At 60.4% G+C, this 111,937-nt stretch carries 110 protein-coding genes, 2 tRNA genes and 2 pseudogenes (2 of these 114 only partly in view); 63 read left to right on the top strand and 51 right to left on the bottom strand.

Translation table 11 applies throughout. The features are described from left to right. The 3 genes in view from hpnE to hpnC are tightly spaced (at most 28 nt apart) and all read right to left on the bottom strand, a layout consistent with a single transcriptional unit that may run on beyond the window. Positions 1 to 1,229, bottom strand: the 5' portion of a protein-coding gene (gene hpnE, locus DD235_RS04670) for a hydroxysqualene dehydroxylase HpnE (protein WP_109060832.1). Its footprint begins 151 nt before the window's first position; the window shows 1,229 of its 1,380 coding nt (coding positions 1-1,229); the start codon lies at positions 1,227 to 1,229; the stop codon falls past the left edge of the window. 28 nt (positions 1,230 to 1,257) lie between these two features. Beyond that, the gene (hpnD, locus tag DD235_RS04665) at positions 1,258 to 2,121 is read right to left on the bottom strand and encodes a presqualene diphosphate synthase HpnD (protein ID WP_109060831.1); all 864 of its coding nucleotides are present in this window, start codon (positions 2,119 to 2,121) and stop codon (positions 1,258 to 1,260) included. Beyond that, positions 2,118 to 2,957, bottom strand: a complete 840-nt coding sequence (gene hpnC, locus DD235_RS04660; RefSeq protein WP_109060830.1) for a squalene synthase HpnC — start codon at positions 2,955 to 2,957, stop codon at positions 2,118 to 2,120. The genes hpnD and hpnC overlap by 4 nt, the downstream gene beginning before the upstream one ends. Positions 2,958 to 3,081: 124 nt before the next feature. Here hpnC and radA point away from each other — a divergent pair, with 124 nt between their 5' ends. The 4 genes from radA to DD235_RS04640 all read left to right on the top strand — a co-directional run bounded on the left by radA (position 3,082) and on the right by DD235_RS04640 (position 8,672). Beyond that, a complete protein-coding gene (radA, locus tag DD235_RS04655; protein WP_109060829.1) occupies positions 3,082 to 4,461 on the top strand; it encodes a DNA repair protein RadA in 1,380 nt (459 codons plus the stop codon). Between the two features lie 167 nt (positions 4,462 to 4,628). Then, positions 4,629 to 5,102 (top strand): sigma-70 family RNA polymerase sigma factor, encoded by a 474-nt coding sequence (locus DD235_RS04650; RefSeq protein ID WP_109060828.1) that lies wholly within the window; start codon positions 4,629 to 4,631, stop codon positions 5,100 to 5,102. Positions 5,103 to 5,104: 2 nt separating this feature from the next. Further along, positions 5,105 to 6,106: a FecR domain-containing protein gene (locus tag DD235_RS04645; protein WP_109060827.1), complete on the top strand. Its 1,002-nt coding sequence runs from the start codon at positions 5,105 to 5,107 to the stop codon at positions 6,104 to 6,106. 73 nt (positions 6,107 to 6,179) lie between these two features. Continuing rightward, positions 6,180 to 8,672 carry a TonB-dependent siderophore receptor gene (locus DD235_RS04640; RefSeq protein ID WP_109060826.1) on the top strand — a complete coding sequence of 831 codons (2,493 nt, stop codon included), beginning with the start codon at positions 6,180 to 6,182 and terminating at the stop codon, positions 8,670 to 8,672. A 97-nt stretch (positions 8,673 to 8,769) separates the two neighbouring features. On the opposite strand, the gene DD235_RS04635 is transcribed toward DD235_RS04640, so the two are convergent. Genes DD235_RS04635 through DD235_RS04625 form a run of 3 tightly spaced genes read right to left on the bottom strand, consistent with a single transcriptional unit; the run spans position 8,770 to position 11,582 of the window. Next, positions 8,770 to 10,050, bottom strand: a complete 1,281-nt coding sequence (locus DD235_RS04635; RefSeq protein ID WP_109060825.1) for a TRAP transporter large permease — start codon at positions 10,048 to 10,050, stop codon at positions 8,770 to 8,772. 5 nt (positions 10,051 to 10,055) lie between these two features. Further along, on the bottom strand, positions 10,056 to 10,568 hold the full coding sequence (locus DD235_RS04630; RefSeq protein ID WP_109060824.1) for a TRAP transporter small permease: 513 nt from the start codon (positions 10,566 to 10,568) through the stop codon (positions 10,056 to 10,058). A 27-nt stretch (positions 10,569 to 10,595) separates the two neighbouring features. After that, positions 10,596 to 11,582, bottom strand: coding sequence for a TRAP transporter substrate-binding protein (locus DD235_RS04625; RefSeq protein ID WP_109060823.1), 987 nt, complete (start codon positions 11,580 to 11,582; stop codon positions 10,596 to 10,598). A gap of 105 nt (positions 11,583 to 11,687) precedes the next feature. On the opposite strand from DD235_RS04625, the gene DD235_RS04620 reads away from it, so the two are divergent. The 13 genes from DD235_RS04620 (at position 11,688) to DD235_RS04560 (ending at position 22,872) form a co-directional block, all read left to right on the top strand. Continuing rightward, the gene (locus DD235_RS04620; RefSeq protein ID WP_239990029.1) at positions 11,688 to 14,195 is read left to right on the top strand and encodes an ABC transporter permease; all 2,508 of its coding nucleotides are present in this window, start codon (positions 11,688 to 11,690) and stop codon (positions 14,193 to 14,195) included. A 1-nt stretch (position 14,196) separates the two neighbouring features. Next, a complete protein-coding gene (locus DD235_RS04615; protein ID WP_109061022.1) occupies positions 14,197 to 14,631 on the top strand; it encodes a group II truncated hemoglobin in 435 nt (144 codons plus the stop codon). Continuing rightward, complete coding sequence (locus DD235_RS04610) at positions 14,628 to 15,368, top strand: 3-deoxy-D-manno-octulosonic acid kinase (RefSeq protein ID WP_109060822.1); 741 nt, start codon at positions 14,628 to 14,630, stop codon at positions 15,366 to 15,368. The genes DD235_RS04615 and DD235_RS04610 overlap by 4 nt, the downstream gene beginning before the upstream one ends. A gap of 94 nt (positions 15,369 to 15,462) precedes the next feature. After that, positions 15,463 to 16,557, top strand: a complete 1,095-nt coding sequence (locus DD235_RS04605; protein WP_420810443.1) for a polyamine ABC transporter substrate-binding protein — start codon at positions 15,463 to 15,465, stop codon at positions 16,555 to 16,557. A gap of 38 nt (positions 16,558 to 16,595) precedes the next feature. After that, positions 16,596 to 17,741, top strand: coding sequence for an ABC transporter ATP-binding protein (locus DD235_RS04600; RefSeq protein WP_109060820.1), 1,146 nt, complete (start codon positions 16,596 to 16,598; stop codon positions 17,739 to 17,741). Further along, positions 17,738 to 18,646 (top strand): ABC transporter permease subunit, encoded by a 909-nt coding sequence (locus DD235_RS04595; protein ID WP_109060819.1) that lies wholly within the window; start codon positions 17,738 to 17,740, stop codon positions 18,644 to 18,646. The genes DD235_RS04600 and DD235_RS04595 overlap by 4 nt, the downstream gene beginning before the upstream one ends. Before the next feature lie 2 nt (positions 18,647 to 18,648). Beyond that, entirely contained in the window at positions 18,649 to 19,452 is an 804-nt protein-coding gene (locus DD235_RS04590; RefSeq protein WP_109060818.1) for an ABC transporter permease subunit, read from the top strand. Continuing rightward, positions 19,449 to 19,811: a Spx/MgsR family RNA polymerase-binding regulatory protein gene (locus DD235_RS04585; protein ID WP_109060817.1), complete on the top strand. Its 363-nt coding sequence runs from the start codon at positions 19,449 to 19,451 to the stop codon at positions 19,809 to 19,811. Before DD235_RS04590 ends, DD235_RS04585 begins: the two co-directional genes overlap by 4 nt. Continuing rightward, positions 19,801 to 20,997, top strand: a complete 1,197-nt coding sequence (locus tag DD235_RS04580; RefSeq protein ID WP_109060816.1) for a DNA recombination protein RmuC — start codon at positions 19,801 to 19,803, stop codon at positions 20,995 to 20,997. Before DD235_RS04585 ends, DD235_RS04580 begins: the two co-directional genes overlap by 11 nt. A 53-nt stretch (positions 20,998 to 21,050) precedes the next feature. Beyond that, entirely contained in the window at positions 21,051 to 21,755 is a 705-nt protein-coding gene (gene rpiA, locus DD235_RS04575; protein WP_109060815.1) for a ribose-5-phosphate isomerase RpiA, read from the top strand. A 75-nt stretch (positions 21,756 to 21,830) separates the two neighbouring features. Continuing rightward, entirely contained in the window at positions 21,831 to 22,631 is an 801-nt protein-coding gene (gene phoU / locus DD235_RS04570) for a phosphate signaling complex protein PhoU (RefSeq protein ID WP_109060814.1), read from the top strand. A gap of 56 nt (positions 22,632 to 22,687) precedes the next feature. Further along, a tRNA-Asn gene (locus DD235_RS04565) sits at positions 22,688 to 22,763 on the top strand. 33 nt (positions 22,764 to 22,796) lie between these two features. Further along, a tRNA-Asn gene (locus DD235_RS04560) sits at positions 22,797 to 22,872 on the top strand. A 192-nt stretch (positions 22,873 to 23,064) separates the two neighbouring features. Here DD235_RS04560 and DD235_RS04555 read toward each other — a convergent pair. Next, entirely contained in the window at positions 23,065 to 24,636 is a 1,572-nt protein-coding gene (locus DD235_RS04555) for a methyl-accepting chemotaxis protein (protein WP_109060813.1), read from the bottom strand. 329 nt (positions 24,637 to 24,965) lie between these two features. On the opposite strand from DD235_RS04555, the gene DD235_RS04550 reads away from it, so the two are divergent. Together DD235_RS04550 and DD235_RS04545 are read left to right on the top strand one after the other, a co-directional pair. Continuing rightward, positions 24,966 to 25,490: an acyloxyacyl hydrolase gene (locus DD235_RS04550; RefSeq protein WP_109060812.1), complete on the top strand. Its 525-nt coding sequence runs from the start codon at positions 24,966 to 24,968 to the stop codon at positions 25,488 to 25,490. Positions 25,491 to 25,713: 223 nt separating this feature from the next. Further along, positions 25,714 to 27,861: a putative bifunctional diguanylate cyclase/phosphodiesterase gene (locus DD235_RS04545; protein ID WP_109060811.1), complete on the top strand. Its 2,148-nt coding sequence runs from the start codon at positions 25,714 to 25,716 to the stop codon at positions 27,859 to 27,861. On the opposite strand, the gene DD235_RS04540 is transcribed toward DD235_RS04545, so the two are convergent. The 9 genes from DD235_RS04540 to ypfJ form a co-directional block, all read right to left on the bottom strand. After that, positions 27,837 to 28,406 (bottom strand): DUF1404 family protein, encoded by a 570-nt coding sequence (locus DD235_RS04540; protein WP_109060810.1) that lies wholly within the window; start codon positions 28,404 to 28,406, stop codon positions 27,837 to 27,839. The genes DD235_RS04545 and DD235_RS04540 overlap by 25 nt on opposite strands. Continuing rightward, positions 28,403 to 29,041, bottom strand: coding sequence for an SCO family protein (locus DD235_RS04535; protein ID WP_109060809.1), 639 nt, complete (start codon positions 29,039 to 29,041; stop codon positions 28,403 to 28,405). Before DD235_RS04535 ends, DD235_RS04540 begins: the two co-directional genes overlap by 4 nt. Beyond that, the gene (locus DD235_RS04530) at positions 29,038 to 29,616 is read right to left on the bottom strand and encodes a c-type cytochrome (protein ID WP_109060808.1); all 579 of its coding nucleotides are present in this window, start codon (positions 29,614 to 29,616) and stop codon (positions 29,038 to 29,040) included. Before DD235_RS04530 ends, DD235_RS04535 begins: the two co-directional genes overlap by 4 nt. Beyond that, positions 29,613 to 29,972, bottom strand: coding sequence for a c-type cytochrome (locus tag DD235_RS04525; protein WP_193519544.1), 360 nt, complete (start codon positions 29,970 to 29,972; stop codon positions 29,613 to 29,615). The genes DD235_RS04530 and DD235_RS04525 overlap by 4 nt, the downstream gene beginning before the upstream one ends. Continuing rightward, complete coding sequence (locus DD235_RS04520) at positions 29,950 to 30,480, bottom strand: copper chaperone PCu(A)C (protein WP_109060807.1); 531 nt, start codon at positions 30,478 to 30,480, stop codon at positions 29,950 to 29,952. The genes DD235_RS04525 and DD235_RS04520 overlap by 23 nt, the downstream gene beginning before the upstream one ends. A 26-nt stretch (positions 30,481 to 30,506) precedes the next feature. Continuing rightward, entirely contained in the window at positions 30,507 to 31,109 is a 603-nt protein-coding gene (locus DD235_RS04515) for an SCO family protein (protein WP_109060806.1), read from the bottom strand. 83 nt (positions 31,110 to 31,192) lie between these two features. Beyond that, the gene (locus tag DD235_RS04510; protein ID WP_109060805.1) at positions 31,193 to 31,648 is read right to left on the bottom strand and encodes a DUF2946 family protein; all 456 of its coding nucleotides are present in this window, start codon (positions 31,646 to 31,648) and stop codon (positions 31,193 to 31,195) included. A gap of 76 nt (positions 31,649 to 31,724) precedes the next feature. Beyond that, on the bottom strand, positions 31,725 to 32,132 hold the full coding sequence (locus DD235_RS04505; RefSeq protein ID WP_239990027.1) for a YkgJ family cysteine cluster protein: 408 nt from the start codon (positions 32,130 to 32,132) through the stop codon (positions 31,725 to 31,727). 62 nt (positions 32,133 to 32,194) lie between these two features. Beyond that, positions 32,195 to 33,046 carry a KPN_02809 family neutral zinc metallopeptidase gene (gene ypfJ, locus DD235_RS04500; protein ID WP_109060803.1) on the bottom strand — a complete coding sequence of 284 codons (852 nt, stop codon included), beginning with the start codon at positions 33,044 to 33,046 and terminating at the stop codon, positions 32,195 to 32,197. Positions 33,047 to 33,117: 71 nt separating this feature from the next. Between ypfJ and DD235_RS04495 the strand changes: the two genes are divergently transcribed. The 6 genes from DD235_RS04495 to DD235_RS04470 all read left to right on the top strand — a co-directional run bounded on the left by DD235_RS04495 (position 33,118) and on the right by DD235_RS04470 (position 40,052). Beyond that, positions 33,118 to 33,879, top strand: coding sequence for an SDR family NAD(P)-dependent oxidoreductase (locus DD235_RS04495; protein WP_109060802.1), 762 nt, complete (start codon positions 33,118 to 33,120; stop codon positions 33,877 to 33,879). A gap of 114 nt (positions 33,880 to 33,993) precedes the next feature. Next, positions 33,994 to 34,863, top strand: coding sequence for a coiled-coil domain-containing protein (locus tag DD235_RS04490; protein WP_146193424.1), 870 nt, complete (start codon positions 33,994 to 33,996; stop codon positions 34,861 to 34,863). A 75-nt stretch (positions 34,864 to 34,938) separates the two neighbouring features. Continuing rightward, positions 34,939 to 35,463, top strand: coding sequence for a sigma-70 family RNA polymerase sigma factor (locus DD235_RS04485; protein ID WP_109060800.1), 525 nt, complete (start codon positions 34,939 to 34,941; stop codon positions 35,461 to 35,463). Next, entirely contained in the window at positions 35,456 to 36,457 is a 1,002-nt protein-coding gene (locus DD235_RS04480) for a FecR family protein (protein WP_109060799.1), read from the top strand. The genes DD235_RS04485 and DD235_RS04480 overlap by 8 nt, the downstream gene beginning before the upstream one ends. Before the next feature lie 64 nt (positions 36,458 to 36,521). Further along, positions 36,522 to 38,957: a TonB-dependent siderophore receptor gene (locus DD235_RS04475; protein WP_239990026.1), complete on the top strand. Its 2,436-nt coding sequence runs from the start codon at positions 36,522 to 36,524 to the stop codon at positions 38,955 to 38,957. Positions 38,958 to 39,047: 90 nt separating this feature from the next. Beyond that, positions 39,048 to 40,052, top strand: a complete 1,005-nt coding sequence (locus DD235_RS04470; protein WP_109060798.1) for an adenosine deaminase — start codon at positions 39,048 to 39,050, stop codon at positions 40,050 to 40,052. Positions 40,053 to 40,054: 2 nt separating this feature from the next. Here the strand turns inward: DD235_RS04470 and DD235_RS04465 are convergent, their stop codons facing one another. Continuing rightward, positions 40,055 to 41,980 carry a methyl-accepting chemotaxis protein gene (locus DD235_RS04465; protein ID WP_109060797.1) on the bottom strand — a complete coding sequence of 642 codons (1,926 nt, stop codon included), beginning with the start codon at positions 41,978 to 41,980 and terminating at the stop codon, positions 40,055 to 40,057. 140 nt (positions 41,981 to 42,120) lie between these two features. Between DD235_RS04465 and DD235_RS04460 the strand changes: the two genes are divergently transcribed. Both DD235_RS04460 and DD235_RS04455 read left to right on the top strand, forming a co-directional pair. Next, positions 42,121 to 43,065 carry a D-2-hydroxyacid dehydrogenase family protein gene (locus DD235_RS04460; protein ID WP_109060796.1) on the top strand — a complete coding sequence of 315 codons (945 nt, stop codon included), beginning with the start codon at positions 42,121 to 42,123 and terminating at the stop codon, positions 43,063 to 43,065. A 20-nt stretch (positions 43,066 to 43,085) separates the two neighbouring features. After that, on the top strand, positions 43,086 to 43,376 hold the full coding sequence (locus DD235_RS04455) for a DUF2218 domain-containing protein (protein ID WP_109060795.1): 291 nt from the start codon (positions 43,086 to 43,088) through the stop codon (positions 43,374 to 43,376). Here DD235_RS04455 and cadR read toward each other — a convergent pair. Beyond that, on the bottom strand, positions 43,363 to 43,788 hold the full coding sequence (gene cadR, locus DD235_RS04450; RefSeq protein WP_109060794.1) for a Cd(II)/Pb(II)-responsive transcriptional regulator: 426 nt from the start codon (positions 43,786 to 43,788) through the stop codon (positions 43,363 to 43,365). The two genes, DD235_RS04455 and cadR, sit on opposite strands and share 14 nt — an antisense overlap. 91 nt (positions 43,789 to 43,879) lie before the next feature. On the opposite strand from cadR, the gene DD235_RS04445 reads away from it, so the two are divergent. Then, a complete protein-coding gene (locus DD235_RS04445) occupies positions 43,880 to 46,195 on the top strand; it encodes a heavy metal translocating P-type ATPase (RefSeq protein ID WP_239990025.1) in 2,316 nt (771 codons plus the stop codon). Here the strand turns inward: DD235_RS04445 and DD235_RS04435 are convergent. Beyond that, positions 46,189 to 46,872: a DUF502 domain-containing protein gene (locus DD235_RS04435; protein ID WP_109060793.1), complete on the bottom strand. Its 684-nt coding sequence runs from the start codon at positions 46,870 to 46,872 to the stop codon at positions 46,189 to 46,191. The genes DD235_RS04445 and DD235_RS04435 overlap by 7 nt on opposite strands. A 134-nt stretch (positions 46,873 to 47,006) precedes the next feature. Between DD235_RS04435 and rdgB the strand changes: the two genes are divergently transcribed. The 5 genes from rdgB to ntrC all read left to right on the top strand — a co-directional run bounded on the left by rdgB (position 47,007) and on the right by ntrC (position 53,154). After that, positions 47,007 to 47,627 (top strand): RdgB/HAM1 family non-canonical purine NTP pyrophosphatase, encoded by a 621-nt coding sequence (gene rdgB / locus DD235_RS04430; protein ID WP_109060792.1) that lies wholly within the window; start codon positions 47,007 to 47,009, stop codon positions 47,625 to 47,627. Between the two features lie 38 nt (positions 47,628 to 47,665). Further along, positions 47,666 to 48,853, top strand: coding sequence for a radical SAM family heme chaperone HemW (gene hemW / locus DD235_RS04425; protein WP_239990044.1), 1,188 nt, complete (start codon positions 47,666 to 47,668; stop codon positions 48,851 to 48,853). A 272-nt stretch (positions 48,854 to 49,125) separates the two neighbouring features. After that, the gene (glnA, locus tag DD235_RS04420) at positions 49,126 to 50,538 is read left to right on the top strand and encodes a type I glutamate--ammonia ligase (protein WP_109060791.1); all 1,413 of its coding nucleotides are present in this window, start codon (positions 49,126 to 49,128) and stop codon (positions 50,536 to 50,538) included. A 34-nt stretch (positions 50,539 to 50,572) separates the two neighbouring features. Next, on the top strand, positions 50,573 to 51,625 hold the full coding sequence (glnL, locus tag DD235_RS04415) for a nitrogen regulation protein NR(II) (protein ID WP_109060790.1): 1,053 nt from the start codon (positions 50,573 to 50,575) through the stop codon (positions 51,623 to 51,625). Next, on the top strand, positions 51,622 to 53,154 hold the full coding sequence (gene ntrC, locus DD235_RS04410) for a nitrogen regulation protein NR(I) (protein WP_109060789.1): 1,533 nt from the start codon (positions 51,622 to 51,624) through the stop codon (positions 53,152 to 53,154). Before glnL ends, ntrC begins: the two co-directional genes overlap by 4 nt. Positions 53,155 to 53,193: 39 nt before the next feature. Here the strand turns inward: ntrC and DD235_RS04405 are convergent, their stop codons facing one another. Genes DD235_RS04405 through DD235_RS04395 form a run of 3 tightly spaced genes read right to left on the bottom strand, consistent with a single transcriptional unit; the run spans position 53,194 to position 56,729 of the window. Continuing rightward, complete coding sequence (locus tag DD235_RS04405) at positions 53,194 to 54,030, bottom strand: ABC transporter ATP-binding protein (RefSeq protein WP_109060788.1); 837 nt, start codon at positions 54,028 to 54,030, stop codon at positions 53,194 to 53,196. Between the two features lie 16 nt (positions 54,031 to 54,046). Then, positions 54,047 to 55,696 (bottom strand): ABC transporter permease, encoded by a 1,650-nt coding sequence (locus DD235_RS04400; protein ID WP_239990024.1) that lies wholly within the window; start codon positions 55,694 to 55,696, stop codon positions 54,047 to 54,049. 1 nt (position 55,697) lies between these two features. After that, complete coding sequence (locus DD235_RS04395) at positions 55,698 to 56,729, bottom strand: Fe(3+) ABC transporter substrate-binding protein (RefSeq protein ID WP_109060786.1); 1,032 nt, start codon at positions 56,727 to 56,729, stop codon at positions 55,698 to 55,700. A gap of 262 nt (positions 56,730 to 56,991) precedes the next feature. Between DD235_RS04395 and DD235_RS04390 the strand changes: the two genes are divergently transcribed. The 6 genes from DD235_RS04390 (at position 56,992) to DD235_RS04365 (ending at position 62,513) form a co-directional block, all read left to right on the top strand. Further along, positions 56,992 to 57,768, top strand: a complete 777-nt coding sequence (locus tag DD235_RS04390) for a ferredoxin--NADP reductase (RefSeq protein WP_109060785.1) — start codon at positions 56,992 to 56,994, stop codon at positions 57,766 to 57,768. Between the two features lie 82 nt (positions 57,769 to 57,850). After that, complete coding sequence (locus DD235_RS04385) at positions 57,851 to 58,237, top strand: Rid family detoxifying hydrolase (protein WP_109060784.1); 387 nt, start codon at positions 57,851 to 57,853, stop codon at positions 58,235 to 58,237. Positions 58,238 to 58,257: 20 nt separating this feature from the next. After that, a complete protein-coding gene (gene recG, locus DD235_RS04380; protein WP_109061018.1) occupies positions 58,258 to 60,366 on the top strand; it encodes an ATP-dependent DNA helicase RecG in 2,109 nt (702 codons plus the stop codon). 5 nt (positions 60,367 to 60,371) lie between these two features. Beyond that, the gene (locus DD235_RS04375; RefSeq protein WP_109060783.1) at positions 60,372 to 61,343 is read left to right on the top strand and encodes a LysR substrate-binding domain-containing protein; all 972 of its coding nucleotides are present in this window, start codon (positions 60,372 to 60,374) and stop codon (positions 61,341 to 61,343) included. Positions 61,344 to 61,422: 79 nt separating this feature from the next. Continuing rightward, on the top strand, positions 61,423 to 61,941 hold the full coding sequence (locus DD235_RS04370; protein WP_109060782.1) for a Dps family protein: 519 nt from the start codon (positions 61,423 to 61,425) through the stop codon (positions 61,939 to 61,941). A gap of 23 nt (positions 61,942 to 61,964) precedes the next feature. Beyond that, on the top strand, positions 61,965 to 62,513 hold the full coding sequence (locus tag DD235_RS04365; RefSeq protein WP_109060781.1) for a ClbS/DfsB family four-helix bundle protein: 549 nt from the start codon (positions 61,965 to 61,967) through the stop codon (positions 62,511 to 62,513). On the opposite strand, the gene cysW is transcribed toward DD235_RS04365, so the two are convergent. The 3 genes from cysW to cysP all read right to left on the bottom strand — a co-directional run bounded on the left by cysW (position 62,486) and on the right by cysP (position 65,232). Continuing rightward, positions 62,486 to 63,310, bottom strand: coding sequence for a sulfate ABC transporter permease subunit CysW (gene cysW, locus DD235_RS04360; protein WP_204524185.1), 825 nt, complete (start codon positions 63,308 to 63,310; stop codon positions 62,486 to 62,488). The two genes, DD235_RS04365 and cysW, sit on opposite strands and share 28 nt — an antisense overlap. Then, positions 63,307 to 64,149 (bottom strand): sulfate ABC transporter permease subunit CysT, encoded by an 843-nt coding sequence (gene cysT / locus DD235_RS04355; protein WP_109061016.1) that lies wholly within the window; start codon positions 64,147 to 64,149, stop codon positions 63,307 to 63,309. Before cysT ends, cysW begins: the two co-directional genes overlap by 4 nt. A gap of 69 nt (positions 64,150 to 64,218) precedes the next feature. After that, positions 64,219 to 65,232: a thiosulfate ABC transporter substrate-binding protein CysP gene (gene cysP, locus DD235_RS04350; RefSeq protein ID WP_109060780.1), complete on the bottom strand. Its 1,014-nt coding sequence runs from the start codon at positions 65,230 to 65,232 to the stop codon at positions 64,219 to 64,221. A 182-nt stretch (positions 65,233 to 65,414) separates the two neighbouring features. On the opposite strand from cysP, the gene DD235_RS04345 reads away from it, so the two are divergent. Beyond that, positions 65,415 to 66,539: a high-affinity branched-chain amino acid ABC transporter substrate-binding protein gene (locus DD235_RS04345; RefSeq protein ID WP_109060779.1), complete on the top strand. Its 1,125-nt coding sequence runs from the start codon at positions 65,415 to 65,417 to the stop codon at positions 66,537 to 66,539. A 314-nt stretch (positions 66,540 to 66,853) separates the two neighbouring features. Here DD235_RS04345 and DD235_RS04340 read toward each other — a convergent pair. The 4 genes and pseudogenes from DD235_RS04340 to ugpB form a co-directional block, all read right to left on the bottom strand. Then, positions 66,854 to 67,960: pseudogene (locus DD235_RS04340) on the bottom strand (sn-glycerol-3-phosphate import ATP-binding protein UgpC); the annotation flags it as partial. A 15-nt stretch (positions 67,961 to 67,975) separates the two neighbouring features. After that, positions 67,976 to 68,824: a sn-glycerol-3-phosphate ABC transporter permease UgpE gene (ugpE, locus tag DD235_RS04335; RefSeq protein WP_109060777.1), complete on the bottom strand. Its 849-nt coding sequence runs from the start codon at positions 68,822 to 68,824 to the stop codon at positions 67,976 to 67,978. 2 nt (positions 68,825 to 68,826) lie between these two features. Then, a complete protein-coding gene (ugpA, locus tag DD235_RS04330) occupies positions 68,827 to 69,708 on the bottom strand; it encodes a sn-glycerol-3-phosphate ABC transporter permease UgpA (protein WP_109060776.1) in 882 nt (293 codons plus the stop codon). A 135-nt stretch (positions 69,709 to 69,843) separates the two neighbouring features. Next, positions 69,844 to 71,169, bottom strand: a complete 1,326-nt coding sequence (gene ugpB / locus DD235_RS04325) for a sn-glycerol-3-phosphate ABC transporter substrate-binding protein UgpB (RefSeq protein WP_109060775.1) — start codon at positions 71,167 to 71,169, stop codon at positions 69,844 to 69,846. A 194-nt stretch (positions 71,170 to 71,363) separates the two neighbouring features. Here ugpB and ubiA point away from each other — a divergent pair, with 194 nt between their 5' ends. From ubiA to DD235_RS04270, 11 genes are all read left to right on the top strand, one after another. Continuing rightward, the gene (gene ubiA / locus DD235_RS04320) at positions 71,364 to 72,236 is read left to right on the top strand and encodes a 4-hydroxybenzoate octaprenyltransferase (protein ID WP_109060774.1); all 873 of its coding nucleotides are present in this window, start codon (positions 71,364 to 71,366) and stop codon (positions 72,234 to 72,236) included. A 12-nt stretch (positions 72,237 to 72,248) separates the two neighbouring features. Continuing rightward, the gene (proC, locus tag DD235_RS04315) at positions 72,249 to 73,097 is read left to right on the top strand and encodes a pyrroline-5-carboxylate reductase (protein WP_109060773.1); all 849 of its coding nucleotides are present in this window, start codon (positions 72,249 to 72,251) and stop codon (positions 73,095 to 73,097) included. Between the two features lie 252 nt (positions 73,098 to 73,349). Continuing rightward, on the top strand, positions 73,350 to 74,462 hold the full coding sequence (locus tag DD235_RS04310) for a high-affinity branched-chain amino acid ABC transporter substrate-binding protein (protein WP_109060772.1): 1,113 nt from the start codon (positions 73,350 to 73,352) through the stop codon (positions 74,460 to 74,462). 92 nt (positions 74,463 to 74,554) lie between these two features. Continuing rightward, entirely contained in the window at positions 74,555 to 75,481 is a 927-nt protein-coding gene (gene livH / locus DD235_RS04305; protein ID WP_109060771.1) for a high-affinity branched-chain amino acid ABC transporter permease LivH, read from the top strand. After that, positions 75,481 to 76,707 carry a high-affinity branched-chain amino acid ABC transporter permease LivM gene (locus tag DD235_RS04300; RefSeq protein WP_109060770.1) on the top strand — a complete coding sequence of 409 codons (1,227 nt, stop codon included), beginning with the start codon at positions 75,481 to 75,483 and terminating at the stop codon, positions 76,705 to 76,707. The genes livH and DD235_RS04300 overlap by 1 nt, the downstream gene beginning before the upstream one ends. Continuing rightward, entirely contained in the window at positions 76,704 to 77,471 is a 768-nt protein-coding gene (gene livG / locus DD235_RS04295) for a high-affinity branched-chain amino acid ABC transporter ATP-binding protein LivG (protein WP_109060769.1), read from the top strand. The genes DD235_RS04300 and livG overlap by 4 nt, the downstream gene beginning before the upstream one ends. Next, positions 77,472 to 78,173 (top strand): ABC transporter ATP-binding protein, encoded by a 702-nt coding sequence (locus tag DD235_RS04290; RefSeq protein WP_109060768.1) that lies wholly within the window; start codon positions 77,472 to 77,474, stop codon positions 78,171 to 78,173. It abuts the gene before it with no gap. A gap of 123 nt (positions 78,174 to 78,296) precedes the next feature. Then, complete coding sequence (locus DD235_RS17135) at positions 78,297 to 79,142, top strand: SH3 domain-containing protein (protein ID WP_204524184.1); 846 nt, start codon at positions 78,297 to 78,299, stop codon at positions 79,140 to 79,142. Positions 79,143 to 79,145: 3 nt separating this feature from the next. Beyond that, positions 79,146 to 81,161, top strand: coding sequence for a hypothetical protein (locus DD235_RS04280; RefSeq protein ID WP_109060766.1), 2,016 nt, complete (start codon positions 79,146 to 79,148; stop codon positions 81,159 to 81,161). 8 nt (positions 81,162 to 81,169) lie between these two features. Further along, entirely contained in the window at positions 81,170 to 82,129 is a 960-nt protein-coding gene (locus tag DD235_RS04275) for a DUF945 domain-containing protein (protein ID WP_146193422.1), read from the top strand. 128 nt (positions 82,130 to 82,257) lie between these two features. Beyond that, complete coding sequence (locus DD235_RS04270; RefSeq protein WP_109060764.1) at positions 82,258 to 84,555, top strand: NADP-dependent malic enzyme; 2,298 nt, start codon at positions 82,258 to 82,260, stop codon at positions 84,553 to 84,555. 231 nt (positions 84,556 to 84,786) lie between these two features. Here the strand turns inward: DD235_RS04270 and DD235_RS04265 are convergent, their stop codons facing one another. Both DD235_RS04265 and DD235_RS04260 read right to left on the bottom strand, forming a co-directional pair. After that, entirely contained in the window at positions 84,787 to 85,338 is a 552-nt protein-coding gene (locus tag DD235_RS04265) for an NADPH-dependent FMN reductase (RefSeq protein ID WP_109060763.1), read from the bottom strand. Positions 85,339 to 85,442: 104 nt separating this feature from the next. Next, positions 85,443 to 86,003, bottom strand: a complete 561-nt coding sequence (locus DD235_RS04260; RefSeq protein ID WP_109060762.1) for a hypothetical protein — start codon at positions 86,001 to 86,003, stop codon at positions 85,443 to 85,445. A gap of 212 nt (positions 86,004 to 86,215) precedes the next feature. On the opposite strand from DD235_RS04260, the gene DD235_RS04255 reads away from it, so the two are divergent. From DD235_RS04255 to DD235_RS04245, 3 genes are all read left to right on the top strand, one after another. Then, on the top strand, positions 86,216 to 87,499 hold the full coding sequence (locus DD235_RS04255) for an NAD(P)/FAD-dependent oxidoreductase (protein WP_109060761.1): 1,284 nt from the start codon (positions 86,216 to 86,218) through the stop codon (positions 87,497 to 87,499). Positions 87,500 to 87,585: 86 nt separating this feature from the next. After that, complete coding sequence (locus DD235_RS04250) at positions 87,586 to 87,981, top strand: DoxX family protein (protein ID WP_109060760.1); 396 nt, start codon at positions 87,586 to 87,588, stop codon at positions 87,979 to 87,981. Between the two features lie 7 nt (positions 87,982 to 87,988). Next, positions 87,989 to 88,366: a DUF7079 family protein gene (locus DD235_RS04245; RefSeq protein WP_109060759.1), complete on the top strand. Its 378-nt coding sequence runs from the start codon at positions 87,989 to 87,991 to the stop codon at positions 88,364 to 88,366. Positions 88,367 to 88,369: 3 nt separating this feature from the next. Here the strand turns inward: DD235_RS04245 and arsC are convergent, their stop codons facing one another. Beyond that, positions 88,370 to 89,035 (bottom strand): arsenate reductase (glutaredoxin), encoded by a 666-nt coding sequence (arsC, locus tag DD235_RS16960; RefSeq protein ID WP_239990022.1) that lies wholly within the window; start codon positions 89,033 to 89,035, stop codon positions 88,370 to 88,372. Positions 89,036 to 89,126: 91 nt separating this feature from the next. Between arsC and DD235_RS04235 the strand changes: the two genes are divergently transcribed. From DD235_RS04235 to DD235_RS04225, 3 genes and pseudogenes are all read left to right on the top strand, one after another. Beyond that, positions 89,127 to 89,621, top strand: coding sequence for a glutathione peroxidase (locus DD235_RS04235; RefSeq protein WP_109060758.1), 495 nt, complete (start codon positions 89,127 to 89,129; stop codon positions 89,619 to 89,621). 50 nt (positions 89,622 to 89,671) lie between these two features. Further along, positions 89,672 to 90,315: pseudogene (locus DD235_RS04230) on the top strand (glutathione binding-like protein). 23 nt (positions 90,316 to 90,338) lie between these two features. Beyond that, positions 90,339 to 91,205: an RsiV family protein gene (locus DD235_RS04225; RefSeq protein ID WP_239990021.1), complete on the top strand. Its 867-nt coding sequence runs from the start codon at positions 90,339 to 90,341 to the stop codon at positions 91,203 to 91,205. 48 nt (positions 91,206 to 91,253) lie between these two features. On the opposite strand, the gene DD235_RS04220 is transcribed toward DD235_RS04225, so the two are convergent. The 7 genes from DD235_RS04220 to mltG all read right to left on the bottom strand — a co-directional run bounded on the left by DD235_RS04220 (position 91,254) and on the right by mltG (position 97,243). Next, on the bottom strand, positions 91,254 to 91,556 hold the full coding sequence (locus DD235_RS04220) for a hypothetical protein (protein ID WP_109060757.1): 303 nt from the start codon (positions 91,554 to 91,556) through the stop codon (positions 91,254 to 91,256). A 30-nt stretch (positions 91,557 to 91,586) separates the two neighbouring features. Beyond that, positions 91,587 to 92,876, bottom strand: coding sequence for a Glu/Leu/Phe/Val family dehydrogenase (locus tag DD235_RS04215; RefSeq protein ID WP_109060756.1), 1,290 nt, complete (start codon positions 92,874 to 92,876; stop codon positions 91,587 to 91,589). Between the two features lie 137 nt (positions 92,877 to 93,013). Next, on the bottom strand, positions 93,014 to 93,718 hold the full coding sequence (locus tag DD235_RS04210; protein WP_109060755.1) for an ankyrin repeat domain-containing protein: 705 nt from the start codon (positions 93,716 to 93,718) through the stop codon (positions 93,014 to 93,016). Between the two features lie 17 nt (positions 93,719 to 93,735). Beyond that, positions 93,736 to 94,512, bottom strand: a complete 777-nt coding sequence (locus DD235_RS04205; RefSeq protein WP_109060754.1) for a TatD family hydrolase — start codon at positions 94,510 to 94,512, stop codon at positions 93,736 to 93,738. Between the two features lie 3 nt (positions 94,513 to 94,515). Further along, on the bottom strand, positions 94,516 to 95,580 hold the full coding sequence (gene holB / locus DD235_RS04200; RefSeq protein WP_109060753.1) for a DNA polymerase III subunit delta': 1,065 nt from the start codon (positions 95,578 to 95,580) through the stop codon (positions 94,516 to 94,518). Further along, complete coding sequence (gene tmk / locus DD235_RS04195) at positions 95,577 to 96,236, bottom strand: dTMP kinase (RefSeq protein WP_109060752.1); 660 nt, start codon at positions 96,234 to 96,236, stop codon at positions 95,577 to 95,579. The genes holB and tmk overlap by 4 nt, the downstream gene beginning before the upstream one ends. Further along, positions 96,233 to 97,243: an endolytic transglycosylase MltG gene (gene mltG, locus DD235_RS04190; RefSeq protein WP_109060751.1), complete on the bottom strand. Its 1,011-nt coding sequence runs from the start codon at positions 97,241 to 97,243 to the stop codon at positions 96,233 to 96,235. Before mltG ends, tmk begins: the two co-directional genes overlap by 4 nt. Positions 97,244 to 97,320: 77 nt before the next feature. Here mltG and ygfZ point away from each other — a divergent pair, with 77 nt between their 5' ends. Continuing rightward, positions 97,321 to 98,388 (top strand): CAF17-like 4Fe-4S cluster assembly/insertion protein YgfZ, encoded by a 1,068-nt coding sequence (ygfZ, locus tag DD235_RS04185; RefSeq protein ID WP_109060750.1) that lies wholly within the window; start codon positions 97,321 to 97,323, stop codon positions 98,386 to 98,388. Positions 98,389 to 98,506: 118 nt separating this feature from the next. Here ygfZ and DD235_RS04180 read toward each other — a convergent pair whose 3' ends face one another. From DD235_RS04180 to DD235_RS04170, 3 genes are read right to left on the bottom strand one after another with little or no spacing between them, the layout of a single operon-like run. Next, a complete protein-coding gene (locus tag DD235_RS04180; RefSeq protein ID WP_239990020.1) occupies positions 98,507 to 99,670 on the bottom strand; it encodes an enoyl-CoA hydratase/isomerase family protein in 1,164 nt (387 codons plus the stop codon). Positions 99,671 to 99,707: 37 nt separating this feature from the next. Then, positions 99,708 to 100,040 (bottom strand): RnfH family protein, encoded by a 333-nt coding sequence (locus tag DD235_RS04175; protein WP_239990019.1) that lies wholly within the window; start codon positions 100,038 to 100,040, stop codon positions 99,708 to 99,710. Next, a complete protein-coding gene (locus tag DD235_RS04170; protein WP_109060747.1) occupies positions 100,033 to 100,464 on the bottom strand; it encodes a type II toxin-antitoxin system RatA family toxin in 432 nt (143 codons plus the stop codon). Before DD235_RS04170 ends, DD235_RS04175 begins: the two co-directional genes overlap by 8 nt. Before the next feature lie 49 nt (positions 100,465 to 100,513). On the opposite strand from DD235_RS04170, the gene smpB reads away from it, so the two are divergent. Genes smpB through DD235_RS04155 form a run of 3 tightly spaced genes read left to right on the top strand, consistent with a single transcriptional unit; the run spans position 100,514 to position 102,178 of the window. Beyond that, positions 100,514 to 100,972 (top strand): SsrA-binding protein SmpB, encoded by a 459-nt coding sequence (gene smpB / locus DD235_RS04165; protein ID WP_109060746.1) that lies wholly within the window; start codon positions 100,514 to 100,516, stop codon positions 100,970 to 100,972. Positions 100,973 to 100,975: 3 nt separating this feature from the next. Next, on the top strand, positions 100,976 to 101,836 hold the full coding sequence (locus tag DD235_RS04160; protein WP_109060745.1) for a 23S rRNA (adenine(2030)-N(6))-methyltransferase RlmJ: 861 nt from the start codon (positions 100,976 to 100,978) through the stop codon (positions 101,834 to 101,836). A 24-nt stretch (positions 101,837 to 101,860) separates the two neighbouring features. Then, positions 101,861 to 102,178, top strand: a complete 318-nt coding sequence (locus tag DD235_RS04155; RefSeq protein ID WP_109060744.1) for a hypothetical protein — start codon at positions 101,861 to 101,863, stop codon at positions 102,176 to 102,178. Between the two features lie 96 nt (positions 102,179 to 102,274). Here DD235_RS04155 and DD235_RS04150 read toward each other — a convergent pair whose 3' ends face one another. The 3 genes from DD235_RS04150 to ppsA all read right to left on the bottom strand — a co-directional run bounded on the left by DD235_RS04150 (position 102,275) and on the right by ppsA (position 106,105). Next, positions 102,275 to 103,201 carry an SPFH domain-containing protein gene (locus DD235_RS04150; RefSeq protein ID WP_109061013.1) on the bottom strand — a complete coding sequence of 309 codons (927 nt, stop codon included), beginning with the start codon at positions 103,199 to 103,201 and terminating at the stop codon, positions 102,275 to 102,277. A gap of 99 nt (positions 103,202 to 103,300) precedes the next feature. Continuing rightward, a complete protein-coding gene (locus DD235_RS04145; protein ID WP_109060743.1) occupies positions 103,301 to 103,717 on the bottom strand; it encodes an NfeD family protein in 417 nt (138 codons plus the stop codon). Between the two features lie 24 nt (positions 103,718 to 103,741). Further along, entirely contained in the window at positions 103,742 to 106,105 is a 2,364-nt protein-coding gene (gene ppsA / locus DD235_RS04140; protein ID WP_109060742.1) for a phosphoenolpyruvate synthase, read from the bottom strand. A 167-nt stretch (positions 106,106 to 106,272) separates the two neighbouring features. Between ppsA and ppsR the strand changes: the two genes are divergently transcribed. Both ppsR and DD235_RS04130 read left to right on the top strand, forming a co-directional pair. Further along, on the top strand, positions 106,273 to 107,118 hold the full coding sequence (ppsR, locus tag DD235_RS04135; RefSeq protein ID WP_109060741.1) for a posphoenolpyruvate synthetase regulatory kinase/phosphorylase PpsR: 846 nt from the start codon (positions 106,273 to 106,275) through the stop codon (positions 107,116 to 107,118). 68 nt (positions 107,119 to 107,186) lie between these two features. After that, positions 107,187 to 108,218 carry a leucine-rich repeat domain-containing protein gene (locus DD235_RS04130; protein WP_109060740.1) on the top strand — a complete coding sequence of 344 codons (1,032 nt, stop codon included), beginning with the start codon at positions 107,187 to 107,189 and terminating at the stop codon, positions 108,216 to 108,218. Here DD235_RS04130 and DD235_RS04125 read toward each other — a convergent pair. The 6 genes in view from DD235_RS04125 to fabZ are tightly spaced (at most 40 nt apart) and all read right to left on the bottom strand, a layout consistent with a single transcriptional unit that may run on beyond the window. Beyond that, the gene (locus DD235_RS04125; protein WP_109060739.1) at positions 108,212 to 108,451 is read right to left on the bottom strand and encodes a hypothetical protein; all 240 of its coding nucleotides are present in this window, start codon (positions 108,449 to 108,451) and stop codon (positions 108,212 to 108,214) included. The genes DD235_RS04130 and DD235_RS04125 overlap by 7 nt on opposite strands. Positions 108,452 to 108,491: 40 nt before the next feature. Further along, a complete protein-coding gene (locus tag DD235_RS04120; protein WP_109060738.1) occupies positions 108,492 to 109,274 on the bottom strand; it encodes a TrmH family RNA methyltransferase in 783 nt (260 codons plus the stop codon). After that, positions 109,271 to 109,894, bottom strand: coding sequence for a ribonuclease HII (gene rnhB, locus DD235_RS04115; RefSeq protein ID WP_109060737.1), 624 nt, complete (start codon positions 109,892 to 109,894; stop codon positions 109,271 to 109,273). The genes DD235_RS04120 and rnhB overlap by 4 nt, the downstream gene beginning before the upstream one ends. A 38-nt stretch (positions 109,895 to 109,932) precedes the next feature. Then, positions 109,933 to 111,120, bottom strand: coding sequence for a lipid-A-disaccharide synthase (gene lpxB / locus DD235_RS04110; RefSeq protein WP_109060736.1), 1,188 nt, complete (start codon positions 111,118 to 111,120; stop codon positions 109,933 to 109,935). After that, entirely contained in the window at positions 111,117 to 111,917 is an 801-nt protein-coding gene (gene lpxA, locus DD235_RS04105) for an acyl-ACP--UDP-N-acetylglucosamine O-acyltransferase (RefSeq protein WP_109060735.1), read from the bottom strand. Before lpxA ends, lpxB begins: the two co-directional genes overlap by 4 nt. 14 nt (positions 111,918 to 111,931) lie before the next feature. Then, positions 111,932 to 111,937: the 3' portion of a 3-hydroxyacyl-ACP dehydratase FabZ gene (gene fabZ, locus DD235_RS04100; RefSeq protein ID WP_109060734.1), read on the bottom strand. It continues 447 nt past the right edge of the window; the window shows 6 of its 453 coding nt (coding positions 448-453); the start codon falls outside the window, past its right edge; the stop codon is at positions 111,932 to 111,934.

Raw genomic sequence — 111,937 nt, 5'->3', positions numbered from 1 at the left:
ACCAGCCCGGGCCGGGCGGTGAATGTCGCCTTTTTCTCGATCATCAGCGCATGCTCGATCACCTCGGGCATCGGGCCCGGATTGCGAGGATGGCGGGCGATCTGTTCGCGAACCTGTTCTTCCAGGCGGGCGATTGCCAGCTCGCGGGGCCGCTCCAGCAGGGCTTGGGCAGCGCTGACGACCACGGCCAGTTCCGTACCGCTGCCTGTGGCCTTGTGTCCGGCAGTGGCTGGCTGAAGCAGTTGTGTGCGGTCGAAAAGCCATTGGCCGTCATGACCACGCTCATGGTCTTCCCACAGCATGAGCATCGGTGCCGGCAACTTCCAGGGTTTGGCCAGCTTGAAATACAGTGTGGCGATGGGCTGGGTGTCGAATGCATTGAGACGGGCCAGCAGAGCATGGTCGCCACAGTCGTGCAGCAGGCGATGGGCGTTGTGTGGCGGGATGGCGGCGATGACACCATCGAATATCGTGGGAAACTGGTCGAGTCGCAGGCCGTGGGCCAGTTCAAGGTGAACCTTGCGAATGGTGTGGCCAAAACGGATGTCGGCACTTTGCGCGATGGTGTCGGGCCAGAGGGCCGACAGATCGCGGGCCGGCAGCAGCAGATCCGAGTCATGGCGCGAGCCACCCAGACTGTCGCGCAGTACGGTGGCAAAGAGTGCCGCCGAGGCTTCGGCTGGCAAGGTGTTCATGGCGGCCATGCAAAGCGGATGCCAGAGCCGTTGGCACAGCCTTTCGGGCTGGCGCAGCCGCTGCAGCAGACCGGCGACGGTTTCCTGGGCGGGAGCCTGCCAGCGGGCACCCTTGAGCGTCAGCAGCAGGCGGATGGCGGCAAGGCGTTCCGACCAATTCAGGCCGTCTGCTTCCAGCAGTGCGGCCAGCGCATGCCAGGGGGCTGGCCAGCGGGGGGCTCGCAGGCCGAAGCTGCCATCGGCACTGCCCAGTTGCAGTGGCAGGCGCAGCAAGGCCTTGTCTGGATTGATGCCGATACTCTGCATCAGGGCCAGCGTTTCGCGGTAGGCACCCAGCAGGATATGCTGGCCGTTGTCGAGTGGATGGTCGAAACCGGTCGAGGAGGGCAAGCGCCGGGCCCGGCCGCCGGCCTGATGGGCGGCTTCGAATACGGTCACGCGGCATCCCAGTTCCTGCAGGGTGGCCGTGGCCGCCAGGCCGGCCCAGCCGGCACCGATGACAGCGATATGTAGGGAATCCGTGGCGTGCGACATGGCAGTCTCGTGTAATGTGGCGGCAGGGTCAGCGCGACAGGCGGCGGATCAGGCTGCGGCCACCGCTGACCCAGACTCGCCAGGCCAGGAAAAGTTTGCGCAGTGGCGTGAGGGCGATACGCTGGTGCAGGACCTGCCAGTTTTCGCGTTCGATCTCATCGAGCAGGGCATGGTAGATGGCTGCCATCATCAGACCGGGACGCTGTGCCCGGCGGTCTGCCTCGGGCAGCAACTGTACGGCTTCGCGGTAGGCTTGCCGTGCCCGCTCGGCCTGGAATGCCATGAGTGCCGAGAACTGTTCGGAATAGCGGCCATTGATGATGTCGGCCGCCTTGACGCCAAAGCGCTGCAGATCGTCGATGGGCAGGTAGATCCTGTCGCGCCGGGCATCGTCGCCGATGTCGCGGATGATGTTGGTGAGCTGGAAGGCCAGTCCCAGCTTTTCTGCATACAGCAGCGTGGCCGGCTCGGTATGGCCGAAAATGGCGGCGGACATTTCGCCGACGACGCCAGCCGCATGCCAGCAGTATTTTTTCAGGCCGGCATAGTCGAGGTAGCGGCTCTGGTCGAGGTCCATTTCCATGCCATCGACGACGGCCAGCAGCTTGTCCTTCTCCAGCCCGTAGACATGAATATGCGGTGCCAGCGCCTGGGTGACGGGATGTTCGGCGCGACCCTCGTACATGGCCGCGATCTGTTCGCGCCACCAGGCCAGCTTGATGCGGGCCAGTGACGGGTCCGTGCACTCGTCCACCACGTCGTCCACTTCGCGGCAGTAGGCATACAGAGCCGTGATGGCGCGCCGCCGTTCGGGCGGCAGGAACAGGAAGGCGTAATAGAAGCTCGAACCGCTGCGGGCGGCCTTGTCCTGGCAGTATTCGTCGGGAGTCATATCTGGTTCAGCAATGCCCGCCACAGCACTATGAGGCCATCTCGCTTGCCGAGTACGGGGCGGTGGCGGAACACATCGAAATCGGCAGCTTCGATCCTGTCGAGAATGCGCAGACCACCCTGGACGATCAGGCGCAGCTCCCAGCCGCAGCGACCGGGAATCCGTCGGGTCAGCGGCCAGCCGGATTTTAACAGGCGGCGGGTGCGATCGATCTGGAATTTCATCAGTGGTCGCCAGCCAGGTGCCGTGGCCCATGTGTCCGGCTGCGCCGGGTCCAGACCGAAACGGCGCAGGTCTTCCTGGGGCAGGTAGATGCGCTGCTTGTCGAGATCGATGGCGACGTCCTGCCAGAAGTTGGCCAACTGCAGACCGGTGCAGATCGCATCGGATTCGCGCAGCGCATCGGGGCCGCCGACGCCGAACAGCGACAGCATCAGATAGCCGACCGGGTTGGCTGACAGGCGGCAATAGTCCAGCAGTGCCGCATAGCTGTCGTAGCGATGCGTGGTCAGATCCTGCTCGAAAGCATTCAGCAGGTTGTCGAAGGGCACCCGCGACAGTCCATGGTGCGCCACGATGGCTGCCAGCGGGGTGCAGAGGGCGTCCAGTTCTGCCTGTCCAGGCCCTGCGGGCACGGGTTGTCCCTGCAGGCGGGCATGCAGTGCGGCGCGGCATGCCTGCAGGGCAGCCAGCCTGGCCTGGGGCGTGGCATCGCCCTCGTCGGCCAGGTCGTCGGCATGGCGGGCATAACGATAGATGGTCACGACGGCAGGCCGGATGGCCGGTGGCAGCAGCCATGAGGCCACAGGGAAGTTTTCATAGTGATCGACGGACATGGCGGCATTTTAGGCTGGCTCGGCCCTGGCGTGGATGGATAAGCGTCAATTGCCTGGGCGGTGTCTCCAGGGCGATACGTTAGACTTGCAATTCTCGTTTTGACAGCAGACAGGGCAGGGATCGATGGCAAAGGCAAAAACCGCGTACATATGCAGCGAATGCGGCGGCCGTACACCCAAGTGGCAAGGGCAGTGTCCGCATTGCAATGCCTGGAATACGCTTGAGGAAAGCGTGATCGCCGATGCGCCCGCCGCCGGGGCGGCGCATCGCTTTGCTCCGCTGGCAGGCAGTGACGTGACCGTGCGCAAACTGGCCGAGGTCGAGGCGCAGGAACTGCCGCGCACCCCCGTCGGGCTCGATGAGTTCGACAGGGTACTGGGGGGTGGCCTGGTCGAAGGGGCCGTGGTACTGATTGGTGGTGATCCCGGTATTGGCAAGTCGACGCTGTTGTTGCAGGCCATGGCCGCCCTGTCGGGGCGCGTGCCGGTACTGTACGTGACAGGTGAGGAGTCGGCGGCCCAGGTGGCGCTGCGTGCGCGCCGGCTGGGTGTCGAGACGGGGCAGGTTGATCTGCTGTCGGAAATCCGCCTGGAGGCGATTCAGGCTGCGCTGGCCCAGCATCGGCCCGCCGTGGCGGTGATCGATTCTATCCAGACTCTTTACTCGGGGGAACTGAGTTCAGCGCCCGGTTCGGTCGCACAGGTGCGCGAGTGCGCTGCGCAACTGACGCGCATTGCCAAGCAGACAGGCACCGCCATCATCATGATCGGCCATGTCACCAAGGAAGGGGCTCTGGCCGGCCCGCGGGTGCTGGAGCACATCGTCGATACGGTGCTGTATTTCGAAGGGGATACACATTCTTCGTTCCGCCTGGTCAGGGCCATCAAAAACCGCTTTGGCGCAGTCAATGAACTGGGCGTGTTTGCCATGACCGACCGGGGCCTCAAGGGGGTGGCCAATCCGTCCGCGCTGTTTTTGTCACGCCACGAGCAACAGGTGCCCGGAGCCTGCGTCATGGTGACGCAGGAAGGCAGCCGGCCGCTGCTGGTCGAGATCCAGGCGCTGGTCGACAGCGCCCATGTGCCCAACCCGCGTCGCCTGACCGTGGGCCTGGAGAGCAACCGGCTGGCCATGTTGCTGGCAGTGCTGAATCGGCATGCCGGGATCCCCACCTTCGACCAGGATGTTTTTCTGAATGCAGTCGGAGGCGTGCGGATTGCCGAACCCGCGGCCGACCTGCCGGTTTTGCTGGCCATTATGTCGTCGATGCGTAATCGGCCGCTGCCCAAGGGGCTGGTGGCCTTTGGTGAGGTAGGCCTGGCAGGGGAAATCCGTCCTGCACCTCGCGGGCAGGAGCGCTTGCGAGAAGCCGCCAAGTTGGGATTTGGCATTGCGCTGATTCCGTCGGCCAATGCCCCCAGGCAACCGATCGAAGGACTGGAGATATGGGCCGTGGACCGGCTCGACGAAGCACTGGCCCGCCTGCGTGGCGAGGACGCATGAGCCTGTGATGGTGTCGGTGTTTTGCCGCACACCTCACGCAAGTTGTTCGATTTTTACCCTGTAATATAAAATAAAAACAATTCTTATCCGTGGGTGGCGCATGCCGTCCTGAAACACGAGGGTATCCGGCAGTGGCAGACAAGGGCGTAGTGCAGCAGGAAGTGCAGATGCTGTACGTCGATCATCATGGCTGGTTGCAGGGCTGGCTGCGTCGCCGGCTCGACAACGCCGGTGATGTGTCCGACCTCGCTCAGGACGTTTTCATGCGGCTGCTGATGCGTCAGGCACCTATTCAGGTGCGTGAACCGAGGGCTTTGCTGGCCACCATCGCCAGAGGCCTGGTGATCGATCACTGGCGTCGGCGTGATCTGGAACAGGCCTGGCTTGAGACCCTGGCGAGCCTGCCCGAGTCAGAAGTGCCCTCGGCCGAGACGCGCATGATTCTGATGGAAGCCCTGACCGAGATCGACCGCATGCTGGATACCCTCAAGCCGGTGGTGCGCAATGCCTTTTTGCTGGCGCAGCTCGAGGGGCTGACCTGCCGGCAGATCGGCGAGCGCCTTGGCGTATCGGTGGCCACGGTAGAGCGCCATATCGCCAAAGGGTTGCGTGCCTGCTATGCGGCACGCTTCGAGACATGAGCATGAATCTGCGACAGGGTGGCCCTGCCTTGATCCCCGAGGTCGTGATCGAGGCTGCCATTGCCTGGTCGATCCGTCTGCATCATGGCGAGCCTTCCGAACAGACGCATGCTTCGTTCGAACGCTGGCTGCTCACTGATCGGTTGCATGCGCTGGCCTGGGAGCGAATCACGTCACTGTCGCAGCCTTTTGCCGGCATGCCGGCCCCTTTGCTGAGCCATGCGCTGGATCGGGTTCAGACACAGCGTACCCGCAGGCAGGCACAGCGCCGTAGCGCGTTGCAGGCCTTGTCGCTGGGTGGGCTGCTGGTCGGCCTGGGATGGATGGCCCATCGCCATACGCCCTGGCAACGACTGGTGGCGGATGCCAGCACGGTGATGGGCGAGCGGCACCAGTGGCAACTGGACGATGGCACGGTTCTGCACCTGAATACGGACAGTGCTGTCCGTACCGATTTTGGTCCGCTGCGGCGCGTCATCCTGACGCGCGGCGAGATTGCCATCCGTACCGGGGCCGATATCGGTCAGCCTGTCCGGCGGCCTTTCTGGGTACAGACACCGTTTGGACGCCTGCAAGCGCTGGGTACACGCTTCACGGTGCGGCTGATGGAGGAAGGCGTGCGCGTCGGGGTGCAGGAAGGTGCCGTGGCCCTGTACCCGGAAAACTCCCTTGAAGCCGTCCATATCGTCAAGCCTGGCGAGACATACCTGCTTGGCACTGATCTGATTGCTACTGAGGATATGCAGGGCATGCAGGTCGATGGCTGGACGCAAGGCGTGATTGCCGGCGAAGACATGCCGCTCTCGCTCGTGCTGGGCGAATTGGCGCGCTATCGTGCAGGGGTGTTGCGCTGGGATGCCGCGGTAGCGGGCCTGCGTGTGTCAGGGGTGTTTCATCTGCAGGATACTGATCGAGCATTGCAGTTGCTGGCTCAGACCCAGCCGGTGCGTATTCGTTATCTGACGCGATATTGGGTATCCGTAGGGGCGCTTCACGAAAATTGAGGGGTTTTTCGTTTTGCTTCGGCTTATTGAGTGAAACCGATTTTTGACTCACTCTCATTCGCGAAATAAAGCCATGACCCTGACCTCCAGACCGACGCAAGCATCGGCTGCCACTTCCGTTTCCTCTGCCGAATTTGTGCATTTTCAGCGTACCCCTTTGGCGCGTGCCTTGCAGGGAGCCTTGATATGCCTGTCGCTGGGGTTCGCCCTTGGCGTGGATGGCCGGCCGGTGCTGGCCCAGGAGCCTGGCAGACCGGTGCCTGCTGTCGAATCTGGCAGCTACAGTATTCCGTCCGGCCCGCTTGATGCAGCGGTGCTGCGCTTTGCGCGCGAGGCTGGCATCAACCTGACCTACGATGCTGCCTTGCTGCAAGGACGACATAGCCCTGGGCTGTCGGGCCGGTACGAGGCAGAGGCGGGGCTGGCTGCGTTGCTGGCCGGTTCGGGTATCGAGGCGCAGGCGCGTGCAGGTGGCGGCTATGCCCTGCGCCCGATTCGCCAGATGGGGCGTGGCAATACCCAGATGCTGGATGCCGTTACAGTACAGGGAGTTGCCGATGGCACGACAGATGGTACCGGCAGCTATACGGCAACCGGTCCCAGCAGAACGGCGACGGGCCTGGAGATGACGCTGCGCGAGACGCCGCAATCGGTGACCGTGATGACGCGCCAGCGCATGGACGACTTCAAGCTGGAAACACTGGCTGATGTGATGGAGCAGACGCCCGGTGTGACGGTGACGCGGCAGAATGACATGGCCACTTTCAATGTCCGGGGTTCTAAGGTCAATCTGCAGACTGACGGCAATCGCCGCTATAGCAATGGCTGGGGCTGGAACAGCCATATCGTTCATAGCTTCGACGACATGGCCGAGATCGACCGCATCGAGGTGCTCAAGGGTTCGTCCGGCCTGATCAATGGTGACGGTGCCTATGGCGCGACCGTCAATCTGATTCGCAAGCGGCCCACGCGTGAGTTCCAGGCCAGCGTCACGGCGGGAGCCGGCAGTTGGGATACCTACCGTGCCGATGCCGATGTAAGCGGCCCATTGAATGCCGATGCCAGCTTGCGTGGCCGGCTGGTGGCCGCGCGCAGAGATGCCAAGACCTTCAATGGCAAGGATACCGACAGTTCGATGGTATATGGCACGCTGGAATACGACCTGACGCCCGATACCGTGCTGAGCGCAGGGCTGACCTGGCGCGAGCGTGAAGTACGGGGGGCTGGAGGCACCACGCCGATCCAGGGGTTTGACGGCAAGGGCAACGCGGTGCCCCTGATGCCACGTGATTTCAATATCGGCGCAGACTGGGCCGGTTACCGACAGAACTCTCTCAATGCTTTCGCCCGCCTGGAACATCGTTTTGCCAATGGCTGGACGGGCAAGCTGCAAGTGGCGCACGAGGGTATCCAGACGCCCAATATGCGTATCGGTTCACTGCGCTATGCCGTGCCGGTGACAGCCCAGTACGGTTTGTACAAGGACATCAAATCGCGCGACCAGAGTGTCATGTTCGATCTGCAGGGGCCGTTCGAGCTTTTCGGGCAGGAGCACCAGTTGCTGTTCGGTGTCGGCGCATCCCGGCATCGGACGACGTTGCTCAGGTCCAGCCAGCCCGATGAAGTGCTGAACGGTGTCGATTTCAGCCAGGGTGGCAGTATCGTGCCGCAGCCTGCCGACAACCAGAACTATTCAGACGATTATTTCAGCAATGACCGCTGGTATGCCTATACTGCCGGCCGCTTTTCGCTGGCCGATCCGGTCAAGCTGATCGTCGGTGCGCGGGTGACCGATTATCGGCAGAAGGATGTGACCGATGTCGGTTGGTACAACTACGACCTGCATGAAAAGGCTGTGGTCACGCCCTATGCCGGTCTGGTGATTGATGTGGCGCAGGATGTCTCGGTCTATGCCAGCTATGCCAGCATCTTTCAGGCACAGAGCGCCAAGGATATTGATGATCGGACGCTGGATCCTGAAGAAGGCATCACTTATGAGGTCGGTGCCAAGGGTGAGTTTTTTGACCGGCGTCTCAATGCCAGTGCCAGCTACTTCTGGATGCGGACCGACAATACCGCCGAAGTGGCGGGCATGAATGTGCGTGGCGAGGAGTATTACACGGCGGTTTCGGGCGCGATCCGCAAGGGCTACGAGCTGGAGCTTTCCGGTGAGGTGGCGCGTGGCTGGCAGGTGCAGGGCAGCTATGTGCAGAACAGCAGCGATCTGAACAGTGCCAGCACCACGCCCAAACACCAGTTCAAGCTGGGGACAACCTATCAGTTTGGAGAGAGTTCGCTGCGCGGGTTGACGGTCGGCGCGGCCACCCGCTGGCAGAGTGCGATTTCGGTACAGCGCGGCACGGCGGAACTGCGTCAGGAAGCCTACTGGCTGCTTGATCTGATGGCACGCTATCAGGTCAATGACCGGCTCAGTATCCATGCCAACCTCAATAATGCGCTGGACAAGAAATACTTTGCCGGTGTGACCAACTTCAATGCGCAAGGACTGTTCTACACCTGGGGCGCACCGCGCAGCATCAATGTGAGCATGCGCTACGAGTTCTAAGGATGCCGTTCAGGCATCAGGTGGGGCGCGACCCTGCCTTTGCCTGGAGCTGAAGCCAGCCTACCCTGGGCAGGCTGGCTTCAAGACAGCCCGTGGATCAGTATCCGTAGGCCAGGTCCCGCAGACCCAGCGACAGCCCTGGCAGATAGGTGATCAGGGCCAGGCAGGCCAGCGTCACCAGTACGAACGGCACCAGCGGTCGCATCATTCTTTCCAGCGGCACGCCGGATACCGTACTGGCGGCAAACAGGTTGACCCCAAGTGGCGGGGTGATCATGCCCAGCGCCAGGTTGACGATCATGATCACGCCGAAATGCACCGGATCGATGCCGAACTGCACGGCCACCGGCAGCAGCAGCGGGGCCAGTACCACGATCGAAGCAGAGGTCTCGATGAACATGCCGATGACGAACAGCGCCAGGTTGACGCCCAGCAGGAAAGTCATCTTGTCGCTGAACAACTGGCTCAGCCAGGCACCCAGCGCATCGGGCACGCCGGCCCGATTGAGCAGGAAGCTGAACACGCCGGCATTGGCGATGATGAACATGATCACGGCGCTGGAGACTGCCGAGCGCTTGAGCACCAGCGACAGCGTACTGAAGCGGATGGTGCGGTAGATCAGGATACTGACCAGCAGGGCGTAGACCACAGCGACCACCGAGGCTTCGGTGGGGGTGAAGACACCGCCGTAGATGCCGCCCAGGATGATGACCGGCATCAACAGTGCCAGCCAGGAGCGACGCAGCGCGGCACCGACTGTCAGACGGTCCTTGCCGTCATCCTTGCCCAGGCCATGGCGGCGGGCATGGAACCAGACATAGAACATCAGCGCGATGCCGATCAGCAGGCCGGGGCCGACGCCGGCGATGAACAGTTCGCCGGTCGATGTGTCGGTGGACACGGCAAACAGGATCATCGGGATCGACGGCGGGATGATCACGCCCAGTTCGGCGGCCGTTGCCTGCAGCGAGGCCGCGAACGGTGCCGGGTAACCGTGGCGCACCATGGCCGGGATCAGGATGGCCCCCACGGCAAAGGTCGTGGCCACGCTGGAACCGGCCACGGCGGCGAAGATCATGCAGGTCAGCACGCAGGCGCAGGCCAGGCCGCCCTGCAGGCGTCCGACCAGACTCTTGGCGAAATCGACCATGCGCGCCGAGATGCCGCCGGCCTCCATCAGGTTGCCAGCCAGGATGAAGAAAGGAATCGCGACCAGCGGGTACTTGTCGAGGGCGGCAAAGAGTTGTTGCGCCACGACCAGCCAGGTCAGCCGCTCGGTCAGGGCAATGCCGAGCATCGAAGACAGGCCGATGGCCACGGCGACAGGAATCGACAGGCCGAAAAAGACGACCATGGAGAAAATCATCAACTGGGACATGGCGGTCAGGGCGTATCGGGATTCACGGAACTGGCATGATCAGCCAGGGGCTTGCGACGCTGCTCGACCCAGTGGGCCAGCACGCCGATGGCGGCCAGCGTGGCACCGACCGGGATTGCCAGGTAGATCCAGGAAATCGAGATCTCCAGGCTGGGCACGGTCTGGAAGCGGACCCGCCAGGTCATCTGCCCACCGATCCAGGCCAGAAAGAGCAGGAAGCTCATGCAGGTCAGGGCGATGATGTCGGAGAACCAGCGAAGCCCGCGCCGGGCCATGATGCTGCGCAGCATATCCACGCTGATCATGGCACCATGGCGGAACGCCAGCGCCGTACCCAGCAGCACGGTCCAGATGATGATGGCCCGCGTGGCCACTTCGCTCCAGTCGAGCGGGCTGTGCAGGACGAAACGGGCCACCACCTGGAAGAAGCCGGCGGCCACGGCCGCCAGCAGCAGGATCTGGACCGCAGCGGAAACCAGGCGAAAGAGCGCCTGGTCAATGAGGCAGAGTAGACGCATGATGCAACGATAGGATCGCGGAAGAGATTACTGGACAGCGCGGATCGAATCGATCAGTTGCTTGTCGAACTTCTTGTAGTACTCGGGATAGACCGTTTCGACTGCCGCTGCAAATGCTTCGCGATCGACGTCGGTGACCACTTCCATGCCTTCGGCCTGGAGTTGTGCCACGCCGTTTTTCTCGACATCATCAACATAGGCACGCATTGCCGCACCGGCAGCCTGGCCCGCTTCGATCAATTTCTGCTTGTCTTCGTCGGACAGGCTGTCGAAAAGGTCAGGGGAGGCCACGATGACGGCGGGCGCATAGACATGTCCGGTCAGCGATGCATATTTCTGCAGTTGCGACAACTTGGCCGAGACGATGACCGACAGCGGGTTTTCCTGCCCATCGATGGTGCCTTGCTGCAGTGCCGTTGCCACTTCCGGCCATGCCATGGGCGTGGGCAGGATGCCGATGGCGCGGAAGGCGGCAATGTGGATGGGATTTTCCGTAGTACGGATTTTCAGGTTTTTGGCATCTTCGGGCGTGCGGACCGGGCGCACGCTGTTGGTCAGGTGACGAAAGCCCTGTTCGCCCCAGGCCAGGCCAACCAGACCGCGCTTGGAGAATTCACCCAGCATATCGGTGCCGATCTGGCCGTCGAGCACGGCGCGGGCATGGTCCAGGTCGCGCATCAGGAACGGAATGTCGAACACACCGGTGGCCGGCACGAAATTGAGCGTGGCACCCGTCGACAGAATCGCCAGGTCAATGGTGCCCAGTTGCAGGCCTTCGATGACTTCGCGTTCACCGCCCAGGGCGCTGTTGCCGAATTGCTCGATGGCAAAGCGACCATCGGTGTTCTTTTCGAAGGATTCTGCGAACGCCTTGCCACCCGCACCATAGTGCGAATTGGCCGACAGCGCATAAGCCATCTTGAGTGAATCGGCGGCAACAGCAGGCTGGCTGAAGGCGGCGCCCGCGACGCAGGCGGCAGCCAGCAGCGAACGCATCCAGGGGGTGCGGATCATGGTGTCTTCTCCTTGGATCAACTTATAAAATGAATATGTCAAACGCCGCATTTTAGCGCCTGTAAAATGCTTGCACAAAAAACTCTCCGCAGGATATGCCGTCACATGCAGATCATGACACGCCGCTTCTGGCAGCAAGCCATCCGTTTCGCCTGGCGTGACGCACGGGCAGGAGAACTGGGCATGCTGTGTCTTGCCTTGCTGGTGGCCGTGGCAGCCCTCGCGGGTGTTGGCCTATTGGCTGACCGGGTCGAGCGCACCCTGAGCCGCGAGGCGGGTCAGATGCTGGGTGCCGATAGCGTGCTCAGGTCGGATACGCCGCTGTCGAATGGCTGGGAGCAGGAGGCGCAACAGCGTGGTCTGCAACTGGCGCATACTTGGCAGTTCCCGTCGATGGCGCGCTTCGGACAGGATATGCAACTGGCTTCAGTCAAGGCCGTCAGCGCCAGCTACCCGTTGCGTGGCCAGGTGCGCGTGGCACGCACGGCCGAGGATGCTGTCGGCCAATGGGAGCGCGGCGCACCGGCACCCGGCAGCGTCTGGGCTGAGCCGCGCCTGCTGGCTGCATTGGGTGCCGAGCTGGGTGACAGTCTGGCCCTGGGCAACCTGACCTTGCGTATCGAGGGTGTGCTGACGTACGAGCCGGATCGCGAGATGCGCCTGACCACGATGGCTCCCAGGCTGATGCTGAGTGCCGAGGATCTGGCACGATCAGGGCTGATCGTGCCGGGTAGCCGGATTGATTATGCGCTGCTGGTGGCTGGCACGCCAGAACAGGTCGGGCAGTGGGAGCGCTGGCTGGCACCGCAGCTCAAGACTGGTTTGCGGCTGGATACCCTGGAAGAAGGGCGGCCTGCCGTGCATGCCACACTGGTGCGGGCACAACAGTTCCTGTCACTGGTGGCGCTGACGGCCGCCATGATGGCGGCATTGGCCATCGCCCTGGGCAGTCGGCGTTTCCTGCAGCGCCATCGTGCCGGCATGGCCGTGATGCGATGCCTGGGGAGTACCCAGGCCGATATCACGGCGCTGCTGCTGGCTGAGTTCCTCATGGCGGGGCTGGTCGCCGCGCTGGCAGGTATGGGGCTGGGTTATGCCGCGCATGGCGCCTTGCTGGCCATTCTGGGGGATCTGCTGCCTGAAACGCTGGCCCCCGTCGGTCTCTGGCCGGCACTGCGAGCGGCCTTGCTGGGACTCTGGCTGTTGCTGGCCTTTGCCTGGCCAGCACTTGACCGGTTACGACGAGTGCCGCCGATGCGCGTGCTGCGACCCGCACAGGTCGAAGGCAACATCCGTGGCGCGATGCTCGACTATGCGCCTGGCCTGATCGGGCTGACGCTGCTGCTGGCATGGTTTGCGGGTGATTGGCGACTGGGTGGGATGGTGGCCCTGGGTTTTACGGGCGCTGCGTTGATTTTTGCCTTGGCCGCGCACACTGGTCTGACGCTGGCCGGCTGGCTGGCGCGGGCGGGTGGGCGGACGTCCGCCTGGCGTATGGCCCTGGCCGGCATGAGACGCCGGCGTGCCGGTGTCCTGGCACAGGTTGTCACGCTGGCGCTGGGATTGATGGCCATCCTGGTCCTGGCGCTGGCACGTACCGACCTGGTCGGCAGTTGGCAGGCCAGCCTGCCAGTCGACATGCCCAATCGGTTCGTCATCAACATCCAGGACGACCAGCGCGATGCCGTGCGGCAATCCCTGCTCGAGGCAGGCGTCAGTTCGCCCGAACTGGCACCCATGATCCGTGGTCGCCTGGTGTCCATCAATGGCGAGGCCGTCGATCCGACCCGCTACGAGGATCCGCGCGCGCAGCGTCAGGCCGAACGGGAGTTCAATCTGTCCTATGCCGATGCCTTGCCCGGGCATAACCGGATCGTGCAGGGCAGGGCGCTGGATGGCGCAGCCCAGGAAGTATCGCTTGAGGAAGAGTTGGCCCGACGACTTGGCATCAGCCTGGGAGACCGAATCGCGTTCGACGTGGCGGGGGATCTGGTGGACGTGTCAGTGAGCAGCATTCGCCAGGTGGACTGGAACAGTATGCAGGTCAATTTTTTCGCCGTTCTGTCGCCCGCCGCGCTGGAGCGTGCGCCTCGCACCTGGATCACGTCCTTTCATCTGCCGGATGGCGGGCAGGCCGCGTTGCGCGACATGGTGCGGGCCATGCCCGGCCTGACGGTGTTCGATGTGACGGCCACACTGCTGCAATTGCGCCAGGTACTGGATCAGACAGTGGCAGCGGTGCAGTTGTTGTTCGGCTTTACGCTGGCGGCAGGTATTCTGGTGCTGGCAGCCGCGCTATCGGGAACGCTGGACGAACGCCGCCGCGAAGCCGGCATTCTGCGCGCACTCGGTGCGGGCCGGGTCTGGCTGGCGAAGGTGCAGCGCTATGAGCTGCTGCTGACCGGATTCACGGCTGGTTTGCTGGCGTCGGCAGCTGCCGTTCTGCTAGCACAGGCCCTGGCCCGATATATTTTCGATTTCGATGTCGTGGCAGGTTATTGGGTCTGGCTGGCAGGGCCGCTGGCCGGCATGCTGGCGGCGTGGGCAGGCGGCAGCCTGGTGCTGCGCCAGGTACTCCATACGCCGCCGCTGGCGGTATTGAGGGATGCGTGACATGACGCAAGACAATATAAGTGGGGCGAGCATCGCACAGGATGCCCCCACCGGCAGCCTGTTTGATGAAATGGGCGGTGAGGCCGGCATCAGGGCCCTGGTGGACAGGTTCTATGACCTGATGGATCTCGAGCCTGACCTGCAGGCGCTGCGAGCGACCCACGGCCCGTCGCTGGATCAGGCCCGTGATCGCCTGTTCTGGTTCCTGTGCGGTTATACCGGCGGTCCCAATCACTATATCGAGCGTTTTGGGCATCCGCGCCTGCGTGCCCGCCACCTGCCTTTTTCGATCGGTCGTGCCGAACGCGATCAGTGGGTGGTCTGCATGGGGCGTGCCATGCAGGATCAGGGATTCCCCGAGCCGCTGATGGACAAGATGCTGGAAAGTTTCTACGGCATTGCCGACTGGATGCGCAATCGCGAGGGCAAGTCATGACGCAGCCGGTTTCGGTGGCAGACCCGGCCAGCGCCATTGCGCTCCATCGCAGCCTGGGCAAGGGTGCCGCCATGCTGTACGCAGTGCAGGTGCCCGGGCTGGATGCCAGCGTCTGGCAACCAGGCAGCTATGCATCGGCACATATCAATGCCGTGTCATCGGGTGGTCGCCAGGCGGCCTGGTTTGTCGAGGGCCCCTGGGGACAGGCGGTGCTGAGACAATATCGCCGTGGCGGACTGGTGGCGCGTATCAGCCGGGACCTTTATGTCTGGCAGGGGGAATCGAAAACGCGTTCGTTTGCCGAATTCCGCATCATGGAGATGCTATGGCATGCCGGACTGAGGGTACCGAGGCCGCTTGCGGCGGCATACTGGCGCAGTGCCGGCGTGCTGTATCGCGCGGCATTGCTGACCCAGCGGGTGGAACATGCCGTGCCGCTGGCCGACTGCATGGCCCAGGCCGATCCCGCACGGGTCGCGCAGTCCATTGCCGACATGCATGCTGCCGGAGTCTGGCATGCCGATCTCAATGCACACAACATCCTGCTCGATCCGGCAGGCGAGGCCTGGCTGATCGACTTTGACCGGGCCCGAGCCGGCGGGTGCAGCGCTCAGGACCGGCAGAACAACCTGATGCGGCTGAAAAGATCGATGCTCAAGCTGGCAGGCACGGCTGCCGAAGCGTATTGGCAAGCCATTTTTGTACATTATCAACAGATCGCCCGGCAGGGGGCATAAAGTTGCAATTCGCACTGGCCTCCCAATGCAAAATGGCTTTATTATTCCGCCCTTTAAGGGGTAACCAGCCAACCAAGTGGGGCACACCATGCATCTGAAAAAACTGACTCGACTGGCATGCGGCACAGCGCTGCTGGCGGCAGCAGGACTTGCGCAGGCACAGCAGCAGGTCGTCAACGTCTACAACTGGGCCGAATACACGGCACCCGATACGATTTCCGGCTTCGAAAAGGCCACCGGCATCAAGGCCCGCTACGACGTGTACGACAGCAACGACACGCTGCAGGCCAAGCTGCTGGCAGGCAATTCCGGCTACGATGTGGTGGTGCCCTCCACGCATTACGCCGCCCGTCAGATCGAAGGCGGCATTTTCCAGAAGCTGGACAAGACCCAGCTCCCCAACTGGTCGCACCTCGACCCCGCCATCATGGCGCTGGTGGCCGAGGTCGATCCTGGCAATGAATACCTGATCCCCTGGGGCTACGGCACCAATGGCCTGGGCTACAACGTGACCAAGGCCCGCGAGATCCTGGGGCCGGATGTGGCGCTCGACAACTGGGATATCCTGTTCAAACCCGAAAACGCAGAGAAACTGGCTGGCTGTGGCATTTCCATGCTCGACGAAGCGGCCCAGGTCTTTCCTGCGGTGCTGCACTACCTGGGCAAGGATCCCAACAGCGACAAGCCGGAAGACTATCGCGAAGCGCTCGACGTCCTCAAGAAGATCCGGCCCTATATCCGCCAGTTCAGTTCGTCCGGCTACATCGACGAACTGGTCGTCGGCGACCTCTGCATGGTCTACGGATTTTCAGGTGATGTGATGATCTCGCGCAGCCGCGCCCAGGAGGCCGGCAAAAGCTACGATATCAATTACTTCATCCCTCAGGGCGGTGCGCCTGCCTGGTTCGATGTGATGGCGATCCCCGCCAGCGCCCAGAACGTGAAGGAGGCACATGCCTTCATCAACTACATCGAGACCCCCGAGGTGCATGCCGCAATCACCAACACCATGTTCTATCCCAATGCCAACAAGACGGCACGGGACTTCGTGGTCAAGGACGTGGCCGATAACCCTATGATCTATCCGACGCCCGAAGTGGCCAGCACGCTGTTCGTGATCAAGCAGCAGCCGCCGGCCATCCAGCGCCTGCAGACCCGCATGTGGGCTGAGCTCAAGTCCGGTCGCTGATTTTTCGCTCACTGATTCGAATAGGAAACGTCTTCTCGATGTCCCCGGCAGAACCCTCCGCACGCCCGCTGGCACAGGCACCGCTGTCAGGCGATCCCGACGAATTCGTCAGGATCGCCGATCTGGTCAAGATTTTCGATGATACGGTGGCGGTCCGCTCCGTCAATTTGTCCGTGCGACGCAACGAGATCTTTGCGTTGCTGGGCAGTTCGGGGTGCGGCAAATCGACGTTGCTGCGCATGCTGGCCGGATTCGAGCAGGCGACCTCGGGCCAGATCCTGCTCGACGGTGAAGACATCACCCATGTGCCGCCGTATCGCCGGCCGGTCAATATGATGTTCCAGTCGTATGCACTGTTTCCGCACATGAGCGTGGCCAGCAATGTGGCCTTTGGCCTCAAGCAGGAAGGCGTGCCGGCCAACGAAATCCACGAACGGGTATTCGAGGCGCTGGACCTGGTGCAGATGGGCCAGTATTCGCGACGCAAGCCTCAGCAGCTCTCGGGGGGGCAGCAGCAACGTGTGGCCTTGGCCCGCAGCCTGGTCAAGCGCCCCAAGCTGCTGTTGCTCGATGAGCCCATGTCGGCGCTCGACAAGCAGATCCGTCAGAAGACCCAGCTTGAACTGGTACGCATCCTGGACCGTGTGGGCGTGACCTGCATCATGGTGACTCATGATCAGGATGAGGCCATGAGCATGGCGCACCGGCTGGCGGTCATGACCGATGGGCAGATCATCCAGTGTGGCACGCCACACGATGTCTACGCCTTTCCCAATTCCCGTTTCGTGGCAGGCTTCATCGGTTCGACCAATCTGTTCACGGGTACTATCGTGGTGGATGAGCCCGACCATGTTTCGATCGAGTGCGACGAACTGAGTCGGCCGCTGTATGTCAGTCACGGGATCAGCGAGCCGCTGGGGATGGAGGTATACGTTTCTATTCGTCCCGAGCGCATCCAGGTTCTGCGTGAACAGCCTGCTGAAGACAGCAACTGGGCGCATGGCGTAGTCAGCCATCTGGCCTGGATGGGCAGCTACGCGCTCTACCAGATCCGTCTCGACTCCGGCAAGCAGATCGAGGCCAGCGTGCCCAGTCTGGCGCTGGCGCAGAGCGACGCGCCGGGCATCGATGATGAGGTCTACATCAGCTGGGACGATGACAGCGCGACGGTGCTGGCAACATGAAGATCGACTGGAAGCGCTGGCTGCCGACGCAGCGCACACTGGCGATTGCGCCGCCGTTTGCGTGGTTGCTGCTGTTTTTTCTGGCCCCGTTCGTGCTGGTACTCAAGATCAGCTTTGCGGATCTCGATTTCGGCATTCCCCCGTACACGCCACTGGCCGAGTTCAAGGACGAGGTCATCAGCATCCAGCTCAACCTGCGCGGCTATATCCTGCTGCTGACGGACAGCCTGTATGTGGCGACCTATCTCAGCTCGATCAAGATGGCCGCCGTGACCACGCTGTGCTGTATCCTGATCGGCTATCCGCTGGCCTATCACATCGCCCGCGCCCACCCGTCGATTCGCGGGCTGCTGTTGCTGGCGGTGATCCTGCCGTTCTGGACCTCGCAACTGCTGCGCGTCTATGCCTGGGTGGGCATTCTGCGCAATGATGGTCTGCTCAACAATTTGCTGAGAGGGCTGGGTATCATCGATGCCCCTCTGGAAATCTACCGGACTGATCTGGCTGTCTACATCGGCATGGTCTATACCTATCTGCCGTTTTTTATCCTGCCGCTGTATGCCAACCTGGTCAAGCTCGACAACCGGCTGCTCGAAGCCGCCTATGATCTTGGTGCTCGGCCCTGGCAAGCCTTTCTGCAGGTGACCCTGCCGCTGTCGCGTCCGGGCGTGATTGCCGGTGCGCTGCTGGTGTTCATCCCGTCGGTGGGCGAGTACGTCATTCCGGAGATGCTGGGGGGAGCCAACACGCTGATGATTGGCCGCCTGCTGTGGACCGAGTTCTTCAATAATACCGATTGGCCGACGGCCGCCGCCGTGACCTGCATCATGATTCTGCTGCTGCTGGTGCCACTGGCGCTGTTCCAGTACAACCAAGTCAAGCAGATGGACCAGAGGAGCCGATGAGCATGGGCAGCAATCGTGCATATGGCCGCTGGTTGGCACTGGGACTGGGCTTTGCCTTTCTGTACATCCCGATCATTACGCTGATCGTCTATTCCTTCAACGCCTCGTCGCTGGTGACTGACTGGACGGGCTTTTCACTGCGCTGGTACTACGCACTGTTCAACGACGATGCTCTGTTGCGTGCGGCCTGGCTATCGTTTCGGATTGCCTTTCTGACGGCCACGGCGGCTGTCGTAATTGGCACCTGGGCTGGTGTGGTGCTGTCCCGTATGGGGCGCTTCAGGGGCTTTACGCTGTACGCCGGCATGTTGAGCGCGCCTCTGGTGGTACCTGAGGTCGTGTTGGGCATTTCCCTGCTGCTGATGTTTGTCGAAATGGGTTCGGTGCTGGGCTGGCCGGCAGGCCGTGGCATGTTCACCATCTGGGTGGGGCACGTTATGCTGTGCGTGGCTTATGTGGCTGTGATTATCCAGTCGCGGCTGCGTGACATGGATCGTTCTCTCGAGGAGGCCGCGCTTGACCTGGGGGCCACCCCGCTCAAGGTATTCTTCCTGATCACGCTGCCGCTGATCGCGCCGGCCCTGGCCTCGGCCTGGCTGCTGTCGTTCACGCTGTCGCTGGACGATGTGGTGGTAGCCTCGTTCCTGTCAGGACCGGGCTACACCACGTTGCCGCTCGAAGTGTTTGCCCGCGTGCGCCTGGGCCTCAAGCCCGAAGTCAATGCCCTGGCAACCATTTTCATCCTGGTGGTGGGGCTGTGCGCCATCCTGGCCCACCGCATGCAGAACCGCAAGGAGCGTTCATGAGTACCCTGACCCTGTACGGACTGACCAAGTGCAGCACCTGCATCAAGGCTCGCCAATGGCTTGATGCGCACGGGATTTCCCATGCCTTTGTGGATTATCGAGACCATCCACTGGACCCTGCGTTGCTGCGAGATGCGGCAGCACAACTGGGGGGCTGGGAAAAGCTGGTCAATCGTGCCTCGATGACCTGGCGCAACCTTTCCGATGCGCAGCGCGCCGTGAGTGACGAGGCCGGCTGGCTGGCCCTGATCGAGGCCTATCCTGCACTGGTCCGGCGGCCCCTGGCCGTTGCCGCAGACGGAGAGGTCGGCGTGGGTTTCAGCGAAAAAGCCTACACGAAGCGTTTCGATGCAGCCTGAATCCTGGCTGCCGTTGCTGCCGCTGATACTGGCAGCGGCGGCGCTGCTGGTCCTGATCGTGGTATTGCCACGCGCCTTTGCGGCCTTGCGTCGCGATTTGGTGCAGGAAGCGGCCGCTGCACGGCAGGAGCATGCAGAATCACTGAGTCGTTTCACGCGCGATCTGACACTGCAATTGCATACGCTGACCGAGTCCACGGAACGTCGCATGCTGGATACGCGCCAGGCGATCACGCAGGAGCTGCGTGATATTCGCACCGAAAATGCGGCCCGCCTGGAAGAAATGCGCAAGACCGTGGATGAAAGGCTGCATGCCACCCTGGAACAGCGGTTGGGTGAGTCCTTCCGGCTGGTGTCCGAACGGCTTGATGCCGTGCACAAGGGGCTGGGTGAGATGCAGAGCCTGGCAGCAGGGGTGGGTGACCTGAAACGGGTACTCACCAACGTCAAGTCGCGCGGGATCTGGGGCGAAGTTCAGCTGGCGCGTCTGCTTGAAGACACCATGACGGGCGGACAGTACGAAGCCAATGTCAAACCCGTGCCGGGCAGCGATGCCGTGGTTGAATTTGCGATTCGTCTGCCAGGCGGCACGGATGGGCAAGGGCCAGTCTGGCTGCCGATCGATGCCAAGTTTCCCAAGGAAGAATACGAACGTCTGATGCAGGCCCAGGAGGAGGGTGATCAGGAAGCTGTGCGCCAATGCGCACAGGCTCTGGGGCGCGCTCTCGAAGTCCAGGCCAAGCTGATTGCCTCGCGCTATATCGCGCCACCGCACACGACCGATTTCGCCGTGATGTTCCTGCCGACCGAAGGACTGTACGCAGAGGCATTGCGCCTGCCGGGCATGGCCGATCGCCTGCAGCGGCTGCGCATCAACCTGGCGGGGCCGACCACGCTGGCAGCCTTGCTCAACAGCCTGCAGATGGGCTTTCGCACGCTGGCCATCGAGCAGCGGTCGTCCGAGGTCTGGGGCATGCTGCGTACCGTAAAGTCCGAATTCCTGAAATTCGGGGATGCGTTGGCCAGTGTGCGCAAGACGCTGGAGACAGCAAGCAATAAAATCGGCCAGACCGAAACCCGAGCGAGAGTTATGCTGAGCAGCCTCAAGGCGGTCGAGGTGTTGCCCGACGCACAGCAGGACCATACAGCAACTGAAGAAACAGATGATGCCTCGCCGCCGCTTTGAATGCCTCGCGGCCCGACAGTTGGATTTTTGAACAAGCTACACAGGATAAAAACATGTCTGAAGCCACCTCTCCCCGCGTATCCGCGCAGACGCTCAAGCAGCAAGCTGCGGCAGCGGCCATCGAGCTGATCGAACCCTTGCTGGCCGAGGGTGTCGTCATCGGTGTGGGCACAGGTTCGACGGCAGACTGCTTCATCGATCAACTGGCGGTACTCAAGAATCGTTTCAGGGGGACCGTGGCCAGTTCCGAGCGCAGCGCCCAGCGCCTGCAGGCAGCGGGCATTGCTGTCCTGGACTTGAACGACGTGACGAGCATGCCGGTCTACGTGGATGGTGCCGATGAGATCGATGCCAACCTGTGCATGATCAAGGGAGGCGGCGGCGCGCTGACTCGCGAAAAGATTGTCGCCTCGGTAGCGCAGCGTTTCGTCTGCATTGCCGATGACTCGAAGCTGGTACAGCGCCTCGGTGCGTTTCCGCTGCCGCTGGAAGTGATCCCGATGGCTCGCCAGTCGGTGGCTCGCCGCCTGCAAGCCTACGGCGGCAAGCCGGTGTTGCGCGAAGGCTTCGTGACCGACAATGGCAATTGCATCCTCGATGTGTCAGGCCTGAACATCGTGTCGCCAGCAGAACTGGAATCGGCCTGCAACAATATCCCCGGTGTTGTCTGCTGCGGGCTCTTTGCGCTGGCCCCGGCCCGCATTGCGTTGCTGGCCGGCGAAAACGGCATCCAGCGCCTGGGGGATGCGACGCTTTGACATATGCCTGTCACATAAAGGTCATATGCTTCACGCTTGGGTCGGTATTCATAGATTGAATCGAAAGGAGCCATGATGGCCGAGCATACTTATACGCAGTTCAGCACGGATCTGGAGCTTGTACGCTCCAGCTTCCTGCGCATGGGCGGCGTAGTCGAAACCATGATCAACACGGCTGCCCTGGCACTGGCCGATGGTGATCTTGCGCTGCTTGAAAAGGTGCGTACGCACGAGAAAGAAGTCAATCAGATGGAAGTCGAGATTGACGAGCACATCAGCCATGTGCTGGCCCGGCACCAGCCGGCCGCCATTGATCTGCGCATGCTGCTGGCGGTTTCCAAGATGCTGACCGACATGGAGCGATGTGGTGACGAGGCAGGCAAGGTCGCCTCGGTGACACGCCGCATCTACGAAGGTGGCTCGCGTGAAATGCCACTCATCGAGTTGCACCACATGGCCAGCGATGTACTGGACATGCTGCGCCAGACGCTGGATGCCTTTGCCCGCCTTGATGCCGTGCAGGCTGCCGAGGTTGTGCGTCGCGACAAGGCTGTCGATCGCGAGTGGAAGGCTGCATTGCGCCATCTGATCACCTACATGATCGAAGACCCGCGCACCATCTCCCGCGCCATCGACATGATTTTCATCGCCCGCGCCATCGAGCGCATCGGCGATCATGCCAAAAACATGGCCGAACGCGTCATCTACCTGGTGCATGGTGCCGATGTGCGTCACAAGGGGGTCAAGACGGCTGAGCGGGAAGCCCGCGGCGAGCCTGATGAGGACGAGCTCAAGATCAAATCCATCCTCAGCGGGCAGCGCCCCGTTCAGGACGATGGCAGTTCCGAAGAAGAGGTCGCCTCGGATTCGAAATAAAAAATTGGGGTTTGTTTTTCTGGTTTTACCTATGCTAGAATAACGGACTTCACTGATCCCCAATAGCTCAGTCGGTAGAGCGACGGACTGTTAATCCGCAGGTCCCTGGTTCAAGTCCAGGTTGGGGAGCCAAAAAAACTATGCTATAATTTATAGCTTGTTTGATCCCCAATAGCTCAGTCGGTAGAGCGACGGACTGTTAATCCGCAGGTCCCTGGTTCAAGTCCAGGTTGGGGAGCCAGATTCAAGAAAAAGCCCGGTTCATACCGGGCTTTTTTGCGTTCAGCCAGCGCTTTTTCTTGGCTGCATTCAATCAGGCGTGTTTAATTTGGGCGTGCGACAAGTATTGTCGAAGCATGAAAACATGCGACCCCATGCGTTGAGAACAAACAGGTGTGGCCGGACTTCAATGCAGAGCCCGGCCAGTGTGTCGTCAGGCCGCCAGTGCAACGCGTACCGACTGCTTCAACTTGAACATCGCCATCAACTCTTCAAGCACGACTGCCTGATCACGCAAGGAATGGGCGGCCGCAGCTGCCTGTTCGACCAGGGCGGCATTTTGCTGCGTGCTTTCATCCATCTGTGTCACGGCATGGCCGACTTCTTCGATGCCGGTATGCTGCTCACGGCTGGCGACAGCGATTTCGCCCATGATGACTGTTACCTGGCGCACAGAATCCACGACGCGTTGCATGGAAGCCCCCGCCTGGTCGGCCAGGTCGGCTCCAGCGCGAACCTGTTCGATCGATCCGTCGATCAGTTCTTTGATTTCACGTGCGGCAGCGGCCGATCGCTGTGCAAGGTTGCGTACCTCGCTGGCTACCACGGCAAAGCCACGGCCCTGTTCACCGGCGCGTGCGGCCTCCACCGCAGCATTGAGTGCCAGGATGTTGGTCTGGAAGGCAATGCCATCGATGACGCCGATAATGTCGCCGACCTTGCCTGAAGTCTGGCGGATAGCTCCCATGTTGGAGACAACGCGCTCGACGATTTCGCCACCTTCGCCTGCCAGTTGCGCTGCCGTATTGACCAGTTGGCGCGCCGCATCAGCATTGTCGGCATTCTGCCGAACGGTCGCTGTCAATTGCTCCATGGCAGCGGCGGTTTCCTCGAGGCTGGACGCTTGCGATTCGGTCCTGCTCGACAGGTCGGCGTTGCCGCTGGCAATTTCACTGGCTGCGGCGCTGATGACGGCGGTGCTCTGACGCACGTTGCCGATCACGCCGGACAGGGTGGCGTTCATGGTATTGAGCGCCTGCATCAGTTGACCGGTTTCGTCTCGACTGTGTACGTTGACCTCGGCAGTCAGATCCTGTTCGGCGACACGTTGTGATAATTTCAGGGCGGCGTCCAGGGGTCGGCTGATGGCTCGGGACACCAGTCCGGCCATCAGGAGTCCAATCAGTACGCCGCAGCCGAGCAGGGCGATGATCCAGCGCTGTGACGAGGCATAGGCTGCATCGGCTTGTGCGGTGGCGTCATCGATGCCTTCCTGGCTGAATTTGCGAAGATCGGAGAATTGTTTTTCGATATCCCGGTAGGCCTTGAGGGATGCCCCCGATGTCAGTGCCAGTGCGGCATCCTTGGCTCCAGCGCGTGAGGTCGCGAGGATTTCCCGGTGGGCTACAAGGTAGGCATCCAGTGTCTTGAGCAATTCGTCGAGGCGTGCCTGCTCGGTCCCGTTCAGGCCAAGCTGATGGTATTCGGCTGCGAGAGACTTGAATTCACCGTAGCGATCCGACAGGCTTTTCTCCAGGGATGCCATGCGGGCCTGGTCACCGAGGATGTGCTGGAACTCAGTGGAACGGACTCGCGCCAGGACGCGCTCGAGTGTCAGACTGATACGTACGCTGGGTGCCCAATGGCGTGCAATCTCGTTGGCTGCGCCATTGACCTGGGACATTTGCCAGACGGCAAACAGACCGACGATGGTCATCAATATGAGCAGAGTGATAAAGGATATCAGGAGTTTGGCTGAAATCTTCAGGTTGTTGAACCAGGTCATCGGATGGGCCTACGGAATTGAGAAGCAAACGGAAGGTGGCAATCGGCGCTGTGAGCGACCATTGTGAAAAATGTACTAACATGCAGTCATATATATGAGTGAGACGATAGCACAAACAAAATATTCCCTGGTATTTTTGTCGGAAATAGAAACAAATGCATGCATGAAAATCGCGCTACCTATCTGTTTGCTGGCGCTTGACACCAAAAAACCGCCATGTCATGTGTTGTAAAATGTCACTGTCTAAAGACAGCGGTTGTGCTTAGCAATATCATGAGGGGCAACCTGGCGTTTTAAACAGCCATGAGTCTTGATTTAAAAGGTTAAAAATGCAAAAAATGACGCGACTGGCTTGTGCCCTGGCACTGGCTGTTTCTGGTATTTCTGCCGCTCACGCCGATAATGGTGGCGTGGGTGTGCGTGTCGGGGCTACGGGCAGCATGGAGCGTGTCGAGGCCTATTGGACGTCTCCGGTGCTGTGGTCCTACCAGGGATCCGACTCCCGTCCCCTGTTCGACCTCTCTCTTGAAGCCGGCGTAGCTTATTGGCACGCCCGTGGTTCGCGCAAGCCGTCGAGTCTGTGGCAAGTTGCTGCCACGCCAATGTTCCGCTGGTGGATGACCGACAGTGTTTTCCTTGAAGCCGGTATTGGCGTGAGTGCGTTCAACCGTACACGATTTGCAGACAAGAACCTGAGTACGGCATTCCAGTTTTCCGACCAGCTTGGCATTGGCTGGCAGATGTCGTCTTCACAGCAAATCGGTCTGCGCCTGTCTCATTATTCGAATGCTGGCATCAAGCGCCCAAATCCCGGTCTGGATATGGTGCAGCTCAATTACCGCTATTCTTTCTGAGCTTGACCAAACTCAAGTCGTACCCAGATTGCCATTGCCTTGCAATTGATTTTTTATTACAAAATCGCACTGTGTTTTAAATAACACACACGTTCAGTTCTTTTTTATTACGTTTCTCCCGGTTTTTCGGGAAATAAAAAGGCAACAGTGATGCAAGGATCGGTTAATTCATCCGTGATGCAGATGGAGCGCTCGATCGTCGTCGCTTGTGACATCGACCTCCATGAAGCAAAACGAAACAGGTCTCTCTGAAATGCGCAACATGGTGAATGGCATCGTCGATTCGATGCCATTTGCCATGTTGCTGACAGATCAGAACGGGATCATCACTTATACCAATACTTATGCGTCGCGCCTGTTCGGCTATGAACTGGCGCAGTTGCATGGGCAGTCCATCGACGTTCTGATTCCTTCGCGCAGTCGTCCCCGCCACGAGGGGATGCGGCGTTCATTCATGGACAATCCGGTCAGCCGGGTCATGGGGGCCTCACGCGAGGTCAGGGGCCGTCGCAAGGATGGATCGGAACTGGCTGTTGAGGTGGGCCTCAACGCCTTGCCGGTCGATGGCGAAACCTGGGTGATGGTGTCGGTCTACGATGCCTCGGCACGCAGGCAGGCCCAGAACGAGGCCGCCAAGGCACAGCACCTGGCACAAGCGATGATCGAGGCGGCACCGTTTTCGATCATCGCCACGGATCTTTCGGGCACGATCGTATCCATGAATCCGACCAGCGAGAAAATGCTCTGGCACAAGGCCGCCGATCTGGTCGGGCGGGTCAATTTGCTGCAAATCCATGATGGTGAAGAAATACGCTTGCGAATCCAGGAGTTGTCGCATGCACATATCGACAATGCGGGACCTCAGGATTTCAGTCTGTTTGTCGCGTATGCCAGCCATGCACGCGGCAGCGGGCAGGAGTGGATGTATGTGCGTCGGGATGGCTCCAAGTTTCCGGTGCAACTGACACTGTCTGCGCTCAAGGATGCCAGCGAGGGGGTGTCAGGCTTTCTGGCGATGGCGTTCGATATCAGCGAGCGCAAGCGTGCCGATGAATATATCCAGCATATTGCCCACCACGATATTCTGACCGGTTTGCCAAATCGCGTCCTGATGCAGGACCGACTCGATACAGCGCTCAGACGGATCAGTCGGTATGGCAACTCGGTGGGTGTGTTGCTGATTGACCTAGATAACTTCAAGCGCATCAATGATTCGCTGGGACACCATATTGGTGACCACCTGCTGGCTCAGGTCGCCGAAAGGCTGCGCAAGGCCGTACGTGAAAGCGATACGGTGGCCAGGCTGGGAGGGGATGAATTCATCGTTGTGCTGCCTGATATCGGCAGCCTCGACAATGCTCGGCGGTTGGCCGCCAAACTGCTGGCACGCCTGGGTACGCCAATTCGCGTCAATGAGTATGAATTCCGTATTACGGCCAGCCTGGGTATCAGTCTGGCTCCTGATCATGCCACGGATTCAGCCGCGCTGATGATGTACGCGGATATGGCCATGTACGAGGCCAAACGGCGCGGTCGCTCACAGTGTCAGGCCTTTTCTCAGGAAATGGCCCAGCGCGTGGCGCGTCACCACGAGCTTGAGCAGGCACTCGAAACAGCCATTGACCGCAATCAGTTCTGGCTGGCCTATCAGCCGCAATATGATGTGGCGACCGGCAAGGTGGTCGCCCTTGAGGCATTGCTGCGCTGGCAGCATCCGGTCTGGGGCAGCGTCGGTCCGGATCAGTTCATTCCGATTGCTGAAAGCAGTGGCCTGATCGTACCGATAGGAGCCTGGGTCATGCGTCGCGCTTGCGAAGAGATTGGGCAAGTGCGTGCAGTGCTGGGCGAGCCGGAATTGCGGATTGCCATTAATGTGTCCCCGCATCAACTGATCCACGAAGACTTTCTTGCGAGTTTGAACGATACCCTGCGGGAATGCGAGGCTGATCCGCGCCTTATCGAGCTGGAGATTACGGAAACCTCGCTGATGGATAGTGTCGAGGATGTACTGCCGATCCTGACGCAGTTGCGTGAGCGTGGTGTGAGCATCGCCATCGATGATTTCGGCACGGGCTTCAGCAGCCTATCCTATCTGATCCGCTTTCCGGTACAGCGACTCAAGATCGACCGTGTTTTCATCAATGAAATCGAGCAGGCCGACAGCCAGGCGACCGTAGTCAGCGCGATCATTGCCATGGCGCACAAGCTGGGGCTGGAGGTGTTGGCTGAAGGGGTAGAAACCGAACGCCAGCATCATTGGCTGCAACGCCAGAAATGCGATCAGGCTCAGGGCTTCCTGCTCGGAAGGCCGATGAGCTGTGCCGATCTGATCGACAGTCTTCAGATTCAGCGCAACCTGCGCCTTAACTGAAAGACCCACCAGCCGATCCAGCCACCCATGGCGACCATGCTCCAGGTGATCAGACCACGTCCGGCCCAGAGCTGGTCGTCAGCCAGATAGGTGCTGCACAATTGCTGGGGGGCTCCGATGTAAAGGATGCCGATCAGCAGGTTCATGGCGGTCCAGTTGAAGAGAAACAGGGCCTGCACGATCAGGTGCAGGCGGGGCCAGCACCAGCCGGCCAGCAAGCCGGCAGCGATGACCGAACAGACTTTCAGCACCGCCACGGCTGGGTCGAGGACGGCTGCATCCAGTGCCAGAGGGATCATCCAGAACAGTGTGATCAGCGAGGCCAGCAGCAGGGCCGGGATGCCTTCCTGGTTCCAGGCACAGAACGGCGTGCCCGCGGCAGGTCTGAGATGTCGTGCCGACAGCCAGCCCACGATGAACAGGGCCGGCAATTCCAGCGCCATGTGTCGTGCCATCGAGGCTTCCAGCCAGGGGCGTGCCAGTGCGGTCAACAGCAACAGCAGACCGGGGATCAGGGGATGGGACCAGCAGCGGCGTAGTGTCATGGTGCCAGTGCGGAAAATGCCAGCAGATCGGCCAGCACAAGATCTGGGCGGGTGACGTCGTAGGCACGCATGATGCGACCTTCCGGGTTGATCAGGAACAGGCCTGCATTGTGATCATAGCCGCCCATGCGATCCGGCAGTACGATGATATCGAACAGGTTCAGCATACGCAGCAGGTCGGCTTCCTGTGTCACGGTGGCAAAGCGCCAGATGTCAGCGCGTGCCCGCAACTGGCGTGCATAGGTATCGAGTTGCTCAGGCGTGTCGCGAGCCGGATCGAAGCTGAGTGTCAGCAACTGCACGCGTCCTTCCAGTGCCGGATGTTCAGCCAGTGCCTCCTGGATATACGCCAGCCCGGTGGCGCTGGCGCGGCAGATGGCCGTGCACTGTGTGTAGACCAGCGTTGCCACGGTCCAGCGGCCCGGATGGCCCGGATAGGCTTGCAGGTCGAAGGCCTGCCATTGCTGGTCGACCAGCGTCATGGATGGCAACGGCCTGGGATCCTGGGCCAGTTCAACGCGCCGCGCGGTATCGGCTGTCAGCGCCTGGAAGCCGCGGGTGGTCGGGTAGAGTGCCGCCACGGCCAGCAGCAGCACGCCACCAATGGCAAGCAGGGTTTTCTGCAAGGGCTTCATGGGGTGCCTGGCTCCGTTGTCTCAGGAAAAAGATCGTCCAGGAATGACTCCAGTTCTGCCTGGCTGCGCCATGGGGCCTGGCGTGTTGCCGAGCGCTGACGCACGTCGGCAACCAGGGTGGAATCCAGGGGGCTGCCCTGGTTGCCCCAGCTGTTGCGAATATAGTTCAGGACAGCAGCCAGCTCCTCATCATTGAGTTGCTGGCTGAAACCAGGCATAAAACTGTTGAAGGTTGTGCCGTTGACCTGAATGGGGCCAGTAATGCCATGCAGTACTGCCAGGACTAGCCGTTCCGGCGAGCCTGTGACCCAGTCTGTGCCACGCAGGGGGGGGAAGACTGTGGAAAGTCCTTGTCCCAGGGGCTGATGGCAGGACAGGCAGGCATCGGCATAGAGGCGGCGTCCGTTGTCCACCATGGATTGTTCGCCGGTGCTTGCGGCCACAGCCATGCCTTCGGGAAGTGCTTGGTAGCCGAGCGCTGTACGCCCGGTCATGGGTGGCGCGATGAGATAGCCCAGGCACCAGGCCAGTGCACCAGTCAGCAGACCGATCAGTAGTTGTTGTCGCGCCGTCATGGTTGCAGCGAAAGTATCCAGCGTGCCAGTTGGTCTGCCTCGACCTGCGTGACCCTGGGGCTCGGTGGCATTGGCACAGGACCCCAGTTGCCGCGACCGCCCTGCATGATGGTCTGTGTCAGTCGTGCCACGGCATCAGGCTGTCCTGCGTAGCGAGCCGCCACATCCTGGTAGGCGGGGCCGACCATTTTGCGGTCCAGTGCATGACAGGACATACAGGTTTTCTGGCGTGCCAGCGGCAGCACGTCACCCGCTGCCGAGGCACTGGGTACCAGCAGCAGGGCAATGCTGCTGGTACCCAGTGCTGTTCTCAAGGTGCGAGCCAGTCGCGTATCAATGCTTGTGCGACTGATCATGCTGCATCTGACCATGATCGCCATGGCCGCTGTGACCATTGCCGGCAGCCAGGGCGCGGGCAGGTGCCTGTACTTCGATGTCGGCCTGCTGACCGCTGGCATCCTCGACGGTCAGCGTCAGCGGGACGTGGTCACCTTCCTTGATCTGTTCCTTCAAGTCCAGAATCATGATGTGATAGCCGCCCGGCTTGAGCTCCACCGTCTGACCGGCAGGCAGGGGCAGGTTCTCGACCTGGCGCATGCGCATGACATCGTTGTCCATCTTCATCTCATGCACTTCGACCTTGTCCGACAGGGGCGAAGCCGCTTTGACCAGCTTGCTGTCGGCATCGGCCGTGATCAGCATGAAGGCTCCCGTGGCGGTCTGCTGGGGTACAGTTGCGCGCACCCAGGCCTGTTCGATCTGAACGGGTTGATGCTGGGCGGTATGGTCAGCGTGATCGGCCCAGGCCGAAAAAGCGGTCGTGGCCAGTGCGAGGGCGAGGGTACGGGTAATCAGGGTTTTCATGTCTTATTCCTTTGATGTGACGGCGATCAATTGGCTGCCAGTACTTTGCGGATATCCGCAGCGTATTCATCAGCCGTTTGGGTATGCCTGAGCGCCAGGCGCAAGCGGCCCTTGGTGTCATAGAGATAGCTCAGTGCCGTATGGTCGATGGTGTAGGACGACGCGGTCGGGACTTTTTCGTAGTACACCTTGAAGTCGCGTGCCGTCTTGGCGGTGCGATCCAGGTCGCCGTACAGGCCGATGAAACCCGGATCGAAGGCCGTGACATACGATTTCAGGATTTCCGGTGTGTCGCGCTCCGGGTCGACCGTGATGAAGAGAACCTGCAGCTTGTCGGCGTCGTCGCCCAGCATCTGCTTGACTTCGGTGGCACGATAGAGTGCGGTCGGGCAGACATCGGGGCATTGCGTGAAACCGAAGAAGATCATGACGGCCTTGCCATCGAAGTCCTTGAGGGTACGGGTATTGCCTTCGGTATCGGTCAGCTCGAATGACTTGCCGAGATTGGCGGTGCTGAGGTCGATGCCATTGATATCGGTCAGTTCATCGCTCTGGCTGCAACCGGCCACGGCCAGTGTCAACGCGCCCATGGCGGCAAGGAACAGGCGCCGGCTTGAATGAAGACTCATCGGAAAATCCTTTGTTCTGTCTCTATGATGGTGCTGCATGCCCTGCCTGTGGCACGGCATGCCCGGACAGATATGTCCGGAAATTATGTGGTGAAGATATGGGCAGGCGGGGCCCGTGATCCAAGAGGCGGCCCGGCGGGTGCCGGGGTCGCAGCCGGCAGCATGAGCACTGGCAATGGGGCACGCGTCAGCCGGATCATGGGGCCGGGGAGTGCCTGTGTGGATGGTGGGGGGACCGCCCCCGCCATCAAAGCGAATGGGCAGGTCGCCATATCTGTCGCAGGACTTTCGTCGCCGGTATCGAGCAGGCCCGGCAGTGCTTGGCCTTCTTGCTCGTACCAGGCGGTCCGAGCGGCGGGATCGCCATGCCCTTCTGCAGAACAGAATATCAACGACAGATTGCCCTGGCGTAAGGCATCTCCATCGGGCATGTAGCCGGTTGGCAGCATGGCCCGGGCCAGCCACAGCAGCAGGCCCATGCAGACCAGAAGGCGCATGAAGCCATGAGCGTAGCGAGGGGCGTAGCGTCGGGCGGGCATGCGCAGATTCTATAACAGTTCTTCAGGCCTGCCGGTGATCTTCGATGAAGCGCTTGCTTTAGGTCAAATTGTGCCCTCAGGCGGCAATGTCATGCTGGCCCGGTGGCGTATTGCTGGGATCCTGGTCATCATCATCTTCGTTGATCAGAGGGGGCAGGGGAGGCAGACCGATCTTCATGCGCAGGCGCTGGCAGTCCGGATTGGGGCTGCCATCAAGCTCCCAGGCAGGAAAGTCCCGGCAGGTGGAAGGCCGCAGGGTATAGATGGCGCAATGGATACCTGGCTGGCCAAGTTCCCCACGCAAGGCGATGCAGCGTGCGCCGCCATGTTCAGTCCCTTTCATGCAGGCTCGCAAGGGGCCGATCTGTGTCGTCAGCTCAGGGGGGACGGAACCTCCCTGCCCATCGTTGATCTCGCCGCAGTAGAAGGAAACCCGGAAATGGGCGCAGCAGGCACCACAATTGAGGCACGGGTTCTCGAGCATGCTTTCATTGGCAGCCGGCCTGATAATCTGCGGGATGGACATGATGTTGAGAGATAGAGGAATCAGGGAGATACGGAAAAAGTATCGCAATCCTGGAGTTGTCCGCTGTTCAGGCCGCGACTGAACCATTGCATGCGCTGCTGGGCGGAACCGTGTGTAAACGAATCAGGCACGACCTGTCCCTGGTGGCGACGTTGCAGTGTGTCGTCACCGACGGCGCTGGCGGCGTCCAGTGCCGCCTGGATGTCACCGGCCTCGAGGATCTGGCGGGCGGCATCGGCATGATGGGCCCAGACGCCCGCATAGCAGTCAGCCTGCAGCTCCAGGCGCACCGACAGCCGGTTGGCCTGGCTCGTGGACGCTGCAGCGCGCTGGCGATTGACGCGTTCGAGCGTGCCAAGCTGGTGCTGTACGTGGTGGCCGATCTCATGAGCGATCACGTAGGCCTGGGCAAATTGCCCAGGCGCATTCATCTGGCTGGCCATCTGGTCGAAAAAGGCCAGGTCGATATAGACACGCGTATCGGCCGGGCAGTAAAACGGCCCCATCGCCGACTGGCCGGTGCCGCAGGCGGTCGGCGTGGCACCGCGGTAGAGCACCAGTGTGGCATCGCGGTAGCGACCATTGGTCTGCTCGTTGAAAATGGTGCGCCAGGTATCTTCGGTTTCGCCCAGCACACGGGAAACAAACTGGCCCTGTGCGTCGGTCGGCGCTCCCGTGGTCTGGGTGGCCGGTGCCGGTGACGAGGCGCCCTGATCAGCCATTTGCAGCACCACGGCAGGATCGACGCCGAAGTACAGCGCCACCAGTGCCAGGACAATGGTGCCCAGGCCGATGCCGGCACGGCCTGCTCGCGGGCCATTCCGGCGGCGGTCTTCTATATTGCTGCTTTGGCGGGATCGGCCCAGGCGCATCGTATATGCAGGCTATTCATTCAGGGACGATCATTATAATCTGCTGATTGTCAAACACAGGGGGTACAGAAATGAGCAAGGTCGTTTTCATCACTGGCGCAACATCCGGGTTTGGGCGTGCTGCAGCCCGCCGCTTCGCGCAGGGCGGCTGGTCGCTGGTACTGACCGGCCGTCGCACCGAGCGTCTGGAAGCCCTGCGCGACGAACTGGCCGCCCAGGTGCCGGTGCATATCGCCACGCTGGACGTGCGCGATGCCGCTGCCGTACAGGCCGCAGTCGATGCGCTGCCAGCGGATTTCCGTCCGGTAACGTCGCTGATCAACAATGCCGGGCTGGCGCTGGCACCTGTGCCGGCCCAGAAAGTGGCCTTGCAGGACTGGCACACCATGATCGACACCAACGTGACCGGACTGGTCAATGTCACGCATGCCTTGTTGCCGCAACTGATCGAGACCGGTGCCGGTGCCAGCATTGTCAATCTGGGATCGGTGGCAGGGCAGTGGCCTTATCCGGGCGGCCACGTCTATGGGGCCAGCAAAGCCTTCGTACAGCAATTTACCTATAACCTGCGCTGCGATTTGCTGAGCACCGGAGTACGCGTGACCGACATTGCCCCAGGCATGGCGGAAACCGAATTCACGTTGGTGCGCACCAAGGGCGATCAGGCTGCTTCCGACAAGCTTTATCGTGGCACCACGCCGCTCAGTGCCGAAGACATCGCCGAGCAGATCTTTTATGTGGCCACATTGCCGGCTCACATCAATATCAACCGTCTCGAGATCATGCCGACACGACAGGCCTGGTCGGCCTTTGCGGTTGATCGCGATGCCTGATGTGTTTTGTGCAGGATGAACGATATGCGCTGAAGCAACCGGAACGGAGTCGCCCGTAAAAAATTCCTTTTTTCTGCCGTATACCAGTATTGGGAAAATGGCGAAGAGAACAGTATGGTGACTTCCGTTTCGTTCAATAGTGGCACTTTGATTTCCTTGAATTCCCCACGTTCCACAGGAAAATCGGAAAGTCCTGGCAGTCAACAGTTGCTTGATACCGATAAAAATGCATTTTCTGATGTGTCGGTCACATTGAGCGAGTGGGCAAAAAAGCGTTTCCAGGAAACTGGAAAAATGGCGGAAGCATTGCAACGCCTGGAGCAGGATGCGTTGGACGCGCGCAAGGAACTGGCACGGGCGAGGCTGGAGGAAATCAAGCGCGAAATTGCCCGACTCAAAGCCCTGCTGATGATGTCGGATGGTGCCAGTGTCAAGGGTATCCTGCGTCAACTGAAACAACTGGCTTCGCAGATTCAGGGGCTGGCAGCGGTATTGGGCTCAAGTGGCGCTGACGGAGGCAGCAGCGGGCAAGCATCCGTCGGTACTGCGTCACCTGCGGTGACCGAAGGGGCACAGGCAGAGACAGCCTCACTTTCTGCTGTGTCAGGATTGGAGGAAGCGTCAGGACATGATGTGCCCTCGAAAGAAGCCGACGCATCGCGATCCCCTGATAATGCCTCTTTGACAGGCAGTGCTGTCATTGATGTGCGCGGACAGGCAGCTTCGGCTGAACGGCAGCAGGAGGCGCGACAGAAGCGGGAGGATGCCCGATCAATGCAGGAAACGATTCAGGCGCTGAAATCGCTGCTTGAGGCCATCAAGAAAAAACTTCAGGAAACGGCAAAGCAGGATAGGCAGACAGCTCAGGATGTTACCTCTGTCGAAAATCGGATCCAAGCGGCAGAACAGGCTTTTCAATCCATGGCTGGCAGCAGTCTGGAAGCAGGCATCGGGCTGGCTGCGGCTGCAGCACCTTTGGCTTGATCCGGGCCAAGGGTATGTGAGTGACGTTTATGTTATTCTGGAACATAAAATGAGAATCACATCGATTTATTTGGCATGTTCCAGACAGACAAATCGCTGCAAGGCGCGATCGAACAGCTATACAGCGATCATCGCGGCTGGCTTTACGGCTGGCTGCGACGCAAGCTGGGCTGCGCGCATCATGCCGAAGACCTGACTCAGGATACTTTCCTCAAGGTCATGCTGTCGCGGGATGCGCTATCTGGCATGCGTACCCCCAAGGCGTTTCTGACGACCACTGCACAGCATCTGCTGATCGACCGGGCGCGCCGGCAAATGATCGAGCAGCGCTATCTCGCCGAGCTGGCAGCCATGGCGGAATCCTGCCCTGGCTATCCTTCGCCCGAACAGATACTCGAGACACTGCAGGCGCTCGAACTCATCAGCATCATGCTCGAGTCCCTGCCTCCCAGGCCTCGCCAGGCGTTTCTCATGCATTATCTGGAAGACATGCCGCAAAGCACCATTGCCGAGGCCCTGGGCGTCTCGACCCGCATGGTGCGCAAATACCTGGTGCAGGCCTTGCTGCATTGCCAGACGGCATTTCCCGATCATGCGTGACGAACCAACCATCCGTGCCCAGGCAGCAGAGTGGCTGGTGCGCCTGAGTTCGGACGACGATACCGAGGATCGCCGCACGATCGAACATGAGTTCGAGCGCTGGAAGCAACATGACCCGCTGCATGCCGAAGCGGCATCGGCTCTGGAAGCATTGATCGGACAGGTGAAACAGGTCGGGGCTGGAGACAGTGCGCTGTCCGGTCCGGCGCGACGCGCGCTCGAGCACAGTTTCGAGAACATCGGCAGGCGTCGCGAACGGCTGCGCCGCAACGTACGCATGGCCGTGCTGTGCCTGCTGCTGTCGATCCCGGTCTGGCTGTTCTTCAGGGCCTATCCCGCCGCTATTCTGCTGGCCGATGTCAGCACGCCTGCGGGGCAATGGCAGCAGCAAAAATTGGCGGACGGTACGCTGCTGGCACTGGATGGCAGCACGGCTGTCGATATCGAGCTGTCAGGCGGACGCCGGATTGTGAGGCTATTGCAGGGGCGTATCTGGGTCGATGTCGCGCCCGATCCTGACAGGCCATTCGTGGTGGTAACCCCGTTTGGCGACATGCAGGCCCTGGGGACCCGTTTTATTGTCAGCCTGACGCCAGAGGCGGCACAACTGACCATGCTGGAGTCCAGAGTATCGATACAGCCAGCAGATCGCGTTGAAACCCGGGTGCTTGAGGCAGGGCAGCAGATTGCTGTCACGGCAGCCGGCTACGGTCCACAGCAACGCATTGATATCGCTACGACGGAGCAGGCCTGGCATGATCATCAGTTGATCGTTCAGGACAGACCCTTGCCAGAAGTGCTGGCAGAATTGGGTCGCCACCGGCGTGGCTACCTGCTGTTCGATACACAGGCCCTGGCCCGCTATCGGGTGTCCGCAGTATTGCCGCTGGACCGGCCGGAGCAGGCGCTGCAACTGCTGCAGCGCAGCTTTCCTGCGCTCAGATTGCGCAGCATGACACCGTATCTCACCTGGGTCGGGGTGCAACAGCCATAAGCAGGTTCCGCTTTTTTCAACTCGTCCGTCTATGTGCAGGAAAGCAACCTCACAAGGACTCGACATGGTTTCCCGTTTTTCCATTCGTCCGGTATTCAACCGGGCTCCCCTTGCCGCCGCGATCGGCATGGCACTGGTGCTGTTGCCTGCCTTGTCGCCTTGGACCAGCCAGACGGCTCTGGCGCAGACGGCCCAGCATCCGGACGGTATTCGCACCTATGACGTGTCGGCAGGGCCGTTGCAGCAAGTACTCAACGATTTCGCACGCCAGTCCGGCGTGGCGCTGGTGATGGATGCCGGGGCCCTCGAGGGCCGGACGGGAGCAGGCTTGCAGGGGCGTCATTCGATTGCCGAGGGTTTTCGCCTGTTGCTGGCAGGATCAGGCTATGCAGCCGTGCGCACGGCCGATGGCTACATCCTGGAGCCACGCCACGAAAATACGTCATCGGAGACCGTACAGTCACTGGAGCAGGTCACGGTCATGGCCAATGCGCTGGGTGACATCACAGAAGGCAGTGGTTCCTATACCCCCGGTACGATTGCCACCGCAACCCGCATGGTACTGACGCCGCGCGAAACACCGCAGTCCATCAGCGTGGTCACACGCCAGAGCATGGATGATTTCAACCTGACCTCGATTGACGATGTGATCCGTCATACGCCGGGTGTCAATATCGTGACCTATGACAGTGAACGGACACAATACCTGGCACGTGGCTTTGCGATCCAGAATTTCCAGTATGACGGCATGCCGATGGAGCGCAATTCAGCCTATTCGGCAGGCAATACGTTGAGCGATATGGCGATCTATGATCGCGTTGAGGTGCTCAAGGGGGCCACAGGGCTATTGACCGGCAGCGGCGATCCCGGAGCAACGCTCAACCTGATCCGCAAAAAGCCTACTCGTGATTTCCAGGGGCACCTGAGTGCTGCTGCCGGTTCATGGGATACCTACAGGACCGAGCTGGATGTGGGCGGTCCGCTCGATGCCTCGGGCCGAATCCGGGGCCGGGCAGTGGCAGCCTGGCAGGACAAGCACGCCGAGGTCGATCGCTATTCACGACGCAGCACGGTGTTCTACGGTATCGCTGAAGTCGATCTCACGCCCGATACGTTGCTGACGCTGGGCGCGGACTGGCAGGATAATGATCCCAAGGCGTCGAGCTGGGGTGGTATCCCGATCTACGACAGCAATGGCAATTTCAATGACATGCCGCGTTCATTCAACAATGGTGCCAACTGGAGCCGTTGGGAACAGTACACGCGCAGCGCCTTTGCCACTCTGGAGCATCATTTCGACAACGGCTGGATGGCCAAGCTGCAGCTCAACCACCAGATCAATGGCTACGATGCCGCGCTGGGCGCAGCAGCCGCCGGCAATCCCGACCCCGCCAATGGATCGGGTACGAGTCTCTGGCTGGGGCGCTACAAGGGCAAGACGACCAGCAATGCAGGGGATTTCTATGCCAGCGGTCCATATGAGTTGTTTGGCCGCGAGCACGAGCTGGTGCTGGGTGGCAGCATTTCGCGCCGTGTCTGGCGCAATACCGGGCGGGGGGCACAGACTGGATATAACAATGCCGTTGCTGACTACTACCAGTGGAACGGCAACGTGCCCGAGCCTGACTGGTCGCAGGGCAGTGTCTTTACCAATCATGAAGTGACCCGAGAAAACGGCCTCTATGCCTCGACCCGGCTCAATCTGCATGATGATTTCAAGCTGATCCTTGGCGCACGCCTTGCCAATTACAAGCGTGAGGATATCCGTGAGTCCGACATGGTCGTGCCTTATCTGGGGGCTGTCTATGATCTGAATCGCAATTTCTCGGTGTATGCCAGCTATACCAGTATCTTCAAGCCACAGTCAGAACAGACAGAATCAGGCAGTACGTTGGACCCGCTCAAGGGAGAGAATTATGAGGCGGGCATCAAGGCCGAATTTCTGGACGGACGCCTGAATGCCAGCCTGGCGGTATTCCAGCTCCAACAGGATAATTATGCGGTGGCAACAGGGGGCAGAACACCCAGCGGTGGCGATGCTTTCCGGGCAGTACAGGGCGTCAAGACCAAGGGTTTCGAGGCCGAGATTTCAGGTCAGTTGACGCCGAACTGGCAGATCCAGGCCGGCTACAACCATCAGGTGGCACGACAGGATGGTGAAAAAATCTCGACCATTTCGCCTGAACATCAGTTCATGCTCTACACCAGCTATCGCTTCGAGGGTGACCTGCGTGGCCTGACACTGGGTGGTGGCGCGCGCTGGCAGAGCAAGACCTGGGGGGATGTGTACCGACCGACCGCCGGCACGGTACGCCACACCATCAATGGCTACTGGCTGTTCGATGCCATGGCCCGCTATCAGTTCAACAAGAAGTTGTCTGCTTCACTTACCGTGAACAACATCTTCGACAAGAAGTATTACACGATGATGGACTTCTATAGTACCTATACCTGGGGCGAGCCACGCAGCGCAATGCTGAACGTGCGCTACGATTTCTGAACGCTACGAGCGGTACGACAGATGAGGCCGGCACTTGCCTGACGCATTTGCCGGCCCGTTGCTAAAATCGGCGCTCCCCAAGGAGCACTCATGAATCTGGAAGAATTTGTCATCGCCTTGCCCAAGGCCGAACTGCACCTGCATATCGAAGGCACGTTGGAGCCCGAAATGATGTTCGAGCTGGCCCGCCGTAACGCGGTGCCACTCCCCTGGGACAGCGTCGAGGCGACGCGAGTGGCCTATGATTTCAGTAACCTGCAGAGCTTTCTGGATCTGTACTATGCCGGCGCGGCCGTGCTGCTGCATGAGCAGGATTTCCATGACCTGGCGCTGGCTTATCTGGAGCGAGCCCACGCAGATGGCGTGGTGCATGCCGAGCTGTTCTTCGACCCGCAGACCCATACGCTGCGCAGCGTGCCTTTCTCCACGGTCCTGGATGGATTGGAGCGCGCCTGCGTCGAGGCGCAGCAACGCTGGGGCATGAGCACGCGCCTGATCATGAGTTTTTTGCGACACCTGAGCGAGGAAGACGGTTTCGCCACGCTGGACGAGGCGCGACCGCACCTGCATCGTCTCCATGGCGTGGGACTGGACTCATCGGAGCTGGGACACCCCCCCTCCAAGTTCGAGCGCCTGTTTGCCGAATGCCGCAGGCTGGGCCTGCCGGTCGTCGCGCATGCAGGTGAGGAGGGGCCGCCCGAATATATTTTCGAAGCCCTGGACCTGCTGCAGAGCCAGCGCATCGACCATGGTGTGCGTGCCAGCGAGGATCCCGCCCTGATGGCACGGCTGGCACGTGAACAGATTCCGCTGACGGTCTGCCCATTTTCGAATGTCCGGTTGCGGGTATTCGATACGCTGGCCGAGCACAACCTCAAAACTTTGCTCGACGCTGGCCTGAATGTGTCGATCAACTCGGATGATCCAGCCTATTTCGGCGGCTATGTAGCGCAGAACTACATCGACACGGCAGCGGCGCTGTCGTTGAGCCGTGCCGAGATCAAGCGCATCGCACGCAACAGCCTGCAGGCAAGCTTCGTGAGCGATGCACAGCGCCGTCCCTGGCTGGAGCGGCTGGACAGCCTGCCTGACTGAGTTCAGGCGGTGGCGAGTTTTTGCAGCAGTGTCAATTGTTCGACGGCGTCCTGCATTGCGTCCATGCTGTGCGTCAGGTCCTTGAGCTTGTCGAGACTGGTGACCAGACTTTGCCTGTCCTGATCGGTTTCGGCCCCCATCCGGGCGATCTGGTCGGCTGCCGAAATGCTCTGGTTGGCCATTTGCTGTGTTGCCGTCAAGGTATGTTCGGCAATGTCGCGGATGCGGATGATGGTGTCCGTTACTTCCTGGACACTGCGTGATGTGGCACCGACCTGCTCCTTGGAGGATGAAGCGAGCCGGCGAACCTCATCTGCCACGACGGCAAAACCGCGTCCTGCTTCGCCTGCCCGTGCCGCCTCGACGGCGGCATTGAGTGCCAGCAGATTGGTATGGTCGGCAATGGCGTTGATGCCCTGGGTAATCCGGCCGATACTCGACGAAATCCGCTCCAGTTCATCGAGCCCGCTTTTCAGGCGCTCCTGGGCGGCCTGGCTGTCCGTGGCGGAAGCACTGATGGCGCGAATGCTGGATTGCGCCACGTCAAGGGTTTCGTTCTGTCTCAGCGTGGCCTGTTCGAGGTGTGGCATGGCGGTCAGCAGTGGTGCCACGGCCTGTTCGTAAGCGACAACCTGGCGGATCACGCCTGACTGGATGTCGTTCAGTGCTTCCCAGCGTCTCAGTGCACGCTCGGTATAGTGATCGGCATAGGTGGCATACTCCACCGGAAAATGCGTCATGGCCTTGGCATCGTGATCGAAAAAGGCCAGTGCCGACAGCGTCTGGTTGATCGGTACACCCAGGATTTCACCAAAGCTCGAGAAGCCTGCTGCCACTGTATCGCCGAACAGTTCGGCCTGCTCCAGGCGTGCCAGGTTGCCCATGCGGCGCAGGACGCAGTCGTTGAGGAGCAGGGCGGCTGGTTGTCCGTGTTGGCCGACGAAGTTGCGCCAGTCTTGCCGGGTTCCTTCGACGAAATCCGTGGCCTGCAGCAGATGCAGCCGGTCGCCGAACTCCAGGTCGCAGAAAAAGGTCAGCCGATCGGCATGGATACGGGCGATCGAGCGAATGAAATATTCATCACGGACCTTGACGCCGAAAGTCTTGCCCTCGAGGTGTTCGCTCAGTTGGGCCTGACTGCAGCCCAGGTGTTCTGCCAGCGCCTCCAGGATAGGCTGTGGCCTGCCGTGGCGATCAAAGACCGAAGTCACGGTACGGGTCACGGGATCGGCCTGGGCAATCAGCCAGCTTTGCCCGGTCGGCTGAAAGTTCTGGCTCTTGAACGGGGCGAAGGATTTACCTTCGGCCATCTGGCAGAAGACAATCAAGGCCTGGCCGTTCAGAGTGGTTGCACCGGCAGCGATGCCGGTTCCGCTGAAATCCAGCTTGCCGCCGGCAGAGCCACCGATCGCCAGGCAGGGAAAACGACCGCTGGCGTACCAGGCCTGCATCAGGAACCCCTCCGAAGCAGACAGACCATCGCAATAGATCAACGCAAAGGTGCGTTCCGCCGACAAAGGCATGGCGATGCGCAGTCTGTCCAGTTCCTGGCGGATGGCCTGGATGCGCTGACGTGCATTGGCCGGCCCGCCGGTATGTAGATTGACGGTGTGGATTTCGTGCTGTGCTACCAGTGTCTGCGGCAGCCAAAGCCAACTGCCCTGGCGACCGTTCATGTCGCAATAGACCGAGCCGCTGCGCTGGCTGCGCAAGGCACCGGTGGATGAGAGTGCTACAACTGTGCGGCCATCTCCTGCAAGTTGCTGCCAGGCCGCATTGGTACGAGAGAAAGGTGCTTCAGGTGGAACGAACGCCAGCAACAGGCCCGGACGATTCGGCAGACCAAGTCCGCCGATGGAGGCAGGAACATGGTCGCAATGGTATGTACCGCTTTGTGGGCGTGTTCGATGCAGGAAATTCAGGCGCATGATGGCGTATTCCAAATGCTGAAGTGTTTTTTAACAAACGATAACATTTTTATTTTAAACCCTAGCGGAAGAATGGTCATTGCCTGTCCGCCTGAATATCTGCCTTATGTTCCCGTATCAGCCCCCTTGTCGGAGTTTTTATGAAAATCGCTGTCCTGGATGACTATCAGCGTGTTGCGCCAACCTTTGCCGATTGGTCGCGCCTGCCTGCCGACTGCGAGGTGGTGTTCTTTGACCAGCCTCTGCGTGAAGAGGATGCCCGTGAGGCACTGGGCGACGCCGAAGTCATCGTGGCAATGCGCGAACGCATGGCATTTCCGGCCGAATTGCTGGAAGCCTTGCCGGCGTTGCGATTGCTGGTGACGACCGGTATGCGCAATGCCGCCATCGATGTCGCTGCCTGCAAGTCGCGAGGGATCGTTGTTTCGGGTACACGCGCTCAGGGCAGTCCGGCAGCTGAATTGGCCTGGGCGTTGCTGCTGGCGTTGCACAAACGGATCGTCAAGGAAGACCGGGCCTTGCGTGATGGCCGCTGGCAAACGCAACTGAGCCTCTCTCTGGAGGGGCGGACGCTGGGGCTGGTCGGCCTGGGCAAGCTGGGTAGCAGGATGGCGCGGGTAGGGCAGGCGTTCGGCATGGAGGTGCTGGCCTGGAGTCCCAACCTGACCGATGAACGAGCAAGCCAGGTGGGCGTGCAACGGGTCAACAAGGCCGCGCTGTTCGAGCGCGCTGATGCGGTGTCCCTGCATCTGGTCCTGAGCGAACGAACGCATGGGATCGTCGATGCCGACAGCATTGCGCGGATGCCGGCACATGCCTATTTCATCAATACATCACGGGCCGGGCTGGTAGACGAGGCAGCCCTGTTTGCCGCACTGCACGAGGGCAGGATCGCCGGGGCCGGGCTGGATGTCTATGCCGACGAGCCATTGTCACCAGGCAACCCTTATATTGCACTGCCCAATACCGTGCTCAGTCCGCACATCGGCTATGCTACCGAGGAGAACTACCGGATCTACTACCCGGATGCGGTCGAGGATATCCTTGCCTGGCTGCAGGGCACACCGATCCGGTTGCTGGACTGATTTTTCTAGGAGATTGCTGTATGGCGACATCGATCGCACACGTCAAGACTGCGCAGGGCAAACGCTATCTGTTCAAGCTCTGCAAGCACTGGTCGCACAAGTTTGAAGTTGTTTCGACCGAGACGCATGCCGAGATTCCGTTCGATGCACAGGCGCGTGCGGTATTCGATGCGGATGACGAAGGTCTCGTGCTGCAGGCGATCCACGAGGACGTCGAGCGCCTGGAGTGGCTGCAAGGCGTGATCGCCACCCATCTGCAGCGCTTTGCGCTGGATGAGCCGCTGGAGATCAACTGGGTCAGGCAGGACTGACCGCTGTTTCGCAGGAACAGTGTTCCAGCCCCTGGATGATGCCGCAGTTCTCGACCGGGTGAGAGCCGCTGCATTGTCCGCGCAGGTCCTGCAGGCGCTGCTTGAGTGACAGCAAGGTGGCGATCTGTGTTTCCAGCCTGTCGATATGCGTGTCGAGCAGCGCATTGACATGGGCGCAATCCTGCTCGGGTGTATCCTTGTAGGCCAGCAGCGTCTGTATTTCTTCCAGGGAAATGTCCAGCATACGACAATGCCGTATGAAATGCAGCCGCTCGATATGGTTGTCGTTGTAGAGCCGATAATTGCCGCTGCTGCGCAATGGTGCGGGCAACAGGCCGGCCTGTTCGTAGTAGCGGATGGTCTCGACAGTGCAGTGCGTTTGCCGGGCAAGTTCGCCGATTTTGAGTGTCATGGTGTAGCGTTCCTGTTTGTGCTTGACTCTAAAGTCGCTTCAGGGTTTCTAATGATCATACGCAAGATCGGCTCTACAGGAAACCCCCGCCATGACACAGCCACTCGAACACTCACGGATACGCATCGATCAGATGGATTGCCCGTCTGAAGAGGCTTTGATCCGCAATCGCCTGCGCGGCATGGAGAGCGTGCGTGAGCTCGACTTCAACCTGGTTCAACGCGTATTGACTGTCAGGCATGAGGCCGGCGGCCTGCCCCCCATCCTGCAGGCATTGACGGATATCGGCCTGGCAGGGGTGCCCGAACAGGAGGGGGCACCCCGTACTGCGCCACCCATGACCCGGATTCCTCCGGGCCTGATCGTGGCCGGCGTTGCGGCGCTCGGTGCCGAAGTGGCACATTGGCTGGATGCGCCGGGCTGGTTGGTACTGGTGCTGGCGATCGTATCCATTGGTCTGTGCGGCTTGAGTACCTATCGCAAGGGCTGGCTGGCGCTCCGCAGCCTCAATCTCAACATGAATGCCCTGATGAGCATTGCCGTGACAGGAGCCGTGCTGATCGGCCAGTGGCCAGAGGCCGCCATGGTGATGTTTCTCTTCACCTTGGCGGAATTGATCGAGGCACGCTCGCTGGACCGCGCCCGAGCCGCCATCCATGAACTGGTTTCGCTGGCACCGGATGAAATACAACTGCGGCAGGCGGATGGCAATTGGCTGGATGTGCCTACGGCACAGGTGCCTGTCGGCAGTCTGGCACGGGCCCGGCCCGGCGAGCGGATCGCGCTTGACGGCAAGGTGGTAGAGGGAGCCTCGGCCGTTGACCAGTCACCAATTACCGGCGAAAGCGTGCCGGTCGACAAGCGGCCAGGCGACATGCTCTATGCCGGCAGCATCAATACTTCGGGCATGCTGGTGTTCGAAACGGTGTCCACCAGTCAGGATTCGACGCTGGCACGCGTGGCCGAAGCGGTCGAAAGCGCCCAGGGCAGCAAGGCACCGACTCAGCGTTTTGTCGATAGTTTCGCACGCTACTACACGCCGGCAGTATTTCTGGTGGCGCTGCTGGTGGCTGTCGTACCACCACTGGCCTTCGGCATGCCCTGGCTGGATGCACTTTACCGCGCGCTGGTGCTGCTGGTGATCGCCTGCCCATGCGCACTGGTGATTTCCACCCCGGTGACCATTGTCAGCGGGCTGGCAACGGCCGCCCGGCAGGGAATTCTCATCAAGGGTGGTGCCTATCTGGAAACGGCTCGCATGTTGTCCTGGGCTGCCTTTGACAAGACCGGCACCATTACCCAGGGACGCCCGACCCAGCTCGATATGGGTTGTTTCGAGGGTGCGACGCTCGATCCGACGCAGGCTCAGCGACTGGGTGGCAGCCTGGCGACACAGTCGGATCATCCGGTATCGCAGGCCATTGCGGCACAGGCACGGCAGAATGGGTTGGTGATCGATGCGGTCGAACAGTTCGCAGCCATTCCCGGAGGCGGCATCGAAGGGGTGATTGGCGGGCAGCGCTGGTTGCTCGGCAACGCCCGCCTGATGCGGGAATCCGGCATCGTGCTGGATGCCGTGCTGGCTCAGATCGATGCGGCCGAACGGGCTGGCCGGACGGTGGTCTTGCTGGCAGCCGGCAGCCGGGTTCAGGCCTGGTTTGGTGTGGCAGATCAGATCAAGCCCAGCAGCCGGGAGGCGCTGGCAACGCTGCATGGCATGGGCGTGAAAACCATGATGCTGAGTGGCGACAACCCACATGTGGCGGCAGTGATTGCGGAGTCGGTGGGCCTGGATGACGTGCGTGCCGGCCTGCTGCCGGAAGACAAGCAGGCTGTGATTCGCACGCTGCAGGCGCAGGGAAGTCGCGTGGCCATGGTAGGTGATGGCATCAATGATGCGCCCGCGCTGGCCCAGGCCGATGTAGGCATTGCGATGGGTGCGCTGGGCTCGGATATCGCGATTGCCTCTGCCGATGTGGCCATCATGGATGACGATCTGCGCAAATTGCCACAATTGGTGGCCCTGTCACGCAAGACATCTCGTATCCTGGTTCAGAACATTACGCTGGCGCTGTCGATCAAGGCAGTATTCGTCGCCCTCGCCTTTGCGGGGCAGGCCACCATGTGGATGGCCGTATTCGCCGATATGGGGGCCAGCCTGTTGGTGGTCTTCAATGGTCTGAGGCTGCTGGGGCGCCGGCCATCTGCCAGTCGGGCGGCCGTCCCTGCACATGACCATCAGCATGACCACTCGCACGATCATGCCGAAGTGCAATCCGGGCATCACCATGGTCACGATCATAACGACCGTGAGCATGCGCATTCGCATGAACATGCCCACGACCATGCTCCTATGGCCGCAGCAAAAACACCCGTGGCAGAGGGCAACGGCTCAGTGCGTCATTGAGCAGGTGGCGGCGAGGGCGGCGTATTGCCGTCATGGCCTGTTGCTGGCGGGGGTTCGGGATGAATGGGCGGGACCGGCGGCATGGCCTGACTGGCATCGGCGCGTGCCATCCAGGCAATCAGCGAAGAGCGCATGGCTTCTTCGACCGACATCTGGATCGGGTGCACCCATGATTCGGGAACGAATACGGTATAGCCGCCGATCATATAGCCCATGGGCAGATAGACCGCCACCCGCGAGCCCGGCAGGAACCCCTCGGGCAGGCCTTCCATGTCACGGCGCGTGACCAGGCCGACCAGTTCGAACTGATGGCCGGGCATGCGCAGCAGCACGACCTGCTGCGATCCTGCCTTGGTGCTGCTCGAAAAATAGTCGGCAAAGTTCTTGATCGACGAATAGATGCTCTTGACGACCGGCAGGTTATTGAACGGCAGTTCGACCAGCAGAAACAGTTTCTGGATCCGCTCCAGCGAGGCCAGATAACCGATCAGCATGATGATGAGTACGCCCAGCACCAAACCCATGCCCGGAATATAGAAGTTGCCGAAGAAGGGGTGCAGCACGCTCATCGACATGTTCTCCATCCAGAACAGGAAGATGTAGAGCAGGTAAAGCGTCAGGGCCAGAGGCAGAATGGCGATGACGCCACGGAAGAAATATTTGTATAGACGGGACATGGTCCGAGGCGTGCGCAGGGGCTTGAATGGGGGCTGGAAAAAAGAACGGCAAGCATACCAAGCTTTTGTCGCCGCCTGTGGCCGTGTTGCTGCCGCAGGCTACAATTCTGGCCTGAAACAGACAAGACAGGTTGATGATGACGCTTCAATTTCCATTTTCCCGACTGGTGCTGGCTTCGAACAATGCCGGCAAGCTCAAGGAGTTCTCTGGCCTGCTTGCCCCGTACGGAGTCGAAGTCCTGCCACAGGCAGCGTTGCAGATCAGCGAGGCGGAAGAACCCTATCCCACATTCATCGAAAATGCCCTGACCAAGGCACGCCACGCCAGCCGGGCTTCCGGACTGCCGGCACTGGCCGATGACTCGGGGCTGTGCGTGCAGGCGCTTGACGGTGCGCCCGGCGTCTATTCGGCGCGCTATGCGCAACGCGCCGGAGGAGAGAAATCGGATACTGCTAACAACGTCCACTTGCTCGCACAACTGGCCGGCCGCACTGACCGCCAAGCCTGTTATGTCGCGGTGCTGGCATTGGTACGGCATGCCGAGGATCCGCTACCGCTGGTCGCACAAGGCCTTTGGCAGGGAGAAATCGCCGAGGTCCCCCGCGGCACACACGGTTTTGGCTACGACCCCTTGTTTTCCCTGGCAAGCGAAGGCTGTACCGCCGCCGAGCTGGAACCCGGCCGCAAGAACCAGATCAGCCACCGGGCGCTGGCCTGGCAGCAACTGCTGGCTCAGTTGGGTCAGACAGCATGAGCCACTCACAGGCCATGCGCGTGATTCCGCTGACGCGCATGGCGTCGGCGCATGCCGGCTCGCACCAGGGCAGGCTGCAGATGCGCAGTCTGCCGCCGTTGTCTCTGTACATCCATGTCCCCTGGTGCGTGCGCAAATGTCCCTATTGTGACTTCAACTCGCATCAGGCTGGTGCAGATTTACCCGAGGAGGCGTATCTGCAGGCGCTGCAGGCCGACCTGGAAGGGGCGCTGCCTGATATCTGGGGCCGCCAGGTCATTTCCGTCTTTATCGGCGGCGGTACGCCCAGCCTGCTGTCTGCACAGGCACTGGATCGCATACTGGCTATGGTGCGTGCGCGTCTGAACCTGTTGCCGGATGCCGAAATCACGATGGAGGCCAATCCGGGCACGGTTGAAGCGGCACGCTTTGCCGCCTATGCGGCCTCCGGCGTCAACCGCATTTCGCTGGGTATTCAGAGTTTCAATGACGCCCACTTGCAGGCCCTGGGCCGCGTGCACGACAGTGCCCAGGCACGGGCGGCGATCGAGATTGCCCTGCGATCGGTCGGTCGCGTCAATCTGGACCTGATGTACGCCTTGCCGGGGCAGAGTGAGGCACAGTGCCAAGCTGATCTTGAAACGGCCCTGAGCAGCGGGGTATCACACCTGTCGCTGTACCACCTGACACTGGAACCCAATACCGTATTTGCCAAGTACCCGCCGGTGCTGCCCGACGAGGACAGTGCCGCCGGCATGCAGGAAATGCTGGAGTCGCGCATGGCACAGGCCGGTTTCGAACGCTATGAAATCTCTGCCTATGCACGGCCGGGCCAGCAGTGTCTGCACAACCGCAACTATTGGGAATTTGGCGACTATCTTGGCATCGGCCCGGGCGCGCATGGCAAATTGACCTTCCATGACCGTATCGTGCGTCAGGCACGCCTGAAGCAGCCACAGAGCTGGATCGATGCCGCTTTGGCAGGGCAGGGTGGTCATATTGCCGAAACACGCCAGCCGGCACTGGACGAACTGCCTTTCGAGTTCATGCTCAATGCATTGCGTCTGCGTCGCGGCGTGCCTGTCGCCTGGTTCGAGGAGCGTACCGGCATTCCCCTGGCCGACATCGCCAGGATGATGGAAGAGGCTACGCGCAAGGGATTGCTGGACGCGGATCCGACCCGACTGATGGCGACACCGCTGGGATGGCGCTTCCTGAACGATTTGCAGGAAATCTTTCTGGCCTGATCTGCAGTGTTGCACTAATATGGTGCTGCCTGTGCTTGCGGCACCATTATGGTGCTTTTATTTGGTGCTGGCGCATGCAGATGGTGCAGACAACCCCGTCGTGGTCATAAAAACGCCCGGTTTGATGCATATTCTCCGTTCTTTCATGTTGGCACGCTTTTTGCTTGATAATCTGTGCCTGGGCGCTGAAGCAGCATGTTCCAGCCGGAGCATAAGGTAGAAGGCGACCTGCCATCTCACATCCGAATCGCTATTTTCTTTATGGAGCTATCATGGCGACCACTCAAGACGTTCTGAAGCAAATCGAGACGCATGAAGTCAAGTTCGTCGATTTCCGCTTCACCGATACCATCGGCCGCGAGCACCACGTGACCGTTCCCACCGGCGAAATCGATGAGGGCAAGCTCGAAAGCGGGCAGGCTTTCGACGGTTCTTCGATTCACGGCTGGAAGGGTATCGAAGCATCCGACATGATGCTTTCGCCCGACCTGAGTACCGCCCGCCTGGATCCGTTCCGTGAAGAAACCACGCTGATCCTGACCTGCGACGTGATCGAACCTTCGAACATGCAGGGCTATGATCGCGACCCCCGTTCGCTGGCCAAGCGCGCCGAAGCCTATCTGAAGTCGACCGGCATCGGCGACACGGCGTTCTTCGGTCCCGAGCCCGAGTTCTTCGTCTTCGATGGTGTGACCTGGGACAGCAATCCGTCCGGCAGCTTCGTCAAGATCCGTTCCGAAGAAGGTTCCTGGTCCACGGGTACTGATTATCCCGGTGGCAACATGGGCCATCGTCCCCGCGTCAAAGGCGGCTACTTCCCCGTTCCGCCTACCGATTCGTTCCAGGATCTGCGCTCCGAAATGAGCATCCTGCTGGAGCAGCAGGGTGTACCGGTCGAAATCCATCACCACGAAGTGGCAGGTCCCGGCCAATGTGAAATCGGCACCAAGTTCAGCACGCTGGTCGAGCGCGCCGACTGGAACCAGATCATGAAATACACGATCTGGAACGTCGCAGCCGCCTATGGCAAGACCGTGACTTTCATGCCCAAGCCCATCCTTGGTGACAACGGTTCCGGCATGCACGTGCACCAGTCGATCTGGAAGGACGGTCAGAACCTGTTTGCCGGCAATGTTTACGCCGGTCTGTCCGAGTTCGCGCTGTACTACATCGGCGGTATCATCAAGCACGCCCGCGCACTGAATGCCATCACCAATCCCGGCACCAACTCCTACAAACGTCTGGTGCCCGGCTTCGAAGCGCCGGTCAAGCTGGCCTACTCGGCACGCAACCGTTCGGCCTCGATCCGCATTCCTTACGTGGACAGCCCCAAGGCCCGTCGTATCGAAGCCCGTTTCCCGGACCCTCTGGCCAATCCCTACCTGGCATTCTCGGCCCTGATGATGGCCGGCCTGGACGGTGTGCAGAACAAGATCCACCCCGGCGATCCGGCCGACAAGAACCTGTACGACCTGCCGCCGGAAGAGGATGCCAAGATTCCGACCGTGTGCGCTTCGCTGGAAGAAGCACTGGCCGCGCTCGACAAGGACCGCGAGTTCCTGACCCGTGGCGGTGTGTTCAGCAACGACGCGATCGATGCCTACATCGCCCTCAAGATGGACGAAGTCACGCGCCTGCGCATGACGCCGCATCCTGTTGAGTTCGACCTGTACTACAGCAACTGATCCACGCATTACAACCATGACCTGGAGCGATCAAATGAACCTGGATGCGTTTGATCTGCTCGCCACATCGATCCTGCTGGTCGATGCTCAAGGGGACATCCAGTACGCCAACGGCGCGGCAGAGAACCTGCTGGGTCGTTCGCGTAAAGTCCTGCAAGGCGTAGCCTGCACCTCTTTGGTAATGGAAAGCGCCGAGCTGGACGCATCACTAAAAGAAGCATGCGCCGGTCAATTCATTGACCGGCGCCAGCTCTTCAATCTGCGTAAGGGGCATGAAACGACGCCGGTGTTCGCGTCCATCGTGGCACTCTATGAACAACCCTGGCCCGTCATGCTCGAATTGCGGGAAATCGAGCAACAACTGCTGGCCGAACGCAACCAGCAGATGTATGAACAGGCCGGCAGCAGTCGCGAATTGCTGCGAAATCTCGCGCATGAAGTCAAGAATCCGCTGGGCGGCGTGCGAGGTGCCGCGCAGTTGCTGGAAGCCGAGCTGGATGATCGTCAGCTCAAGGAATACACGCAGGTCATCATTTCGGAGGCTGATCGGCTGCAATCCCTGGTGGACCGGCTGCTGGCACCGCAGCGTGCGCCTCTGCACTTTGCCATGCTCAACATTCACGAGCTGTGCGAGAAGGCGGCCATGCTGGTGCGTGCCGAGTTCAGCCAGTACGGGCTGGATATCCGGCGTGATTACGATGCATCGATCCCCGATTTTCCCGGGGATGGTGCACGGCTGATGCAGGTGCTGCTCAACGTGATCCGCAATGCGGCACAGGTCCTGTGCGAACAGGAGCCACCTGGCGGCCTGATCACATTGCGTACCCGCGTGGCTCGTCAGCAGGTACTGATGGATCGTCGACATCGGCTGGTCCTGGTGGTGTCTGTCATTGATAACGGCCCCGGCGTGCCGCCTGAAATCCAGGAGCGCGTATTTCATCCCCTGGTGACAGGGCGCGCCAGCGGTACCGGCCTGGGCCTGAATCTGGCGCAGGACTTTGTGCAGCAACATGGCGGTGTGGTCGAGTTCGAATCCGAACCGGGGCACACCGAATTCAGAATACTTTTACCCATGGAGCGGCCATGAATACTGTATGGATCGTGGATGATGACCAGGCTATCCGATGGGTGCTGGAAAAATCCCTGATGCGGGCCGGTATCGAGTCCCGCAGCTTTTCAGATGCGGCATCGGTGCTCAAGGCCCTGGCAGAACTGCCAGGCCACGACCATCCCGGCGCGCTGATTTCAGATATTCGGATGCCCGGAGAGTCGGGACTGAATCTGCTGGAACGCCTCAAGCGGGAATATCCCGACCTGCCTGTCATCATCATGACGGCTTATACCGACCTGGACAGCACGGTGGCGGCATTCCAGGGCGGTGCTTTCGATTACCTGGCCAAGCCGTTTGATGTCAACGAGGCTGTAGCACTGATCCGTCGCGCACTGAACGAGGCAGCTCTCAATCACCAGGACGCCGAAGACGGCAGCAACCCGAACGACAGTGCCGAGTCCGGCGATGCCGGTAACGTTTCCGGTACATTTCTGCTGGGCAAGGCACCTGCAATGCAGGAAGTGTTTCGCGCCATCGGACGCCTGGCTCCGTCGCGTGCCAGTGTGCTCATCACGGGTGAATCCGGTACCGGCAAGGAATTGGTGGCGCGTGCCCTGCATGGACATGGCGCACGGTCCGGGCGGCCTTTCATCGCTCTGAATACGGCAGCTATCCCGCGTGATCTGCTGGAGGCCGAACTGTTCGGCCATGAACGCGGAGCCTTTACGGGGGCCAACTCTTTGCGTCGCGGCCGTTTCGAGGAGGCCGATGGCGGTACGCTGTTCCTCGATGAAATCGGCGACATGCCGCTGGAACTGCAGACTCGCCTGTTGCGGGTGCTGTCTGAAGGCAGTTTCTACCGGATCGGCGGTACCCAGCCGGTACAGGTCGATGTCCGCATCGTCGCAGCTACGCACCAGCCGCTGGAAACACGCGTCGCCGAGGGCAAGTTCCGTGAAGACCTGTTCCATCGACTGAACGTCATCCGGCTGCGCCTGCCGCCGCTGCGCGAACGCGCCGAGGATATTCCCGAACTAACGGCACATTTCCTGGCCATCAGTGCACGTACGCTGGGCGTGCCGGTACGCCAGCTCAGTCCGGCAGCGATGGAAGCAATGTGCGCCTACCCGTTTCCGGGCAATGTGCGCCAGCTCGAGAATTTCTGCCATTGGCTGACCGTGATGGCACCAGGGCAGATCGTGGAAGTGCATGACCTGCCGCCGGAAGTGCGCAGCAGTCTGTCGATTCTGCCTGGACAGATCGTTGACAGTCCTGTGTCTTCACAGGCTGGCGGGGGGCTGTCCGGACGTGCCGATATGGTGCGTGAAGCCATCCGCAGCGTGAATGGCCTGCCGGACTGGCATGAGATGGTGAGCCAGGAGGCGCGCGCACGGCTGCAACGCGGTGAGCCTGCTGTCATGCAGAGCATGACGCGAGAGTTCGAGCGTCTGGTGCTGGCGGCCGGGCTCGAGCATTGCCGCAATCGCCGCGTCGAGGCGGCCAGCCGGCTGGGGCTGGGACGCAACACCATCACACGCAAGTTGCGTGAGCTGGATATGGAATGAGTGTGGCTGGCCAGTAGGAATATGTATGCTCGTCGGTGGCTAGGAGTCCACAGACGACAGAATTGAGTTGGCACTTTCTCGTACGGCAGTGTCAGGGCGGGCGCGACGGAAGATTTCGTTGCGCCGGTCTTCCAGGGCATCACCATGGCGTATGAAGCGCCTGACATAATCACTGGCAGGGTGGTGGTGCAATCCGTAGGGGGTGTCCCACTGCACAATCCTGCCTTCATGCATCAGTCCGACTGAATCAGAAATGGCGAAGGCCTCGGCCTGGCTGTGCGTCACAAGCAGGGCAGTAGTACCGGTTTCCTTGAGAATGTCGCGTACTTCGAAGGCCAGGCGTTCCCGGGTATGAATATCGAGACTGGAAAAGGGTTCGTCCAGCAACAGCAGGCGAGGGCTGGGCGCCATGGCGCGAGCCAGTGCAATGCGTTGCTGCTGCCCGCCGGACAGCTCGTGCGGGTATTTGTCCAGACTGTGCTCAAGCCCGACGAGTCGGGCCATTTCCGCAATCCTGTCGGCGCGCTGTGCGGCCGGCAGACGTCGGATACCAAAACCAATATTGGCCCGGATGTCCAGATGGGGAAACAGGGCATAGTCCTGAAACATCATACCGATGCGGCGCTGTTCTGGCGGAACGAAGCAGCCGTCACCTGCCAGTTCCTGTCCATCGAGCACGATGCGTCCCGAGCGTGGCATGTCGAGCCCTGCCACGGCACGCAGAATGGTGGTCTTGCCGCAGCCGGATTCACCCAGCAGGCTGGCAATTTCCCCTGGTTCGAGACTCAGATCCAGATCATGTACCACACTGTGCCAGCGTGACCGTCCATTGGGATAAGCCAGATGCAGGTGTTCAAGAGTGAGATAGGAAGGCATGAGAAGAGGATCGTGTTTAGGGCGCAGAACGATTGACCCTGGCCAGCAGGATAACGGGCAGCAGACCGGCCAGCACGATGCCGAGTGCCGCAATGGCACCTTCTTCGTACGTGCCGCGCGCGGCTTCGGCGTACAGCCAGGTGGCCAGCGTATCGAAATTGAGTGGTCGCAGCAGCAGGGTGGCCGGCAATTCTTTCATGGTATCGACGAACACCAGCAGGGCTGCCGCGGCAATCGCGGGCCAGAGCTGCGGCAGGTGTATGCGACGCAGCAGTCCACCGGGGCGTTCGCCCAGCGTGGCGGCGGCATGGTCCAGTGATCGGGGAATACGCTCCAGACCGGATTCGATACCACCTACGGCAATCGCCATGAAACGCAGCATGTAGACAATAACCAGGCCGCCCATGGAACCCATGAGGATCAATTGCGGTGCTCGGTCGCTCCATTGCCCCAGCAGTCCGGACAGCGCGTGATCGACCGCGACCAGCGGTGCCAGCAAGCCAATGGCAAGCACCGTGCCGGGTATTGCATAGCCAAGGCTGGCAAAGCGTCCTGCCAGACCAGCAGAGGGTGCCGCGCCACTGCGCCAGGCACCGCGTCCGGCCCAGGCTACCAGCAGTCCGCAGGCAACGGTCAGTGCAGTTGCCAGAGCCGAGACTTGCAGGGTATTGATGAAACTGTCTAACAACTGTCGCGAAGGAAGCTCGTGCTGCAGGCGCTTGACTGTTTCGTGCAGCAGATGGAGGGCCGGCGCGACGAATCCCAGAATGACCGGCAACAGACAGACCAGCAGGGCCAGCAGACCAGCTCTGCGGCCCAGGCGTATCGGACGCAGGGGCTGTGCACGCCGTGCCGTGGCAAAGCGTTGGCGCCGGCGACCATGACGCTCCAGCATGATGAGCGCCAGCACGAGTACCAGCATGACCAGTGCAATCTGCGCAGCACCCGGCAGGTCCGAACGCGAAATCCAGGTGCTGTAAATTGCTACTGTCACAGTCTGGACACCCAGAAACTCGGAAGCACCGATGTCGTTCATGGCCTCCAGCAACGCCAGGCTGACACCCACTGCAATTGCCGGCCGTGCCAGAGGCAGCGCCACCCTTGCAAAAACGGTCAGTGGCCGGGCACCGAGCATGCGTGCCGCCTCGATGAGACTGGCGGCCTGGGTCTGAAACATGATCCGGGTCGTCAGGTAGACATAGGGATAGAGCACGAAACCAAGCACCAGGATACAGCCCGTCAGCGAACGGATGTCGGGCAGCCTGAGTCCTCTCGGACTGTCGATGCCCAGGATGGCTCGAAGGGTGCCCTGTATCGGTCCCAACGGGTGCATCAGGTCAACATAGGAGAATGCGATGATGTAGGAGGGAACGGCCAGCGGCAGCAGCAATGCCCAGGAGAGGATGCGCCGCCCGGGAAAGTCATAGGCCGTCACCAGCCAGGCGGTAACGGTACCCAGCAGGGTCACGATCACACCTACGGCCAATAGCAGGACCAGCGTATTGGAGAGTGCCTCGGGCAGCACGTGGCTGGCCAGATGCGTCCAGTGCGCCGGACTTCCGGACAGGGCCGAAGCCGCCAGCGAGGCAATGGGGATCAGGACACAGGCGGCGATCAGTACGGGTGGCAGTTGCCACCCGTGGCGCAAGAGACGGGACAACGACACGTCAGTTGTTGAAACCGACCTTGTCGACCAGTTCGCTGGCGAGCTTGCGATTCTTGGCGATGTCGCTGACGGGGATGGCATCAACCTGGAGTTCACCGAAGCTGGCGACGACAGGATCAAGTTCGACGCCGGCTTTGACCGGATACTCGTAATTGGCACCTGCGTAGAGTTGTTGAGCCTTGTCGGACACCAGGTATTCCAGCAACTGCACGGCCTCGGCCTTGTTGGGGGCATGACGGGCAACGGCTGCACCGCTGACATTGACATGCGTGCCGCCACCGCTGCCTTCGAAGGTCGGACGGATCACTTTGATGGCTTCGCCCCACTTGTAGTTGTCGGTACCGGGCTCGCTGTTTTTCATGCGGCCGACGTAGTAGGCATTGGCGATGCCGATATCGCAGATGCCGCCCAGGATGTCGCGCGCCACGTCGCGATCACCGCCGGTGGCCTTGCGGGCCAGGTTGTCCTTGACCCCACGCAGCCAGGTTTCGGTGGCTGCCTCGCCATGGTGCGAGATCATGGCCGCGATCAGGGCCGTGTTGTAGGGGTGCTGTCCGGAACGGATGCAGACCTTGCCCTTCCAGCGAGGATCGGCCAGGTCTTCATAGTTGAACTCGGTAATGTCCAGATCCTTGTCGGCATACAGTACGCGATCGCGCAGGGACAGGCTGAACCAGTCATTGTCGGGACTGCGCAGGTTGGCCGGAATCGTTTCCTGCAATACAGTGGACTCGATCGGCTGTGTTACGCCCCCCTCGACCAGATCGAGCAGGTTACCGATATCGACGGTCATCAGCACGTCGGCCGGCGATTTGTCGCCTTCTGCCTTGACGCGCTCGAGCAGGCCGTCCTTGAGGAAGACGGTATTGACCTTGATCTGCGTTTCACTGGTGAAACTGTCGATCAGGGGCTGGATCAGCGCAGGTTCGCGCGTGGTATAGAGATTGACTTCGGCGGCGCTGGCGGCATGGATGGGCAGGCTGAGAACGGCGGCCAGGAGGGTGGGCGACAGCAGGCGGGCAGGGATCATCATGTCTCCGTGATGGTGGCTTGAGAAAACGCAAGTCTAATAATGAATATCAATGTTATCAGTGATTTCTGCTTTATGGCAGCCTCGATATCGAGGGGCATCGCGTGAATGTTTGATCCGTGTCATGACGACAGGCCACGGGAAGGGCTATAAAGAAGCGTACATAAGCTTATTTCCGCATAGGCGGAATAATTATTCTTCTCGGGACTACCGGGTAGAATAGGGGTGCACGCTATTCCCCTAACTTCTTACAAACATCAGATTCATGGCCGCCTTTAATACCGAACGCGTCTTGAGCGTTCACCACTGGAACGACACGCTCTTCACCTTCACCACGACTCGCGACCCGGCCCTGCGCTTTCACAACGGCCATTTCGTGATGATCGGTCTGGAAGTCAATGGCAAGCCGCTGATGCGTGCCTATAGTATCGCCAGCGCCAACTACGAGGAAAACCTCGAGTTCTTCAGCATCAAGGTGCCTGATGGCCCGCTGACCTCGCGACTGCAGCATCTGCAGGTCGGTGATGAGATCCTGGTCAGCAAGAAGCCCGTCGGCACGCTGGTGGTCGATGATCTCAAGCCCGGCAAGAATCTCTATCTGTTGGGCACGGGCACGGGCCTGGCCCCCTTCATGAGCATCATCAAGGACCCTGAGGTCTACGATCGTTTCGACAAGATCGTGCTGATTCATGGCGTGCGCTGGGTGAGTGAGCTGGCCTATGCCGATTTCATCGAAAAAGAACTGCCCAATAATGAGTTCTTTGGCGATGTCGTCCGCGAAAAGCTGATCTACTACCCCACGGTAACCCGCGAGGAGTTCCGCAATACCGGCCGAATCACGACCCTGATCGAAAGCGGCAAGCTGGCGCAGGATATCGGCCTGCCGCAACTGAACCCCGAACATGATCGTGTCATGCTGTGCGGCAGCCCGCAGATGCTGAACGACCTGTGCGCCATGCTCGACGGCAACGGTTTCGTGGTGTCACCCGGGGTCGGTCAACCGGGTGACTATGTCATCGAGCGCGCCTTCGTCGAGAAATAAAAAGTCGGCCCGCTGCCGGGAAGGCTGTTAAAAATGACTATTGCATATTAAACTGCAATAGTCATTTATTAATGGAGCTGTCATGAGCAAGAAAATCATCCAGACCAATGCCGCCCCGGCCGCTGTCGGCCCTTACTCCCAGGCCGTCGAGGCCCCCGCAGGCCGTACGGTCTACCTGTCCGGCCAGATCGGGCTTGAGCCCGAGACCGGCGAACTGGTGGCCGAGAATTTCGAGGCCCAGGTACGCCAGGCATTTGCCAACATGCAGGCCGTGATCGAAGCGGCAGGCGGTACGCTCGAGAACATCGTCAAGCTGACCCTGTTCCTGACGGATCTGGAGCGCTTTGCGGCAGCCAACGCCATCATGTCGGAATTGATTCCGCAGCCATACCCGGCCCGCTCCACGGTAGGTGTCGTCAGCCTGCCCAAGGGTGCCCAGTTCGAAGTAGAAGCCATCATTGTCCTCTGATGGAGCAAGGCTGTGCCGACATGCCCGTGGCGAAGGGAGGGGCGCATGCTGTCCGTCCCGCTGCGCGACAGCGGCGGCACGGTGCACCTGATGAAAAATCCGCAACGGGTCGCCTGTTTCGCAAGCTCGGACTGGACGAACCGATGGATTTCGTCCTGCATTTTCCTCTGCGCTATGAGGACGAGACCCGTGTCGTGCCTGTCCGCGCAGTGCGTCCGGGCAGTTCGGTGCAGGTTGAGGGCGAGATACTCAGCCACGAAGTCAGCTATCGACCTCGTAAACAGCTAAAAGCCGTACTGAGCGATGGCGATGCGGAAATCACGCTGCGCTGGCTCAATTTCTATCCCAGCCAGGTCAAACAGGTCGAACCCGGCATGCGTGTCCGTGCGCTGGGCGAAGTGCGTGGCGGCCTGTGGGGCTGCGAAATGGTGCATCCCCGTATCCGGCGCAGTGATGCCCCTCTGCCCGAAGCACTGACTCCGGTCTACCCGACCACATCGGGCCTGTCACAGCCGGTTCTGCGCCAGGCGGTGCTGCATGCACTGGCCCAGGCAGACCTGAGCGATCCCTTGCCAGAAAGGGTACGTGAGCGCTATGGGTTGATGCCGTTTGGTGATGCTGTCCATCAACTCCATGCCCCCGGCCCTGGGGACACAGGCGACGGCATGGAATCCCAGACCCATCCAGCCTGGCTGCGCGTCAAGTTCGATGAGCTGCTTGCTCAGCAACTGTCCATGGCCGAGGCACGCGCCCTCAGGCAACACCAGCGCGCCTGGCCTCTGATTGTGGCTCAGGATGCCGACACGCTCCCGACCCGTTTGCTGTCCAGCCTGCCTTTTGCCCTGACGGCCGCCCAGCAGAGGGTCGTCGCGGACATCTGCCATGATATGGCCCGCGCCCATCCCATGCATCGTCTGTTGCAAGGTGACGTCGGCAGCGGCAAGACCGTCGTGGCGGCACTGGCAGCAGTCCAGGCGATTGCCGCAGGTGCCCAGGTAGCGCTCATGGCCCCGACCGAAATCCTGGCCGAGCAGCATTATCTCAAGCTAGACAGCTGGCTGGCACCGCTGGGCATTACAACCGTGCTGCTCAATGGCCGTCTCGGCCAGAAAGCGCGCCGCCTTGCCCAGGCCGCCATCGAGTCCGGCGAGGCTGCGCTGGTGATCGGTACACAGGCGCTCATCCAGGACAAGGTGTCTTTCAATCGCCTGGGGCTGGTGATCGTGGATGAACAGCATCGTTTCGGCGTGGGGCAGCGTCTTGCGCTCGGACGCAAGGGTGAACAGCCTCCCGATGAGGGAGCCATGCTGCCGCATCAGTTGATGATGAGTGCTACGCCGATCCCGCGCACGCTTGCCATGACCTATTTCTCGGATCTCGATGTGTCTGTCATCGATGAGTTGCCGCCCGGGCGTACGCCGGTCAAGACCAAACTGATCGCCGAGCATCGTCGCGGCGAACTGGCCGAATACCTGGCCGATGCCGTGCGTGCAGGTCGGCAGGCCTACTGGGTCTGCCCGCTAGTCGAAGAAAGCGAGGCACTCGATCTGCAGAATGCCGTTGATACCCATGCCGGCCTGCAGGTGCTGTTGCCGGGATTGCGCATCGGCCTGGTCCATGGCCGTCTGCCCCAGGCCGAGAAAAGCGCCATCATGGATGCATTCCGGGCCGGGGAGATGGATATCCTGGTATCCACCACCGTGATCGAGGTGGGTGTGGACGTGCCCAATGCCAGCACCATGGTGATCGAGCACGCCGAACGGTTCGGACTGGCACAACTGCATCAGTTGCGTGGACGCGTCGGTCGTGGCAGTGCAGCTTCGATCTGTGTGCTGCTGTACCAGGCACCGCTGTCGCAAGTGGCGCGCCAGCGTTTGCGCGCCATGTTCGAGACGGAAGATGGTTTTGAAATTGCCCGCAGGGATCTGGAACTGCGGGGGCCGGGCGAATTTTTGGGCGTCCGGCAGTCGGGTGTGGCATTGCTGCGTTTTGCCGATCTGCAGGCAGATGCAGAACTGGCCGAACAGGCTCGTGATGCCGCATCCTATCTGAGGCAGGCCTGTCCAGAGGCCGCACGGGCTCACCTGCAGCGCTGGCTGCGCGGCAGGGAAGACTATTTGAGGACTTGAAGAAAATGACTCTGACCGAATTGAAATACATCGTGGCGGTCGCCAGGGAACGACATTTCGGCCGTGCAGCCGAAGCCTGTTTCGTCAGCCAGCCGACCCTGTCGGTCGCCATCCGCAAGCTGGAAGACGAGCTTGAGGTCACGCTGTTCGAGCGAGGCGGCAGCGAGGTTTCTGTCACGCCTATCGGCGAGCGCATCGTGGCCCAGGCCCAGAAGGTGCTGGAGGAAAGCGCCAACCTGCGGGAAATTGCCCGCCAGGGCCATGATCCCCTGATCGGGCCGCTGCGTGTCGGGGTGATCCATACCATCGGTCCGTACCTGCTGCCCAGGCTGGTGCCAGAACAGATCCGCCGCACGCCGACGATGCCGCTGATCCTGCAGGAAAACTTTACCTCCAAGCTGATCGAGTTGCTGCGCCAGGGAGAACTCGATTGCGCCATCATGGCACTGCCGCTTCCCGAAGCCGGACTCACCGTGCGACCGCTATACGATGAACCGTTCACGGTGGCCGTGCCATGTGGGCACCCCTGGTCGGAGCGCAACAGCATCGGAGCCGACGAACTGAAAGACGAGACGATGCTGCTGCTGGGCAATGGCCACTGCTTCCGCGATCAGGTGCTTGAGGTCTGCCCCGAACTCTCTGGCTACTCGGCCAGCAGCGATGGTATCCAGCGTACCTTCGAGGGTTCGTCTCTCGAGACGATCCGGCATATGGTCGCGGCCGGTATCGGCGTGACCGTGTTGCCAGCCTCTTCGATGAGCCTGCCGCACAGCGGGCCGGAATTGCTCAGCTATATTCCGTTCGAGCAACCTGTACCGGAGCGCCGCGTCGTCCTGGCCTGGCGCAAAAGTTTTCCGCGGCTCGCGGCTATTCAGACACTGGCGGACTCCGTGCTGGCCTGCGGCCTGCCGGGCGTCAGCATGGTTGCTGAAATCGAGCATGCATCACCACAGGCTGCTGCGGCAGTAGTATCCTAACGCCAACGCGGCACAAGATGCCGCACTACCAAATCCGGGCAGCAGCGCTGCCCGTTTTGAACCATACAGGAGCATGTCCATGGCCAAAGCATCCAAATCCACTCCCAAGCGTGCTGCCGCGACGGCCTCGGTAAGGATCGATATCGGGATCTCCGACAAGGATCGTGCCGCTATCGCCCAGGAACTGTCCAAGCTGCTGGCGGATTCATATACGCTGTATCTGATGACCCATAACTTCCACTGGAATGTGACCGGTCCCCTGTTCAATACCCTGCATACCATGTTCATGGAGCAATACACCGAGCAGTGGAACGCACTCGATGAAATTGCCGAACGTATTCGTGCCCTGGGTCACTATGCCCCCGGCACCTACCGCGAATACAGCAAACTGAGTTCGATTGAGGAGCCCGAATCGGTCCCTGAGGCACTGGACATGATCCGTCTGCTGGTCAAGGGCAATGAGTCGGTCGCCAAGACCGCCCGTGCAGCCTTCAAGCATGTCGACGAAGCCAACGACCAGCCCAGCGCCGACTTGCTCACGCGCCGCCTCGACATACACGAGAAGAACGCCTGGATGCTGCGCAGCCTGCTGCAGTAATCCAAAGACCAGGGGTAAAGGTCGTGGCCATACCGCAAAACAGGCAAGAGTTGCTGGATGCGATCCGCACGACCTACCGGAAGCTGGCAACTGATCTTGCCAGCATTCCGCCCGAGTGTGCCCGTGTTGCCACCATGGAGGGGCATGCACGGGGCACCTGCATGAGCGTGGCCGATCTCGTTGCATACCTGATCGGCTGGAACCTGCTGGTACTGAAATGGTGCAATGCCAAGTCCAGTGGACAGCCGGTGGATTTTCCCGAGACCGGCTACAAGTGGAATGAGCTGGGACGCCTGGCGCAGAAATTCTATGCTGATCAGGCGAATGTCGCCTATCCCGAATTGCTGCAGCAGTTCGAGCAGGTACATGGTCGCATCCTGTCGCTGGTCGAGGCGGAAAGCGATGCGGCTCTTTATGGCACACCCTGGTATGAAAAATATACCCTGGGTCGGATGATCCAGTTCAATACCGCATCGCCGTATGCCAACGCACGTGGCCGGCTGCGCAAGTGGAAGAAGGCTGCGTATCGGCTGACGCCCGATGATCAACCAGCCCGTGTCCTGGCCTCCTGACGCCATTCCATCCCGGTTTTGACCATCAGCGTCAGCAGGGCGATGGATGTCAGCAGTGCGGCCGCCGTAAAGGCTGCAACGGCCTTGTTGTCATCGTTGAGCTGCTCGATCAGCAGGGGCAGCGTCAGGGTCTTGCCGCGGATGGCTCCGGACACTACCGATACCGCGCCGAACTCGCCCACGGCGCGGGCATTGGTGATCGCCACACCATAGAGCAGCGCCCACTTGATCTTGGGCAGCGTGACCCGGCTGAAGATCTGCCAGCCGCTGGCACCGAGCGTCAGAGCGGCATGTTCCTCATCCGAGCCCTGCGACTGCATCAGCGGTATCAATATGCGTGCCACGAAAGGTGATGTCACGAAAATCGTCACCATGACGATGCCCGGCCAGGCGAACATGAGCTGGATGTCGTGACGGTAGAGCCAGCCGCCGAAAGTGCTCTCCATGCCATAGACCACCAGATAGCACAGGCCGGCCACGACCGGCGAGGTCGCGTAAGGAATGTCGATCAGCGTCATCAGCAGGCGACGGCCCCGAAAGTCGTAATTTGTCACGCACCAGGCCAGCAGGATACCGAAGACGACATTGATCGGAATGGTAATGACGGCAGCCAGCAGCGTCAGGCCGATGGCATGGCGCATGTCGCCGTCGAGCACGTTGTCGACAAATGCCGCCCAGCCCGCGCTGAACGCCTTGACGAAAATGAGGGTCAGGGGCAGGATCAGCAACAGACCCGCCACGCTCACCCCGAGGGCGATCAGCGTCCATTGCTGCCAGGTGCGGGGTTTGCGCATCATGACTGTTTTCCTTTCTGCCAGGGCAGGATCCAGCCCTGCAGCCATTGCAGACCAAACAGCAGCAGCAGCGAGGCCGCGAGTACCACTGAGGCAATGGCGGCAGCCATGCCGTACTCGTATTCGGCCAGCCTGAAGAAAATCATCAGCGAGGTCACTTCTGTCTTGAAGGGAATGTTGCCGGCGATCATGACAACTGCGCCGAACTCTCCGAGACTGCGGATAAAGGCTTGCGACATCCCGGTCATGAGTGCGGGCGTCAGTGCTGGCAGGATGACCCGGAAAAACACCTGTGCATGCCCCGCACCGAGTGATTGGGCCGCCTCCTCGTATTCGGTACCGATATCGGCCAGCACGGGCTGGATCGAGCGTACGATGAAAGGCAGGCTGGTGAAGATCATGGCGATCACCAGGCCCGGATAGGCATAGGCAATCTTGATGCCGTAGGGTGCGAACCACTGGCCCAACCAGCCATTGGGCGACAGCAGCACGGCCAGCGTCAGGCCGGCCACCGCCGTGGGCAGGGCAAAGGGTAGATCAATCAGGGCATCGAGCAGGCGCCGCCCGGGAAAATCGTAGCGCACCAGTATCCAGGCCAGCAGCATGCCGACCAGGGTGACGAAGACCGTGGACCAGAATGCGCTGGAAATGGTGACCCGGTAGCTGGCCAGCACACGGGCGTCGGTGACGGCGCGCCAGTACTGATTCCAGCTCATATCGCTGACATAGACCAGCAACGCCGACAGCGGCAGCAGGATGACCAGCGAGATGAACAGGGTGCTGACACCGAAACTCAGTCCGAAGCCGGGCAGGGTAGGGTGGCGCAGAAAAAAGCGGGGCATGAAATATGCAACGCCTGATGCAGCGGTCAAGCGCATCAGGCGATCCTTACGGTGAAGAAGACCGGTAGTTTACTTCTTGCCGGCAGCCAGCAGTTGGTCGAGCTGGGCGTTCGAGGCGAAATGCGTTTCGGTGATCTTGTCCCAGGAGCCGATCAGCTCCTGCGGATTGAGCAGGCGAATTTCGGGAAAGCGGTCGGCATTGGCCTTGAGGGCCTCGGCATCATGCACACGGTAGTTGAAACCGGCCAGCAGGGCCTGGATTTCGGGCGTGTACTGATACTGGAGGTATTCGGTGGCCAGCTCGCGCGTGCCTTTCTCGTCGACGACCTTGTCCACCACGGCAACCGGGAATTCGGCCAGCACGCTGACCGGGGGCACCACGACCTCGAACTCCTCGGCCTTGAACTCATCGCTGTTGGCGATATTGTTGACTTCGGATTCGAACGTCAGCAGCACGTCACCCTGATTGTTCTGGGCAAAGGCGACGGTCGCGCCGCGGCCCCCGGTAGGGAAGCTTTCGACGTTGGACAGAAGCTTGCCGACGAATTCCTGGGTCTTGGCCTCGTCACCATTGAACTTCTCGTTGGCATAGAGCCAGGCACCCAGGTAGCTGTAGCGTGCATTGCCCGAAGTCTTGGGGTTGGGGAATACGAGGCTCACATCATCGCGAACCAGATCGTCCCAGTTCTTGATGTTCTTGGGGTTGCCCTTGCGCACCAGGAATGCGATGGTGCTGTAGTAGGGCGAACTGTTGTTGGGCAGGGCCTGTTGCCAGTCGGCACGAATCAGGCCGTTCTTGGCCAGCACATCGACATCGGGTACCTGATTGAAGGTAACCACATCTGCCTTGAGACCCTGCAGGATCGCACGGGCCTGACGTGAGCTGCCGGCGAAGGACTGGTCGATCTTCAGATCCTGGCCGGTCTTTTCTTTCCAGTGCGCCTCGAACTTGGGATTGATTTCGGCAAACAGTTCACGGGCGATATCGTAGGACGTGTTGAGCAGCGTGGTCTGTTGTGCGGTTGCGACCTGACCGCCAAGCGCGGCGGCCACGAGCGAGACGCCGATGAGTTTCTTGATCATGTTTCGTTCCCTGGGTATGAAGAGGCGTCTTTTCAGACATTGGCGTTATATTGCCTGCGCTTTTCGATGACCAGAAATAATATATGATGATTTCTATATTTCAATTTGAAATATAGATTGCCAGCCCGGCAAGTCTGGTAAATTGTGTCGTTTGCAATCCAGTCATTTCAGGAGACATCGCCATGACCTTCTCGTTCCGTCGCCTGCCCATCGCGGCAGCCATTTTGGCCGCAGGCCTGTCCGCCGCATCGGTGCAGGCCGCCGAAAACATCAAGTTCGCTGTGGTCGGTCCGACCACAGGGCCTGTCACCCAGTATGGCGACATGGTGCGGGAAGGGGTGCTTACCGCTGTCGAAGTCATCAATGCCGGTGGTGGCATCAACGGCAGCCAGATCGAACTGGTCACCATCGATGATGGCTGCGAACCCAAGCAAGGCCCGGTGGCGGCCAACCGCGTGGTCAACGATGGCATCGGTTTCGTGATCGGTCACGTGTGCTCGGGCGCAACCATCGCCGCTGCTGATGTCTACGATGGCGAAGGCGTGGTCATGGTCACCCCCTCGGCCACGGCACCTGCCCTGACCGATGGCAAGAACTACGAGTTCATCTTCCGCACCACGGGCCGCGACGACCAGCAGGGCCCGGCTGCCGCCCGCTTCATCATCGACAAGATCAAGCCCGCCAAGGTTGCCGTGCTGCACGACAAGCAGTCCTACGGCCAGGGCATCGCTGCTGCCGTACGCCAGGACCTGCTGGCCGGCGGCGTCGAGGTCAGCATGTTCGAAGGCATCAATGCCGGCGATACGGATTACTCTGCCGTGATCACCAAGATTCGCGGTTCAGGTGCCGATTTCGTCTACTACGGTGGCTACCATCCCGAACTGGGCCTGCTGATGCGCCAGGCTGCCGAGCAAGGCCTCAAGGCTCGTTTCATGGGGCCGGAAGGCGCGGGCAATCCTGATATCAATGCCATCGCCGGCGATGCCGTCGAAGGCATGCTGCTGACCCTGCCCAGCGATTTCGCCAGCAATCCTCGCAACGCCGATATCGTCAAGGCCTTCGAGGCCAAGCAGCGCAATGCCGCCGGTGCCTTCCAGATGACCGCCTACACGGCGACCCAGGTCATCGCCGACGCCATCAAGGGTGCCAACAGCACGGATCCCGCCAAGGTGGCCGAGTACCTGCACGCCAACAGCTTCGACACGCCCATCGGCACGGTGTCCTGGAACAAGCAGGGCGACCTGAACGAATTCGACTTCCAGGTCTTCGTCTGGCACAAGGACGGCAGCCAGAGCGCCTTCGAATAAGCAAGCGCAAAAAATGGCCAGGGACCCTTTGGGTCTGGCCAGACAGCGAAGCGCTGCCGTTCTATCAGGCAGGAAAAAGGGCTGGCAATATGCCAGCCCTTTTCATGTCAGAGACCTACTGCGGTTTGCGTTGGGCAGGCTAACGGTCGCCGCCTGATGCATCTAGCTGGTCAGTTACCTGCGGCAGGCGTCTGAATTGTGCTGGTGCGGTTGCTTGCGTTACTGTACCTGTCGGTATTCTCACTGTCGGTAAGATTGTCATCCGGCCCGTCTGCCGCCTCTTCATCCTCGCCTTCTTGTTCTGTATTGTCAGGCAGGCGCTTGCCGGTCTGCTGGTTGAACCAGTGCAGCGGCCGCTCCGCATCGAGCTTGAGTCGCAGCCAGGCTCCGATTTCGATCGGCTCACCATCGACCAGATCATCGGGCCGGCGCAAGACTACGGCAGTCTGTCCGAGCCGGCCATGGATCAGGCATTCGGCACCCAGGGATTCGACCATTTCAACGCAGATCCACATGCCTTCCTCTGGATGGCTGGGACTGTCCACTGGCAGCATATTGCTGATGCGCAGGTCTTCCGGGCGGACACCCAGGATGCAATCCTGGCGGATCGCCGCATAGGGGACCTGAATCTGGCGTGCCGACATCCAGTTGCCGCCGGGCAGGGCAATATCGTGGTGGCTGTCGATATGGACCTTGATCAGGTTCATTGGCGGTGAACCGATGAACGAGGCGACGAAGGTGGATGCGGGGTGGTCATACACTTCACGAGGTGTACCGATCTGTTCGACCGCGCCCTGATTCATGATCACCATGCGATGCGCCAATGTCATGGCTTCGACCTGGTCGTGCGTGACGTACAGGCTGGTTGTCTTGAGGCGGCGATGCAGCTTCTGGATTTCCAGGCGCATCTGTACGCGCAACTTGGCATCGAGATTGGACAGGGGTTCATCGAACAGGAAAGCCTTGGGGTGACGCACGATGGCGCGCCCCATGGCGACGCGCTGGCGTTGGCCACCCGAGAGCTGGCGGGGCTTGCGCTGCAGCAGCTTCTCGAGTTCGAGAATGCGGGCAGCCTCTTCGACGCGGGCCTGGATGTCTTTCTTGTCGTGGCCCCGGATCTTGAGGCCATAGGCCATGTTCTCGTACACCGTCATGTGCGGGTAGAGTGCGTAGTTCTGGAAGACCATGGCGATATCGCGCTCGGCCGGCTCCAGTTCGTTGACGACTTTGCCGTCGATGGCGATCTTGCCCGCACTGACGGTTTCCAGCCCGGCCATCATGCGCAGCAGGGTGGACTTGCCGCATCCAGAAGGGCCGACGATGACGATGAATTCACCATCCTCGACCTCCAGATCCAGCCCTTCGATGATGGTCGCGCCAGGATATTCCTTGCGCACCTGCCTGAAAGAAAGATGAGCCATTGATGCCTTTGCCTCTTATTTTTCCGTATCGATCAAGCCCTTGACGAACCAGCGCTGCATCAGCAGCACGACCAGCGCGGGGGGCAGCATGGCCAGGATGGCCGTGGCCATGACCAGGTTCCATTCGGTGGCGGCGTCGCCGCCTGCAATCATCCGTTTGATGCCGATGACCACCGGATACATGTCTTCGCTGGTCGTGGTGATCAGCGGCCATAGATACTGGTTCCAGCCGTAGATGAACTGGATCACGAACAGGGCGGCAATGCTGGTGCGTGACAGCGGTAGCAGGATGTCCCTGAAAAAACGCATGGGGCCGGCCCCATCCATTCGGGCAGCCTCCACCAGTTCGTCGGGCACGGTCAGGAAAAATTGCCGGAACAGGAAGGTGGCCGTGGCCGATGCGATCAGCGGGATAGTCAGCCCGGCATAACTGTTGAGCATGCCCAGGTCGGCCACCACCTGGTAGGTCGGTGCGATGCGGACCTCTACCGGCAGCATCAGGGTGACGAAGATCATCCAGAAAAAGAAATGCCGGCCTGGAAAGCGGAAATAGACGATGGCAAAGGCCGACAGCAGGGAGATGGCGATCTTGCCGACGGCAATGACCATGGCCATGACCAGGCTGACCCACATCATGCGGCCTACTGGCGCTGACGAGCCGACCGTGGAGCCACCGGAGAGTGCCTGCAGGTAGTTTTCGACCATGTGCGTGCCGGGCCAGAGCGACAGCGGCACTTGGCGCACCTGTTCCAGCGATTGGGTCGAGGCCACGAAGGCGACATACAGCGGGAAGGCCACGACCACCACGCCGAGAATCAGGATAAGGTGGGACAGGCGATCTAGCCAGGGGCGACGTTCTACCATCATCAGTAGTTCACCTTGCGATCGATATAGCGGAACTGCACGACGGTCAGAGCGATCACGATACCCATCAGAATCACCGACTGTGCAGCCGATGAGCCGAGATCCAGGCCCAGGAATCCGTCGCGATAGACCTTGTAGACAAGAATCGAGGTATCACGCCCCGGCCCTCCCTGGGTGGCCGCATCGATGATGGCGAACGTGTCGAAGAACGCATAGATGACGTTGATGACCAGCAGGAAGAAAGTGGTGGGGGACAGCAGCGGGAACACGATATTCCAGAAACGGCGCGAGGGCGATGCGCCATCGATGGCGGCCGCTTCGATCAGCGAGCGCGGAATGGCCTGCAGGCCCGCCAGAAAGAACAGGAAGTTATAGGAAACCTGCTTCCAGACAGCGGCAATAATGACGAGCGTCAGCGCGTCCTGCCCATTGAGCAAGGGATTCCAGCCTATGCCCAGGCGCTGCAGGCCGACGGCCAGGATGCCCATGCCCGGCGAAAACATGAATACCCAAAGGACAGCGGCCACGGCAGGTGCCACGGCATAGGGCCAGATCAGCAGGGTCTTGTAGGTGGAGGCGGCACGGATGACACGATTGGCGAATACTGCGAGCAACAGTGAAATTGCCAGTCCGAAAAAGGCTACCAATACCGAGAAAATGGCAGTGACATGGAAGGACTGCCGGTATTCCTGGCTGTCCAGCAAGACCTTGAAATTATCGAACCATACAAATTCGGCCCCCATGCCGAAGACGTCTTGCTCCAGCATGGATTGCCACAGGGCCTGCGCAGCCGGCCAGAAAAAGAACACCAGCGTGACGGCGACCTGGGGTGCCAACAGCAAGTAGGGCAGGGTGCGCGAACGGAAATAGACGCGTTTTTCCATGCAGACAGAGACAATGAGAATGGTTCGGGCGCAAGGATACCATCGTTAGCCAACCGAGGTGCGGCAGACCCCGGTCAGGTTGTGGATGGAAGTAACAGGCCGGGTGCGTTTCTGGAAACGGCACCCGGTGCATCATCAGCGCCCGGCGCTGCGCTCGAAACGGCTCAGCACTTCGTTGCCGCGTTCGACAGCGCGGGTCAGCCCCTGGCGGGCGTCCTGCTTGCCGGCCCAGATCAGTTCGAACTCTTCCTCGATGATGTCACGGATCTGCGGCAGGTTGCCCAGGCGTACACCACGCGATTTGTCGGTGGTCTTGACGATCATCTGCTCGACCGATACGTCGGCCCCCGGATGGCTGTCGTAGAAGCCCGACGTCTTGGTCTGCTCGTAGGCGGCTGTCGTGATGGGCAGGTAGCCTGTCTGCTGGTGCCAGCGCGCCTGTACGTCGGTACCCGAGAGGAACTCGAGGAAGGCAGCAACGGCCTTGTATTCATCGTCAGGCTTGCCGTTGAATACCCAGAGCGAGGCACCACCGATGATCGTATTCTGCGGGGCACCCGCCACATCGTCGTAGTAGGGCAGTGTGGAAATGCCGACGTCGAACTGGGCGTTGGCACCGATGTTGGCCTGCGCCGAACTCGATGCCGTGCTCATGGCACACTGGCCACTGTAAAACACTGAATCACCCAGGTTGCCGCGGCCGCCGTAACCGAACAGGCCTTCCTTGCTCAGGCGGGCCAGATTGTCGATATGTCGCACATGCAGGTCCGAATCGATGGCCAGACGCGCATCCAGACCGTCGAAGCCATTGTTGCGGGTCGCGAACTCGGTATTGTGCCAGGCCGAAAATGTTTCTGCCTGAACCCAGGAAGGCCAACTGGTCGTAAAACCGCAGGGGGCTGCGCCCGACTCGACGATCTTGCGAGCCGCATCCTCGACCTGCGCCCAGGTCTTGGGCGGTTGCTCGGGATCCAGCCCGGCACGCTTGAAGGCATCCTTGTTGTAGTAGAAAACCGGCGTCGAGCTGTTGAACGGGAATGACATCATGCGGCCATCGGGGGCCGTGTAGTAGCCGGCAACGGCAGGAATGTACCGGGACGTATCGAAGTCCTGTCCTGCCTCTACCATCAGTTCGCTGACCGGCTTGACTGCGCCACGGGCATGCATCATGGTCGCCGTGCCGACTTCGAAGACCTGCAGGATATGCGGTGCATTGCCGGCTCGGAAGGCGGCAATGCCGGCGTTGAGTGCTTCGCCGTAGGCCCCCTTGTAGGTCGGGTTGACCTTGTATTCGGATTGCGAAGCGTTGAATTCGTCGGTCAATTCATTCAGACGCGTATTGAGCGCGCCTGTCATGGAGTGCCAGAATTCGACTTCGGTGGCGGCCTGGGCCGCGCCGGCTACCGCCAGCCCCAGCGAAGCGGCGAGGGTGGTGGTCAGCAGGGATGTACGAATGGACATGGGATCAGTCTCCTTTTTTTGCGAGGTCGTCTCGAATGCCGCGCCGGATCGCGGACGGCAGGCGATGATTGTATGAATGATATATGACAGTCGTTCGATAGGGGACAATGACGCAGCGGTATGCTGTTTTGCCAGGACGGAAATGGATACGTTACAGTGTGGCCTTGTCCGTCTCAGCCTTGCCATATCCCACCATGAGTTCTGCTGCCTTTCTACAGGCCCGCCTGCCGCTCTATATCAGGCTGGTGCGCCTGGACAAGCCCATTGGCATTCTGTTGCTGCTCTGGCCGACGCTGTGGGCGCTGTGGGCCGCGTCAGGCGGTTGGCCGCAATGGCACCTGATCATTATCTTCAGTCTGGGCACAGCGCTGATGCGTTCGGCCGGCTGCGCCATGAATGATTATTTCGACCGCGACTTCGACCTGCATGTCGATCGTACCCAGAACCGGGTACTGACGACAGGTCAGATCCGTCCCGTCGAGGCGCTTTGGGTGGCTGCGGCGCTGGCACTTGCTTCGCTGCTGCTGATCCTGCCGCTCAACGGCCTGGTCTGGCTGCTGTCGCTGGCAGCCGCCTTCCTGGCCGTGACCTATCCGCTGATGAAGCGTTTTTTCGCCATTCCCCAGGCCTACCTCGGTATTGCCTTTGGCTTTGGCATTCCGATGGGATTCGCCGCTGTGCAATACGAGGTACCCGCCGTTGCCTGGCTGATGTTGCTGGCCAATGTGGCCTGGTCGGTGGCCTACGATACCGAATATGCGCTGGTCGATATCCAGGACGATCTCAAACTGGGTCTCAAGACCTCGGCCATTACTTTTGGCCGCTACGATCTTGTCATGATCGGCCTGTGCTATGCCATCACGCTGGGTCTGCTGGCGATCTGCGGGGGCATGCTGGGCTATGGCCTGGCCTATGGCTGTGGCCTGCTGGTAGCAGCCGGACTTGCCGTGCGCCATCTTTACTGGATTCGGCATCGCGAACGCAGTGCCTGCTTTCGTGCCTTTCTCAACAATACCTGGTTCGGTTGCGTCATTTTCCTGGGCATCCTGGCCGAAACTTCCTTCTGAGCGATTTTGTCCATGACCGCTTCTCTCACACAGACGTCCCCTCGCATAGCTTTCATCGGCGGGGGCAACATGGCGACGGCCTTGGCTCGCGGTTTTGTCCAATCCGGTTTGTGCCAGCCTGCCAGCCTGCACATCATCGATCCGGGCGATGCGACGCGCGAAACCTGGCAAGGTTTCGGTGCCGCTACTGCCGCCACCTGCGACGCTGCGCTGAGCAACTGCAAGGTCTGGTTCTTTGCGGTCAAGCCACAGAACATGCGGGTTGCCATCGAGGCGGCACGTCCGTTCCTGCAAGACGACACGCTGGTCGTTAGCATTGCGGCCGGCCTGCGCGCAGATACACTGGCCAGTTGGCTGGGGACGACGGCACAGCCCTGGACACGGCTGGTTCGCAGCATGCCCAATACGCCTTCGCTGGTCGGTGCCGGGGCCACAGGCCTGGCGGCACTGTCTGGCGTGACGGATGCCGATCGTGCCTGGGTGGGGCAATTGTTCGAGGCGGTTGGCAAGGCAGTCTGGGTCCGGGACGACGAAGCACTCGACGCCGTGACAGGCTTGTCGGGCAGCGGCCCTGCCTATGTATTCCTGTTCCTGGAGTCCTTGATCCAGGGCGGGATTGATCTGGGGCTGGATGCCGTCCAGGCGCGTGAGCTGGCTCTGGCCACCGTTCAGGGGGCCTGCACGCTGGCCAGCCAGTCGGAGGATCCGCTACACACATTGCGTGAAAAGGTCACATCCAAGGGCGGCACGACGGCAGCGGCATTGGGTTCGTTCGAGGCTGATGGTTTTGAGGTCATGGTGCGCCGCGCCATGGCGGCTGCGGCAGAACGGGCTCGCCAGATGAGCCGCGAACTGGCCTGAAACGTAGCCCTTTTCAGTCTGGGGCCTGTCGAGGTCGGAAGCATAACTTTCCAGCCTCTGCAGGCCCCACTGCATATTTGCATTGCACTGCAATATAGGGGAATGTCCGAAGTGACGGGACAGGCGGCTGCTTTCAGAATGATGTCAGATGTTGTTACGCGTCGTGACGCTAGGCACTACACACCAGCCTGGCTGAATCGACATTTCTTTTCCGGTTTTGCCGGAAAGACTGACATTCTCTGGAGAGGCCTTATGCTGTTCAAATTCCGCACGCTGTCCTATTCGCTGGCACTGGGCGCACTGACGCTGGCCGGTGCCGCACATGCCGACACCATCAAGATCGGCATCCCGCAGCCGATGACAGGTCCGTCCACTCAGTACGGCGACCAGATTCAGGCGGGTGCGCTGACCGCCATCGACGTCATCAACGCCGCCGGCGGTGTTCAGGGCAAGCAGCTCGAAGCCATCCTGATCGACGACGGTTGCGAGCCCAAGCAAGCCGTGCCGGCTGCCAACCGCGTGGTCAACTCGGGTGCCAAGTTCGCCGTGGCGCATGCCTGCTCCGGCACGACGGTTCCGGCCGTCAACGTCTACGAGTCAGAAGGTATCGTTGCCATCACGCCGGGTGCGACCTCGCCGGCCGTGACCGACACGATCAAGCCGCATTATTTCTTCCGTACGATCGGGCGTGATGACCAGCAGGGCCCGTTCGCTGCCAAGTACATCGCCGATACGCTCAAGCCGGGCAAGGTCGCTATCCTGCACGACAAGCAGACCTATGGTTCGGGTGTGGCAATGCAGGTGCGCGATGCCCTGCAGAAGCATGATGTCAATGTGGCGCTCTACGAGGGCATCAACGTGGGTGACAGTGACTATTCCGCCGTCATCACCAAGCTCAAGGCACTCAATCCCGATCTGATCTACTTTGGTGGCTATCACGCTGAACTCGGTCTGTTGCTGCGTCAGGCACGCGAACAAGGCCTGAACGTGCAGTTCATGGGCCCCGAGGGTGTGGCCAACCAGGATCTGGTGGCCATCGCCGGCCCTGCCATCGAAGGCCTGCTGGTCACGCTGCCGGCTGATTTCACCAAGCGTCCTGAAAACGCCGCTGCGGTCAAGGCCTTCCAGGATGCCAAGCGCGATCCGGACGGTGCCTTCCAGATGCCGGCCTACGCGGCCGTGCAGATCATCGCTGCCGGCATCGAGGCGGTGGGCGAGAACCCCGAGAAGGTTGCCGACTATATGCATGCCAATGCATTCGACACGGTAATCGGCAAGGTAGAGTACGACAGCAAGGGTGACTTGAAGGACTTCGAATTCGCAGTCTTCGAGTGGGACAAAGACGGCAACAAGACACAACTGTAAAATTGTCCCTTTTCGGCGGATGGACTTGACCGGTCCGTCCGCCGGATTTTATCTCTCGAGTGGGGATCTTCGCTGTCTGGAGCTTCTAATACATGTCTGATTTCATTCCCCAATTTACCCAGCAGCTGTTCAACGGACTGTCGCTGGGCGCGATCTATGCACTGATCGCGATCGGCTACACGATGGTGTACGGCATCATCGGCATGATCAACTTCGCCCACGGCGAAATCTACATGATCGGTGCCTACGTCGGCCTCGTCACCCTGACCGCGCTGGGCACGCAGGGTTCATTGCCGATCCCCGTCCTGGTGGCCGTCATGCTGCTGGTTGCGATGGCAGTCACAGGTATCTACGGTTTTGCAGTCGAACGGGTTGCCTACCGGCCGGTGCGAGGCGGTCCACGCCTGGTTGCGCTGATTTCGGCCATCGGTATGTCGATCTTCCTGCAGAACTGGGTGGCGCTGGGGCAGGGGGCACGTGACGTGGCCGTCCCCGCTGTCATCACGGGGGCCATGCGTTTTTCGATGGGTGGCGATTTCGAGGTGACCGTTCCGTATTCGCGCATCATGATTATCCTGGTCACGGTGGCCCTGATGATCGCGCTGAGCCTGTTCATCAAGTTTTCGCGCATGGGGCGGGCCTCGCGGGCCTGCTCGCAGGACATGCACATGGCCAACCTGCTGGGGATCGACACCAACAAGGTGATTTCCTTCACCTTCGTGCTGGGGGCCATGCTGGCGGCTGTCGGCGGTGTGCTGATCGCGCTGACCATCGGCAAGCTCAATCCCTTCATCGGCTTCATTGCCGGCATCAAGGCCTTCACGGCAGCGGTGCTGGGCGGTATCGGCAGCATTCCAGGTGCCATGCTGGGCGGCGTGCTGCTGGGGCTGGCGGAAACCTTCGCGGCTGCCTATATCTCCTCGCAATACAAGGATATCGTGGCGTTCTCGCTGCTGGTCCTGATCCTGTTATTCCGTCCGACCGGATTGTTGGGCAAGCCTGAGGTGGAAAAAGTCTGATGGCCTACGTCTTCCGAAACGCATTCCTTGCCGCACTGGTGGCGGCTATCATCATCACGCCAATCTACGGCCTGAACCTGACCCGCCAGGGACCGCGCACCGTGCTCGAAAGTGACTGGAGCATGGTCTTCATCGGTGCGGCCATCGTGTTCGTGCTGCAACTCTTCAAGCCCTGGCTGGCGCGCTTTTTCAAGGGCGTCAAGCCGCGTGCCGTACCGGCATTGCCGGCCCGCGGCAACAAATGGGTCGTGTTGCTGATCATGGCAGCCGCGATTGCCTGGCCATTCTTCAGTGGCCGTAGCCAGGTCGACATCGCCACTCTGGTCCTGATCTACATCATGCTGGGCCTGGGGCTGAATATCGTGGTGGGTTTTGCCGGACTGCTCGACCTGGGCTTTGTCGGGTTCTATGCGGTAGGCGCCTATACCTATGCCTTGCTCTATCACTGGGCCGACTGGGGCTTTTGGCAGGCATTGCCGCTGGCAGGTGGCATGGCCGCACTGTTCGGCTTCCTGCTGGGGTTTCCGGTATTGCGGCTGCGAGGCGACTACCTGGCCATCGTGACCCTCGGCTTCGGTGAGATCATTCGCCTGCTGCTGATCAACCTGTATCAGTTCACAGGCGGACCGGACGGTATTTCCGGCATTCCCAAGCCGACCGTGTTCGGCATGGAAATGGCGCGCCGCTCCAGCGTGGAAGGGCAGGAAACCTTCCATCAGGTCATGGGCTGGAGCTTCCAGAACCAGGATATGGTGATCTACCTGTATCTGATGGCGTTGGCACTGGCAGCCATCACACTGTACGTTTCCAACCGCCTGATTCGCATGCCGATCGGCCGTGCCTGGGAAGCGCTGCGCGAGGATGAGATTGCCAGCCGCTCACTGGGCCTGAATCCGACCCGCATCAAGCTGTCGGCCTTTACGCTGGGGGCCATGTTCGCCGGTTTTGGCGGTGCCTTCTTCGCGGCGCGCCAGGGGCTGGTCAATCCGGAGTCATTTACCTTCATCGAGTCGGCGCTGATCCTGGCTGTGGTGGTGTTGGGTGGCATGGGTTCGCAACTGGGTGTGATCCTGGCTGCCATCGTCCTGACGGTGCTGCCAGAGTTTGCACGCGAGTTCGCCGAATACCGGATGCTGCTGTTCGGCCTGGTCATGGTTCTGATGATGGTCTGGCGTCCAGAGGGGTTGCTGCCCATGAAGCGTCCGCACATGGAGTTGAAAAAATGAACAGCGATCTGCTGAAAATCTCTTCGCTGAGCATGCGGTTCGGCGGCCTGCTGGCCGTTGATAACGTCGAGTTTGCCGTTCGCAAGGAAGAAGTGTTTGCCATCATCGGCCCGAACGGGGCCGGCAAGACCACGGTCTTCAACTGCATCGGCGGTTTCTACAAACCCACTTCGGGTCTGATCGAACTGGATGGCACGGCCATCCAGGGCCAGCCCAGCCACAAGGTGGCGCGTCACGGCCTGGTGCGTACCTTCCAGAACGTGCGACTGTTCAAGAACCTGACTGTGCTCGAGAACCTGATGGTGGCGCAGCACGCCAAGGTCAAGACGGGTATCTTGCCGGGACTGCTCAATCTCAAATCCTACCGCCGTTCCGAAGAGGAAGCGGTAGAGCGGGCTGCCGTATGGCTCGATTTCATGGGATTGCGCGAGTACGCCAACCGTGAGGCGGGCAACCTGGCCTATGGACACCAGCGCAGACTGGAAATTGCCCGCTGCATGATCACCCAGCCCCGCTTGCTGATGCTGGATGAGCCGGCAGCCGGCCTCAATCCCCAGGAAAAACGCGATCTGCAGCAACTCATTGACCAGTTGCGGCGTGAATACGATGTATCGGTGCTGCTGATCGAGCACGATATGAGCCTGGTCATGGGCGTCTCCGACCGTATTCTGGTCATGGAGCATGGCAAGCCCATCGCGCTCGGTCTGCCCGAGGAAGTGCGCAATGACGAGCGCGTGATCAAGGCATATCTGGGGGAAGAATAAGTGCTCAAGCTAGAAGGCGTACACACCTACTATGGTGCCATCCAGGCGCTCGACGACGTTTCTGTCGAGGTCAACCAGGGCGAGATCGTGACCCTGATCGGAGCCAACGGTGCCGGCAAGACCACGCTGCTGATGACGGTGTGCGGCTCTCCGCGCGCCAAGCAGGGTCGCATCCTGTTCGAAGGCGAAGACATCACCAACAAGCAGACGCACCACATCATGCGCAGCGGCATCGCCATCTCGCCCGAGGGGCGGCGCGTATTCCCGGACCTGACGGTTGCCGAAAATCTCAAGATGGGTGGTTTTTTTGCCAATCGCGAGGAAATCGAGCGCGGTATCGACCATGTCTATTCGCTGTTTCCGCGCCTCAAGGAGCGTGCCAATCAGCGAGCCGGTACGATGTCGGGTGGTGAGCAGCAGATGCTGGCCATCGGCCGGGCCCTGATGACCAAGCCGCGGCTGTTGCTGCTTGACGAACCCACGCTGGGACTGGCACCACTGATCATCGCCCAGATCTTCGACATCATTCGTACCGTGCGTGACGAAGGTATCACGGTGTTTCTGGTCGAGCAGAATGCCAACAAGGCCCTGCAGGTGGCCGATCGCGGCTATGTGCTGGAAAACGGCAAGGTGGTGATGGCCGATACCGGTGCGAATCTGCTGGCCAACAGCGATATCCGCAAGGCCTATCTGGGCGGCTAGGCACATATCCCGCCATGACGCGGGTGTGCGCCGGGCATGATTGTCTCCTTCAATGTCGAAAACAAGGCGGCTTGGCTATAATGAGCCGCATTTTCGACACTATCCGAGGACACAATGAAAGCCATGCCCCGCAAATGGATTGCCGTTGCCACTCTCTGCGCAGTCGGTGCCAGCGGTTGTGCCACCACCGACGGCTCATCCGGCTGGGGCAGCAAGGAAACCTGGGGCACAGTGATCGGTGCCGTCGGCGGGGCACTGCTCGGTAGTCAGATAGGCGGTGGCACGGGGCGCACCATTGCCATCATTGCCGGTGCACTGGCCGGCAGCGCACTGGGCAACTGGATTGGTTCCAACCTTGATGAGAAAGACCAGCAGGCGCTGGCCGCCAGTACACAGCATGCACTGGCCACGGGCCAGAGCGTTGACTGGAAATCGGATCACAGTGGGGCTGCAGCTGTCATTACACCCGTTTCAAGCAAAACGTCGACGCAACAGGGCAATGTCCGCCGTGCGCCGGTGATTGCTCGCGTCGATGGGCTGAGTGTACTCAACCAGCCTTATCGCGCCGTCAAGTCGGCCAATCTGCGCGCAGCACCAGCCGCCACCGCCGACAAGGTTGGGGGCTTTCGAGAAGGGCAGACCTTCACGGCATTGGGACGCACGGGCAACGACTGGATTGCCGTCGGACGCCAGGGCGTGCTGGTCGGCTATGTTCATGCACCGCTGGTCGCGCCGGTCACACAGGCTGCTGCCGACCAGGCCACCGACCTCGACAGTATCAGCGTGGCGCAGGCCAACGGACAAGGATTTGACCTTGATGCGCTGGACCCCGGCAAGGCGGTCACGGAACAGGTGGCGCTGCAGACGACCTGCCGCACCATGAATTACGAACTGCAGACTTCGCAAGGCACCGAAAGCAAGACCATTGATGCCTGCCAGTCAGCAGATGGCGCCTGGCAACTGGGATAAGACATGTCCGCACATATCAAGTCATATGTCGGTGCACTGGCGGCCGGTCTCGGCCTGCTGCTGCCGGCACTCGCGCACGCTCAACAGCAGCAGGACTACCGACTGGCCTATTCCAAGGCTGAAGATATCGAACTGTTCGTCGAGGGGGCAGGGCAGGATACCTGGTGCATGCCCCAGCTCAAATTGCGTGCCATGCATGGTGCACATTCAGGGCAGGAAAATCTGGCACGCCTGATGCCCAAACTGGGGGCCCTGCTGGCCCAGCAATGTCCCCAGGCGCAACGCGCCGACTGGCGCAGTCTCGATCCTGCCGGCAAGCTGATCGCCAACGGCCACAGTCTGGCCAGCAGTGGCTGGCAACTGGTCGCAGCAGCACCTGCACCTCAGCAACAGGCGGTAGCATCCTCAGAACCGGCAAACACTCAATCCGATGGATCAGTTGCCGTCACAACATCTGAATCCGGCAGCGAAGCGGGCTCGAGTGATGCCGTGTCGACCACTGGAACCGTCCAGGATCAAGCGCCCGTTACTGCAGCCGAATCCATTACTGCAGCACCAGCCGCTGATGCATCGCCTGCGCCCGCCACTACGCCCGAACCCGCTCCAGTTGCAGCCCAACCGGTCACCGAGGTCGCTGTCGAACCACCCGTAACAGAAACACCGCCTGCGGAAGTGGTCGCCAGCACCTCATCATCCCAGCCCTCAGGCCTGGCCGCGTTTGCCGTCGGCGGCTGGCAGCCTCCTACCGGCGCGCAGCAACAGGCCTTGCATGCCACCCTGGATACCATGCAGGACCAGAACGGTTGCAAGATCGTCTCGCGCTTCAACCTGGGCGACCAGGCGGCCTACATGACATTGCAGTCGGAAGGACTGACCTGCGGCGCAGATGGCTTTGCGCAAGGCAAGGGCCGTCTGCGCATTGAGCGTACCGATGGTGCCCTGATCGCCCGCACAGGTGATATCTGGTTCTCTCACGGCATCCCTTTCAGCCGTTCGGTTGAACGCCTGTCTGTCGCCGACATCGCGGCCGTGGATGCTGAGAAACAGCGTCTGTGGTTTGGCCTGGGCAGTGATCGGGCTACAGATAGCCATTATTTCCTGCGTACGCAATTGGGCTACGAACGTCAGATCGGTATCTGGCAGGTTGATCCCCGGATCGATGTCCTGACCGGCAATACGGCGGTATTTCGCCAGGCCGATCAAATTCGTCTGGCCATGGACAAGGCGCTCGGCATGTTGCAGGCACAGGCCATGCCCGATGCCTACCAGGCTAGCGTCATGTTCACGGACCAACCCGAGTCAGGCCTGTTCGTCGGTTCGGACTACGGAGCCCAGGAACACCAGCTCTACCAGCTCAGTGCCTCGCGTCGCCACAATTGGCGCACAGGACAGGGGCAGGGAGCCTGGCAATATGACCTGCGCCAGGCCAACAACCTGTTGTTTCGGCGCGAAGCCCGCCAGGCCGAAGAGCAACGTCGCGAAGAGCAGCAGCGGGCACAGGAGCTGCGTGTCGAGCAGTATCGGCAGGCCAGCCTCGAACGCGAACGGCTGGCCCAGTATGATGCACTCGAATCTCTGTCCAGTGAAGGACCGGCCGCCTTGCGCAAACACGTTGAACGCGACATTTCCTACCGCCCCGATGCTGCCGGCTCCTACAGCAGGCTCTTGCAGGGCGGTGAGCAGCCGCTGGTGCGCATCGTGCGGGTTGATGACAGCGATGGCAAGGATGCCGTCGTCGACTGGCCGTACCCGATGCGCCTGAGTGGTCTCGAGGCGCTGGAGGAGGGCTGGTATTGGGTCAGTGGCACGCAGCGCCTGGATACGGCACGCCGTGATGATGATGGCCTGCCCATGACGATTGTCACTGTCGCGGAAGGCCTGGCCATGCCATGCAAGGAAGCGGGTTGCGCCGATCTGGTCAATCCACTTGCCATTGCCCGCATTCAGTTCGGACAACCGGACTGGACGCCTGAGGCCGCCCGCCAACTGGTCGAAAACGCGCCGAAAAGTCTCTGGTGACAGGAATCATGGAAAAAAACGCTCTCAAATGGATGATCCCTGGCGGTGTCGTACTGGCCGGTGCCGCGCTCTGGTTCGGCCTGTCGGCCTACGCCGGTTCCCAGGCTGAAAAAAAACTGCGCCAGATACTGGTCGAATATGACCTGCAGGACCAGGTCCACTGGGGCAGTCTGGCGGCGACGCCTTTCGGTACCGTTACTCTCAAGGATGTGTCGGCCGATATTGGGCGCAATCAATTGCAGGCCCAACGTATCGTGGTCAGTGACGTGATCGACGAGCGTGATCGCCAGCGTGCCCGGATCGAAGTGACCGGGCTGAGCGATCCGTCCGGTCACAGTCCGGCGATCCTGTTCGGCAACAGTATCGGCCAGGCGACGGGTGAACCCGAGTTGCCTCCGCTGGATTTCAGTATCAAGGTGGACGCGGACTACGATGATGACCGCGCCGATGTGGCGCTGTCATTCATGCAGGACAAGGCACTGTCTGGCGACTACGCGATGCGGATCGGCCGGATCGGCATCCTGCGCGACCTGGAGTCCCAGCTTTCCGGCAGCAATGCAATGGGGGGGCTGGGCATCTTCGGTGCACTGGCGGCGCTTTCGCGCATCAGCCTGGAGCACCTGGAAGTCAAGATCCGGGATCGCGGCATGGTCGAGCGGGCGATTGCCCTCTACAAGCGCTATCAGATTCCAGTCGAACCCGGCAACGGTAAGCCGGCCTCGCAGCGTGACGATATCTTCAAGACACAAGCCGAAGCCTGGGAAGCGCAGTGCCTGCAGGATCGCTATATCAGTCAATTGGACGATCCCAAACAGGCCTGCCGTGCCCTGGTCCGGTTTGCCTCCGGGCGCAGTGACACGCTGAGTCTCACGCTGGCACCGTCCAAGCCGGTTTCGGCGGAGTCTCTTTACCAATTGCAGAGCAGTCCGCGACAGTTTTCCACGCTTAATGCCGAGATAGATTCCTGACCTTTGCGCACTGCACAACCAAATCCCCTGATTTTCTGGTGAAATACGGTGTGCGGTGCTGAAATGACCGCGAGGATGCCTGTCGGGCACGACAGGCATTTTTTTTATTTCTCAGATTCAAGACCATAATGCCGACAGACGATACTTTGACAAAGCTGGCTCTCGACTACCACGAGTTTCCCCGTCCGGGCAAGATTTCCGTCACCCCCACCAAGCCGCTGGCCAACCAGGATGACCTGTCGCTGGCCTATTCGCCGGGCGTGGCCGAGGCCTGCATGGCCATCTTCAAGGACGGCAACGAAGCTGCTGCCCGCTTTACGTCGCGCGGCAATCTGGTCGGCGTCATCTCCAACGGTACGGCCGTGCTGGGTCTGGGCAATATCGGCCCACTGGCTTCCAAGCCTGTGATGGAAGGCAAGGGCTGCCTGTTCAAGAAATTCGCCGGCATCGATGTGTTCGACATCGAACTGGCAGAAAACGATCCCGACAAGCTGGTCGACATCATCGCGGCGCTGGAGCCCACCCTGGGCGGCGTCAATCTCGAGGATATCAAGGCACCCGAGTGCTTCTACATCGAAAAGAAGCTGCGCGAGCGCATGAAGATTCCCGTCTTCCACGATGACCAGCATGGTACCGCCATTATTTCGTCGGCTGCCATCCTCAATGGTCTCAAGGTCGTGGGCAAGGCCATGGATCAGGTCAAACTGGTCTGCTCGGGTGCCGGCGCAGCCGCCATCGCCTGCCTGGACCTGCTGGTCAACCTCGGCATCAAGCGCGAAAACGTCTACGTGGTCGACTCGCGCGGCGTGATCTGGGAAGGTCGCGACGAAAACATGGAAGCCAACAAGCGTCGCTATGCACAACAGACCGAAGCCCGTACGCTGGCCGACGTCATGGTCGGTGCAGATGTGTTCCTGGGTTGCTCGGCCCCCGGCGTGCTCAACGCCGACATGGTCAAGAGCATGGCCGATCGTCCGCTGATTCTGGCGCTGGCCAACCCCGAACCCGAGATTCGTCCCGAAATCGCCAAGGCGGCGCGTCCGGACTGCATCATCGCCACCGGCCGTTCGGATTACCCGAACCAGGTCAACAACGTCCTGTGCTTCCCCTTCATCTTCCGCGGTGCACTGGATTGCGGTGCCACTCGCATCACTGAAGAAATGAAGATGGCCTGCGTGCGTGCCATCGCCGATCTGGCTCAGGCCGAACAGAACGACCAGGTCGCCCAGGCCTACGCCGACGAAGACCTCAGCTTCGGCCCCGAATACATCATTCCCAAGCCTTTCGATCCCCGCCTGATTTTCAAGATCGCGCCGGCCATCGCCAAGGCTGCCGAGGAGTCCGGCGTGGCGGCCCGTCCGATCCAGGACATGGAAGCCTACCGCCAGAAGCTGCAGTCCTTTGTCTATCATTCCGGCCAGCTGATGCGTCCGCTGTTTGCCCAGGCCCGTGACTCCGGCAAGCGCGTGGTCTATGCCGACGGTGAAGACGAGCGCATCCTGCGCGCCGTGCAGACCGTGGTCGACGAAAAGATCGCCTTCCCGATTCTGATCGGTCGCCCCTCGGTGATCAACATGCGCATCGAGAAGTTCGGCCTGCGCCTCAAGCATGGCGAGAACATCGAAATCGTCGACCCCGAAGGCGACAGCCGCTTCTACGAAACCTGGAACGGCTACTATCAGATCAAGGGCAGGGAAGGGGTCACGCCCGATCTGGCCAAGTCGATTATCCGCAAGAACAATACGCTGATCGGTGCGATGCTGCTGCGCCAGGGCGAAGCCGATGCCATGCTGTGCGGTGCCACCAGCTCGTATGATCGCCAGTTGCGCCATGTCGACGACGTGATCGGCCGCCAGGAAGGCATCGAAGCCTACGGTGCCATGAACGTGCTGATGTTGCCCGACCAGACTTTGTTCATCTGCGACACGCATGTCAACCAGAATCCGACGGCCGAGCAACTGGCCGAGCTGACCGTGCTGGCCGCCAAGGAAATGATCCGCTTTGGTGTGGTGCCCAAGATCGCGCTGCTGTCGCACTCCAACTTCGGCAGCCAGGAGTCCGAGTCGTCGCTCAAAATGGCCGAGGCACGCCGCCTGGTGATGGAGCGTGCGCCCGAGCTGGAAATTGACGGCGAAATGCATGCCGATGCCGCATTGTCGAACACGATTCGTAACCGTGCCTATCCCGACAGTACGCTCAAGGGCCGTGCCAATCTGCTGATCATGCCGAATCTGGATGCGGGCAATATCGCCTACAACCTGCTCAAGATGACCGGCAGCAACGGCGTGGCCATGGGACCGATCCTGCTGGGCGCTGCACGCCCGGTGCACATCCTGACCACCAGCGCCACCGTGCGTCGCATCGTCAACATGACGGCGCTGTCCGTGGTCGATGCGCTGCTGGAACAGGGTGAAGTGAAAGCCTGAGGCATCTGAAGAAGAGGGTGGGGCAGCACACGCTGCCCTGCTTTCTGCTGCTGGCTCGTCGTGATCGCATCATTTGGGCAGAGTAACCATCAAAAAATACCCCCACGCTTGTCGCTGCGCTCCGGCGCTGCCCCCCAAGGGGCCGCTTTTTGTCTTGGGGCGGCCCGGCGACAAAAAAGCCGCCGGAACCAAAATCCGGCGGCTTTTTTCATTCAAATGATGGCTGGTGGATCAGGCCTTGTGCTTGCGCACCCAGTCGGCGTAGCGATTGACCCAGTTCTGTACGAAATCCTTGCTGCCGGCACCGATGCTGCCATCGGCTTCGAAGAAGCCTTCCTTGGCTTGCAGGAAGATTTCAGGCTGTGCCAGCGTGGGCACATCCAGGAACACCAGTACGTTGCGCAGGTGCTGCTGCGCCAGCGCCGTACCAATGGCACCAATGGAAATCCCGATCACGCCGCCCGGCTTGCCGGCCCAGACATTCTTGCCATACGGACGAGATCCCTGGTCGAGCGCATTTTTCAGCACGCCGGGAATCGAACGGTTGTACTCGGGCGTGACGAACAGCAAACCGTCTGCAGCCTGGATCTTCTCCTTGAAGCGCAGCACGACATCAGAGGTCTGGGCATCGTCATCCTGGTTGTAGAGCGGTAGGTTGCCGATCTCGACCTGTTCGAAAGTGAACTCGGGCGGTGCCAGCTTTGCCACGGCATGGGCGAGCTTCTTGTTGAAGGAGTCCTTGCGCAGGCTGCCGACGATGACGGCAATGCGGTATTGGCTCATGGTACATCCATCCTTGGTTGTGGAGGGGAACCTTATTCAAGCATGTAGGCGGCGGCTTGTACACCTCCGTGTTTTGTTTCGTCATTAATTTGACATAATATACATTATGCGAATATTTGACCGGTGAGATAGTCGAACCGATAGACCTCCTGGTTGAAGTCTACTGCCTCGATATGCTCAGGCATGCATCGGACTTCTCCCATAAAGATATCGCGGCCTCCCGTGTACCAGCGGATATCGCCTGCCAGCGACAGGCAGCCAATCGTCAGTTCGCCATGCGTGATCAATGCCTGTCGTGCGGCAACCCAATGCACGCCAAAGCACGTTGCAGTATCGACCTCACGCACCCAACACAGATCGGCATGTCTCAGGCCCAGGGCCGCCACTCGATTGCCCACGCACAGATACACGACGTCTTTTACGACAACGGCCGAATGACGATGGACTGTGCTGCAACCCCCATCCGCTACCAGCACAATGGATCGGCCATCGTCGAAATACAGGCCGTGGATCAAGGATGGACGTCTGGACATTTCTCCGCTACCCAGCCAGAAAGCCTGGTCGTAGTGCTGCAGGTTATCGACAGATCCAAACACGTGCGATGGGTCATCAACAAGCGTGATCTGTCCATATGGCGCCTCAAGTATCAGGCTGTTCTGGGTCATTTTTCATTGGATCTATCTTTTTCACAGCAGCGGCTACGGTCAATGCATATCGTCTGCTGGCACTACACGTCATGCGTTTTATGCATGCTTATGAGCATTGTAGCGATCCAGTTTTATATAAATAATTTCGCATAAGCGTATTATTTTTGGATTGTTTGGTTATAAAACATCAGGATTAGAATTGACAATCATTGCAATAGTCAAAAAATATCATGAGCCAAACAACCGAGCAGCATTCGCTTTCCACCACCCCAGATAGCCGCCATGCCGTTGTCATCGTCGGTGCCGGCTCCGCCGGCATCGCCGTAGCTGCACAACTGAAACGCGCCCGTCCCGATCTGGGTGTCGCCATCATCGATCCGGCCGAGCAGCATTACTATCAACCGGCCTGGACGCTGGTCGGTGCCGGATTGTTCAAGCCCGAGCAGACTCGCCGCGCAACGCGTACCCTGCTGCCATCCGGCATTGAGCACGTTGCTCAGGCCATCACCCATATCGATGCCGACAACAAACTGGCCATACTGGCTGATGGCCGGCGGATCGGATACCAGGCACTGGTCATTGCGGCCGGCATCCATCTGGATTGGGACAAAATTGCAGGCTTGTCCGAAACGCTGGGACAGAATGGCGTGACCAGCAACTATCGCTATGATCTTGCTCCGTACACCTGGGAACTGCTGCGCAATTTCAAGGGTGGCACGGCCCTGTTTACCCAGCCTGCCACTGCCGTGAAATGCCCGGGAGCCCCACAGAAGGCGCTCTATCTTGCAGCAGATCATCTGCGTCGCAGGCAGCAAACCGCCGAACTGCATTTCTATACCGGCACAGGAGCCCTGTTCGGCGTACCTTTCTACGCCAGGGCGCTGGAACAGGTGATTGCCCACTACAAGGCGCAGCCGCATTTTGGCCGTCACCTGGTGGCGGTCGATGGCCCGGCGCGCATTGCCACCTTCGAAACCACAGTCGATGGCCAGACCCAGCGGGAAGACGTCCATTTCGATCTGCTCCATGTCGTGCCACCACAGAGCGCGCCGGCTTTCATCCGTGAAAGCGGCCTTGGCGATGGCGGTGGCTGGCTCGATATCGACAAGCACACCCTGCAACATGCCCGCTATGCCGACATCTTTGGCCTGGGCGATGCCACTTCGACACCCAACAGCAAGACTGCAGCCGCCATCAAGGAGCAAGCCCCGGTCGTGGCAGCCAATCTTCTCGCCAGGCTCGATGGCAAGCCCTTGACGGCGGCCTATGATGGCTACGCGGGATGCCCGGTGACCACCTCGGCCGAGCGCGTGCTGCTGGCGGAGTTCACCTACGGCGGCGTGATCACCCCTACCCTGTCGCTTGATCCTCGCGTGCCACGGCGCCGCTATGGCTGGCTCAAGAAATTCTATTTTCCCTTCTATTACTGGAACATCCTGCTTAAGGGCCGCAGCCGCCCGGCGCAGCACACCCCACGAAACTACCCGGATACCCTGCCGACAATCCAGCCCTGATCGTATTACTATACGGGTGCCAGTACCTGCCGACGCAGGAATGCCGCCAGATTCTGCCACTTCATGAAACAAGGACGGAACCCGTTATGTCGTACGATCACGCCGGAAAACTTGTGCTGCGCCTCTCGGTAGGCGGCCTGTTGCTATTGCACGGACTGCACAAGCTCACGCACGGCGTGCAGGGCATCATGGGGATGTTGGCCGCGCGCGGCTGGCCCGAATTTTTCGCCTATGGTGCCTATGTGGGCGAGGTCGTGGCCCCCCTGCTCCTGATCATCGGCCTGTTCACGCGCCCGGCGGCACTGATCGTGGTCGTGCACATGCTGATGGCATTCTATCTGGCGCATACGGGTCAGTTGCTGTCTATTGACCGCTCAGGAGGCTGGGCCCTGGAGCTGCAGGGCATGTTCCTGTTCGGTGCCCTGTCCATCTTCCTGCTGGGGGCCGGGCGCTACAGCATGGGCAACAGCCGCTACGACTGACCCGACGATGACAGGCAGACCCACCGACAGGGAACTGGTCATCATCCTGTCGGAAATTTTTCTCGATACCGAAACGGATTACGCCTATTTGGTACGGGCGACTCGCGATGTCGATTTGCCCTATCTCGAAACAGCTCTGCTCGAGTGGGTGGCTCCCGTGTTGTGGAGCGCCTACTTCGCCACAGCGCCTGAGTGGGCAGGCTATGATCCGGACTGGTTATGGCAAGAGGCACAGGCAAAAATCATGCAGGCTGAGGATGCGGGTGCCTGCATGAAAAGGTGGCTGGTCTTGCGCCGGAAAATGCTGGCCTGGCTGCTCAAGGAAACCTGGAGTGAATTCCTGGCCGCACGCGAGGCCATGCCACCCAGTGCCTCTGCTGTCTGACGATCAGAGAATTTCGAACACCACTTCGGCAGGCCGGCACAGCCTCGTGCCGGCCTGGGTCGAGACAAACGGGCGATTGATCAGGATGGCATTTTCGGCCATGGCATCCAGCAGCTGTTCGTCCGTGATCTCGGGCGCATCCAGTCCCAGCACTTTATACAGTTCTTCCTTGCTGCGGATGGCTTCGCGAGGCGTCAGCCCCGCCTGTGCCAGCAGGCCGGCCAGGGTATGGCGCGAAGGCGTGTCACGCAGGTATTCCACCACGATGGGATCGGTACCGTAATCGCGCAGGATCTGCAGTACCTTGCGCGACGTGCCGCAGACCGGATTGTGATAGATCGTCGGGCGCGGGATCTTGCCCTGGTGGCGTTTGAGGAACACCTCCAGCATGCGCACGATCTGCTGATCGCCCTGCGCCTGCGCCACGCTCAGGCCCGACTCCCAGGCCCGCACGGCCTGGGCCAGCTTGCCCTGACCTTCCAGTGCCTTGCCCAGCCACAGCCAGGAAGCGGAATGCTTTTCATCGAATGCCAGGGCCGCCTGCAGGTGTTCGGCGGCCTCTTCGAAGCGCTCGTGCTCGACCAGGGCCTGGCCCAGCCCGAAACGAACCAGCAGGCCGTCCTTGCCGCTGGCCAGCGTGGATTGCAGGCGTTCGATGATATCGCTCATGTCGGATGCTCCGGTGGTACTTGCTGTTTCGACGTATCATACCCCTTCCCCGCCGCATCGCCGGGCGTCATCAGCACGGAGTTTTCGCTTCATGACACATACCCTCTATGACTTCGAAGTCCAGACCCTGCAAGGGCAGCCCTGCCCATTGTCTACCTATCGCGGCCGTGTCGTCCTGATCGTCAATGTTGCCTCGAAATGCGGCTTCACACCCCAGTACCGGGAACTGCAGGCACTGCATGAACGCTGGCACGCCCAGGGGCTGACCATACTGGGATTTCCCTGCAATCAGTTTGGCGGCCAGGAGCCTGGCAGCGCCGACGAGATCGCCTCGTTCTGCAGCCTCGACTACGGGGTGTCATTCCAGATGTGCGCCAAGGTCGAGGTCAACGGAGCCGCTGCCGATCCGCTCTTTGCCTGGCTCAGGCAGTCCTGCCCGGGCCTGCTGGGCACGCAGGCGATCAAGTGGAATTTCACCAAATTTCTCGTGAACCGGCACGGCCAGCCTGTCTCCCGGCATGCTCCTGCGACGCGCCCGGCGGCCCTGGAGGCGGAGATAGAGCGCCTGCTGGCCGAGACGGTATAGTATCGGCTGCAACAGCTGGGCAAATTTCGCCTGACCGATAAGGATTTAGCATGATAGACCTGTATTACTGGAGCACCCCCAACGGCCACAAGATCACGCTCTTCCTCGAAGAGGCCGGCCTGCCCTATGCCATCCACCCCATCAACATCGGCACAGGCGAACAGTTCCGGCCCGATTTTCTCAGGATCGCGCCCAACAACCGCATTCCGGCCATCGTGGACCACGATCCCACTGACGGTGGTGCCCCCATCAGCCTCTTCGAGTCCGGAGCCATCCTGCTCTACCTTGCTGAGAAAACCGGCAGTTTCCTGTCCACAGACATCCGCGTGCGGACGGAAACGCTGCAATGGCTGTTCTGGCAGATGGGCGGTCTCGGGCCGATGGCAGGCCAGAATCACCATTTCGGGACTTTTGCCCCCGTCAAGATCGAATACGCCATCGATCGCTACGTCAAGGAAACCGCCCGCCTCTATGGCGTGCTCGACCGCCGTCTGGAAAACCGCGATTTCATTACCGGCAATGCCTATTCGATCGCCGACATGGCCTGCTACCCATGGATCGTGCCGCACGAACCCAGCGTCAGGACTTGAATGACTTTCCCAACCTCAAGCGCTGGTTCGATAGCATTGCACAGCGTGATGCAACGCGCCGGGCCTATGACAAGGGCGAGGCCGCGGTGGCCCGGGTGGCCTGAGTCGAAACCAGGAGGAACCTGCCATGAATACCCATCAAGTCACGCTGCGCAGTGCGGGCCTGTGCGCAAGCGTATGCGCGACCATCATGCTGTTGGGGGCCTGCGCCAGTGGTGCCCCGCGAGACCTTGTGCGTACCAGCGAAACGCCGACTGAGACGGCACCTGCCGTTGATCAAGTAGTACAGTCACCGACAGCAGTGACACCGGAAGCACGCCCCGCCCTGGTCAATGATCAGGTGCGGGCCATTAACTGGAAGCAGGACAAGCCAGGATGCAGCGGCAGTTGTCCGTCTATTACTGTGGAGTCGTTCGAGATCGGTGGCGAGCCCAGGTTCAATGCCATCATCGACCACGCCCTGGCCTACATGACGGCAAATGAAGGCGATGCTCGCCAGACTTTCGATACGCTGCAAGCCTACCGCGACTATTTCTGGCAGCATGCCCAGCCGATGGATCAGTCCGAATTCCACGCCCGCCTGTTGCGCCACAATCCGGTGCTGATCGTGGCCGAGCTTAAAAGCGGACACTATCTGACCGGTGCGGCGCATGGCATGCACGCCACGCAATATCTCAACTGGGATCGCCACCTCGGCAAGGTACTGTCGCTCGACGACATTCTGCTGCCCGGCCAGCGCCCGGCCTTCGAGCAGGCCTTGCGAGCAGCCCATGCCCGCTGGCTGGCGGACAATGACGATGCGCAAGAGCAGCCCGAGCAGTACAACCGGCTCTGGCCTTTCCAGCCCAGTGACAATGTCGCGCTGGCCGAGGACCATGCCATCATCAAGTACGACACCTACGATATCGCGCCCTACTCGATGGGTCAGCCTGAGCTGACCATTCCATATGCGCAACTCCAGGGCATATTCCGACCGGAATACCTGCCGCGCTGATCTGGTGTGGAGAAAGCGCTGCCATGCAAATGGAGCGCTTTCAGCCTTTTATCTGGCTTCTTCCGGTTTCTTTTTCGGCCTGATCCTGCCGTAGAGATCACTCGCAGAAAGCAACCTGTCTCCCAGGGCCGAATCTTCCGGCCAGTCAAGGACGAAGCGGGGATACGAGGGCCGATAGATTCGCGGATCCATGATTGTCACCATCTTTTCCAGCTCGGCCTTCACGTTGCCCAGAAAACGGATTGAAAAAGGGGCTGGCAGCCCCTTTTGGTGAAGCTCGATAGCAGCCTGCACGTCCGTCAGGAGACTATCCAGAAAATCTTTCATCGTGCTGTTTGTGACCTGCAGCATGAGACCTCATGCCGCAGGCCTGTCCATCGATCAGGGATAGAGACCACGCACCTCGCGCGCCTGCAGAATGCGCGTGCAGGCAACGATAAAGGCAGCCGTACGCAGCGTCACCTTGTGATCGCGCGCCACCTGCGACACAGCACTGTAGGCATCACGCATGATGCGCTCAAGGCGATGATTGATTTCATCTTCCGACCAGAAGAAGCTCGAGAAGTCCTGCACCCACTCGAAATAGCTGACCGTCACGCCACCGGCATTGGCAATCACGTCGGGCACGATCACGACACCCTTGTCGGTCAGGATGTCATCGGCTTCCGGCGTCGTCGGCCCATTGGCCCCCTCCACGACGATGCGTGCCGTGATCTGGCCGGCGTTGCGTTCGGTGATCTGGCCTTCCAGCGCGGCCGGGATCAGGATATCGGTCTCCAGGCTCCAGAATGCATCATTGTCGATGGACTGGGCATTGGCAAAGCCTGCCACACCGCCCTGCTCTGCCACATGGGCCAGCAGTGCCGGTACATCGAGACCGAATTCGTTGACGATGGTGCCGGTATGATCCTGGACGGCCACGACCTTGGCACCGACATCGTGGAACAGGCGCGCAGCCGTACCACCGACGTTGCCGAAGCCCTGCACGCTGACCTTGGATTCTGCCACGTTCAGGCCGATATCGCGCGCGGCCTCGCAGGCGGTGACATAGACACCGCGGCCGGTCGCCTCGGTCCGCCCCAGGCTGCCGCCCAGCGAGATGGGCTTGCCGGTGACCACGCCGGTGGCCGTGACACCCTTGTTCATGGAGTAGGTGTCCATCATCCAGGCCATGATCTGCGCGTTGGTGTTGACGTCAGGCGCAGGAATATCCTGGTTGGGGCCGATGATCAGGTTGATTTCGCTGGTATAGCGACGCGTCAGGCGTTCGAGCTCGGCACGCGACAGATTGCGCGGATCGACCCGGATGCCACCCTTGGCACCGCCGTAGGGCACGTTGGCTGCTGCCGTCTTGACAGACATCCAGGCCGACAGGGCCATGACTTCGGAAAGCGTGACATCCTGGTGGAAGCGCACACCGCCCTTGCCTGGGCCGCGCGACAGGTTGTGCTGCACACGGTAGCCTTCGTAGTGGGCGATCGTACCGTCATCCAGCTCGATGGGCACATCGACGATCAGCGTGCGCTTGGGACGCTTGAGGGTTTCGACCCAGCGGGCCAATGAACCAAGGTAAGGCGTGACACGATCGACCTGTTCCAGGTAGATGCCCCAGGGGCCAAGATGATTCTTGTCCAGATAAGATGGTAATGCGTGCGTGACGTGCGATGACATCGGATTGTCTCCAGGTGAACCGACTCTCGGGCAGTTATAACCCTGCCATCAGACCGAATCAAGCTGAGACTAACCCTGTTGCGTCCCCTATTATTAAACCTGAAATTTAATTGTCACCGGATCACGACGGCAAGCGATCACTGCCCAGTCGGGCGCGCGGCACGACGCTCGGCGATCAGGTCGCTGAGCGCGCGGGCCAGCCGTCGATGGCCCCGCTCTGCGGCAAAATCCACAACGCTTTTTCCTGCTGATGTCTGTGCTTCAGGATCGGCACCGCGATCCAGCAGCAGTTGCACCGTATCATGGCTGTTGGCACGCATGGCCATCATGAGCGGCGTGACGCCATCATACGCAGGCGCATTGGGCAAGGCCCCCTGATCCAGCAGCAGTGCTGCAATGCGGGTATGCCCGCCCGCTGCCGCATAGTGCAACGGCGTCCAGCCCAGCTTGACGACCTTGGCACCCCGCTCGATCAGGCGATTGACACGCTGTTCCTGCCCTTCCAGGGCGGCATACATCAGTGCAGTTTCCCCTAGGCTGTTCTCGGCATTGAGGTCGATGCGGGCATCCCCGGTCAGTGCATCGAAAACGCCCCATGACCCTTCGCGCACCGCCTGGATGGCCGACAGTTGCCCATCGGCCGTGCGCAGGTTGGGATCGGCACCTTCATTCAGCAATTCCTGAATATCGGCGACCCGGTCATTGGTGACATAAAACCACCAGTTGCCGACATCGGCTGCCATGGCAGGCAGCGCTGCTGCCGTCAGCAAGACCGCCAGCATGCGCCGCAGCGCCAGGTGACGAACGGGTTTCTGGGCGAGAGAAAAGGATTCGGGCAGCATAGCGGCTCCGTCGTGGATCAGGCGGATGCAGCCGCCTTGTTGAACAGGGAAAAGAAATTGCGGGTGCTGTGCTCCGCTATTGTAGCGAGCGGCACCTGCTTGAGTTCAGACAGTTTCTCGGCCACATGGATGACCTTGGAGGGGTCGTTGAGCTTGCCTCGATACGGTACGGGTGCCAGGTACGGCGCATCGGTCTCGATCAGGATACGCTCCAGCGGCACACGACGAGCCACGTCGTGCAGCACGTGAGCATTCTTGAATGTCACGATGCCGGAAAAGGAGATCATGAATCCCAGTTCCATCGCCGCCTCGGCCACTTCCCATGATTCGCTGAAGCAGTGCATGACACCACCGACCTCCTCGGCATGTTCTTCGCGCAACAGCCGCAACGTGTCCTCGGCCGCCGCCCGAGTATGGATGATCAGGGGTAGACCCGCCTGCCGGGCCGCACGGATATGTTGTCTGAAGCGGTTCAGTTGCCACTCCGGTGCCGCTTCCTGGTGGTAATAGTCCAGGCCGGTCTCACCGATCGCGATGACGCGTGGATGGGCCGCCATGTCCAGCAACTGCGCCATTGAGGCCTCCGGCGTATCGTCGTAGGCCGGGTGCACGCCGGCTGATGCCCACAGGTTGTCATGCGGCGCGATGGTCTCCATCATGGCCGGCCAATCCGGCAGGTTGACGCTCACGCACAGCGCATGCGTGACCTGGTTGCGGGCCATATTTGCCAGAATTTCCGGCAACTGCGCACGCAGCTCCGGGAAATTGAGGTGGCAGTGTGAATCGATATACATATTTCAAGCGGAGAAAAGCAGGGTGTTCTGCAAAACGGTATGCAACCAGAGCCGGGCATTGAGGGGATGGCCTGCTACCCGGCGCTGCTGGCTGAGCCACTGCAGCGCTGCAGACAGACGTGCGGCAGGCATCCGGCCTGCAATACCCTCCAGCGCGGCTTGGTGTGACGGGTAATAGCGCGCGGATTGACCGTGTGCCGCCAGCATCAGATCAATGTAAAACCGTTGCAACGTATCCAGCCAGAGTGCCGGAGGTTGTTTGTCCAGGTCTTCGGCCAGTTGGCCGATATCGGGTTGCTGGTTGCGGGCCAGCGTCTGGATGGCCTGCTCCAGCCATGCGGGTACGGGTTGTGGCTGTTGGCGCGACAAACGCAGCGCCTGCAGCGGGGCGCCTCCGGCAGCCGCCAGCCAGGCTGGTGCATCGGCCAGCTCCTGTTGCTGCAGCCAGCCCAGTGCCGCATCCCAGCCGGGTGCGGGCAATGGCAATTTGCGACAGCGCGACACCAGGGTCGGCAGCAGCCGGTCCGGGGCATCGACCACCAGCAGGAACACGGTATGTTCCGGCGGTTCTTCCAGGATCTTGAGCAGCGCATTGGCTGCAATCATATTGAGCGCATCAGCCGGATACAGCAACACTACGCGCCAGCCCCCGCGATGCGTGGCCAGGTGAAACCAGGACTCCAGCGCACGGATCTGTTCAAGCCGGATTTCCTTGGAGGGATTTTTCTTGCGGCTGGCCGAGCTGCCTTCGGCTTCGCCTTCACCGGCCACATCGCCCTCTTCCCCTTCGTCAGTCTGCCCCTCGATCTGGGCCACGCTGTCGGGACGTATCCGCTTGAGATCCGGATGATTCCCTCCGGCCACCCATTGACAGGCCTGGCAGTGCCCACAGGCCTGACCTGCCTGCGGACTTTCGCACAGCAGGCTGGCGGCCGCAGCACGGGCAAACTCCAGCTTGCCGGTCCCTGCTACGCCATGAATCAACCAGGCATGGGCAAAACGCGATTTCTGACGTTGCCAGTCGGACAAGGCCTCCTGATGCCAGGGCAGGAAAACGGGAATGCTCATGCCGTCCGGTTCCCTGTGACTTGCGCCAGCAGTGCGGGTCTCAACTGGGCACGCACCGAATCGATATCCGGCGTACCGTCGATCAGGCAGATGCGTGCTGGTGCGGCGGCGGCACGCTCATGGTAAGCAGCACGTGTCCGTTCGAAAAAGGCAGCGCCCTCGCGTTCGAAACGGTCAGCCACTCGCGCCTGGCCGGCACGCTGACGGGCCACTTCGAGCGGCACATCGAAAAGCAGTGTCAGGTCGGGTTGCAGATCGGGGTGTACCCAAGCTTCAAGCGCTGCCACACGTTGTGTGCCCAGGCTACGTCCACCGCCCTGATAGGCAAAAGTGGCATCCGTGAACCGGTCACAGACCACCCAGTGGCCAGCGGCCAGTGCGGGCCGGATGACCTGTTCAAGGTGTTCATTGCGGGCTGCGAACATCAGCAGCGCCTCGGTGGCCAGCGTCATTTCCTCACCCAGCAGCAGTTCGCGCAACTTTTCACCCAGTGGCGTACCGCCCGGTTCGCGAGTCGAGATTACATCGAGCCCGGCATCGCGCAACTGCGCGACGATCCAGTCGACATGCGTGCTCTTGCCGGCACCATCGACGCCTTCCAGTGTGATGAAACGTCCACGCAGCGCATGCTGCGGGCCGGTGACTGTACCGCTCATGGATTTCTTCCGAGAATGAAGCGCGAAACATTGCGATTGTGCTGCTGCAGGTTCTGGGCGAACTCGCTCGTGCCATCGCCGCGCGATACGAAATACAGGTATTTGTGTGTGCCGGGTTGCGCTGCTGCCATCAGTGCCGCCCGCCCCGGGCTGGCAATCGGCGTGGGCGGCAAGCCATTGCGGGTATAGGTATTCCAGGGCGTGTCGGTCTGCAGGTCGCGCTTGCGAATACGCCCCTGGTAGCGCTCACCCATGCCGTAGATCACGGTCGGATCAGTCTGCAGTGGCATGCCGATACGCAGACGGTTGGCAAAGACGCCGCTGACCGCTGCCCGATCTTCGTGATGACCCGTTTCCTTTTCAACGATAGAGGCCAGAACAAGCAGTTCGTAGGGGGTTTTGACGGGCAGTTCCTTGTCCCGTGCCTGCCAGGCCTCATCCAGCCTGCGCAACTGGGCCTGGTAAGCCTGCTTGAGAATCTCGAAATCGGTCGTGCCAGGTGCGAACGTGTAGGTATCCGGAAAGAACAGGCCTTCTGGATGCGAAAACTCGCTGCCCAGGCGCTCCATCAACTGGGCATCGTCTACCCCTTCCAGCGTCTGCCTGATGTCGGACTGGGCCGCCAGCGCTGCCCTGATCTGGCGATAGCTCCAGCCCTCGACCAGGGTGAGGCGCCGCAGCGTGACATCGCCATCGGCGATGCGCTGGGCCAGCCTCAGCGGGGTATCCGAAGGCGAAACCTCGTAGGCACCAGCCTTGAAGCGTTTGTCCAGACCACTCAGACGGGCCAGCCAGACGAAGGCATCTTCGTTCAGGCTGACACCAGCTTCGTTAAGCTGGCGCACGACGCTGCGCGGCGTGCCACCGCTTGCAATGACGATCTCGACCTTGTTCGGTTCGACGGACAGCGGCTTGTTGGCCCAGTGCCAGGCACCGCCCGCCGCAGCGGCCAGCAGCAGGACCAGAGACAGAAGCCCGAGCAGGAAAATGAGGATGATGCGTTTCATGTGACCCGAAGTGTACCGGATGTGTTCCAGGGACTATGATATTTTGGTTTGCTATACATTGAAATCCATTTGCTGCCATGACTGCTTCCCTGCTCACCTCTCTCGCCACCCATGCACGCATTGCGCGTCTGACTGACTTCTGCGTCATTCGCGCACAGGGTGAAGATGCCTTTTCCTTCCTGCACGGCCAGATGACCCAGGATATCAGCGGGCTGACTGCTGGCCAGGCCCGTCTCGCCGGCTACTGTTCGCCCAAAGGGCGTATGCTCGCCAGCATGCTGGTCTGGCACCATGAGGGGGCCAACGGCCCGGAAGTCGTCATGCTGCTGTCGCGCAGCATCGCTGCCGCCATCCACAAGCGCCTGTCCATGTTCGTGCTGCGCGCCAAGGTTCGCCTGCTGATCGAGGACCATGCCCCGGTGCTGGGCTGCAGCCTTGCGGCTGGCGATTCTGTCGCATGGCCAGAAGGTCTGCCGAATACCTCCACCGCCCTGCCCGACCATGCCTGGGCACTGCAGCAAGTCGATGGCCTGACGCTGATCGGCATGCCGGCAGGCAGCGCCGGCGTAGGCCGCTGGCTGGTGATTGGCGCAGCAGCACAGGATGCAGAGACCTTGCCCGCAACGCTTCAATCCGCGCTGTCGGCGCAAGCCGAAGGGCCGGCGTTGGCAGCAAGACAGGATTGGCTGGCCGAGGATATCCGCGCTGGCCTGCCCTGGATCGTGGCTGCTACGCAGGATATGTTTATTCCACAAAGCCTGGATTTTGAACTGATCGGCGGTGTCAATTTCCGCAAGGGCTGCTATCCCGGTCAGGAAGTGGTGGCGCGCAGTCATTACCGCACCACGGTCAAACGCCGCATGACGGGAGGCAGTGTCGCGGTGCCGGCAGGACTGAAAACCAATACAGACGCCCTGCCCGGACTGGATATCTGCCGCCAGGACGATGCTGGAGCCTTTGTCCCGGAAGGCCGCGTTATCAATGCGGCCCGACAGGGCGATGTACTGCATCTGCTGTTCGAGGCTCCGCTGGCGCTGATGGACGGACCGCTTTATCTTCAACCCGACGCACTCGGCAGTGAAAGCGCTGCCGGCCTGATTACGCCTGTTGCGTTGCCCTACTCGCTGGAAGGTACGGCGGACTGAATACTGCCGCCATCGCACCATGCAGCGACATGGCCTAGCAGGCTCAATCCTCCAGGCCGTCCTCAAAATGCATATGCGCCATGGCGATCCAGATGCGCTTCCGCTTTCTGAGGCTCAATCAGGCAAGATCTGCCAATGGATGACCATCCGGCCAGTCCAATCGAATACGCGCCTCGCCCCAGGCCATATCGGCATCAGCCAGCGTGGCCGGCGACCAGCGTGGCATACGATCCTTATCGATCAACAGGGCGCGAATGCCTTCCTGCAGGTCACCCTCTGCGCAACAGTGCAGCGCCGCATCCAGTTCCATGCGCAATATCTCGCCCAGCGAGCGCCCGTAGCCATGCTGCATCAGCGTCCAGGCCAGCCGAGCCGAGCCAGGTGCGCCAGCCAGCATGGTCTGCGCAGCGCGTGCCAGCCATGCATCCGGATGTTCTGCAAGCCCTGCAATGGCTGCCCATGCAGCTTCAAGATCGGTATGGGCACAACATGCATGGATCAGTCTGATATGCGTCTGGAAGGGCCCCATATGCCCATGTGCCGGTTGCTGCAGCCCTGCCAGCAAGATATGCAGGCATTCATGCCGGGCAACTGCGTCCTGTGGCCAGTCCGTCGTTTCCAGGGCGCTCATCAAGGCAGTCCAGCCATCCTCGGGCAACAGATAATCGGCCAGCCCGGCGAAAATGGCATCCTCGGCCTGCAACTGAGCACCTGTCAGCGCCAGAAAACGACCGCCGCGCAGTGGCACGCGCTCCAGCAACCAGGTTCCGCCCACATCAGGAAACAGCCCGATGCTGATTTCCGGCATGGCCAGTCGGGAGTCAGGCAGTACGACTCGGTGGCTGGCTCCGGCCATCAGCCCGATGCCGCCACCCATGACGAACCCCTGCCCCCAGACCAGCACCGGCGTACGCAGATGATGAATGGCGTGATCCAGCCGGTATTCGCGCTCGAAAAATGTACGCGCATAGGTCAGCCTCTGTGGTTCGGTGCCGGTGCCCTCCAGCATGCTGCGATACAGCCCATGCAGGTCGCCACCCGCACAGAATGCCCTATCCCCTGCGCCGGCCAGCACGATGGCGACGATGTCCGTATCTCGTTCCCATTGCAACAGGCGTGGATACAGCAGATCGACCATATCCAGCGTCAGGCCGTTGAGCGTGCGTGGTGCATTGAGGACGGCGATGCCGATGCGTCCGTTGCCAGACTGCCGTTCCTCGAAAAAAACGGCAGGAGATGCGGCATTCTGCGATGTATGGGAATTGCTGCTGGCCTTTTTCACGTCGTCTCCTCTGCGCAGCGACCGGAATCGCCTGCAATCAGGGTTTCCGGTCCGAATTTTTGCGCTGTCTGTGCGCTGCACGCCGGCGGCGCGATTCCATGGGGTCGAATACCAACGATCGATAGATCTCGATGCGGTCATCCGCTTTCAGTAATTGTGCCGGACCGACCATGTTGCCATGTATGCCTACACCGTCCTGCCAGGGATCCCGGCCAGGAAAGCGTACGGCAAAGTTGCTGGCGGCCAATGCCTGCCCTGCCGTCGTGCCAGCGGCCACTTTCAGATGCTGCTGCCACGGTGGCGCATCCGCGGGCGCATGGCAGACCAGCACGGCAATCAAGCCCTGGCTTGGCCGCATCGCGTCATTCATAACAGGACTCGGCACGCTTGGTGAAAGAGTCGATGAAGCTCGTCGCGATCCGGTTGAATACCGGTCCGACCAGGGTCGCCAGCGCCCGGCTGGAGAAATCATATTCGAGGGTAAACAACACTTTGCAGGCATCCTCGGCCAGCGGCTGAAACTGCCAGTGCCCCTCCAGGCTGGAGAACGGTCCATCGACCAGTTTCAGGTCGATGCGATGCGGGTAATCGTGTGTATTGCGCGTGGTGAATCGCTGCTTGAGCCCCGCAAAGCTGATCGTGACCGTGGCCACCATGCCTTGCGCGTCCTGAGACAGGATCGCTGCACCGCCGCACCAGGGCATGAATTCAGGGTATTTATCGACCGCAGCCACCAGATCGAACATCTGGGCCGCGCTGTAGGGGACGAGGACAGATCGCTGTACAGTATGCATGGAACGCGGTAAATGGATAGAATGACAGGATTTTACCGGTATAACATGCATGAGCATCATCGATAACCGCAAGGCTTTCCACGATTACTTCATCGACGAGCGCTTCGAGGCCGGTCTGGTCCTGCAGGGCTGGGAGGTCAAGGCGATCAGGGCGGGTCGCGTCCAGCTCAAGGAAGCCTATGTCATCGTACGCGACGAAGAGATCTGGATCCTGGGCATGCACGTCAGCCCGCTGGCCACGGCATCGACGCATATTCATCCCGATGCCATGCGCACCCGCAAGCTGCTGCTCAAGGCCGAAGAGATCAGCAAGCTGATCGGCAAGGTCGAGCAACGCGGCTTTACGCTGGTGCCGCTCAACCTGCATTACAAGGGTGGGCGCATCAAGCTCGACATCGCCCTGGCTCGCGGCAAGAAACTGCACGACAAGCGCGATACCGAGCGCGACCGTGACTGGGCCCGCGAAAAAGAGCGCCTGATGAAGCACGACACCAGCAGCAGGGATTGAGCCGTGTTCAGCTACCGCCACGCCTTTCATGCCGGCAACCATGCCGATGTTCTCAAGCACGCCATCCTGGTTCAGGTGCTGGACTACCTTAACCGCAAGGATGCCGCCTACTGGGTGATCGACACACATGCCGGTGCCGGTATGTATGCACTCGATGGCGACTGGGCCGGCCAGACGGCAGAATACGAAGGCGGAGTCGGACGCCTGTGGTCGCTGTCGACCGACGCTCAGCAGCCTCAACTGATCAGTCGCTACCTTGATGCCATTCGTCTGTACAACCAGGATGGCCAGTTGCGCTATTACCCCGGCTCCCCCTGGCTGACGCTGGATGCCCTGCGTCCGCACGACCGCCTGCGATTGTTTGAACTGCACCCTACCGAACAGCAGGTGCTGTCAGCCAACCTGCGCGAAGCAGGACGGGCTGCGCAACGTCAGGTCTCGCTGCAGGTAGCCAACGGTTTCGATGGATTGAAAGCCCTGTTACCGGTTCCGACCCGCCGCAGTCTCGTGCTGATCGATCCCTCCTACGAAAACAAGCAGGATTACGCCTCAACCCTGCATGCTGTTCAGGAGGGGCTTCAACGCGCTGCCAATGGGGTATTCGCGGTCTGGTATCCACTGGTATCGAGACGCGAAGCACATGATTTGCCTCGCAAGCTGATGCGCCTGCCGGTCAAGAGCTGGCTCAATGCCACGCTCAGCGTACAGGCGCCCTCACCAGATGGTCGCGGCCTCTATGGCAGTGGCATGTTCCTCATCAATCCGCCCTGGACCCTTGCCGAAGAATTGAAAACTGCCCTGCCCTGGCTGGCACGAACACTGGCGCAGGATGGTCGTGCAGGCTGGACACTGGAAAGCGCTTAGTACACATCTCACGGCAAGATCCTGATGAATCCTTACGAAGATGAATCCCGCCATGCAGATATCAGGAGATGGGCCCGCCGGATTTCCATTTTCATCTTATGGACAACCCTGATCCTGGCCACAGTGATCTGGGTCAGCCCCGATCCTGGGGGGTTTATTTCTGGTCTTGGTGGATTCATTGCGTTCAGTGTCTTCGTGCTTGGCAACATGCTTAGTTTGTTGCTCAACATCCTGAATATCGGCCTGAGCGAGACGCCATCCCGAAGGTTGCGATACCTGACCCTGGCACAGATATTTCTGCTGCTCGTTGCTGGCGCTGGTATCGCATGGATGTTGTTGTAGGTATTCGATCACACTGCATCAACAAAGTACCCATATGAAAAAAAAGCCGCGTCCGGGATTTCCCGGCGCGGCTTTTTTGCCTTGGCAAACAACAGATTATTTGCCGGCCTGCTTCACCACAGTCATGGCCGAGGCAATCAGCCCACCCACATCGGCCAGGTTGGCCGGCAGGATCAGCGTATTGCCTTCCTTGGCGACATTGCCGAAGGCATCCACGTAGCGTTCTGCCACCTTCAGATTGACCGCCTCCATGCCACCCGGATTCTGGATCGAAGCGGCGACCTGAGTGATGGCCTGTGCCGTGGCTTCGGCAATCGCCAGCACGGCAGCCGCTTCACCCTGGGCCTGGTTGATCTGGGCCTGTTTTTCACCTTCGGAACGGGCAATGGCAGCTTCGCGTTCACCAGTGGCGATATTGATCTGCTCCTGGCGGCGGCCTTCGGAGGCAGCAATCAACGCACGCTTTTCACGCTCGGCGGTGATCTGTGCCTGCATGGCACGCAGGATTTCGTTGGGCGGCGTCAGATCCTTGATCTCGTAGCGCAGCACCTTGACGCCCCAGTTAAGCGCAGCATCATCCAGCGCCGATACGACCGTGCTGTTGATCAGGTCACGTTCCTCGAAGGTACGATCCAGTTCCATCTTGCCGATGACCGAACGCAACGTGGTCTGAGCCAGCTGGGTGATGGCGATCACATAGTTGGACGAACCATAAGAGGCCCGCATCGGGTCAGTCACCTGGAAGTACAGGATACCGTCGACCTGCAGTTGCGTGTTATCGCGCGTGATGCAGACCTGGCTGGGCACATCCAGCGGAATTTCCTTGAGCGAATGCTTGTACGACACGCGCTCGATGAACGGAATCACGAAGCCGGCACCAGGGGACAGCGTACGATCGTATTTGCCCAGTCGTTCGACAATCCAGGCGTTTTGCTGCGGCACGATGGCGATGGCCTTGATGATGAACAGCAGCGCCAGCGCGACCAGGATCAGCAAGACAATGGTAGAGTCGGACAGAAACATGGTCATATCCCCATAAACAGTGAATGAGCGGCTCGGCACACTGACCGTAGCCGCCAGGAAAACAGCACACGGAAATCATCCGTGTGCCGAAGCGAAGGGCTAGCGTGGCCGCACAACCAGCCGCGAGCCACGCAGGGCGACGATCTCATGCGCCCCGGTGGTTCGGGCTGCGCCCGGCTCCAGCTCGGCCTGCCAGGTAGCACCACGATACTGGACAGCCGCCAGTCCGTTGTCGTCCCACTGGCTGACCTGCACGCTGCGGCCGATATCAAGATTGACATCGGCATTACGAGCCGAATTGACTTCCCGCTTTTTGAGGAAGCCCGACTTGCGCAATGTCAGCAGCCCAAGCAGGGAAATCAGCGCACATGCGACCAGTTGCCATGGCAAGGCCAGGCCGGCCAGCGCGGCCAGCCCGCCACCGGCGAAGCCGAGGGCAATCAGCAGCAGGTAAAAAGTACCGCTGCTCAGTTCGCCGATCAGGGCCAGTGCAGCAAGGCCAAACCATATCCACATCGCAGTGCGCTCCCTCTGTCAGTGTCAGTCGACCAGCTTTTGCCAGGTATCGACCACCGTGTCCGGATTCAGCGACATGGACAGGATGCCTTCCTGCTTAAGCCACTGGGCGAAATCGGGATGGTCGCTGGGGCCCTGACCGCAGATGCCGACGTACTTGTTGGCCTTCAGGCAAGCCTGGATCGCACGACGCAGCATGAACTGCAGCGCTGGATCACGCTCGTCGAAGTCCGCAGCCAGCAGCTCCATGCCAGAGTCACGATCCAGACCCAGGGTGAGCTGGGTCATGTCATTGGAACCGATGGAGAAACCATCGAAGTGCTCCAGGAACTCGTCGGCCAGGATGGCATTGGACGGCACTTCGCACATCATGATCAGGCGCAGGCCGTTCTGGCCACGCTTGAGGCCATGCTGCGCCAGCAGGTTCACGACCTTTTCGGCCTGGCCCAGCGTACGCACGAACGGCACCATGATTTCGACGTTGGTCAGACCCATTTCGTCGCGCACCTTCTTGAGCGCCTCGCATTCCATGCGGAAGCACTCTTCGAATTCGCCGGCGATATAGCGCGAAGCACCGCGGAAGCCCAGCATGGGGTTTTCTTCCTCGGGCTCGTAGCGCGAGCCGCCGATCAGCTTGCGATACTCGTTCGACTTGAAATCGGACAGGCGCACGATGACGGGCTTGGGATAGAACGCGGCGGCGATGGTGGCAACCCCTTCGGCGACCTTGTCGACGAAGAAGGCACGCGGGCTGGCGTGACCGCGGGCAGCCGATTCGACAGCCTTCTTGAGCTCCCCATCGACATTGGGATAATCCAGAATCGCCTTGGGGTGGACGCCGATGTTGTTGTTGATGATGAACTCGAGACGGGCCAGGCCGACACCGGCGTTGGGCAGTTGCGAGAAATCGAAGGCCAGTTGCGGGTTACCGACGTTCATCATGATCTTGACGCCGATTTCGGGCATCTCGCCACGGCGCACTTCCTCGACCTCGGTTTCGATCAGGCCGTCGTAGATTCGGCCTTCGTCGCCTTCGGCGCACGATACGGTCACGTTGGCACCACCGACCAGGATATCGGTCGCGTCACCGCAGCCCACCACGGCCGGAATGCCCAGTTCACGCGCGATGATCGCCGCGTGGCAGGTACGGCCGCCGCGGTTGGTGACGATGGCGGCAGCGCGCTTCATCACGGGTTCCCAATTGGGATCGGTCATGTCGGTGACCAGCACGTCGCCCGGCTCGACCTTGTCCATTTCGGAGATATCGCCCACCACGCGCACCTTGCCGGCACCGATCTTCTGACCAATGGCACGGCCCGTGGCCAGTACGCTGCCGGTTGCCTTGAGGCGATAGCGCTGCTGCACGTCATGCTTGTCCTGCTGCGACTTGACCGTCTCGGGACGCGCCTGCAGGATATAGATCTTGCCATCGATGCCGTCGCGGCCCCATTCGATATCCATCGGACGCTGATAGTGCTTTTCGATGATGACGGCGTAGCGAGCCAGTTCGATGACCTCGTCATCGGTCAGCGAATAGCGGTTGCGCTCGGTCACCGGGATATCGACCGTACGCACGGCGATGCCTTCGGTACGGGCCGGATCGAATTCCATCTTGAGCAGCTTGGAACCGATGCGGCGCCCCACGATGGGATAGTGGCCCGATGCCAGGGTCGGCTTGAAGACATAGAACTCGTCGGGGTTGACGGCCCCCTGCACGACCATTTCACCCAGGCCGTAGGACGAAGTGATGAACACCACGTCGTCGAATCCGGACTCGGTGTCGAGCGTGAACATCACACCCGAGCTGCCACAGTCGGAACGCACCATGCGCTGGATGCCGGCCGACAGGGCGACCTCGGCATGGGCATAGCCCTTGTGCACGCGGTACGAGATGGCGCGGTCGTTGTAGAGCGAAGCGAACACGTGACGGATCTTGTCCAGCACGTCATCGATACCGACGACGTTCAGGAAGGTTTCCTGTTGGCCGGCGAACGAGGCGTCGGGCAGATCCTCGGCCGTGGCCGAGGAACGCACGGCGAACGAACCCTTGCCGTCTGCATCGAGCTTGGCAAAGGCTGCGCGTACATCACGATCAAGCTGTTCGGGGAAAGGGGTGTCGATGATCCATTGACGAATCTCGCCACCGGCCTGGGCCAGTTCGCGTACATCATCAGGATTGAGCGTGGTCAGGCGATCAGCGATTTTCTTGTCCAGGCCGGTCGCGGCCAGGAAATCACGGAACGCTTCTGCTGTGGTGGCAAAGCCGCCGGGTACGCGTACGCCGGCATCGGACAACTGGCTGATCATCTCACCCAGCGAGGCGTTCTTGCCGCCTACCGAGTCAACATCCGTCATGCGGAGTTGCTCGAATGGAACAACATAAGACATTGAAGTCACCTTTAATACAATGGAAGAAAGCGGATTTGGTCAGTACGTGCCCCGCGCTGCGGCTTCGCCTCATATACTGGCCAAATCGGCCTTGGAATCACCAAGGTTGACTCGCAGTCGGATTGTACGCCTTTGCGCACTTTTTTTTCAGTGAAATACCCTTACATATGCAAAATCAAGCACCTGAATCGCCCATCCAGCGCATCGTACTGATCGTCTCCGACGGCACCGGCATCACGGCGGAAACCTTCAGCCACGCCGTCCTCTCGCAATTCCAGTCGGTCAGCTTCCAGCAGATGCGCATCCCCTTCATCGATACGCTCGAAAAAGCCGCCGAAGTGGCCGAGCGCATCGACCGCTACACGCAGGAACGCGGCCAGCCTCCCATCGTTTTCAGCACCCTGGTCGACCAGCAGATCCTGGCACGGGTTCGCCAGTCGAGCGGCATTTTCCTGGATCTGTTCGGTACCTTCGTGGCCCCCATCGAGGAAGCCCTGGGCGTGAAATCCAGCCACTCCGTGGGCCGTACCCACATGGGCGTGACGTCCGAGCAGTACCGCAACCGGATCGAGGCCATCAACTTTACCCTGGGTCATGACGACGGGCAGTTCGTGCGTGAACTGAGCCAGGCCGACGTGATCCTGGTCGGCGTATCGCGTTGCGGCAAGACCCCCACCAGCCTCTACCTGGCCATGCAGTACGCCATCAAGGCTGCCAACTATCCGCTGATCCCCGAGGATTTCGAACGCAACACCCTGCCCGCCACCCTGCTGCCCTGGCGTCACAAGCTGTTCGGTCTGTCGATCAATCCGGAACGCCTGTCCGAAGTGCGCAACGAGCGTCGTCCCAACAGCGTATATGCCTCGCTCGAGCAATGCCGCCACGAAGTGGCAGAGGCCGAGCGCATGATGCGCCGCGAGGGCATTTCCTGGCACTCCACCACGACCAAGTCCATAGAGGAAATCTCGACGACCGTGATGCAGGCGATGAAGCTGGGCAGCACGACGTATTGAGCTGCTTTGTAGCCATGATGACACGTTGACGTGGCAATGGCTCCACTGGCACCTGCTTTGACATTCTCATGAAGAAACGCATCAACATCAGCTCCGACTGGACTGCCGATGACGTCCGGCAGCTGGCCACTGATCCTGAACTCGGCATTCTGCAATACGGTGAATATCAAACTCCGCCCAAAGAACTGCTGCAATTATTGAACCAGCTGCTGTTCATGACGCGTGGTGATGTGTTGTTCCGAATTTATGGGTTCCACACTACGGCAGCCGATTTGTCTGTACTGCACTTGTTGAAAAATGTCAGAAGATTATCGGTGGATTGCTGCACCAAGGCAGAGCATTTTGACGCTATTGCAGCACTCCCTGCGCTGGTTGAGTTGGCGCTTGATGTTCATGAAGCAGAGGATCTCGCGATATTGCAGCAGGTGCCGGCCACATTGCAATCGCTGCGGCTTGGCAAGACCAAGACCCGTAAGCTCAGCCTGGATATCCTGACACGCTTTGATAAGCTTGAAACGCTGAGCATCAACGGGCAGTCCAGGCAACTGGCCGCCATTGCCGAGCTGGACTCGCTCCGTTCTCTTGCAATCTCCGGCATTCCATTGCAAGCATTGGACTGGATACCCCGGCTCCCTGCCTTGCAATCCCTGTCGCTCGGCTTTGGCGGTGCAGAGCGGCTCGATTGCCTGGCTGGCATGGCATCCCTGCAGCAGCTTGACCTGCTTCGGGTCAAAGGCCTGGCTGACCTGTCCGTGCTGGTCAATCTGCCTGCGCTACGAATGTTGAAGGTATCCGATCAGCCTCATCTGTCCACATTGCCTGACTTGGGCACAGCCACAGCATTGCAGCGTATTGTCATGGAAAATGTCGGCCTGCACAGCATCCGTTCTTTATGCCAGGCACCAGCATTGCAGGAGCTGGCCTTGTTTCAGATGAAACACCTGACGGCAGATGACATCATGGTGCTGATTCAGCAGGCCAGGCAACTGCAAAAGGTCTGCATCGGCCTGCAAAGCAAAGCGCAGCAAAAACAACTGCAGCCTTGTCTTGAAAAAACCGGATTATGGCAAAACGATGGCTGGTGGCATCAGCCTTATTGAGTCGACACCAGCGCTACCAGCGCTTCAAAGTTCAATTCGACTGCCGGGTATTCTTCATCTTCTGCATAATATTCCAGCACTACCCGCTTGGCGGCAAAAAGATAGGTCAGGTAGACAAGATTCAGCTTGATGCACGCTTTTTCTTGGCTCTGAATATTGTCGAGAATGAGTGCCTTGATTCTGGCGCTACCGGCGATCGACTCTTTCAGGGCGCTCAATGTGTTATCAAGCATTTTTGATTTTCCTGCGTGAGAAGAAACTGCCCGGACAAGACTACCCGACCGCACCATGCTGGCGCCGTTGCTCGAACAGGCACAACGCAGCCGCGACGGCCACGTTGAGTGACTCAACCCGGTCTTGCTCGTGCGGAATACGGATGCGCAATCCAGCAGCCTGCAGCAGTGCCGGATCGACCCCCTGCCCTTCATTACCGAACACCCACACACACTGCTGCGGCAGTGCGCCGTCATAGAGACTGCGGGCCTGCTCCAATGTCGTTGCAGCCAGTGGGACGGCCAGTCGCGGCAACAGCGTCTCCGGCATGATTTCTTCGTGCAACGTCACGACAAAATGCCCGCCCTGCCCCGCACGCAATGCCTTGGGACTCCAGGCGGACGCGGTGCCCCTGGACAGAAACAAGCGGCGGATACCTGCCGCCGCTGCGGTACGAATCAGCGTACCCAGGTTGCCAGGATCCTGTATACGGTCAAGCCAGACCGCATTTTCGCTGACGAGATCCGGCAGTGCCGGCACAGGTCGAGCGGCCACGAAAAGAATGCCCTGATGGCTTTCGACTTCACTCAGGCGGGAAAACAGCACATCCGGCACGCACAGGATGCGTGATGCGCCAATCAGAGCCAGGATCGCAGCGATATCGGACTGTTCCAGACGGCCCTGTGCCACGACAGCACACTCAGGCTGGCCATGATGCTGCAGCCAGGCCTGGCACAGGTGGACGCCATCGAGCAGGATGCGGTCGCGTTGGCGTGCCGGGCGCTCGCGCAGCATGCGCAACTGCTTGATCTGCGGATTCTGATCCGATGTAATGTGTTTCATGCGTCTTGCCCTGCTGAAGGCGACAGGCAATTGCGTACAGGGGCAAAGCTGGTACGGTGCGCCGGACACGGGCCATGTTCACTCAGGCGGGCAAGATGCAAGGCCGTGCCATAGCCCTTGTGACGATCGAATTCATACTGCGGATATTGCTGGTGCAGTGTCAGCAGATAGGCATCACGTGCTGTCTTGGCCAGGATGGAGGCTGCCGAAATAGCCTGCACCAGAGCATCGCCCTTGACGATGGTCTGTACCTGACAGGCTAGCTTCGGTGCCCGATTGCCGTCAATCAGCGCCAAGCTGGGCTGGACCGCCAGTCCTTGGACGGCACGCTGCATCGCCAGCATGGTGGCCTGCAGGATATTCAGGCTGTCGATTTCAGCCACATCCGCACAGGCAATGTGCCAGGCCAGCGCCTGTGTCTGAATCTGCAGCGCCAGTTGTTCGCGACGCCGGGCCGTGAGTTTTTTGGAGTCCGCCAACCCTTCGATGGGACGCGCCGGATCAAGGATCACGGCGGCAGCATAAACCGGCCCGGCCAGTGGCCCGCGACCGGCTTCGTCGACACCGGCTATCTGGCCTGCGACGTCAGGGATGCAAGTAAACAGGTCGGATTGCTGCATATGAAAACTCAGTGCGGTGAGCCGAGATCGCGCTCAAGTCAGGCACGGCCATCGGCCACGTCGAGAATGACACGCGCAGCCAGCCCCGGGGTATCCAGATCCAGGTCCTGGTGCAATGCTGCAAAGCGTTGTTCCACGCGTGCGATGTGCGCATCATCGGTCAACGCCTGCCAGGTTGCTTCTGCAAGCTTGTCGGGCGTGGCATCGTCCTGCAGCAATTCGGGTACGGCAAAATCCTGCAGGAGCACATTCGGCAGGCCCACCCAGGGCACATAGGGCCGCTGCTGCCCGGATTTCCAGGCCATGATGCGTCGCATCCAGGGTGACAGCACGTAGGAAATCACCATGGGCCGCTTGAAAAGCGCCGCCTCCAGCGTGGCAGTGCCGCTCGACAGCAATACGGCATCGGCTGCTTCCATCGCATCCCATGCGCAGGGTCGTTCATCCTGTTGCGACAGGCAGACCAGCCCAGGGACTGGGTACTGTGCCAGTATCTGTTCGAATTGTGCTCTCCGCTCCTGATTGGCCATCGGGGCAATGCAGACCAGATTCGGATCGCGTTTTCGCAGCAATTGCGCTGCCTGCAGGAACCGGGGGCCCAGCAATTCGATTTCGGACCGGCGACTACCCGGCAGAATCGCCAGGATCCTGGCCTGTTGATCCAGTCCCAGGCGTGTCCGGGCTGCTGCGCGGTCTGGCTTGTGTGGAATGACCGACGCCAGCGGATGCCCCACATACGTCACCGGCACACCCGCATCGCGGTAGATCTTTTCCTCGAACGGGAACAATACCAGCATATGCGACACGGCTCGCTTGATCGCATGGATGCGGTCATAGCGCCAGGCCCAGATCGAAGGCCCGACAAAATGCACGGTGGGCACGCCGGCATCGTGCAGGTGCTGCTCAAGTCTCAGGTTGAAATCCGGTGCATCCACGCCCACGAAGACCGAAGGCGGCTGGGCCAGCCAGCGCTTGCGAACGTCCCGATAGATACCCAGCAGCCTGGGCAGGCTCTTGATCGCATCGACATAACCGAAGACGCTGAGTGCATGCATGGGATGCCAGAGTTCGAATGCCCTGGCCTCCATGTTGGGGCCACCGATACCCTGGCAAAGCAGATTTGTATCGGAAGCCTGCAATCCCTCGATAATGCGGGAGGCAATCAGGTCGCCGGAGGGTTCACCGGCAACCATGCCGACCAGCCTGTTCCCGCCGCCTGTACTCATTTGCGTGCGATGCCGCGGGTGCTCTGGGCCAGAAAATCGAGGATCAACTGCAGCTGGACGGCTGCTTCAGGCGCGGCAGCAGCACGCTGCTGATCAAGTTCGGCCACGGCATCGGCCAGCGACAGACCTCGCCGATAGATAGTCTTGTAGGCATCGCGCAGCACCGAAATAACCTCAGGCTGGAACTGACGACGCTTGAGACCTTCGCTGTTGATACCGGCCGGCAGGCAGGGATTGCCACCAGCCATGACAAACGGCGGCACATCCTGCACCAGCGAGCTGTTGCCGCCGATCATGCAGTGCGCCCCGATCTTGGTGAACTGATGCACACCTGTCAGGCCACCCACGATGGCCCAGTCTCCGACATGCACATGGCCACCGAACTGTACCGAATTGGCAATGATCGTATGGTCGCCGATCAGGCAGTCATGGGCAATATGCACATAGGCCATGATCCAGTTGTGGCTGCCCACCCGCGTCACGCCGCCATCCTGCACCGTACCGGTATTGAGAGTACAGTATTCGCGCACGGTATTGTAGTCACCGATCTCGAGGCGAGTCAGTTCGCCGGCATACTTCTTGTCCTGCGGCATGCCGCCGATCGAGCAGAATCGGTAAAAATGGTTGTGATGACCGATGCGGGTATGCCCGTCGATCACGCAATGCGGTCCAATCCGTGTGCCCGAACCGATGGTGACATGCGGCCCGACGATGCTGTAGGGGCCGATAGTCACGTCTTCGCCGATCTGGGCGGCCGGATCGACCAATGCGGTCGGGTGAATGCTGGGCGCTGCCATGGTAGCTACCTCGTTCAGTC

The sequence above is a fragment of the Corticimicrobacter populi genome, from assembly GCF_003123725.1.
Classification (GTDB): Bacteria; Pseudomonadota; Gammaproteobacteria; order Burkholderiales; family Burkholderiaceae_B; genus Corticimicrobacter; species Corticimicrobacter populi.
The sequence above is the reverse complement of the archived record's forward strand: the minus strand, read 5'-3'. Positions and strand labels throughout refer to the sequence as shown.

What these genes read in the sequence shown, in the direction of transcription:
- hpnD (WP_109060831.1), bottom strand. Translation starts at nt 2,121, where the DNA reads ATGACTCCCGACGAATACTGCCAGGACAAGGCCGCCCGCAGCGGTTCG.
- hpnC (WP_109060830.1), bottom strand. Translation starts at nt 2,957, where the DNA reads ATGTCCGTCGATCACTATGAAAACTTCCCTGTGGCCTCATGGCTGCTG.
- radA (WP_109060829.1), top strand. Translation starts at nt 3,082, where the DNA reads ATGGCAAAGGCAAAAACCGCGTACATATGCAGCGAATGCGGCGGCCGT.
- DD235_RS04650 (WP_109060828.1), top strand. Translation starts at nt 4,629, where the DNA reads ATGCTGTACGTCGATCATCATGGCTGGTTGCAGGGCTGGCTGCGTCGC.
- DD235_RS04645 (WP_109060827.1), top strand. Translation starts at nt 5,105, where the DNA reads ATGAATCTGCGACAGGGTGGCCCTGCCTTGATCCCCGAGGTCGTGATC.
- DD235_RS04640 (WP_109060826.1), top strand. Translation starts at nt 6,180, where the DNA reads ATGACCCTGACCTCCAGACCGACGCAAGCATCGGCTGCCACTTCCGTT.
- DD235_RS04635 (WP_109060825.1), bottom strand. Translation starts at nt 10,050, where the DNA reads ATGTCCCAGTTGATGATTTTCTCCATGGTCGTCTTTTTCGGCCTGTCG.
- DD235_RS04630 (WP_109060824.1), bottom strand. Translation starts at nt 10,568, where the DNA reads ATGCGTCTACTCTGCCTCATTGACCAGGCGCTCTTTCGCCTGGTTTCC.
- DD235_RS04625 (WP_109060823.1), bottom strand. Translation starts at nt 11,582, where the DNA reads ATGATCCGCACCCCCTGGATGCGTTCGCTGCTGGCTGCCGCCTGCGTC.
- DD235_RS04620 (WP_239990029.1), top strand. Translation starts at nt 11,688, where the DNA reads ATGCAGATCATGACACGCCGCTTCTGGCAGCAAGCCATCCGTTTCGCC.
- DD235_RS04615 (WP_109061022.1), top strand. Translation starts at nt 14,197, where the DNA reads ATGACGCAAGACAATATAAGTGGGGCGAGCATCGCACAGGATGCCCCC.
- DD235_RS04610 (WP_109060822.1), top strand. Translation starts at nt 14,628, where the DNA reads ATGACGCAGCCGGTTTCGGTGGCAGACCCGGCCAGCGCCATTGCGCTC.
- DD235_RS04600 (WP_109060820.1), top strand. Translation starts at nt 16,596, where the DNA reads ATGTCCCCGGCAGAACCCTCCGCACGCCCGCTGGCACAGGCACCGCTG.
- DD235_RS04595 (WP_109060819.1), top strand. Translation starts at nt 17,738, where the DNA reads ATGAAGATCGACTGGAAGCGCTGGCTGCCGACGCAGCGCACACTGGCG.
- DD235_RS04590 (WP_109060818.1), top strand. Translation starts at nt 18,649, where the DNA reads ATGGGCAGCAATCGTGCATATGGCCGCTGGTTGGCACTGGGACTGGGC.
- DD235_RS04585 (WP_109060817.1), top strand. Translation starts at nt 19,449, where the DNA reads ATGAGTACCCTGACCCTGTACGGACTGACCAAGTGCAGCACCTGCATC.
- DD235_RS04580 (WP_109060816.1), top strand. Translation starts at nt 19,801, where the DNA reads ATGCAGCCTGAATCCTGGCTGCCGTTGCTGCCGCTGATACTGGCAGCG.
- rpiA (WP_109060815.1), top strand. Translation starts at nt 21,051, where the DNA reads ATGTCTGAAGCCACCTCTCCCCGCGTATCCGCGCAGACGCTCAAGCAG.
- phoU (WP_109060814.1), top strand. Translation starts at nt 21,831, where the DNA reads ATGGCCGAGCATACTTATACGCAGTTCAGCACGGATCTGGAGCTTGTA.
- DD235_RS04555 (WP_109060813.1), bottom strand. Translation starts at nt 24,636, where the DNA reads ATGACCTGGTTCAACAACCTGAAGATTTCAGCCAAACTCCTGATATCC.
- DD235_RS04550 (WP_109060812.1), top strand. Translation starts at nt 24,966, where the DNA reads ATGCAAAAAATGACGCGACTGGCTTGTGCCCTGGCACTGGCTGTTTCT.
- DD235_RS04545 (WP_109060811.1), top strand. Translation starts at nt 25,714, where the DNA reads ATGAAGCAAAACGAAACAGGTCTCTCTGAAATGCGCAACATGGTGAAT.
- DD235_RS04540 (WP_109060810.1), bottom strand. Translation starts at nt 28,406, where the DNA reads ATGACACTACGCCGCTGCTGGTCCCATCCCCTGATCCCCGGTCTGCTG.
- DD235_RS04535 (WP_109060809.1), bottom strand. Translation starts at nt 29,041, where the DNA reads ATGAAGCCCTTGCAGAAAACCCTGCTTGCCATTGGTGGCGTGCTGCTG.
- DD235_RS04530 (WP_109060808.1), bottom strand. Translation starts at nt 29,616, where the DNA reads ATGACGGCGCGACAACAACTACTGATCGGTCTGCTGACTGGTGCACTG.
- DD235_RS04525 (WP_193519544.1), bottom strand. Translation starts at nt 29,972, where the DNA reads ATGATCAGTCGCACAAGCATTGATACGCGACTGGCTCGCACCTTGAGA.
- DD235_RS04520 (WP_109060807.1), bottom strand. Translation starts at nt 30,480, where the DNA reads ATGAAAACCCTGATTACCCGTACCCTCGCCCTCGCACTGGCCACGACC.
- DD235_RS04515 (WP_109060806.1), bottom strand. Translation starts at nt 31,109, where the DNA reads ATGAGTCTTCATTCAAGCCGGCGCCTGTTCCTTGCCGCCATGGGCGCG.
- DD235_RS04510 (WP_109060805.1), bottom strand. Translation starts at nt 31,648, where the DNA reads ATGCCCGCCCGACGCTACGCCCCTCGCTACGCTCATGGCTTCATGCGC.
- DD235_RS04505 (WP_239990027.1), bottom strand. Translation starts at nt 32,132, where the DNA reads ATGCTCGAGAACCCGTGCCTCAATTGTGGTGCCTGCTGCGCCCATTTC.
- ypfJ (WP_109060803.1), bottom strand. Translation starts at nt 33,046, where the DNA reads ATGCGCCTGGGCCGATCCCGCCAAAGCAGCAATATAGAAGACCGCCGC.
- DD235_RS04495 (WP_109060802.1), top strand. Translation starts at nt 33,118, where the DNA reads ATGAGCAAGGTCGTTTTCATCACTGGCGCAACATCCGGGTTTGGGCGT.
- DD235_RS04490 (WP_146193424.1), top strand. Translation starts at nt 33,994, where the DNA reads ATGGTGACTTCCGTTTCGTTCAATAGTGGCACTTTGATTTCCTTGAAT.
- DD235_RS04485 (WP_109060800.1), top strand. Translation starts at nt 34,939, where the DNA reads ATGTTCCAGACAGACAAATCGCTGCAAGGCGCGATCGAACAGCTATAC.
- DD235_RS04480 (WP_109060799.1), top strand. Translation starts at nt 35,456, where the DNA reads ATGCGTGACGAACCAACCATCCGTGCCCAGGCAGCAGAGTGGCTGGTG.
- DD235_RS04475 (WP_239990026.1), top strand. Translation starts at nt 36,522, where the DNA reads ATGGTTTCCCGTTTTTCCATTCGTCCGGTATTCAACCGGGCTCCCCTT.
- DD235_RS04470 (WP_109060798.1), top strand. Translation starts at nt 39,048, where the DNA reads ATGAATCTGGAAGAATTTGTCATCGCCTTGCCCAAGGCCGAACTGCAC.
- DD235_RS04465 (WP_109060797.1), bottom strand. Translation starts at nt 41,980, where the DNA reads ATGCGCCTGAATTTCCTGCATCGAACACGCCCACAAAGCGGTACATAC.
- DD235_RS04460 (WP_109060796.1), top strand. Translation starts at nt 42,121, where the DNA reads ATGAAAATCGCTGTCCTGGATGACTATCAGCGTGTTGCGCCAACCTTT.
- DD235_RS04455 (WP_109060795.1), top strand. Translation starts at nt 43,086, where the DNA reads ATGGCGACATCGATCGCACACGTCAAGACTGCGCAGGGCAAACGCTAT.
- cadR (WP_109060794.1), bottom strand. Translation starts at nt 43,788, where the DNA reads ATGACACTCAAAATCGGCGAACTTGCCCGGCAAACGCACTGCACTGTC.
- DD235_RS04445 (WP_239990025.1), top strand. Translation starts at nt 43,880, where the DNA reads ATGACACAGCCACTCGAACACTCACGGATACGCATCGATCAGATGGAT.
- DD235_RS04435 (WP_109060793.1), bottom strand. Translation starts at nt 46,872, where the DNA reads ATGTCCCGTCTATACAAATATTTCTTCCGTGGCGTCATCGCCATTCTG.
- rdgB (WP_109060792.1), top strand. Translation starts at nt 47,007, where the DNA reads ATGATGACGCTTCAATTTCCATTTTCCCGACTGGTGCTGGCTTCGAAC.
- hemW (WP_239990044.1), top strand. Translation starts at nt 47,666, where the DNA reads ATGGCGTCGGCGCATGCCGGCTCGCACCAGGGCAGGCTGCAGATGCGC.
- glnA (WP_109060791.1), top strand. Translation starts at nt 49,126, where the DNA reads ATGGCGACCACTCAAGACGTTCTGAAGCAAATCGAGACGCATGAAGTC.
- glnL (WP_109060790.1), top strand. Translation starts at nt 50,573, where the DNA reads ATGAACCTGGATGCGTTTGATCTGCTCGCCACATCGATCCTGCTGGTC.
- ntrC (WP_109060789.1), top strand. Translation starts at nt 51,622, where the DNA reads ATGAATACTGTATGGATCGTGGATGATGACCAGGCTATCCGATGGGTG.
- DD235_RS04405 (WP_109060788.1), bottom strand. Translation starts at nt 54,030, where the DNA reads ATGCCTTCCTATCTCACTCTTGAACACCTGCATCTGGCTTATCCCAAT.
- DD235_RS04395 (WP_109060786.1), bottom strand. Translation starts at nt 56,729, where the DNA reads ATGATGATCCCTGCCCGCCTGCTGTCGCCCACCCTCCTGGCCGCCGTT.
- DD235_RS04390 (WP_109060785.1), top strand. Translation starts at nt 56,992, where the DNA reads ATGGCCGCCTTTAATACCGAACGCGTCTTGAGCGTTCACCACTGGAAC.
- DD235_RS04385 (WP_109060784.1), top strand. Translation starts at nt 57,851, where the DNA reads ATGAGCAAGAAAATCATCCAGACCAATGCCGCCCCGGCCGCTGTCGGC.
- recG (WP_109061018.1), top strand. Translation starts at nt 58,258, where the DNA reads ATGCCCGTGGCGAAGGGAGGGGCGCATGCTGTCCGTCCCGCTGCGCGA.
- DD235_RS04375 (WP_109060783.1), top strand. Translation starts at nt 60,372, where the DNA reads ATGACTCTGACCGAATTGAAATACATCGTGGCGGTCGCCAGGGAACGA.
- DD235_RS04370 (WP_109060782.1), top strand. Translation starts at nt 61,423, where the DNA reads ATGGCCAAAGCATCCAAATCCACTCCCAAGCGTGCTGCCGCGACGGCC.
- cysW (WP_204524185.1), bottom strand. Translation starts at nt 63,310, where the DNA reads ATGATGCGCAAACCCCGCACCTGGCAGCAATGGACGCTGATCGCCCTC.
- cysT (WP_109061016.1), bottom strand. Translation starts at nt 64,149, where the DNA reads ATGCCCCGCTTTTTTCTGCGCCACCCTACCCTGCCCGGCTTCGGACTG.
- cysP (WP_109060780.1), bottom strand. Translation starts at nt 65,232, where the DNA reads ATGATCAAGAAACTCATCGGCGTCTCGCTCGTGGCCGCCGCGCTTGGC.
- DD235_RS04345 (WP_109060779.1), top strand. Translation starts at nt 65,415, where the DNA reads ATGACCTTCTCGTTCCGTCGCCTGCCCATCGCGGCAGCCATTTTGGCC.
- ugpE (WP_109060777.1), bottom strand. Translation starts at nt 68,824, where the DNA reads ATGGTAGAACGTCGCCCCTGGCTAGATCGCCTGTCCCACCTTATCCTG.
- ugpA (WP_109060776.1), bottom strand. Translation starts at nt 69,708, where the DNA reads ATGGAAAAACGCGTCTATTTCCGTTCGCGCACCCTGCCCTACTTGCTG.
- ugpB (WP_109060775.1), bottom strand. Translation starts at nt 71,169, where the DNA reads ATGTCCATTCGTACATCCCTGCTGACCACCACCCTCGCCGCTTCGCTG.
- ubiA (WP_109060774.1), top strand. Translation starts at nt 71,364, where the DNA reads ATGAGTTCTGCTGCCTTTCTACAGGCCCGCCTGCCGCTCTATATCAGG.
- proC (WP_109060773.1), top strand. Translation starts at nt 72,249, where the DNA reads ATGACCGCTTCTCTCACACAGACGTCCCCTCGCATAGCTTTCATCGGC.
- DD235_RS04310 (WP_109060772.1), top strand. Translation starts at nt 73,350, where the DNA reads ATGCTGTTCAAATTCCGCACGCTGTCCTATTCGCTGGCACTGGGCGCA.
- livH (WP_109060771.1), top strand. Translation starts at nt 74,555, where the DNA reads ATGTCTGATTTCATTCCCCAATTTACCCAGCAGCTGTTCAACGGACTG.
- DD235_RS04300 (WP_109060770.1), top strand. Translation starts at nt 75,481, where the DNA reads ATGGCCTACGTCTTCCGAAACGCATTCCTTGCCGCACTGGTGGCGGCT.
- livG (WP_109060769.1), top strand. Translation starts at nt 76,704, where the DNA reads ATGAACAGCGATCTGCTGAAAATCTCTTCGCTGAGCATGCGGTTCGGC.
- DD235_RS17135 (WP_204524184.1), top strand. Translation starts at nt 78,297, where the DNA reads ATGCCCCGCAAATGGATTGCCGTTGCCACTCTCTGCGCAGTCGGTGCC.
- DD235_RS04280 (WP_109060766.1), top strand. Translation starts at nt 79,146, where the DNA reads ATGTCCGCACATATCAAGTCATATGTCGGTGCACTGGCGGCCGGTCTC.
- DD235_RS04275 (WP_146193422.1), top strand. Translation starts at nt 81,170, where the DNA reads ATGGAAAAAAACGCTCTCAAATGGATGATCCCTGGCGGTGTCGTACTG.
- DD235_RS04270 (WP_109060764.1), top strand. Translation starts at nt 82,258, where the DNA reads ATGCCGACAGACGATACTTTGACAAAGCTGGCTCTCGACTACCACGAG.
- DD235_RS04265 (WP_109060763.1), bottom strand. Translation starts at nt 85,338, where the DNA reads ATGAGCCAATACCGCATTGCCGTCATCGTCGGCAGCCTGCGCAAGGAC.
- DD235_RS04260 (WP_109060762.1), bottom strand. Translation starts at nt 86,003, where the DNA reads ATGACCCAGAACAGCCTGATACTTGAGGCGCCATATGGACAGATCACG.
- DD235_RS04255 (WP_109060761.1), top strand. Translation starts at nt 86,216, where the DNA reads ATGAGCCAAACAACCGAGCAGCATTCGCTTTCCACCACCCCAGATAGC.
- DD235_RS04250 (WP_109060760.1), top strand. Translation starts at nt 87,586, where the DNA reads ATGTCGTACGATCACGCCGGAAAACTTGTGCTGCGCCTCTCGGTAGGC.
- DD235_RS04245 (WP_109060759.1), top strand. Translation starts at nt 87,989, where the DNA reads ATGACAGGCAGACCCACCGACAGGGAACTGGTCATCATCCTGTCGGAA.
- arsC (WP_239990022.1), bottom strand. Translation starts at nt 89,035, where the DNA reads ATGAGCGATATCATCGAACGCCTGCAATCCACGCTGGCCAGCGGCAAG.
- DD235_RS04235 (WP_109060758.1), top strand. Translation starts at nt 89,127, where the DNA reads ATGACACATACCCTCTATGACTTCGAAGTCCAGACCCTGCAAGGGCAG.
- DD235_RS04225 (WP_239990021.1), top strand. Translation starts at nt 90,339, where the DNA reads ATGAATACCCATCAAGTCACGCTGCGCAGTGCGGGCCTGTGCGCAAGC.
- DD235_RS04220 (WP_109060757.1), bottom strand. Translation starts at nt 91,556, where the DNA reads ATGCTGCAGGTCACAAACAGCACGATGAAAGATTTTCTGGATAGTCTC.
- DD235_RS04215 (WP_109060756.1), bottom strand. Translation starts at nt 92,876, where the DNA reads ATGTCATCGCACGTCACGCACGCATTACCATCTTATCTGGACAAGAAT.
- DD235_RS04210 (WP_109060755.1), bottom strand. Translation starts at nt 93,718, where the DNA reads ATGCTGCCCGAATCCTTTTCTCTCGCCCAGAAACCCGTTCGTCACCTG.
- DD235_RS04205 (WP_109060754.1), bottom strand. Translation starts at nt 94,512, where the DNA reads ATGTATATCGATTCACACTGCCACCTCAATTTCCCGGAGCTGCGTGCG.
- holB (WP_109060753.1), bottom strand. Translation starts at nt 95,580, where the DNA reads ATGAGCATTCCCGTTTTCCTGCCCTGGCATCAGGAGGCCTTGTCCGAC.
- tmk (WP_109060752.1), bottom strand. Translation starts at nt 96,236, where the DNA reads ATGAGCGGTACAGTCACCGGCCCGCAGCATGCGCTGCGTGGACGTTTC.
- mltG (WP_109060751.1), bottom strand. Translation starts at nt 97,243, where the DNA reads ATGAAACGCATCATCCTCATTTTCCTGCTCGGGCTTCTGTCTCTGGTC.
- ygfZ (WP_109060750.1), top strand. Translation starts at nt 97,321, where the DNA reads ATGACTGCTTCCCTGCTCACCTCTCTCGCCACCCATGCACGCATTGCG.
- DD235_RS04175 (WP_239990019.1), bottom strand. Translation starts at nt 100,040, where the DNA reads ATGAATGACGCGATGCGGCCAAGCCAGGGCTTGATTGCCGTGCTGGTC.
- DD235_RS04170 (WP_109060747.1), bottom strand. Translation starts at nt 100,464, where the DNA reads ATGCATACTGTACAGCGATCTGTCCTCGTCCCCTACAGCGCGGCCCAG.
- smpB (WP_109060746.1), top strand. Translation starts at nt 100,514, where the DNA reads ATGAGCATCATCGATAACCGCAAGGCTTTCCACGATTACTTCATCGAC.
- DD235_RS04155 (WP_109060744.1), top strand. Translation starts at nt 101,861, where the DNA reads ATGAATCCTTACGAAGATGAATCCCGCCATGCAGATATCAGGAGATGG.
- DD235_RS04150 (WP_109061013.1), bottom strand. Translation starts at nt 103,201, where the DNA reads ATGTTTCTGTCCGACTCTACCATTGTCTTGCTGATCCTGGTCGCGCTG.
- DD235_RS04145 (WP_109060743.1), bottom strand. Translation starts at nt 103,717, where the DNA reads ATGTGGATATGGTTTGGCCTTGCTGCACTGGCCCTGATCGGCGAACTG.
- ppsA (WP_109060742.1), bottom strand. Translation starts at nt 106,105, where the DNA reads ATGTCTTATGTTGTTCCATTCGAGCAACTCCGCATGACGGATGTTGAC.
- ppsR (WP_109060741.1), top strand. Translation starts at nt 106,273, where the DNA reads ATGCAAAATCAAGCACCTGAATCGCCCATCCAGCGCATCGTACTGATC.
- DD235_RS04130 (WP_109060740.1), top strand. Translation starts at nt 107,187, where the DNA reads ATGAAGAAACGCATCAACATCAGCTCCGACTGGACTGCCGATGACGTC.
- DD235_RS04125 (WP_109060739.1), bottom strand. Translation starts at nt 108,451, where the DNA reads ATGCTTGATAACACATTGAGCGCCCTGAAAGAGTCGATCGCCGGTAGC.
- DD235_RS04120 (WP_109060738.1), bottom strand. Translation starts at nt 109,274, where the DNA reads ATGAAACACATTACATCGGATCAGAATCCGCAGATCAAGCAGTTGCGC.
- rnhB (WP_109060737.1), bottom strand. Translation starts at nt 109,894, where the DNA reads ATGCAGCAATCCGACCTGTTTACTTGCATCCCTGACGTCGCAGGCCAG.
- lpxB (WP_109060736.1), bottom strand. Translation starts at nt 111,120, where the DNA reads ATGAGTACAGGCGGCGGGAACAGGCTGGTCGGCATGGTTGCCGGTGAA.
- lpxA (WP_109060735.1), bottom strand. Translation starts at nt 111,917, where the DNA reads ATGGCAGCGCCCAGCATTCACCCGACCGCATTGGTCGATCCGGCCGCC.